At 69.2% G+C, this 114,850-nt stretch carries 103 protein-coding genes, 1 tRNA gene and 1 pseudogene (1 of these 105 cut by a window edge); 68 read left to right on the forward strand and 37 right to left on the reverse strand.

Annotation, left to right across the window (positions count from 1 at the left end; all coding sequences use genetic code 11):
* From AC3ERS_RS01990 to AC3ERS_RS02005, 4 genes are all read left to right on the forward strand, one after another.
* On the forward strand, positions 1-1,668 hold the 3' portion of the coding sequence (locus tag AC3ERS_RS01990) for a circularly permuted type 2 ATP-grasp protein (protein WP_431962807.1). It extends 66 nt beyond the left edge of the window; only the last 1,668 of its 1,734 coding nucleotides appear in the window; its start codon lies beyond the left edge, outside the window; its stop codon occupies positions 1,666-1,668.
* Between the two features lie 3 nt (positions 1,669-1,671).
* Positions 1,672-2,646, forward strand: coding sequence for an alpha-E domain-containing protein (locus AC3ERS_RS01995; protein ID WP_431962809.1), 975 nt, complete (start codon positions 1,672-1,674; stop codon positions 2,644-2,646).
* Complete coding sequence (locus AC3ERS_RS02000; RefSeq protein ID WP_431962811.1) at positions 2,643-3,485, forward strand: transglutaminase family protein; 843 nt, start codon at positions 2,643-2,645, stop codon at positions 3,483-3,485. Before AC3ERS_RS01995 ends, AC3ERS_RS02000 begins: the two co-directional genes overlap by 4 nt.
* A gap of 95 nt (positions 3,486-3,580) precedes the next feature.
* The gene (locus AC3ERS_RS02005) at positions 3,581-4,369 is read left to right on the forward strand and encodes an aquaporin (RefSeq protein WP_431962813.1); all 789 of its coding nucleotides are present in this window, start codon (positions 3,581-3,583) and stop codon (positions 4,367-4,369) included.
* A 55-nt stretch (positions 4,370-4,424) separates the two neighbouring features.
* Here AC3ERS_RS02005 and AC3ERS_RS02010 read toward each other — a convergent pair whose 3' ends face one another.
* Complete coding sequence (locus AC3ERS_RS02010) at positions 4,425-4,976, reverse strand: type II toxin-antitoxin system PemK/MazF family toxin (protein WP_431962815.1); 552 nt, start codon at positions 4,974-4,976, stop codon at positions 4,425-4,427.
* Positions 4,977-5,223: 247 nt separating this feature from the next.
* Here AC3ERS_RS02010 and lepA point away from each other — a divergent pair, with 247 nt between their 5' ends.
* From lepA to AC3ERS_RS02025, 3 genes are all read left to right on the forward strand, one after another.
* Positions 5,224-7,074, forward strand: a complete 1,851-nt coding sequence (gene lepA / locus AC3ERS_RS02015; RefSeq protein WP_431962817.1) for a translation elongation factor 4 — start codon at positions 5,224-5,226, stop codon at positions 7,072-7,074.
* Positions 7,075-7,298: 224 nt separating this feature from the next.
* Positions 7,299-9,467, forward strand: coding sequence for a hypothetical protein (locus AC3ERS_RS02020; RefSeq protein WP_431962819.1), 2,169 nt, complete (start codon positions 7,299-7,301; stop codon positions 9,465-9,467).
* Between the two features lie 66 nt (positions 9,468-9,533).
* Complete coding sequence (locus AC3ERS_RS02025) at positions 9,534-11,324, forward strand: dynamin family protein (protein WP_431962821.1); 1,791 nt, start codon at positions 9,534-9,536, stop codon at positions 11,322-11,324.
* A 23-nt stretch (positions 11,325-11,347) separates the two neighbouring features.
* Here the strand turns inward: AC3ERS_RS02025 and AC3ERS_RS02030 are convergent, their stop codons facing one another.
* Entirely contained in the window at positions 11,348-13,336 is a 1,989-nt protein-coding gene (locus tag AC3ERS_RS02030) for a glycoside hydrolase family 15 protein (protein WP_431962823.1), read from the reverse strand.
* 84 nt (positions 13,337-13,420) lie between these two features.
* Between AC3ERS_RS02030 and AC3ERS_RS02035 the strand changes: the two genes are divergently transcribed.
* Positions 13,421-13,699, forward strand: a complete 279-nt coding sequence (locus AC3ERS_RS02035; RefSeq protein ID WP_431962825.1) for a hypothetical protein — start codon at positions 13,421-13,423, stop codon at positions 13,697-13,699.
* Between the two features lie 156 nt (positions 13,700-13,855).
* Here AC3ERS_RS02035 and AC3ERS_RS02040 read toward each other — a convergent pair whose 3' ends face one another.
* A complete protein-coding gene (locus AC3ERS_RS02040; RefSeq protein ID WP_431962827.1) occupies positions 13,856-14,917 on the reverse strand; it encodes a M48 family metallopeptidase in 1,062 nt (353 codons plus the stop codon).
* Between the two features lie 71 nt (positions 14,918-14,988).
* Here AC3ERS_RS02040 and AC3ERS_RS02045 point away from each other — a divergent pair, with 71 nt between their 5' ends.
* From AC3ERS_RS02045 to AC3ERS_RS02080, 8 genes are all read left to right on the forward strand, one after another.
* On the forward strand, positions 14,989-15,078 hold the full coding sequence (locus AC3ERS_RS02045) for an Ms4533A family Cys-rich leader peptide (RefSeq protein ID WP_309546086.1): 90 nt from the start codon (positions 14,989-14,991) through the stop codon (positions 15,076-15,078).
* 212 nt (positions 15,079-15,290) lie between these two features.
* On the forward strand, positions 15,291-16,337 hold the full coding sequence (locus AC3ERS_RS02050; protein WP_431962829.1) for a sulfate ABC transporter substrate-binding protein: 1,047 nt from the start codon (positions 15,291-15,293) through the stop codon (positions 16,335-16,337).
* Positions 16,338-16,373: 36 nt separating this feature from the next.
* Positions 16,374-17,267 carry a sulfate ABC transporter permease subunit CysT gene (gene cysT / locus AC3ERS_RS02055; RefSeq protein ID WP_431962831.1) on the forward strand — a complete coding sequence of 298 codons (894 nt, stop codon included), beginning with the start codon at positions 16,374-16,376 and terminating at the stop codon, positions 17,265-17,267.
* A complete protein-coding gene (gene cysW, locus AC3ERS_RS02060) occupies positions 17,264-18,070 on the forward strand; it encodes a sulfate ABC transporter permease subunit CysW (protein ID WP_431962833.1) in 807 nt (268 codons plus the stop codon). The genes cysT and cysW overlap by 4 nt, the downstream gene beginning before the upstream one ends.
* Positions 18,067-19,062: a sulfate/molybdate ABC transporter ATP-binding protein gene (locus AC3ERS_RS02065; RefSeq protein WP_431962835.1), complete on the forward strand. Its 996-nt coding sequence runs from the start codon at positions 18,067-18,069 to the stop codon at positions 19,060-19,062. Before cysW ends, AC3ERS_RS02065 begins: the two co-directional genes overlap by 4 nt.
* A gap of 420 nt (positions 19,063-19,482) precedes the next feature.
* On the forward strand, positions 19,483-20,556 hold the full coding sequence (locus AC3ERS_RS02070) for an Hsp70 family protein (RefSeq protein WP_431962837.1): 1,074 nt from the start codon (positions 19,483-19,485) through the stop codon (positions 20,554-20,556).
* A 180-nt stretch (positions 20,557-20,736) separates the two neighbouring features.
* On the forward strand, positions 20,737-21,741 hold the full coding sequence (locus AC3ERS_RS02075) for an AurF N-oxygenase family protein (protein ID WP_431962839.1): 1,005 nt from the start codon (positions 20,737-20,739) through the stop codon (positions 21,739-21,741).
* A 13-nt stretch (positions 21,742-21,754) separates the two neighbouring features.
* A complete protein-coding gene (locus AC3ERS_RS02080) occupies positions 21,755-23,344 on the forward strand; it encodes an FAD-dependent oxidoreductase (protein ID WP_431962841.1) in 1,590 nt (529 codons plus the stop codon).
* 137 nt (positions 23,345-23,481) lie between these two features.
* On the opposite strand, the gene AC3ERS_RS02085 is transcribed toward AC3ERS_RS02080, so the two are convergent.
* Complete coding sequence (locus AC3ERS_RS02085) at positions 23,482-24,243, reverse strand: SDR family NAD(P)-dependent oxidoreductase (protein ID WP_431962843.1); 762 nt, start codon at positions 24,241-24,243, stop codon at positions 23,482-23,484.
* Between the two features lie 543 nt (positions 24,244-24,786).
* On the opposite strand from AC3ERS_RS02085, the gene AC3ERS_RS02090 reads away from it, so the two are divergent.
* Both AC3ERS_RS02090 and AC3ERS_RS02095 read left to right on the forward strand, forming a co-directional pair.
* Entirely contained in the window at positions 24,787-27,129 is a 2,343-nt protein-coding gene (locus AC3ERS_RS02090) for an Hsp70 family protein (RefSeq protein ID WP_431962845.1), read from the forward strand.
* A gap of 40 nt (positions 27,130-27,169) precedes the next feature.
* Entirely contained in the window at positions 27,170-27,970 is an 801-nt protein-coding gene (locus tag AC3ERS_RS02095) for an HAD family hydrolase (protein WP_431962847.1), read from the forward strand.
* A gap of 1 nt (position 27,971) precedes the next feature.
* On the opposite strand, the gene AC3ERS_RS02100 is transcribed toward AC3ERS_RS02095, so the two are convergent.
* The gene (locus AC3ERS_RS02100) at positions 27,972-28,385 is read right to left on the reverse strand and encodes a VOC family protein (RefSeq protein WP_431962849.1); all 414 of its coding nucleotides are present in this window, start codon (positions 28,383-28,385) and stop codon (positions 27,972-27,974) included.
* 96 nt (positions 28,386-28,481) lie between these two features.
* Between AC3ERS_RS02100 and AC3ERS_RS02105 the strand changes: the two genes are divergently transcribed.
* The 3 genes from AC3ERS_RS02105 (at position 28,482) to AC3ERS_RS02115 (ending at position 30,972) form a co-directional block, all read left to right on the forward strand.
* Positions 28,482-29,429 carry a helix-turn-helix transcriptional regulator gene (locus AC3ERS_RS02105; RefSeq protein WP_431962851.1) on the forward strand — a complete coding sequence of 316 codons (948 nt, stop codon included), beginning with the start codon at positions 28,482-28,484 and terminating at the stop codon, positions 29,427-29,429.
* A gap of 258 nt (positions 29,430-29,687) precedes the next feature.
* Complete coding sequence (locus tag AC3ERS_RS02110; protein WP_431962853.1) at positions 29,688-30,413, forward strand: MspA family porin; 726 nt, start codon at positions 29,688-29,690, stop codon at positions 30,411-30,413.
* A gap of 136 nt (positions 30,414-30,549) precedes the next feature.
* Positions 30,550-30,972, forward strand: coding sequence for a hypothetical protein (locus AC3ERS_RS02115; protein WP_431962855.1), 423 nt, complete (start codon positions 30,550-30,552; stop codon positions 30,970-30,972).
* Between the two features lie 103 nt (positions 30,973-31,075).
* On the opposite strand, the gene AC3ERS_RS02120 is transcribed toward AC3ERS_RS02115, so the two are convergent.
* Both AC3ERS_RS02120 and AC3ERS_RS02125 read right to left on the reverse strand, forming a co-directional pair.
* Positions 31,076-31,768: an SGNH/GDSL hydrolase family protein gene (locus tag AC3ERS_RS02120; RefSeq protein ID WP_431962857.1), complete on the reverse strand. Its 693-nt coding sequence runs from the start codon at positions 31,766-31,768 to the stop codon at positions 31,076-31,078.
* An 8-nt stretch (positions 31,769-31,776) separates the two neighbouring features.
* A complete protein-coding gene (locus tag AC3ERS_RS02125) occupies positions 31,777-33,198 on the reverse strand; it encodes an MFS transporter (protein WP_431962859.1) in 1,422 nt (473 codons plus the stop codon).
* Positions 33,199-33,300: 102 nt separating this feature from the next.
* On the opposite strand from AC3ERS_RS02125, the gene AC3ERS_RS02130 reads away from it, so the two are divergent.
* Entirely contained in the window at positions 33,301-33,900 is a 600-nt protein-coding gene (locus AC3ERS_RS02130; RefSeq protein ID WP_431962861.1) for a TetR/AcrR family transcriptional regulator, read from the forward strand.
* A 55-nt stretch (positions 33,901-33,955) separates the two neighbouring features.
* Here the strand turns inward: AC3ERS_RS02130 and AC3ERS_RS02135 are convergent, their stop codons facing one another.
* The 7 genes from AC3ERS_RS02135 to AC3ERS_RS02165 form a co-directional block, all read right to left on the reverse strand.
* Complete coding sequence (locus AC3ERS_RS02135) at positions 33,956-34,309, reverse strand: hypothetical protein (RefSeq protein WP_431962863.1); 354 nt, start codon at positions 34,307-34,309, stop codon at positions 33,956-33,958.
* A 425-nt stretch (positions 34,310-34,734) separates the two neighbouring features.
* Complete coding sequence (locus AC3ERS_RS02140; RefSeq protein WP_431963573.1) at positions 34,735-35,499, reverse strand: sirohydrochlorin chelatase; 765 nt, start codon at positions 35,497-35,499, stop codon at positions 34,735-34,737.
* Between the two features lie 43 nt (positions 35,500-35,542).
* Entirely contained in the window at positions 35,543-36,838 is a 1,296-nt protein-coding gene (locus tag AC3ERS_RS02145) for a sulfate adenylyltransferase subunit 1 (RefSeq protein WP_431962865.1), read from the reverse strand.
* A 1-nt stretch (position 36,839) separates the two neighbouring features.
* Positions 36,840-37,772: a sulfate adenylyltransferase subunit CysD gene (cysD, locus tag AC3ERS_RS02150; RefSeq protein ID WP_141812355.1), complete on the reverse strand. Its 933-nt coding sequence runs from the start codon at positions 37,770-37,772 to the stop codon at positions 36,840-36,842.
* Positions 37,769-38,488 carry a phosphoadenylyl-sulfate reductase gene (locus AC3ERS_RS02155; RefSeq protein WP_431962868.1) on the reverse strand — a complete coding sequence of 240 codons (720 nt, stop codon included), beginning with the start codon at positions 38,486-38,488 and terminating at the stop codon, positions 37,769-37,771. The genes cysD and AC3ERS_RS02155 overlap by 4 nt, the downstream gene beginning before the upstream one ends.
* Positions 38,489-38,524: 36 nt before the next feature.
* Positions 38,525-40,321, reverse strand: coding sequence for a nitrite/sulfite reductase (locus AC3ERS_RS02160; RefSeq protein ID WP_431962870.1), 1,797 nt, complete (start codon positions 40,319-40,321; stop codon positions 38,525-38,527).
* A 125-nt stretch (positions 40,322-40,446) separates the two neighbouring features.
* Positions 40,447-40,539, reverse strand: a complete 93-nt coding sequence (locus tag AC3ERS_RS02165) for an Ms4527A family Cys-rich leader peptide (protein ID WP_355000761.1) — start codon at positions 40,537-40,539, stop codon at positions 40,447-40,449.
* A gap of 214 nt (positions 40,540-40,753) precedes the next feature.
* On the opposite strand from AC3ERS_RS02165, the gene AC3ERS_RS02170 reads away from it, so the two are divergent.
* Both AC3ERS_RS02170 and hemW read left to right on the forward strand, forming a co-directional pair.
* A complete protein-coding gene (locus AC3ERS_RS02170) occupies positions 40,754-41,161 on the forward strand; it encodes an SgcJ/EcaC family oxidoreductase (protein ID WP_431962872.1) in 408 nt (135 codons plus the stop codon).
* A gap of 205 nt (positions 41,162-41,366) precedes the next feature.
* Complete coding sequence (gene hemW, locus AC3ERS_RS02175; RefSeq protein ID WP_431962874.1) at positions 41,367-42,572, forward strand: radical SAM family heme chaperone HemW; 1,206 nt, start codon at positions 41,367-41,369, stop codon at positions 42,570-42,572.
* A 91-nt stretch (positions 42,573-42,663) separates the two neighbouring features.
* Here the strand turns inward: hemW and AC3ERS_RS02180 are convergent, their stop codons facing one another.
* Positions 42,664-43,419, reverse strand: a complete 756-nt coding sequence (locus AC3ERS_RS02180) for an SDR family oxidoreductase (protein ID WP_431962876.1) — start codon at positions 43,417-43,419, stop codon at positions 42,664-42,666.
* Positions 43,420-43,562: 143 nt separating this feature from the next.
* Between AC3ERS_RS02180 and AC3ERS_RS02185 the strand changes: the two genes are divergently transcribed.
* The 4 genes from AC3ERS_RS02185 (at position 43,563) to AC3ERS_RS02200 (ending at position 47,226) form a co-directional block, all read left to right on the forward strand.
* Complete coding sequence (locus AC3ERS_RS02185) at positions 43,563-43,778, forward strand: hypothetical protein (RefSeq protein ID WP_431962878.1); 216 nt, start codon at positions 43,563-43,565, stop codon at positions 43,776-43,778.
* Between the two features lie 376 nt (positions 43,779-44,154).
* Positions 44,155-45,186: a heat-inducible transcriptional repressor HrcA gene (gene hrcA, locus AC3ERS_RS02190; protein WP_431962880.1), complete on the forward strand. Its 1,032-nt coding sequence runs from the start codon at positions 44,155-44,157 to the stop codon at positions 45,184-45,186.
* A 140-nt stretch (positions 45,187-45,326) separates the two neighbouring features.
* Positions 45,327-46,481 (forward strand): molecular chaperone DnaJ, encoded by a 1,155-nt coding sequence (gene dnaJ, locus AC3ERS_RS02195; protein ID WP_431962882.1) that lies wholly within the window; start codon positions 45,327-45,329, stop codon positions 46,479-46,481.
* Between the two features lie 4 nt (positions 46,482-46,485).
* Positions 46,486-47,226 (forward strand): 16S rRNA (uracil(1498)-N(3))-methyltransferase, encoded by a 741-nt coding sequence (locus AC3ERS_RS02200; RefSeq protein WP_431962884.1) that lies wholly within the window; start codon positions 46,486-46,488, stop codon positions 47,224-47,226.
* Positions 47,227-47,332: 106 nt separating this feature from the next.
* On the opposite strand, the gene AC3ERS_RS02205 is transcribed toward AC3ERS_RS02200, so the two are convergent.
* On the reverse strand, positions 47,333-48,598 hold the full coding sequence (locus AC3ERS_RS02205; protein ID WP_431962886.1) for an MFS transporter: 1,266 nt from the start codon (positions 48,596-48,598) through the stop codon (positions 47,333-47,335).
* 99 nt (positions 48,599-48,697) lie between these two features.
* On the opposite strand from AC3ERS_RS02205, the gene AC3ERS_RS02210 reads away from it, so the two are divergent.
* The 7 genes from AC3ERS_RS02210 (at position 48,698) to AC3ERS_RS02240 (ending at position 57,389) form a co-directional block, all read left to right on the forward strand.
* Complete coding sequence (locus AC3ERS_RS02210; protein WP_431962888.1) at positions 48,698-49,630, forward strand: LysR family transcriptional regulator; 933 nt, start codon at positions 48,698-48,700, stop codon at positions 49,628-49,630.
* A 139-nt stretch (positions 49,631-49,769) separates the two neighbouring features.
* Positions 49,770-50,825 (forward strand): PhoH family protein, encoded by a 1,056-nt coding sequence (locus AC3ERS_RS02215; RefSeq protein WP_431963575.1) that lies wholly within the window; start codon positions 49,770-49,772, stop codon positions 50,823-50,825.
* Between the two features lie 409 nt (positions 50,826-51,234).
* Positions 51,235-51,789 carry an rRNA maturation RNase YbeY gene (gene ybeY, locus AC3ERS_RS02220; RefSeq protein ID WP_067787232.1) on the forward strand — a complete coding sequence of 185 codons (555 nt, stop codon included), beginning with the start codon at positions 51,235-51,237 and terminating at the stop codon, positions 51,787-51,789.
* On the forward strand, positions 51,786-53,138 hold the full coding sequence (locus AC3ERS_RS02225; RefSeq protein ID WP_431962891.1) for a hemolysin family protein: 1,353 nt from the start codon (positions 51,786-51,788) through the stop codon (positions 53,136-53,138). The genes ybeY and AC3ERS_RS02225 overlap by 4 nt, the downstream gene beginning before the upstream one ends.
* Positions 53,131-53,490, forward strand: a complete 360-nt coding sequence (locus AC3ERS_RS02230; protein ID WP_431962893.1) for a cytidine deaminase — start codon at positions 53,131-53,133, stop codon at positions 53,488-53,490. The genes AC3ERS_RS02225 and AC3ERS_RS02230 overlap by 8 nt, the downstream gene beginning before the upstream one ends.
* On the forward strand, positions 53,483-54,400 hold the full coding sequence (era, locus tag AC3ERS_RS02235; protein ID WP_431962895.1) for a GTPase Era: 918 nt from the start codon (positions 53,483-53,485) through the stop codon (positions 54,398-54,400). Before AC3ERS_RS02230 ends, era begins: the two co-directional genes overlap by 8 nt.
* 103 nt (positions 54,401-54,503) lie before the next feature.
* Positions 54,504-57,389: a type 1 periplasmic-binding domain-containing protein gene (locus AC3ERS_RS02240; RefSeq protein ID WP_431962897.1), complete on the forward strand. Its 2,886-nt coding sequence runs from the start codon at positions 54,504-54,506 to the stop codon at positions 57,387-57,389.
* Position 57,390: 1 nt separating this feature from the next.
* Here the strand turns inward: AC3ERS_RS02240 and AC3ERS_RS02245 are convergent, their stop codons facing one another.
* Entirely contained in the window at positions 57,391-58,851 is a 1,461-nt protein-coding gene (locus tag AC3ERS_RS02245) for an amidase (protein WP_431962899.1), read from the reverse strand.
* A 224-nt stretch (positions 58,852-59,075) separates the two neighbouring features.
* On the opposite strand from AC3ERS_RS02245, the gene AC3ERS_RS02250 reads away from it, so the two are divergent.
* The 5 genes from AC3ERS_RS02250 (at position 59,076) to AC3ERS_RS02270 (ending at position 62,814) form a co-directional block, all read left to right on the forward strand.
* Positions 59,076-59,942: an alpha/beta fold hydrolase gene (locus AC3ERS_RS02250; RefSeq protein WP_431962901.1), complete on the forward strand. Its 867-nt coding sequence runs from the start codon at positions 59,076-59,078 to the stop codon at positions 59,940-59,942.
* Positions 59,929-60,528, forward strand: coding sequence for a TetR/AcrR family transcriptional regulator (locus tag AC3ERS_RS02255; RefSeq protein ID WP_431962903.1), 600 nt, complete (start codon positions 59,929-59,931; stop codon positions 60,526-60,528). Before AC3ERS_RS02250 ends, AC3ERS_RS02255 begins: the two co-directional genes overlap by 14 nt.
* 168 nt (positions 60,529-60,696) lie before the next feature.
* Complete coding sequence (gene recO, locus AC3ERS_RS02260; protein ID WP_431962905.1) at positions 60,697-61,458, forward strand: DNA repair protein RecO; 762 nt, start codon at positions 60,697-60,699, stop codon at positions 61,456-61,458.
* Between the two features lie 109 nt (positions 61,459-61,567).
* Positions 61,568-62,389: an isoprenyl transferase gene (locus AC3ERS_RS02265; RefSeq protein ID WP_431962907.1), complete on the forward strand. Its 822-nt coding sequence runs from the start codon at positions 61,568-61,570 to the stop codon at positions 62,387-62,389.
* Between the two features lie 14 nt (positions 62,390-62,403).
* Positions 62,404-62,814: a YbjN domain-containing protein gene (locus AC3ERS_RS02270; RefSeq protein WP_431962909.1), complete on the forward strand. Its 411-nt coding sequence runs from the start codon at positions 62,404-62,406 to the stop codon at positions 62,812-62,814.
* 10 nt (positions 62,815-62,824) lie between these two features.
* Here the strand turns inward: AC3ERS_RS02270 and AC3ERS_RS02275 are convergent, their stop codons facing one another.
* On the reverse strand, positions 62,825-63,433 hold the full coding sequence (locus AC3ERS_RS02275; protein ID WP_431962911.1) for a TetR/AcrR family transcriptional regulator: 609 nt from the start codon (positions 63,431-63,433) through the stop codon (positions 62,825-62,827).
* A 103-nt stretch (positions 63,434-63,536) separates the two neighbouring features.
* On the opposite strand from AC3ERS_RS02275, the gene AC3ERS_RS02280 reads away from it, so the two are divergent.
* Positions 63,537-64,517, forward strand: a complete 981-nt coding sequence (locus AC3ERS_RS02280; RefSeq protein ID WP_431962913.1) for a hypothetical protein — start codon at positions 63,537-63,539, stop codon at positions 64,515-64,517.
* Positions 64,518-64,580: 63 nt separating this feature from the next.
* Here AC3ERS_RS02280 and AC3ERS_RS02285 read toward each other — a convergent pair whose 3' ends face one another.
* The 3 genes from AC3ERS_RS02285 to AC3ERS_RS02295 form a co-directional block, all read right to left on the reverse strand.
* Entirely contained in the window at positions 64,581-65,009 is a 429-nt protein-coding gene (locus AC3ERS_RS02285) for a Fur family transcriptional regulator (protein ID WP_431962915.1), read from the reverse strand.
* A 3-nt stretch (positions 65,010-65,012) separates the two neighbouring features.
* Complete coding sequence (locus AC3ERS_RS02290) at positions 65,013-65,363, reverse strand: ArsR/SmtB family transcription factor (RefSeq protein ID WP_067787209.1); 351 nt, start codon at positions 65,361-65,363, stop codon at positions 65,013-65,015.
* Positions 65,364-65,457: 94 nt separating this feature from the next.
* Positions 65,458-66,441, reverse strand: coding sequence for a hypothetical protein (locus AC3ERS_RS02295; RefSeq protein WP_431962917.1), 984 nt, complete (start codon positions 66,439-66,441; stop codon positions 65,458-65,460).
* Between the two features lie 317 nt (positions 66,442-66,758).
* Between AC3ERS_RS02295 and AC3ERS_RS02300 the strand changes: the two genes are divergently transcribed.
* Positions 66,759-68,159: a glycine--tRNA ligase gene (locus tag AC3ERS_RS02300; RefSeq protein WP_431962919.1), complete on the forward strand. Its 1,401-nt coding sequence runs from the start codon at positions 66,759-66,761 to the stop codon at positions 68,157-68,159.
* 111 nt (positions 68,160-68,270) lie between these two features.
* On the opposite strand, the gene AC3ERS_RS02305 is transcribed toward AC3ERS_RS02300, so the two are convergent.
* Entirely contained in the window at positions 68,271-68,882 is a 612-nt protein-coding gene (locus AC3ERS_RS02305) for a TenA family protein (RefSeq protein WP_431962921.1), read from the reverse strand.
* A gap of 62 nt (positions 68,883-68,944) precedes the next feature.
* On the opposite strand from AC3ERS_RS02305, the gene AC3ERS_RS02310 reads away from it, so the two are divergent.
* Together AC3ERS_RS02310 and AC3ERS_RS02315 are read left to right on the forward strand one after the other, a co-directional pair.
* Positions 68,945-70,258: a phthiocerol/phthiodiolone dimycocerosyl transferase family protein gene (locus tag AC3ERS_RS02310; RefSeq protein WP_431962923.1), complete on the forward strand. Its 1,314-nt coding sequence runs from the start codon at positions 68,945-68,947 to the stop codon at positions 70,256-70,258.
* Positions 70,259-70,322: 64 nt separating this feature from the next.
* The gene (locus tag AC3ERS_RS02315) at positions 70,323-71,792 is read left to right on the forward strand and encodes a molybdopterin-dependent oxidoreductase (protein ID WP_431962925.1); all 1,470 of its coding nucleotides are present in this window, start codon (positions 70,323-70,325) and stop codon (positions 71,790-71,792) included.
* A gap of 320 nt (positions 71,793-72,112) precedes the next feature.
* Here AC3ERS_RS02315 and AC3ERS_RS02320 read toward each other — a convergent pair whose 3' ends face one another.
* The gene (locus AC3ERS_RS02320) at positions 72,113-72,931 is read right to left on the reverse strand and encodes a MerR family transcriptional regulator (protein ID WP_431962927.1); all 819 of its coding nucleotides are present in this window, start codon (positions 72,929-72,931) and stop codon (positions 72,113-72,115) included.
* A 56-nt stretch (positions 72,932-72,987) separates the two neighbouring features.
* Positions 72,988-74,970, reverse strand: a complete 1,983-nt coding sequence (locus AC3ERS_RS02325) for a TPM domain-containing protein (protein WP_431962929.1) — start codon at positions 74,968-74,970, stop codon at positions 72,988-72,990.
* Between the two features lie 50 nt (positions 74,971-75,020).
* Here AC3ERS_RS02325 and AC3ERS_RS02330 point away from each other — a divergent pair, with 50 nt between their 5' ends.
* The 9 genes from AC3ERS_RS02330 (at position 75,021) to dnaG (ending at position 84,829) form a co-directional block, all read left to right on the forward strand.
* Entirely contained in the window at positions 75,021-75,698 is a 678-nt protein-coding gene (locus AC3ERS_RS02330; protein WP_431962931.1) for an MBL fold metallo-hydrolase, read from the forward strand.
* Between the two features lie 31 nt (positions 75,699-75,729).
* Positions 75,730-76,875, forward strand: a complete 1,146-nt coding sequence (locus tag AC3ERS_RS02335) for a serine hydrolase domain-containing protein (protein WP_431962933.1) — start codon at positions 75,730-75,732, stop codon at positions 76,873-76,875.
* Between the two features lie 71 nt (positions 76,876-76,946).
* Positions 76,947-78,197: a PucR family transcriptional regulator gene (locus AC3ERS_RS02340; RefSeq protein WP_431962935.1), complete on the forward strand. Its 1,251-nt coding sequence runs from the start codon at positions 76,947-76,949 to the stop codon at positions 78,195-78,197.
* Positions 78,198-78,318: 121 nt separating this feature from the next.
* Positions 78,319-79,317: an alpha/beta hydrolase gene (locus AC3ERS_RS02345; protein WP_431962937.1), complete on the forward strand. Its 999-nt coding sequence runs from the start codon at positions 78,319-78,321 to the stop codon at positions 79,315-79,317.
* 54 nt (positions 79,318-79,371) lie between these two features.
* Positions 79,372-79,587 (forward strand): hypothetical protein, encoded by a 216-nt coding sequence (locus tag AC3ERS_RS02350; RefSeq protein ID WP_431962939.1) that lies wholly within the window; start codon positions 79,372-79,374, stop codon positions 79,585-79,587.
* A gap of 6 nt (positions 79,588-79,593) precedes the next feature.
* On the forward strand, positions 79,594-80,577 hold the full coding sequence (locus tag AC3ERS_RS02355; protein WP_431962941.1) for a hypothetical protein: 984 nt from the start codon (positions 79,594-79,596) through the stop codon (positions 80,575-80,577).
* Between the two features lie 230 nt (positions 80,578-80,807).
* Positions 80,808-81,503, forward strand: a complete 696-nt coding sequence (locus tag AC3ERS_RS02360; RefSeq protein WP_431962943.1) for a YdcF family protein — start codon at positions 80,808-80,810, stop codon at positions 81,501-81,503.
* A 4-nt stretch (positions 81,504-81,507) separates the two neighbouring features.
* Positions 81,508-82,767, forward strand: coding sequence for a deoxyguanosinetriphosphate triphosphohydrolase (locus AC3ERS_RS02365; protein WP_431962945.1), 1,260 nt, complete (start codon positions 81,508-81,510; stop codon positions 82,765-82,767).
* Positions 82,768-82,918: 151 nt separating this feature from the next.
* On the forward strand, positions 82,919-84,829 hold the full coding sequence (gene dnaG / locus AC3ERS_RS02370) for a DNA primase (RefSeq protein WP_431962947.1): 1,911 nt from the start codon (positions 82,919-82,921) through the stop codon (positions 84,827-84,829).
* 173 nt (positions 84,830-85,002) lie between these two features.
* On the opposite strand, the gene AC3ERS_RS02375 is transcribed toward dnaG, so the two are convergent.
* A complete protein-coding gene (locus AC3ERS_RS02375; protein ID WP_431962949.1) occupies positions 85,003-85,251 on the reverse strand; it encodes a hypothetical protein in 249 nt (82 codons plus the stop codon).
* 222 nt (positions 85,252-85,473) lie between these two features.
* On the opposite strand from AC3ERS_RS02375, the gene AC3ERS_RS02380 reads away from it, so the two are divergent.
* A tRNA-Asn gene (locus tag AC3ERS_RS02380) sits at positions 85,474-85,546 on the forward strand.
* 24 nt (positions 85,547-85,570) lie between these two features.
* Here AC3ERS_RS02380 and AC3ERS_RS02385 read toward each other — a convergent pair.
* The gene (locus AC3ERS_RS02385; protein ID WP_431962951.1) at positions 85,571-85,789 is read right to left on the reverse strand and encodes a hypothetical protein; all 219 of its coding nucleotides are present in this window, start codon (positions 85,787-85,789) and stop codon (positions 85,571-85,573) included.
* A gap of 229 nt (positions 85,790-86,018) precedes the next feature.
* On the opposite strand from AC3ERS_RS02385, the gene AC3ERS_RS02390 reads away from it, so the two are divergent.
* Positions 86,019-87,134: an MAB_1171c family putative transporter gene (locus AC3ERS_RS02390; RefSeq protein WP_431962953.1), complete on the forward strand. Its 1,116-nt coding sequence runs from the start codon at positions 86,019-86,021 to the stop codon at positions 87,132-87,134.
* Between the two features lie 44 nt (positions 87,135-87,178).
* Here the strand turns inward: AC3ERS_RS02390 and AC3ERS_RS02395 are convergent, their stop codons facing one another.
* The gene (locus AC3ERS_RS02395; protein WP_431962955.1) at positions 87,179-90,466 is read right to left on the reverse strand and encodes a protein kinase domain-containing protein; all 3,288 of its coding nucleotides are present in this window, start codon (positions 90,464-90,466) and stop codon (positions 87,179-87,181) included.
* A 257-nt stretch (positions 90,467-90,723) separates the two neighbouring features.
* Here AC3ERS_RS02395 and AC3ERS_RS02400 point away from each other — a divergent pair, with 257 nt between their 5' ends.
* Together AC3ERS_RS02400 and AC3ERS_RS02405 are read left to right on the forward strand one after the other, a co-directional pair.
* Entirely contained in the window at positions 90,724-94,014 is a 3,291-nt protein-coding gene (locus AC3ERS_RS02400) for a protein kinase domain-containing protein (RefSeq protein ID WP_431962956.1), read from the forward strand.
* Positions 94,015-94,198: 184 nt separating this feature from the next.
* On the forward strand, positions 94,199-94,672 hold the full coding sequence (locus AC3ERS_RS02405) for a flavodoxin family protein (RefSeq protein WP_431962958.1): 474 nt from the start codon (positions 94,199-94,201) through the stop codon (positions 94,670-94,672).
* Between the two features lie 185 nt (positions 94,673-94,857).
* Here the strand turns inward: AC3ERS_RS02405 and AC3ERS_RS02410 are convergent, their stop codons facing one another.
* Positions 94,858-96,411: an acyl-CoA carboxylase subunit beta gene (locus AC3ERS_RS02410; RefSeq protein WP_431962960.1), complete on the reverse strand. Its 1,554-nt coding sequence runs from the start codon at positions 96,409-96,411 to the stop codon at positions 94,858-94,860.
* A 293-nt stretch (positions 96,412-96,704) separates the two neighbouring features.
* On the opposite strand from AC3ERS_RS02410, the gene AC3ERS_RS02415 reads away from it, so the two are divergent.
* Positions 96,705-97,235 (forward strand): flavodoxin family protein, encoded by a 531-nt coding sequence (locus tag AC3ERS_RS02415; protein WP_431962962.1) that lies wholly within the window; start codon positions 96,705-96,707, stop codon positions 97,233-97,235.
* A gap of 102 nt (positions 97,236-97,337) precedes the next feature.
* Here AC3ERS_RS02415 and AC3ERS_RS02420 read toward each other — a convergent pair whose 3' ends face one another.
* Positions 97,338-98,105, reverse strand: coding sequence for an SDR family oxidoreductase (locus AC3ERS_RS02420; RefSeq protein ID WP_431962964.1), 768 nt, complete (start codon positions 98,103-98,105; stop codon positions 97,338-97,340).
* A 68-nt stretch (positions 98,106-98,173) separates the two neighbouring features.
* Between AC3ERS_RS02420 and AC3ERS_RS02425 the strand changes: the two genes are divergently transcribed.
* From AC3ERS_RS02425 to ppnP, 3 genes are all read left to right on the forward strand, one after another.
* Positions 98,174-98,521, forward strand: coding sequence for a winged helix-turn-helix transcriptional regulator (locus AC3ERS_RS02425; RefSeq protein ID WP_431962966.1), 348 nt, complete (start codon positions 98,174-98,176; stop codon positions 98,519-98,521).
* 335 nt (positions 98,522-98,856) lie between these two features.
* Complete coding sequence (locus tag AC3ERS_RS02430; RefSeq protein WP_431962968.1) at positions 98,857-100,032, forward strand: serine hydrolase domain-containing protein; 1,176 nt, start codon at positions 98,857-98,859, stop codon at positions 100,030-100,032.
* Positions 100,033-100,236: 204 nt separating this feature from the next.
* The gene (gene ppnP, locus AC3ERS_RS02435) at positions 100,237-100,548 is read left to right on the forward strand and encodes a pyrimidine/purine nucleoside phosphorylase (RefSeq protein ID WP_431962970.1); all 312 of its coding nucleotides are present in this window, start codon (positions 100,237-100,239) and stop codon (positions 100,546-100,548) included.
* Between the two features lie 59 nt (positions 100,549-100,607).
* Here the strand turns inward: ppnP and AC3ERS_RS02440 are convergent, their stop codons facing one another.
* The 3 genes from AC3ERS_RS02440 to AC3ERS_RS02450 form a co-directional block, all read right to left on the reverse strand.
* Positions 100,608-101,489 carry an SDR family NAD(P)-dependent oxidoreductase gene (locus AC3ERS_RS02440; protein ID WP_431962972.1) on the reverse strand — a complete coding sequence of 294 codons (882 nt, stop codon included), beginning with the start codon at positions 101,487-101,489 and terminating at the stop codon, positions 100,608-100,610.
* Positions 101,490-101,599: 110 nt separating this feature from the next.
* A complete protein-coding gene (locus AC3ERS_RS02445; protein ID WP_431962974.1) occupies positions 101,600-102,190 on the reverse strand; it encodes a TetR/AcrR family transcriptional regulator in 591 nt (196 codons plus the stop codon).
* A gap of 74 nt (positions 102,191-102,264) precedes the next feature.
* Entirely contained in the window at positions 102,265-103,143 is an 879-nt protein-coding gene (locus AC3ERS_RS02450; RefSeq protein WP_431962976.1) for an MmyB family transcriptional regulator, read from the reverse strand.
* A 146-nt stretch (positions 103,144-103,289) separates the two neighbouring features.
* Between AC3ERS_RS02450 and AC3ERS_RS02455 the strand changes: the two genes are divergently transcribed.
* Together AC3ERS_RS02455 and AC3ERS_RS02460 are read left to right on the forward strand one after the other, a co-directional pair.
* On the forward strand, positions 103,290-103,709 hold the full coding sequence (locus AC3ERS_RS02455) for a nuclear transport factor 2 family protein (RefSeq protein WP_431962978.1): 420 nt from the start codon (positions 103,290-103,292) through the stop codon (positions 103,707-103,709).
* Positions 103,710-103,809: 100 nt separating this feature from the next.
* Positions 103,810-105,342 carry an HD domain-containing phosphohydrolase gene (locus tag AC3ERS_RS02460; RefSeq protein WP_431962980.1) on the forward strand — a complete coding sequence of 511 codons (1,533 nt, stop codon included), beginning with the start codon at positions 103,810-103,812 and terminating at the stop codon, positions 105,340-105,342.
* 531 nt (positions 105,343-105,873) lie between these two features.
* On the opposite strand, the pseudogene AC3ERS_RS02465 reads toward AC3ERS_RS02460, so the two are convergent.
* The 3 genes and pseudogenes from AC3ERS_RS02465 to AC3ERS_RS02475 all read right to left on the reverse strand — a co-directional run.
* Positions 105,874-107,094: pseudogene (locus AC3ERS_RS02465) on the reverse strand (AfsR/SARP family transcriptional regulator); the annotation flags it as partial.
* 20 nt (positions 107,095-107,114) lie between these two features.
* Positions 107,115-108,938 carry a flavin-containing monooxygenase gene (locus AC3ERS_RS02470; RefSeq protein ID WP_431962982.1) on the reverse strand — a complete coding sequence of 608 codons (1,824 nt, stop codon included), beginning with the start codon at positions 108,936-108,938 and terminating at the stop codon, positions 107,115-107,117.
* 52 nt (positions 108,939-108,990) lie between these two features.
* A complete protein-coding gene (locus AC3ERS_RS02475; protein ID WP_431962984.1) occupies positions 108,991-109,479 on the reverse strand; it encodes an acyl-CoA thioesterase in 489 nt (162 codons plus the stop codon).
* Between the two features lie 101 nt (positions 109,480-109,580).
* Here AC3ERS_RS02475 and AC3ERS_RS02480 point away from each other — a divergent pair, with 101 nt between their 5' ends.
* From AC3ERS_RS02480 to AC3ERS_RS02495, 4 genes are all read left to right on the forward strand, one after another.
* Positions 109,581-109,817 (forward strand): hypothetical protein, encoded by a 237-nt coding sequence (locus AC3ERS_RS02480; protein ID WP_431962986.1) that lies wholly within the window; start codon positions 109,581-109,583, stop codon positions 109,815-109,817.
* A gap of 131 nt (positions 109,818-109,948) precedes the next feature.
* On the forward strand, positions 109,949-110,395 hold the full coding sequence (locus AC3ERS_RS02485) for an ester cyclase (RefSeq protein WP_431962988.1): 447 nt from the start codon (positions 109,949-109,951) through the stop codon (positions 110,393-110,395).
* A 3-nt stretch (positions 110,396-110,398) separates the two neighbouring features.
* On the forward strand, positions 110,399-111,328 hold the full coding sequence (locus AC3ERS_RS02490; protein WP_431962990.1) for an NADP-dependent oxidoreductase: 930 nt from the start codon (positions 110,399-110,401) through the stop codon (positions 111,326-111,328).
* Positions 111,329-111,504: 176 nt separating this feature from the next.
* Entirely contained in the window at positions 111,505-111,927 is a 423-nt protein-coding gene (locus tag AC3ERS_RS02495; protein ID WP_431962992.1) for a PaaI family thioesterase, read from the forward strand.
* Positions 111,928-112,076: 149 nt separating this feature from the next.
* Here AC3ERS_RS02495 and AC3ERS_RS02500 read toward each other — a convergent pair whose 3' ends face one another.
* Positions 112,077-112,961: a LysR family transcriptional regulator ArgP gene (locus tag AC3ERS_RS02500; RefSeq protein ID WP_431962994.1), complete on the reverse strand. Its 885-nt coding sequence runs from the start codon at positions 112,959-112,961 to the stop codon at positions 112,077-112,079.
* A 74-nt stretch (positions 112,962-113,035) separates the two neighbouring features.
* On the opposite strand from AC3ERS_RS02500, the gene AC3ERS_RS02505 reads away from it, so the two are divergent.
* Positions 113,036-113,659 carry a LysE/ArgO family amino acid transporter gene (locus AC3ERS_RS02505; protein WP_431962996.1) on the forward strand — a complete coding sequence of 208 codons (624 nt, stop codon included), beginning with the start codon at positions 113,036-113,038 and terminating at the stop codon, positions 113,657-113,659.
* Between the two features lie 354 nt (positions 113,660-114,013).
* Here AC3ERS_RS02505 and AC3ERS_RS02510 read toward each other — a convergent pair whose 3' ends face one another.
* Positions 114,014-114,754 (reverse strand): glucose 1-dehydrogenase, encoded by a 741-nt coding sequence (locus AC3ERS_RS02510; RefSeq protein ID WP_431962998.1) that lies wholly within the window; start codon positions 114,752-114,754, stop codon positions 114,014-114,016.
* Between the last annotated feature and the right edge of the window lie 96 nt (positions 114,755-114,850).

Here is a 114,850-nt window from a genome sequence, read left to right on the forward strand (position 1 = left end):
CGGCGGAACGGCAACGGGCGGGCAACCTCGACGGAGCTGTTCCAGGGGTACGGCCCGGGCCGTTTCGCGGCGGCTTTCGACGAGATGTTCGACCACGCGGGCAGGGTGCGCCAGCCGTACAAGGGGATCTTCGCCGCCCTCGCGCCCATCGATGTCGCGGACCTGGCGCGCCGCTCGGACGCGCTCGACCGCGCCTTCATCGACCAGGGCATCACCTTCTCGCTGTCCGGTCAGGAGCGCCCGTTCCCGCTGGATCTGGTGCCGCGGGTGATCGCGGCGGCGGAGTGGAACAAGCTGGAGCGCGGTATCAAGCAGCGGGTGGTGGCGCTGGAGCTGTTCCTCGCCGACGTCTACGGCGAGCAGCACATCCTGCGCGACGCGGTCGTCCCGAGGCGGCTGGTCAACTCCTGCCAGCACTTCCATCGCGAGGCCGCGGGCCTGGTCCCGCCCAACGGCGTCCGCATCCACGTCGCGGGCATCGACCTCATCCGCGACGAGCGCGGCGACTTCCGGGTGCTGGAGGACAACGTGCGCTCGCCGTCCGGGGTGTCGTACGTCATGGAGAACCGCCGCACCATGGCCAGGGTCTTTCCCGATCTGTTCTCCTCGCACCGGGTGCGTGCCGTCGGCGACTATCCCAGCCACCTGTTGCGGGCGTTGCGCGCGTCCGCCGCGCCGAACGAAGCCGACCCGACCGTGGTGGTGCTCACGCCCGGCGTACACAACTCCGCCTACTTCGAGCATTCGCTGCTGGCCAGGCAGATGGGCGTGGAACTGGTCGAGGGCAGGGACCTGTTCTGCCGGGACAACTTCGTCTACATGCGCACCACCGAGGGCGAACGGCAGGTGGACGTGATCTACCGCCGCATCGATGACACCTTCCTCGACCCGATGCACTTCCGGCCCGACTCGGTGCTCGGCGTCGCGGGCGTGCTGAACGCGGCCCGCGCCGGGAACGTGGTCATCTCCAGCGCGGTGGGCAACGGCGTCGGCGACGACAAACTCGTCTACACCTACGTGCCGAAGATCATCGAGTACTACCTCGGCGAGAAGCCGGTGCTGCCGAATGTCGACACCTACCGCTGCTGGCTCGACGACGAACGCGAGCAGGTCATGGACCGGCTGGCCGAACTGGTGATCAAACCGGTGGAGGGCTCCGGCGGCTACGGCATCGTCATCGGGCCGGACGCGAGCCCCAGCGAGCTGGAGGCGGTGCGGCGCAGGGTCGAGGAGGACCCGCGCGGCTGGATCGCGCAGCCGGTGGTGCAGCTGTCCACGGTGCCGACCAAGATCGGCAACGATCTGGTGCCCCGGCACGTCGACCTGCGTCCGTTCGCGGTGAACGACGGCGACGACATCTGGGTGCTGCCCGGCGGACTCACCCGGGTCGCGCTGCCCGAGGGCTCGCTGGTGGTCAATTCCAGTCAGGGCGGCGGCAGCAAGGACACCTGGGTGCTGGCCGGGCGTGCTTCGCCGGCGGAACGCGAGCTGGCGGGTGGGGAGTTGGTGAGCGATCCGCCGCAATCGGATTCGCGCGAGGTCGGCCGCGAGCTCACCGCCGCGCAGGCCAATCGGCAACAGCAGCAACAACAGCAGGAGCAACGCCAGGGCGGCCCGCGATCGACAGTGCCGCGGCGGCGATCCACCCGGCGCTCAGGGAAGGAATAGCCGATGCTGGCCCGCAATGCCGAATCCCTGTACTGGATCGGACGCTACGTCGAGCGGGCCGACGACACCGCCCGCATCCTCGATATCGCGGTGCACCAACTGCTCGAGGACGCCACCGTCGACCCGGACCGCACCTCCCGGGTGCTGCTGCGGGTGCTCGGCATCGAACCGCCCCGAGGCGTACTCGACGTCTGGGCGGTGACCGACCTGGTCGCGTTCGGCCACGAACACGGCGGCTCGATCGTCGACTCGATCGCCAACGCGCGCGAAAACGCCAAGGGCGCGCGCGAAGTCACCTCCAGCGAAATGTGGGAGTGCCTGAACGCGACCTACAACGGGCTGACCGCCGCGGAGAAGGCCGCGCGCAGTCTCGGCCCGCACGAATTCTTCGCCTACGTCAAGGATCGGACGGCCATGTTCGCCGGGCTGTCGGATTCCACGCTCAGCCGCGACGACGGCTACCGCTTTCTGCTGCTGGGCCGATCCATCGAGCGGGTGGACATGATGGTGCGCCTGCTGCTGTCCCGCGCGGGCGACCGCACGTCCTCGCCCGCCTGGGTGACGCTGCTGCGGTCGGCGGGCGCGCACGACACCTACCTGCGCACCCACCGCGGCGCGCTGGACGCGGGCCTGGTCGTCGAATTCATCCTGCTCGACCGGCTTTTCCCGCGCTCGGTGTTTCACGCGGTGCGGGTCGCCGAGTCCTGTCTCGCCGAGCTGGACCAGCGCCCGAGCAGCCGGGTCGGTGCGAGGCACGAGGCACAACGCCTGCTCGGCAGGGCGCGCAGCGAACTCGAATTCCTGCCGCCCGGCGCGCTGCTGGAAGACCTGCAGGATCGGCTGCTCGCGCTACAGCGCACCTGCCGCGAGGTGAGCGAGGCCATCGCATTGCAGTATTTCCACGCCGCGCCGTGGGTGGCCTGGACCGACCTGCGCAGCAGCCACGACAGCCAGGTGCCGGTGGTGGGGGAGCTATGACCTGGCGGATCAGGGTGGTGCACACCACGGGATACGTGTACGACGCGCCGGTCACCCGGTCGTTCAACGAGGCGCGGCTCACCCCGCGGGCGGACAGCAGACAGAACGTGATCCTGAACCGGGTCGAGACGGTGCCCGCGACCCGGTCGTACCGCTACACCGACTACTGGGGTACTGCGGTCACCGCGTTCGATCTGCACGCACCGCACACCGAGCTGGAGGTGACGGGCTCGTCGGTGGTGGAGACCGAACCGTTCACCGGGCCGCCCGAGGAGCTGTCCTGGGAGGAGTTGCGCGGCGCGCACCTGGCCGACCGCTTCGGCGAGATGCTCACGCCCACCGCCTACGCGCCGCGCGATCCGGAGCTGGCCGAGATCGCGAGCCTGCTGTGTCGCGGCGTCTCGCCCGCCGAGGCGGTGCTGGAGGCGGCGGAGTGGGTGCACCGGGAGATGACCTACCTGGCGGGCACCACCTCGGTGCACACCTCGGCGGTGGAGGCCTTCGCCGACCGCAACGGCGTTTGCCAGGACTATGCGCACCTGACGCTGGTGTTGTTGCGCAGCATGGGGATTCCGAGCCGCTACGTCTCCGGATACCTGCACCCGAATCCGGCGGCCGCCGTCGACGAGACGGTGGCGGGCCAGTCGCACGCCTGGATCGAGGCGTGGACGGGGCAGTGGTGGGGACACGACCCGACGAACAACATTCCGATCAGCGAACAGCACGTCTCGGTGGGCGTCGGGCGCGATTACGCCGACGTGCCGCCGCTGAAGGGAATCTTTTCCGGCGGTGGCTCGACGGACCTCGAAGTCGTTGTAGAGATCACCCGTCTGGCGTAGCGTCCCACCTACAAACACCGTTTGATCTTGAATGGTCTGGGTTCGCAGCAATACCTCGTCTACCGGTAGCTCGAGATGGCGGAAGGTGTGTCTGTATGTCTCCCACGGCGCAGGAAGTTGTCGAGGAACTGGCCGAGGACAGGCCGATCCCCGACTTGAAGAAATGGGCGGCCGAGGCGCTCGGCACGTTCATTCTGGTGATGGTCGGTGTCGGCACCTTGGTGCTGGCCGGTGAGCGGGTCGGCGCGCTCGGGGTCGCGCTCGCCTTCGGTCTCACGCTGATGTTCCTGGTCTACGCGATCGGGCCGATCTCGGGCTGTCACGTCAATCCGGCGGTCACGCTCGGTCAGCTCATCATGGGCAGGCTCACCCCGATCAGCGCGGGCGGCTATGCGATCGCGCAGCTGATCGGCGCTTTCCTGGCCGGGCTCGTGCTGTTCGCGATCGCGAAGAATCTGCCGTCCTACGACCGCAGGGTCGACGGCCTCGGCGCCAACGGTTGGGGCAAGCACAGCCCGTCGGCCAAGACCGGGCCGCTCGGCGAGGTCGTCATCCAGAACGGCTACGGCATGGCCGCGATGATCATCATCGAGGTGATGCTGACGGCGCTGCTGGTCTTCGTGGTGCTCGCCTGCACCGACCAGATCTCCGACGTGCCGCTGGCCGGTTTGTCCATCGGCGTCACCCTCGCGGCGATCCACCTGGTCTCCCTCCCGGTGGACTACACCTCGGTGAACCCGGCGCGCAGCCTCGGCGTCGCGTTCTACCAGGAGGGCGCGCCAGGGCAGGTGTGGGCGTTCGTGATCTTCCCGCTGATCGGCGGCGTGCTCGGCGCGCTGATCTACGGCCTGCTGTACGGCCGGAGCCGGGAAATGATCAGCTGAGAACGGTTCGCGCCGACGGCCCGATTCCGGCGCGGCCGGCATCGGGCCGTCGCGTTCAGCTCCAGTGGTACTCGACGACCAGCCGGTGCGCGACCAGGTCGAAGGTCTTGCGGGCCAGGATGGCGCCCTCGCGGCGGATGCCCGCCTCGGGAACGTCCAGCACCCGGTCCAAGCGCACCCAGCTCGGCCTGCCGTCGTGGTCCCAGCTGCCGCTGCCGATGCCGATCCAGTTGCGGTCGTGCGCGCGTTCGGGATTAGACGAGAGCATCAGGCCGAGCAGGGTGCGGCGGTCGCGGCCGACCACGAGCACCGGGCGGTCCTTGCCGTTGCTCGGGTCCTCCTCGTACGGCACCCAGGTCCACACGATCTCGCCGGGATCGGCGCGGCCGTCCAGGTGCGGGCAGTAGACGATCTGCCTGGCTCGCTGCGCCGTGGGGACCGGCGTCGACGCGGCCGGTCGCACGGACACGCTGCCGTTGCGACGCTGCGCGAGCGAGCCGACCAGCCGTTCCACCAGCCGCGGTCCCTGCTGCCGGACGATCTTGGGACCCTGCTCCTTCGCGATCAGGCTCAACTGCTTGCCGAGAGAGTTCCAACTTCGGGCCATCGTTGGAGGATAACGGTGTGGTGACGACTTCTCATCCGGCACGCAATCCGCTTGGCACAGCTGAGGATTTGCGGTAGGGATCGCGGGCCGCTCGGACGGCCCGTCGCGGCGGGGGACATCTCAGGAAAACCGGGCGTGGCGGTGCCGACCGGGACGGCGCGGCGTCGGGGCCGGACCAGTGGACCGGGCACACCCGCGCTCATGGGACGATAGACCACAGTTTGCCGATACCCAGCTGAGGAGTGGAGTGCCCGCCAGCTTCGCCGACAAGACGTTCACCGATCCGTCCCGGATCCGGAACTTCTGCATCATCGCGCACATCGACCACGGCAAGTCGACGCTGGCCGACCGGATGTTGCAGCTCACCGGTGTGGTCGAGGAGCGGGCGATGCGCGCCCAGTACCTGGACCGGATGGACATCGAGCGCGAGCGCGGCATCACCATCAAGGCGCAGAACGTCCGGTTGCCGTGGCAGGTGGACGGCACCGACTACGTGATGCACCTCATCGACACCCCCGGCCACGTCGACTTCACCTACGAGGTCTCCCGTGCGCTGGAGGCCTGTGAGGGCGCGATCCTGCTGGTGGACGCGGCCCAAGGCATCGAGGCGCAGACCCTGGCCAATCTGTATCTGGCCCTGGACAAAGACCTCACCGTCATTCCGGTGCTCAACAAGATCGACCTGCCCGCCGCCGACCCGGACCGCTACGCCGCCGAGCTGGCGCACATCGTCGGCTGCGAGCCCTCGGACGTGCTGCGCGTCTCCGGCAAGACCGGCGTCGGCGTGCCCGAGCTGCTGAACGAGGTGATCAAGCAGGTGCCGCCGCCGGTCGGCGACGGCGACGCGCCCGCCCGCGCGATGATCTTCGACTCGGTCTACGACACCTACCGCGGCGTGGTCACCTACGTACGTGTGGTGGACGGCAAGCTCACCCCGCGCGAGAAGATCAAGATGATGTCCACCGGCGCGACCCACGAGCTGCTGGAGATCGGCATCGTCTCGCCGGAGCCGAAGCCGACCGACGGGCTCGGCGTCGGCGAGGTGGGCTACCTGATCACCGGCGTGAAGGACGTGCGCCAGTCCAAGGTCGGCGACACCGTCACCGCCGCGCGCAACGGCGCGACCGAACCGCTCACCGGCTACCGCGAGCCGCGGCCCATGGTCTACTCCGGTCTGTACCCCGTGGACGGCTCGGACTACCCGGACCTGCGCGACGCGCTGGACAAGCTCCAGCTCAACGACGCCGCGCTCAGCTACACACCGGAGACCTCGGTGGCGCTCGGCTTCGGTTTCCGCTGTGGCTTCCTCGGCCTGCTGCACATGGAGATCACCAGGGAGCGGCTGCAGCGCGAGTTCGACTTGGACCTCATCTCCACCGCGCCCAACGTGGTGTACCGGGTGGAGATGGAGGACGGCGCCGAGCACATCGTGACGAACCCCTCGTACTGGCCGGAAGGCAAGGTGCGCAAGGTGTTCGAGCCGGTCGTGAAGTGCACCATCATCTCGCCGAGCGAGTTCATCGGCTCGATCATGGAGCTGTGCCAGTCCCGGCGCGGCGAGCTGGGCGGTATGGACTACCTGTCCGAGACCCGCGTCGAGCTGCGCTACACCTTGCCGATGGCCGAGATCATCTTCGACTTCTTCGACTCGCTGAAGTCGCGCACCCGCGGCTACGCCTCACTGGATTACGAAGAGTCGGGCGAGCAGGAATCGCAGCTGGTGAAGGTGGACATCCTGTTGCAGGGCGAGGCGGTCGACGCGTTCTCGGCGATCGTGCACAAGGACGCGGCCCAGGCCTACGGCCACAAGATGACCACCAAGCTGCGCGAGCTGATCCCGCGCCAGCAGTTCGAGGTGCCCATCCAGGCCGCGATCGGGTCGAAGATCATTGCCCGCGAGAACATCCGCGCCATCCGCAAGGACGTGCTCGCCAAGTGCTACGGCGGTGACATCAGCCGTAAGCGCAAGCTGCTGGAGAAGCAGAAGGAGGGCAAGAAGCGGATGAAGACCATCGGCCGTGTCGAGGTCCCGCAGGAAGCCTTCGTCGCCGCGCTCTCTTCCGACGCTCAGGCCGACAAGCCGAAGGAGAAGAAGTAGGCCGGATCTCGCGTCCAGTCGAGGCGTTCGTCCAGTCCGGATGGCCCGTGAAAAGGGGGCTTCCGTTCCGGTTAGCAGGATGGCAAGGTTGTTGTGCTCGTTACCGTCACGCGCTCCGGTGTCTTGGAGAATGTGACAGCTGGGTTTTCCGGATATCGTTAGGTGATCTTCACTCGGTCTTCCCAGCGAGATGAGGATCCGAAAACCCGAGATGTGGAGCTTGCATGACGCGTGACCTGCCTTTCGACGACGACACCGATCTTGCCGAGCCCGCGGGTGACACCGCGTACCGTGTGGCGACCGGTGTCGCACGCGTCGCGAGGGCTGGAGCGTACGTGACCGGTGGCGCACTGATCGCCTCCAACGGTGGCGGCGTCCCGGCTCAGGGCGGCCAGCGACTGGACAGCTGGAACGCGGGCTGGGCGCACAACACCGATCCGGATCCCGATCTGCCGAGCCCGGTGGTCACCTTCCCGGATCCGGAGCCCGATTCGCTGCCGTACGCGCCGCCGCTCACCTCGGGGCCGCCGCACACCGTGGCCGCGCCCCAACCCGCGCCCGAGTTCCACCTCGAACCTCCGCCCGCGCCCGAGCCGTCGGAGTACTGGACCGGCAACCGGCCAGGCGAAACGGAGTCCGAGTCGCCCTACGGGTGGTGGGACAGCCAGGGCGCACCGACGCCCGGGTTCGCCCCGACGCCGGACTACGGGCCGTGGGATCAGACCCAGCCCGGGCCCGCCGAGGCCGCGCCGGGCGGCGGTTCCCCGTACGAATGGTGGGAGCAGAACCAGGGTTTCGGCCTGCCGGGCCACGGGCTGGGTCAGGCGGGTCACGGTTTCGGCCTACCGGGTAACGAGGGCTTCCTCGCTCCGGGCTCCAATCCGTTCGCGCCGAAGCTGCCCGCCACCAAGTTGTCGAACGAGAGCGAGTCGGCCGCCGAAAGCACTCGGTCGGCGGACAATTCGCTGCGCGCAGGCGATTCGCTCGGCGCCGGCGACATGTTCGACGGAGTCGGGTCGCCGGGGGATTTCGGCGTGTACTTGGGCGTCGACGCCGGCGCCGAGGTCTGGACCCACCTGGACGTCGATTTCGGCATCGGGCCCGACGGCGCGTATCTGACCACCGATCTGCGGGTCGAGGCGTCCGCGGGCCTGACCGTGAAGACGGCCGCGGGCACCAACATCGGTGACCAGCTCGACGACTTCTCCGATTGGCTCGAGGGTTCGCGGCCGGAGACCGGTTCCGCGCGCGGCGCCGCCGAGCAGCACGGTCCGAACGCGGGCGGCGCCGGTTTCGCGAGTGGCCTCTCGACGCCCGGTGCGAGCGCCCCCGTCTCGCATGCGGCGCCCGCGGCCGCCGCGCCGCAGCCGATCGCTCCGGCGGTCGCCGCCGCGCCCGCGCCGGTCGCCCCCGTCGCGCCGCCGCCCGCTCCCGTGGCCCCCGCCGTGGTCGCGCCTGCCGCCGTCGCGGCGCCGGTGGTGGCCACTCCGCTGCAGACCACCATCCAGCCGGAGGCCGCGACCACGCCCATCGCGAACGTCATCGGCACGCCGACGGGCCCGTCGCCGCTGACCGCCCCCGCGGCCGTGGCGCCCGCGCTGTTCGACCCGCCCGCGCGGCCGACTCCCGGGCCGACGTCGGTGACCGACACCCCGAAGTCGACCGACATCTACCCGGGGACCACGCCCGGCGCGCCGACCACGATCACCAAGACGGTGCCGACACCCAGCGTGCCGATCCCGACCAAGCCGGACACCGGCACGCTGCCGACCCTGGAACCCGGCGTCACCAAGACGCCGGGCGTGACGATCGTGCCGACGCCGGGCACGGGCACGGACGTGACCACGAAGACGCCCGGCGTCACGGTCACGCCGCGGCCCTCCACCCCGGACGACGACGTCACCATCCCGGGTGGCGGCACCACCGGCGGTAGCACCGGAACCACGGGCGGCAGCACGGGCACGACCGGTGGCGCGACGGGCGGCAATACCGGCGGCACCACGAACCCCGGCTCCGGCGTGGACACCACGTATCCGACCGGCGGCCAGACGACACCCGACGTCCCTACGGTCTCGGTGCCCACGCAACCCCCGACGCACGACATCCCGACGCAGGCGCCTACCGTGCCTTCGGTCGACATCGACGTGCCGACCGCGTCGGTCCCGACCGTCGCCCCGGTGCCGACCCCGGTCGTGCCGGTCAAACCGCCGGTCGTGGTCGAACCGCCGAAGACCCGTCCGATCAGCGACGAGCTCGACCACGTGAGCTACCACCACGCGGTCGCTCCGATATCGATCGAGCACGGCGGACTCGACGCGGGCCTGCTGCCAGGGACCACCATCATGACCGAGACGCACCACCCCGTCGCCGGACCGGATATGACACTGGTCTGATCCGGACCACCGGGGGAGTACGCACGTCGCACGGTCGAGCGCGAACACGAGAAGTGAGGAGGAGGGTTGTCTGCCGCAGCCGGACTGGAGTCCGCGACGGTGAAACATCCGGACGCGATGGCGCCGCTCATCCGGGTACTGGACGAACTGCGGGAGATGGCCAGATCCGCGGGCCGCGACGATCTCGGCGGTCGGCTGAGCATGGTGCGCGCCAGGGTTGGTGATCCCCGGGTCCGTCTCGTCGTCGTCGGCGACCCGAAGAACGGCATGAGCACGCTGGTCAACAGCCTGGTCGGGGCGCAGGTGAGCGCCACCGATTCCGCGCTGAGCGCACCGGTGATCGTGGAGTACGGGCCGGAGTCGAGCGCCACGCTGGTCAAGTCGACCGGCCCGGGCCGCACCGAACGCCAGCCGGTGGATCCGCTGAATCCGGGTCCGGCGCTGGCCGCGCACGGCGTGATCCGCGCCGAGTTCACCGAGCCGAGTTCGCTGCTCGCCGACGGCATCGTCCTGATGGACGCGCCGGGCGCGGGCGACGAGCACACCCGGTGGTCGATGATCGCCGCCGCCGACGCGGTGCTCTACGTCGCCGAGGCCTCGGCCGAGTTGACGCCGGTGCAGCTGGAGTACCTGCAGCGGGTGCAGCAGCTCTGCCCGACGGTCGTCTGCGTGCTCAACAAGATCGACATCCACCCGCACTGGTCGCACGTGCAGCAGCGCAACCGCGATCTGCTGGACGCGGCCGGTCTCGGGTTCGCCGTCGCGCCGGTCTCGGCGCTGCTGCACCGCCAGGCGGGCAACTACCAGCGCGATATCGAGTCCGGGGTGCCGCAGCTGATCGACCACCTGCGCGACTACGTGGTGGCGCGCGCCGACACGGTGGCCCGCGATGCCGCCCTGCGCGACATCCGGCTGGTGACCGACCATCTCGCCGTCACCCTCTACACCGAGGCCGAGGCGCTGCGCGATCCGCGCCGCCGCGCCCAGATCACCCAGCAGCTGCTCGCGGCCCGTGAAGAGGCCGATCAGCTGCGCCAGCGCACCGCCAACTGGCAGGTCACCCTCGTCGACGGCGCCACCGAACTGATGGCCGACATCGAGCACGACCTACGCCACCGGCTACGCAGCCTGGTGCGTGACGCCGAGGCCGAGATCGCCAAGGCGGATCCGGCGCGCGGCTGGAGGGATTTCGGCGCCGACCTAGACGCCCGCATCTGCGAGGCCGTCGAGGAGAACTTCGTCATGGCGCACTACCGCTCGGTGGAGCTGTGCGAGCAGGTCGCCGCGAAGTTCCCCGCCGACAACCGCACCCCGCCGCTGCCCGATCTGCGCTTGGCCAACCCGGGCGAGGTGCTGGAGCCGGTGGCGCCGCTGGAGTCGCTGGAGAGTGCCAAAGCCAGTGTGACCCAACAGGTTCTGTCCGGCCTCCGGGGTTCCTACGGCGGCATCCTGATGGTCGGTCTCGCGACCAGTCTGCTCGGCATGTCGCTGGTGAACTGGTATTCGGCGGGCGCGGGCGTGCTGCTCGGCGTCAACGCGATCTGGGACGACCGCAAGAACCGTCAGCTGCGCCGCCGCGCCGAGGCCAAGGTGGCGGTGGCCAGGCTGATGGACGACGTGATCTTCCAGGTGAGCAAGGAATCGCGAAACCGGTTGCGCGCCATGCAGCGGACGTTGCGCGATCACTTCACCGACATCGCCACCGACACGCTGCGCACCGCCGACGATGCGCTGCGCGTCGCGGAGGACGCCTACGGCAAGTACGGCGACCGGCGCGAGGACCGCATCGCCGAACTCGACACCAACCTGGGCAAGCTGCGCGCCGTCCGCGACCGCGCCGACTCGCTCGCCGCGTAACCCGCCGCGGACGGCGGCACAGCTCAGGCGGGGCTGATCGGCGGGGAGTGTGCGGGCTGGAACTGTCCGGCCCCGCGCTTGGCCTCGGCCCTGATCACGTGGGTGACCGCGTTGATCAGCGCCAGATGGGTGAACGCCTGCGGGTAGTTGCCCAGGTGCCGTCCGCTGCGCGGGTCGATCTCCTCGGCGTAGAGCCGCAGCGGGCTGGCGAAGCCGAGCAGGCGCTCGCACAGGTGCCGTGCCCGCTGGAGCTCGCCGATCTCGACCAGCGCCGAGACCAGCCAGAACGAGCAGATGGTGAAGGTGCCCTCCTCGCCGGTGAGTCCGTCGTCGGTGGTCTCGGTGCGGTAGCGCAGCACCAGCCCGTTCTCGGTGAGCCGGTCGGCGATGGCGAGCACGGTGGCGCGCACCCGGTGGTCGTCGGGCGGGAGGAAGCGGGTCAGCACCACGAGCAGCAGCGCGGCGTCCAGGGTGTCCCCGCCGTAGACCTGGGTGAAGACGCCCTCGCTCGTCACGCCGTTGGCGAGCACGTCGTCCCTGATCTCCTCGGCGATCGTGTACCACTCGGTGGCGCGCTGGAACTGGCCGTGCAGTTCGGCCAGTTTGGCGCCGCGATCCAGCGCCACCCAGCACATCACCTTCGAGGAGGTGAAGTGCTGCGGTTCGCCGCGCACCTCCCAGATCCCGCGGTCGGGCTCGCGCCAGTGTGTGATCGCGGCGTTCACCTGCCGCTCCAGCAGCGGCCACAACGTCTCGGGGACCTGCTGGCGCGACTTCACGTGCAGGTACACCGCGTCGAGCATGGTGCCCCAGATGTCGTGCTGGTTCTGGTTGTAGGCGCCGTTGCCGATGCGCACGGGCTGGGCGCCGTCGTAGCCCTTCAGGTGCTCCAGCTCGCTCTCGACGAGATCGCGTTCCCCGCCGATGCCGTAGAGCACTTGCAGCGGAACGGGTTCGCCGTTGTCGCCGGTCGTCGCGTCGTTGAGGAAGCAGAAGAAGTCGTCGGCCTCGCGGTCGAGTCCGAGCGTGTACAGGCCCCACAGGGCGAAGCTGGAGTCGCGCACCCAGCTGAAGCGGTAGTCCCAATTGCGTTCGCCACCAGGGGTTTCCGGCAGCGAGGTGGTGGCCGCCGCCATCAGCGCGCCGGTCGGCGCGTAGGTCAGGCCCTTGAGCGTCAACGCGCTGCGCTGTAAGTAGTTGCGCCATGGGTGATCCGGGAATTTGCCGAGGGTGATCCACTGCCGCCAGCACTCGGTGGTCATCCACATCTTCTCTGCGGCGTCCTCGAATGTCTTGGGGGCGGGCAGATCCGACCAGGTGAGCGCGACGAAGACCTGGTCGCCCTCGCGCATCCTGGTGCGCGCCCGAGCCTCGCGCCCCTCCAGCCCCAGGCGCAGATCGGTGGTGAGCACCAGGGTCGGGCCCGCGCTGGGATCGCTGCTGCACACCGCCGTGGCTTCCTCGTAGACCTTGCCGGTGTACTCCCAGCGCGCCGTGGAGCGGTGGTAGTCGAAGGCCGGTTCGCAGCTCATCTCCAGCTCGACCGTGCCGTTGACGCATTTCACAGTGCGCAGCAGCATGTGCTCGGCGTCCCAGTCCATCGGGGTGCGCCGATGGGTCTTGCTGCGCTGGACGTTGTTGTGCCACGGCCCGAGCACCAGCGCGTCGCGCACGATGAGCCAGCCGGTGTCGGTCTGCCAGGTGGTCTCCAGGATCATGCCGCCGGGCAGGTAGCGGCGCGCGGCGGGCACGTTGACGCCGTACGGGCCGATCCGGAAGTGCCCGGCGCTGCGGTCCAGCATCGCGCCGAAGACGCTGGGGGAGTCGGGGCGCGGCACGCACATCCACTCGACCGCGCCGTTGCTCGAGATCAGGCAGCTGGTCTCGCAGTCGGACAGGAAGGCGTAGTCGTCGATGGGGGGATGGGTGCCGCGATGCCTGGACTGAGTGAGCGCGCTGAGCACCGGCAGATCGTCGGGTTCGCGAACTGTCAGATCATCCGTTGACGCCATACCCCATCATGTGTGCCGCCCAGGCCCGCCGTCCACCCGAATGCGCCGGTCGGTTGCTCAGGTTGGGCCAGTAGGCTGGTATCCGTGCATCGCGTTGCAGGTTGGTGGGACGGTTTCGAGCTGTGGGTCGCGGGATTGCCGTTCATCCCGCAGTTCCTCGTTGTCCTTGTCGGCATGGTCCCGGTGAGTTTCGCCATCGCGTACCTGCTCGACCGCGCGCTGCGCGCCGCCTTGCAGCTGCTCGGCCGCAACCGCGCCCGCGAGCTCACCGTCGCCGACGCCGCGATCCTCGCCGAGCCGTCCCCGGTCCTGGTCGACGACCGGCCGGGCGACCGCAGGCCCGTTCAGACCGGAGCACGTTGATGCCGCGCTCCCGGGTCCAACTGGCCCTGCTCGCCCTGCTCGTGCTCGTCGTCATCGCCTGGTTCTTCACCCGCTGAATCGCCCGCACGGATTCGCGGCGCTTCCGACGCCCCGCAGGCCGTCCGCGGCCTGCGGGGCGTGGGAAAGGATGCGCGCTCAGTCCGCCCGGTCGCCGTTGCGCCAGTCTGCGAGGCGCTTGCCGAGAGTGGAGATGGTTTCGCCGACCTCGTGGCCGACGGTGCCGACCGCCGCGCCGACGTCGCGGCCGAGGTTGCGCACGGTGCGCACGAGCGGGTCCTCGGACTGGTCGAAGTTCTGCCGGTAGGTGCGGGCCGCCTCCTTGATCTCCGCGCTGATGCTGGTGTTCTTGTCGTGCGCGCGGTGCGGGTAGTCGCCCGCGAGCACGCGGTTGTACTCGCCGCTCTGGATCCAGCGGCGCAGTTCGGCGGCGCGCAGCACCGAGAACGGATGCGACTGCAACTCCAGGTTCAACAGCTTGAGGACGCCGTCGCGCAGGTCGCCCGCGCGCTGGTAGTCGTCCGCCTGGGCCAGGAACGCCCCGTGGTTCATCTCGTGCACGCACGCGCCGCCCGCGGTCTTCATGTGCACCCGCACCGACGCCTCCACGTCCTGGCCGCAGAGCAGTCCCGCCCGGTCGCCCGACAGCTCCGACTTGCGGCTCCACTCCATGAGCGCGGCCACGATGGCGCGCAGCGCCCAGCCGCCGACCGGCATCCAACCGACGCTCGCCGTGAGCCGCAGCAGGTGCATGAGCATCGTGCGGTAGACCGCGTGCCCGGACAGCGCGTGCCCGAGCTCGTGGCCGACCACGAAGCGCAGTTCTTCGGTGTCCATGAGGTCGATCAGCGCGGTGGTCACCACGATGAACGGCCGGTCCATGCCGATGGTGAAGGCGTTCACGTGCGGGCTCTGCAGCACGAACATCTCCGGCGTGATCGGCGCGTCCAGGATCTGCACGCAGTCCGCGCGCAAGTCGTGCAGCGTCCGGAACTGCCGCTCGTCCACCCGTACGGCGGTGGCCAGGTAGAGCAGCCGGTGCTGGCGTTCTTGCAGCAAACCAGAGAGGGTGCGCAATACGGTGTCGAATCCGGTCAGCGAGCGCAGCGCCACCAGGGCGGTGCGGTCGGCGGGGTGTTCCCACGCGCGAGTGCTGATGCCGGGCAAACGTGTGCGGACCCGATCCGGACTGATCGTCATGGGATGAAACCCCCCTTGTTCAGGAACTCTTCGATTCGAACTAGCGAGCTGTGCTCTGCTACAGTCTGCCCGTGTCTTCGAGTGCCGTCCCGCAGGTCCGCCATGAATTGGCGTTGATCGCTGTCGGCAACCTCGCGGTCGCGGACATTCTCTGTCGTTGATCGGTGACCGGGCACGTCTGCGCGTCCCTGCCCCGTAGACTGGCGTGCAATTTTTCGCAGACGTCCCCGACCCCCGCGTCGGCCGTTTCCGGCCGGTAGTCGCGCCACTGTCGCGCAGTTCGGCGGCAGGTCTACCCGATCGACACGAATCTTACGCTGCCACGGTCTTTTTCGATCCGCGTGGCGGTCCGCAGGAAAGGTCCCACCCGACGATGTCTCGCAACACTTGGCTCGCCCCGCGCCGACGCTATGCCGCCGCCGCGCTCACCGCGGTAGCGGCGGTCGTGCTCACCGCCTGCGGCGGCGGAGCCAGCGACACCGTGGGCGGAGGTGGGGCCGACGGCAGCGGCGGCACCTTGAACCTGTACGCCTACGCCGTCCCCAAGCCCGGATTCGACAAGGTCGTCCCCGAGTTCAACAAGACCGATGCGGGCAAGGGCGTCCAGATCCAGCCGTCCTACGGCGCCTCCGGTGACCAGTCCCGCAAGGTCAAGGACGGGGCCGAGGCCGATGTCGTGAACTTCTCGGTGGAGCCCGACATCACCCGCCTCGTCGACGCAGGCCTGGTCGACGCGAACTGGAATGCCGACGCCAACAAGGGAATTCCGTTCGGCTCCGTGGTCGCGATCGTGGTGCGCAAGGGCAACCCGAAGGGCATCAAGGACTGGGACGACCTGCTGAAGCCGGGCGTCGAGGTGGTCACGCCCAACCCGTTCAGCTCCGGCTCGGCCAAGTGGAACCTGCTCGCCCCGTACGCGGCGAAGTCCGACGGCGGCAAGAACCCGCAGGCGGGCTTGGACTACCTGAGCCAGCTGGTCTCCAAGGAGCACATCAAGGTGCAGCCCAAGTCGGGCCGCGAAGCCACCGAGACCTTCCTGCAGGGCACCGGTGACGTGCTGCTGAGCTACGAGAACGAGGCCATCTTCTCCGAGCGCAAGGGTGACCCGATCGAGCACATCATCCCGCCGACCACGTTCAAGATCGAGAACCCGGTCGCGGTGCTGAAGAACAGCAAGAACCCGGAGAAGGCCGTCGCCTTCCGTGACTTCCTGTTCACCCCGGCCGGTCAGAAGGCATGGGCCGAGGCCGGTTTCCGTCCGGTCGACCCGAAGGTCGCGAGCGACTTCGCCAAGGACTTCCCGACTCCGCAGAAGCTGTGGACGATCGCCGACCTCGGTGGCTGGAAGACCGTGGACAAGGAGCTGTTCGCTCCCAACACCGGCAGCGTCGCGGTCATCTACGACAACGCGACCAAGTAGCTGGGTGACCCACAGCACACGGGATACTGGACGATTGTGACTGACAGCAGTACCGCCGGGACCGGGGTCGCCCCCGGTCCCGGCGTAACCAAGAAAGCAGCACGCCCGGGGCGCTCGCGCTGGTCGTGGCTGCGGGTGAGCGGCTCGGTGGGCCCGCTCGGCATCGCGACCACGGTGCTGTGGCTCAGCATCATCGTGCTGCTGCCGCTGGCCGCGCTGACCGTGACCTCCTTCGAGGACGGCTGGTCCGGCTTCTGGGAGGCGATCACCGCACCTGCCGCGCTCGACTCGCTGCGCATCACGGTCCTCGTGTCGGTGATCGTCGCGCTGATCAATGTGGTGATGGGCACCCTCATCGCCTGGGTGCTGGTGCGCGACGACTTCCCCGGTAAGGGGATCGTCAACGCGCTGATCGACCTACCGTTCGCGCTACCCACCATCGTCGCCAGCATTGTGCTGCTGTCGCTCTACGGTCCGCAGAGCCCGATCGACATCCACTTGAACGCCACCCAGCCCGGTCTGGTGGTGGCTCTGGCGTTCGTCACGCTTCCGTTCGTGGTGCGCTCGGTGCAGCCGGTGCTCATGGAGGCCGACCGTGAGGTCGAGCAGGCCGCGCTCTCCCTGGGCGCGGACAACTGGACCACCTTCCGCAGGATCGTGCTGCCGACGCTGGCACCCGCGATCATCAGCGGCGGCGGCCTGGCCTTCGCCCGCGCGATCGGCGAATACGGTTCGGTCGTGCTGATCGGCGGCGCCATCCCGCGCAAGACGGAGATGGCCTCGCAGTACATCCAGAAGCAGATCGAGATCGATCGGCCGGTCAACGCGGCGGCCGTCTCGGTGGCGCTGCTGGCGATCTCGTTCGTGACGCTGCTCGTGCTGCGTCTGCTCGCGGACCGCAGCGCGCGTAAGGAGCAGGCGACCCGATGAAACCGTCCGCCCTGACCCGCATTTCGCTGCGGACGGTGGCACTGGGCTACCTGTTCGTGCTCTTGCTGCTTCCGCTGATCATCATCCTGTGGCGCACCTTCGAGAACGGCATCGGCGCGTTCATCGACTCGATCACCACGCCCGCGGCCCAATCGGCGTTCCAGCTGTCGCTGCTCATCGTGGCGATCGTGGTGCCGGTGAACGTGGTCTTCGGCGTGGTGACCGCCATCGCGCTGGTGCGCGGCCGCTTCCCCGGCCGCAACCTGGTGCAGGGCATCGTCGACCTGCCGTTCGCGGTCTCGCCGGTCGTCGTCGGTGTGTCGCTGATCCTGCTGTGGGGCGCGGGCGGCTGGTTCGGCGGCCTGGAGAACGCGGGCCTGAAGGTGATCTTCAACCTGCCCGGCATGGTGATCGCCACCATCTTCGTCACGCTGCCGTTCGTGGTGCGCGAAGTGGAGCCGGTGCTGCACGAGATCGGCGACGACCAGGAGCAGGCCGCGGCCACCCTCGGCGCGTCGCGGTGGCAGACGTTCTGGCGGATCACCCTGCCCGCGATCCGCTGGGGCCTGACCTACGGCGTGGTGCTCACCGTCGCGCGTGCGCTCGGCGAGTTCGGTGCGGTGATCATGGTGTCCTCGGCGCTGCCCGGCCAGTCGCTGACGCTGACGCTGCTGGTGCACGGCCGCTACATCAACGACCACAACTCGTTCGGCGCCTACTGCGCCGCGACCCTGCTGATGGGCATCGCCCTCGTGACTCTTCTTCTCATGACTCTTCTCGAACGCAAGCGGGGCGCCAAATGATCACCGTGACCAACGCAAGGAAGAACTACGGCACCTTCGCGGCGCTAGACGATGTCACCATCGACATCCCGTCCGGCGAGCTGACCGCGCTGCTCGGTCCCTCCGGTTCCGGCAAATCGACGCTGCTGCGCTCGATCGCCGGGCTGGAGTCGCTGGACTCCGGCGTCGTCACGATCGCGGGCAACGACGTGACCCGGGTGCCGCCGCAGAAGCGCGACATCGGCTTCGTCTTCCAGCACTACGCGGCGTTCAAGCACATGACCGTGCGCGACAACGTGGCGTTCGGCCTGAAGATCCGCAAGCGGCCCAAGAACGAGATCGCGAAGCGGGTCGACGAGCTGCTCGGCATCGTCGGCCTGGACGGCTTCCAGCACCGCTACCCGGCCCAGCTGTCCGGCGGCCAGCGCCAGCGCATGGCACTGGCCCGGGCGCTCGCGGTGGACCCGCAGGTGCTGCTGCTGGACGAGCCGTTCGGCGCGCTGGACGCCAAGGTCCGCGCCGACCTGCGCACCTGGCTGCGCCGCCTGCACGAGGAGGTCCACGTGACCACCGTGCTGGTGACCCACGACCAGGAGGAGGCGCTCGACGTCGCCGACCGCATCGCGGTGATGAACAAGGGGCGGATCGAGCAGATCGGCACCCCCGAGGACGTCTACGACCGGCCGTCCAACGAATTCGTCATGTCCTTCCTCGGCGATGTGGCGCGGCTGAACGGACATCTGGTGCGCCCGCACGACATTCGCGTCGGCCGCGATGCGAGCATGGCGCTCGCCTCGGACGAGGGCACCGCGGAATCGGCGGGCGTCACCCGCGCCACGGTGGAGCGGGTCGTGCACCTCGGCTTCGAGGTGCGCGTGGAGCTGCGCAACGCGGCCACCGGCGACCACTTCGCCGCCCAGGTCACCCGCGGTGACGCCGAGGCGCTGCGGCTCTCCGACGGCGAGACGGTGTACGTCCGCGCGACCCGGATTCCGGAGCTGCCCGCGAGCTGAGTCCCCGGGTACCCGCGGTTGGCGCGGAACGCGCTGTCCCGGAACGATTTCGGGGCCGTGTGGGCGAATCCCATCGGGCTGCTGGGACATTGCTGACATCGCCAGAAGTGCGGTCGGTGCTGTGTAGAGCCGCATTGACAGTCGGCAAATGCGGACCGGCGATCGGAAAGTCACGAGGCACCGTGTCGCGTTGCGCAGTACCGGTGTGTCCCAAGGTCGATCGGGCAGGTCGGATGCTACGCCGGTGATCGGTTCGGCTCGCGCACGGCGACCGGCGGGGTGCGGACAACCCGCTGTCCGGTGGTTGGCACGACGGTCGCCGAGTGGTTGCGTGGGTGGTGTTCGAAGCGCATCGGCTCGTCGATCGGGTGAAACGCGATGGCAGTTGGTCTTGGTTTGAGCATCGGTATGGTCAACTCGGTGACCGCGCTGGCGGACACGGCATCGGCCAAGTCGCCGCCGGGTCTGCTCGGCCACCGGCGGCACGCCAGACCCGCACCGTCCGTCACCCGGCGCACCACGTTGACCTTCGACAGCACCGGGATGGCGCGCGTCGGCCTGATGCCCCGGCACGGCAGGGCGATCACCGAATTCGCCGATCTCGGTCGCCGCGGCGTCGTGACGGCCAGGGTCGGCAACCGCACGCTCGCGCCCGCGGATCTCGTCGCCGTGGTCACCGACTGCCTCATCACCGAGGCGATGAGCGACCGCAGGGCGGTGGGCGCGGAAGTCACGCTGACCCATCCGGCGGGCTACGGCGCCGACGAGCTGGCCGAGCTACGCGGCGCGCTGGACGCGATCGGCCTGCACCACGTCGCGCTGGTCGCCGAGCCGGTCGCGGCGGCGGCTTGGCTGGAGGCGGCGCACGGTCCGGTGATGCCCGGCCTCGCCCTGGTCTACGACCTGGGCGGCGCGAGCCTCGACGTCGCGCTGGTCCGGGTCGGCGCGGGCAGGCCGCACGATCCGATCGTCGGCGTCCCGCTGCGTTCCGTGGAATTCGGCGGGCGCGCGTTCGGCGCGCTGGTCGCGGCGCGGGGCGGCGGATCCTCGGCGGCAGGCGCGCTGGACGGTTCGGTCGCCGACGAACTACGCGCCGAGCATGTGCGCGCCTCGCTGGAACTGGTCTACCGCTGCCTGCGGCGGGCCGACGTGACCATGGCCGACGTCGACTGCGTCCTCGCGGTCGGCGGCGCGGCCCGGCCGACGGAGGTGTCCGGCGTGCTCGCCGAGGAACTGGCGCGACCTGTGGTCGTCGCTCCGGATCCGGAACGCACGATCGCGGACGGCGCGGCGCTGGTCGCGCGGCAGACGGCGGCGTCCGCCGAGGAAACGGCCGCGGGTGCGCATCGCAGGGGGAAGGGCCTGCGGCGCGCGCGGCGCAAGCTGACCAGGATGTCATCGGCCGCGGCTGCGTCCGCCTGCGGTGTCGTCCTCGCTTTCACGCTGCCCGCAGACGGCGTGGTCGCGGGATCGGCACCGTTCGGACCGGTCTGATCCTGGTCACAACGGCGGCGGTCGGGTGAACACACCCGGCCGCCGCCGACTCGTCTGCCGGCGCTTCCGCGCGCGGCGCGGGCCCAGACCGTGCTCCGCTGTGCGGAGAGTTGACGTCACCGGCCGTAGGTGTAACTATGGGGTACAGGTAAACGTCCCCCGAGGAAGGCAGTGACGACGATGTCGACAGCCGAGAAGCACGCTATCGATCCCGATCTCGAGCAGGCGCAGAAATACGCCGCCAAGCTGCTGCTGCTGTCCGAGGGCTCGGTGAACAAGCACTTCGACCCGTTCGAGGACATCGACTGGGACAATCCGGATTACGCCGCCGACGCGGGCGAGGAGCGCTGGATCCTGCCGCAGTCGGCCGACCCGCTCGGCCGCCACCCCTGGTACCTGGCCCTGCCCAAGGACAAGCAGATCGCGCTGGGCAAGTACCGCCAGGCCAACGTCGCCAAGGTCGGTCTGCAATTCGAGTCGATCCTCATCAGCGGCATGGTGATTCACAACTTCGGCCTGCCCAACGGCTCGCCCGAGTTCCGCTACTGCTCCCACGAGATGATCGAGGAGCACAACCACACCCTGATGTTCCAGGAGATGGTGAACCGGATCGGTCTGGATGTGCCCGGCATGGGTCCCTTGGTGAGCAAGTTCAAGTACCTGGCCGCGCCGGTCGCCGCCAAATTCCCGAACCTGTTCTTCATGGCCGTGCTCGCGGGCGAGGAGCCGATCGACCACATCCAGAAGGACATCCTGCGCTCCGGCGACGAGGTCCACCCGATCATGCTCGGCGTGATGGCGATCCACGTCGCCGAGGAGGCCCGCCACATCTCGTTCGCGCACGAGTTCCTGAAGAACCACGTGCCCGAGCGGAGCGCCGCCAACCGGTTCGTGCTGTCGATCGCGATGCCGATCGTCATGTGGATCCTCGGCCGTTCCATCGCGACCCCGCCGAGGAAGTTCTTCGAGGAGTTCGACATCCCGGCGAAGGTGCGCAAGGAGCTGTTCTACGGCTCCAAGGAGGCCGAGCAGGTCTTCGCCGACTACTTCGTCGACGTGCGCGCCCTGGCCAAGGAACTCGGCCTGATCAACCCGATCTCCAAGCGGGTGTGGAAGCTGCTCGGCATCGACGGCCCGATGAGCCGCTACCGCTCGGAGCCACTGCGCGTCGTGCACGCGGGCTGAGCGGCGGTCGACCATGCCCTACGTCGTCACCCAATCCTGTTGCAGCGACGCGTCTTGCGTGTACGCCTGCCCGGTCAACTGCATCCATCCCACGCCCGACGAGCCGGACTTCCGCACGGCGGAGATGCTGTACGTCGATCCGAAGGCCTGCGTGGACTGCGGCGCATGCGCCACGGCCTGCCCCGTCGACGCCATCACCTCGTCGAAGCGGCTGACCGAGGAGCAGAAGCCCTTCATCGAGATCAACGCCGACTTCTACCGGCAGTCCCGGCCGCGTCCGCTGCTGGCCCGGCCGGTGCCCGCGGCGGAGATCCGTGCCGAGCGGGCGCCATTGCGGGTGGCGATCGTCGGCTCGGGTCCGTCGGCGATGTATGCCGCGGACGAGCTGCTGACCCAGCCGAACGTCTCGGTGACCGTGTTCGACCGGCTGCCGGTGCCCTACGGCCTGGCCCGGCACGGCGTCGCGCCGGACCACGCCGAGACCAGGCAGGTCAGCGAGCTCTTCGACGTGATCTCGGCGCAGCCCGGCTTCGGTTCGTACCTGAACGTCGAGGTCGGCGCGCACGTCGCGCACGAGGAGTTGCTCGACCACTTCCACGCGGTGATCTACGCCGTCGGCGCGTCCTCGGACCGCAAGCTCGGCATCCCCGGGGAGGGCCTGCCCGGCAATGTGTCGGCCACCGACTTCGTGGCCTGGTACAACGGGCACCCCGACCACGCGGACGCTCGATTCGATCTGTCGCAGCGGCGCGCGGTGATCGTCGGCAACGGCAATGTCGCGCTGGACGTCGCGCGCATCCTGGCCTCCGATCCGGCCACGCTCGCCGGCACCGACATCGCGCCGTACGCGCTGCGGGCGTTGCGCGAGAGCAAGATCGAAGAGGTGGTCGTGCTCGGCCGCCGCGGTCCGGCCGAATCCGCTTTCACCGTGCCTGAATTCGTGGGTCTGCTCGGCTCCGACGTGGACATCGCGGTCGAGGGCGAGCTGCCGGAGATCACCGCCGACCTGCCGTACAAGATCGAGCAGAAGCTGCGCCTGCTGCACAAGGTCGCCGAGCGGCCGTCCGGCGAGCGCAAGCGGATCGTCTTCCGCTACCTGGCCGCGCCGACCGCCGTGCTCGGCGAGGACCGGGTGACCGGTCTGGAGATCGGCCGCAACGAGCTGGTCACCGAGGCCGACGGACGCACCAAGGCCGTCGCCACCGGCGAGACCGAGCGCATCGAGGCCGGGCTCGTGCTCACCTCGGTCGGCTATCGCGGTGTGCCGCTGCGCGGTCTGCCCTTCGACGAGCAGGCGGGCGTGATCCCGAACGCGGAGGGCAGGGTGCTCGGCGAAGCGGGCGGCGCGGTGCTGCCCGGCGCCTATGTCACCGGCTGGATCAAGCGCGGCCCCACCGGCTTCATCGGCACCAACAAGTCCTGCGCACAGCAGACCGTGCGGCAGCTGGCCGACGACTACAACGCCGGTCGCCTGCCCGAACCCGCGCACAGCGCGGCCGATTTCGATCGGCTGGTGCGCGGCCGCAGGCCCGAGGTCGTCACGGGCGGTGCCGCGGCGGCGCCGTTGGTGAAGCCGCTGCGCAAGCTGCTCGCCCGGGTCTGAACCCGGGGTGTGCCCGCGAGCTCGGTGGTGCGATGAGGTCTGCCGAGCCGCTGTTCCGCCGAACGCCACGACGATACGTGCATCGTCGTGGCGTTCGGCGTTCGGCGTTCGGCGTTCGGCCGCTGGGCGTTCGGCGCTCAGCGCGCGGTGAATCCGCCGTCGATCGCGAGGGCCGCGCCGGTGACGAAGCTCGCCTCCCTGCTGAGCAGATAGGCGCAGAACGAGGCGATCTCGTCCGGCGCGGCGATCCGGCCGAGCGGGTGCAGCGCCGCGATCGCCGCCTCGCCCTCGGGCGTCGCGCCCATCGAGTCGCGGAACGCGGGGGTGTCCACCGCACCCGACACCAGCGCGTTGACCCGCACACCCTGATCGGCGGATTCCAGCGCGACGGCCTTGGTCAGCCCGACGACGCCGTGCTTGGCGGCGACGTACGGCGCGACCGAGCCCATGCCGACCACGCCCAGGTTCGACGCATTGTTCAGGATCGCGCCGCCGCCCGACGCGACGAGCGCAGGCACCTGATGACGCAGGCCGTAGAACACGGCCGTCAGATTGAGTTCGAGGTCGGCGCGCCAGCCCGCCTCGTCGATCTCGGCGATCGGTCCGAACGCCCGCACCGCGCCCGCATTGTTGAACGCCACGTCCAGACGGCCGAACTCGCCGACGGCGGTCTCGGTCAGCCGGGCCACGTCGGCCTCCACCGTCACATCCGTCGGGACGAACAGCGCCCGGCCACCCGCGGCGCGAATCTCCTCGGCGACCTGATCACCGGCGTCCTTGCCGCGCGCACCGAGAACCACCGCCGCGCCCTCGGCGGCCAGCCGTAGCGCCACCGCCTTGCCGATGCCCGAGGTGGCGCCGGTGATGACCGCGACCTGCTCCGCGAACCGTGTCGACATTCGTGTCCACTTTCCTTCCCGTGCTTGCTCTTTCGCTGTGGCGGACGGTGCCGCCGTAATCAGTCAACCGAGCGCGGGGCGGCAGCGCTGGCGGTAATCGGACGCAGCATTTGATGTGTCATCTACTGGTCGGCGACACGCCCGGATGGCCGGAGAAATAATCATGGCTAAATATCGGTTACCGACCAGTCGGTGTGTGCCGACAGGTTTGCCACGGGCGTCCGGTGGTTTGTTTCATCCCCTGCCGATCGTGACGAACAGTCGCTGCGTGATAGCGGAATCGGGTCCGTCGCAGCCCTTTTGCGGTGTGTCGAGGGGGCTGAACCTTTCATTCGACCCTGTTTACCTGGGCATTCGACCGATTGTTGCCGGAAGCCAAACGTTTCATATCAATTCGGCATCTGGAAAGTTTGCGAACAGCTAACCTGTGGGGGCTGTTTGGAAGACGACCGCGGCCACATGGCTCGACTGTGTGCTGGACGTGGTCACGGTGCGTTGACGGGATAGCGAATGACTACATGTCTGGGTTTCAGCATCGGTTCAGTGAACTCCATAGCGGCTTCGGTCACCGATGGTCTGATTCGACCCACTGTGCGCACCAAGCGCACGGCACTCAGCTTCGACTCGGCGGGCGGAGCCCGCATCGGCGGCATTCCTCAATTCAGCTCGGCCATCACCGATTTCGCCGATCTGGCGCGTGACCCGGAATCACTGCTGGTCGGCGGGCGGCTGTACTCCCCGGCAAACCTCGTCGCCGCGGTGGTCACCGGTCTGCTGGAGGCGGCCGAGCCGAGCGCGGGCGCGGTGGCGACCTACCCGGCGGGCTACACCGACAAACAGCTCGCCCTACTACGTCAGGCGCTCGACCTGAACGGCGCGCGGCACGTCATGCTGGTGCCCGAACCGGTGGTCGCCGCCGAATGGCTGGAATACGAACACGGCCCGCTGGAGACCGGCTTCGTCCTCGTCTACGACCTCGGCGGCACCAGCCTCGACGTGTCCGTCGTGCGCGTCGGGCCGGACTGGGAGAACCATCCGATCGTCGGAAAGCCGCAGCGCTCCTACGACTTCGGCGGTCGCCCGCTGGGGGACATGATCGCGCGCTACGGGCGCACCGGCGTGCCCGGGGCCACGGTGTCGATGACGTCCATCGTCGACGTCGACGGCCTGCGCACCGAGCACATCAGGGACTCCTTCGACGTGGTGCGCGCCTGCCTGCGCTCCACCGGGCTCAGCTTCTCCGATATCGGTCGCGTCCTGCTCGTCGGTGGTGCGTCCCGGCCCGCCGAGGTGGCGGGTGCGCTGGCCGAACTCGGCCGCCCGGTGGTGGTTTCGGCCGATCCCGGCCATATCGTGGCCGTGGGCGCGGCGCGGTTCGCGGCCAGGACCTTCGCGCCCGCGAGTACCGGGGAACGGCCCGCGCCACGCGTCGCCGTGTTCTCCAGTGCCGCAGTGGCTTCCGCGCTGGCCATGTCGGCCGCGACGATCTTCGGCGGCTCCGGCGGATCGGGTCCGCTCCCGGTACTCGACCGGTTACCGGCCGCCGCTCCGGTCCCCGCCGACACGCTGCTCTACGAACCCAACGGCGACACCGCCTTGGACCAGGCCGTCCGGCAGGGCATCCCGGCGACGCTGGCGCAGCACGCCTTCTTCGACGGAAACGGCTACGACCGGCGCGTCTCGTCCATCGCGCGCAGTACGACTTTCGGGCCCTCGATCGGCGAGTCCCGCCCCGGGCCGCACAACGATCCCCGAATCTGCTGCGGCAATGGCCGATACGCGGGACCGCAGTACGCCAACCCCGCCCAGTTCGTCAATCCGCTGCCCTTCCAGCGGACGCCGCGGGTGAGCCTGCCCGGGTGGGACCGGCTGAACCCGACGATCCCGAGCGTCGGCCTGCCCTCGTGGCCCAACACCCAACCGGCCCCGAATCCCTCGGCCCCTGGCAACACCCAACCCGAGCCGGGCACGCCGACTTCTCCCGGATCACCGGCTTCCGGTGGGGGCGCCGCCTCGCCTGGAGGAACGAGCACTGGCGGCGCCGCTTCGGGTGGTACGACCGGAGACCCTGTGGCGGGTGGGGGCAATGCCGGTGGGACATCCTCGGGGGGAACGACTTCCGGCGGCGCGGCCGGGGATGGTTCCGGCGCGGCGTCCGGGCCGGGCACGGACGGTGGTTCTACGGGTGGCGGTGCCTCGTCGGGCGGTGGCGCTTCGTCCGGTGGTGATTCTTCGAGTGGTGGTGCGTCTTCTGGTGGGGGCGCTTCATCCGGCGGTGGAACGTCCTCCGGCGGTGGCGCGTCCGGGGGCGGTACGTCTTCTGGCGGGAGCGCATCGTCCGGCGGTGAATCGTCAGGGGGTGATTCGTCCGGCGGCGGAACGGCCTCGGGTGGTGGCGCGTCGTCCGGTGGTGAATCTTCGAGTGGTGGTGCGTCTTCTGGTGGTGGCGCATCCTCGGGTGGTGGCGCGTCCTCGGGTGGTGAATCTTCCGGTGGCGGAGCGTCTTCCGGTGGTGGCGCATCCTCGGGTGGTGGCGCGTCGTCCGGTGGTGAATCTTCCGGTGGCGGAACGTCCTCCGGCGGTGGTGCGTCGTCCGGCGGCGGCGAAGCGTCTTCACATGGCGGTGCGTCGTCCGGTGGTGGTGCGTACTCCGGCGGTGGAGCGTCCTCGCCGGGCCGATCGTCTTCCGGCGGAACCTCCTCCGGCGGTGCGTCTTCCGGCGGCAGCGGCAGGTCGGACTCGAAGTTCGGCGGCGGTGCGGGTGGCTCCGGCGGCGGTATGGGTGGCGGCGGTATGGGCGGTGGCGGCGGTATGGGCGGTGGCGGCAAGGTCGGTGGCGGCTCGGCCGGCGGCGGTGGCGGCGGAGTCGGTGGCGCCCGGCGCTGAATCGAAGACGAGTCATCGAGCCGCGGGGCACAATGGATTGGTGAAAGCGCTTGGGGGAGGGCCGCGGCTGATCGCCTTGGATGTGGACGGCACGCTGCTCGAGACGGGATCGCCGGTCAGTGTGCGGGTCACCGCCGCGGTGGCGGCGGCCGTCGCGGCAGGGGCGCACGTGGTGGTGACGACCGGGCGCACGCTGCTGACGACGCGTCCGGTGCTCACGGAACTCGGGCTGGTCGAGGGGCATGCGCTGTGTTCCAACGGCGCGGTGCACATCGACGTGGCCAGGGGCGTGCCGGTGGCGGTGCAGGCGTTCGACCCGGCGCCCGCGGTCACCGCGCTGCGCGCCCTGTTCCCGGAGATGATCTTCGCGGTGGAGAAGGTCGGCATCGGTACCTGGGCGACGGGCGCCAGTCCCGGCGAATTCTCCATCGGCGAATACCTTCTCGTCGATCACGGCGCGCTGAGCAGCGAGCCGACGCCGCGCCTCAACGGCTGGTGGCCGGAGGGGACGCTGGATGAGATGCTCACGCTGTTGCGGACCTTCGCCGTGCCCGGCGCCAGCTGGGTGCACGGCGAGTTCGGCCCGTGGCTGACCGTGTCGCGGCGCGGGGTGTCCAAGGGCTGGGCGCTGGAGCGTCTGCGCCTGTCGCTCGGCATTCCCCGCGCCGCGACCCTGGCCATCGGCGACGGCTACAACGACCGCGAAATGCTGCGCTGGGCCGGGTATTCGGTGGCCATGGCCAACGCGCCCGACGACGTCCGCGGCTTGGCCGACGAGGTGACCGGCGACGTCGACGCCGACGGCGTCGCCACGGTGCTGGAGCGTTGGTTCGGCCGCTGACCTACACGCCGCCGGTCTTGCCGACGACCTCCAGGTAGTGCGGGTTGGACATGATCCCGAGGACATTGCCGAACGGGTCCACCACCGCGGCGGTGACGAAACCTTCGCCGTTGCCGCGCGGGGTGATCGGTTCGTACTCGGTGGCGCCGAGGTCGAGCAGTCGCTGGAAGGTGGCCGCCAGGTCGTCGACGTGCCAGAACATGACGCCGCCCCCGCCCGGCTCGTTGCGCGCACCGCTCGGCGCGTAGGCGCGGTTCACGATGCCCAGCTCGTGCTGGTAGTCGCCGATGCGGAACTCGTAGTACCCGTTCGGCACGTGGTAGTAGGGCGCGACGCCGAGGAATTCGGCGTACCAGTCCTTGGCGGCTTCGAGGTCGTCGGCGTAATAGGTGACCGTGGCCATTCCGCGCAGCATGTCGGTGCTCCTTCGATGATCGGTTCGTGCTGGTGGAACCATCTTCGCGCGTAAAGTGCTCACCAACTGAGCACTTTGTGCGGCAGAATTTCTCGTATGAGAGCGGATCGTCTGGTGGCCACATTGCTGCTGATGCAGGCCCGCGGCAGGGTGACCGCCGCGGAGGTCGCCGCGGAACTGGAGGTCTCCGTGGCCACGGCGCGGCGTGATCTGGAGGCGCTCTCCGCGGCGGGCATTCCGGTGTATGCGCAGCAGGGCCGCGGCGGCGGTTGGTCCCTCGTCGGCGGGGCTCGGACGGATTTGAGCGGTTTGTCCGAACCCGAGGCCAGGGCGCTGTTCCTGCTGGCAGGCGCGTCCGCGAGCGCGAACCCGGAGGTGAAATCGGCACTGCGCAAACTGGTTCGGGCGCTGCCGCAGACGTTCCGCGCGGACGCCCAGGCGGCCGCCGACGCCGTGATCATCGATCCGGCGCGCTGGGGTCAGCGCGACCGGAACCGGCCCGGCGTGGTGGACTTGTTGCAGCGCGCGGTCGTGCAGCGGCGACGGGTGGGGCTGGAGTACGAGCGGGCGGGCGCCAAGACGACGCGGATGGTCGACCCGTGGGGATTGGTCGACAAGGACGCCATCTGGTATCTGATCGCGGGCACCGAGAAGGGGAGCAGGACCTTCCGGGTGGACCGGATCGCCGACGCCCAGCTGTCCGACGAAACCTTTCGCCGCCCAGACGATTTCGAGTTGTCGGCGGCCTGGGACGAAGTGGTCGGCGCGATGGAGCGGCGCCGCGCGGCCACGTCGGCCACCGCCCGCATCGCCCCCAGTTTGCTCCCGGTGCTGCGCGATCAGCAGGGCAGGCACTGCGAGGTGGACGGCCCGGTCGCCGACGGCCGGGTCCAGGTCCGGATCACCGCGCCGACGCCGCGGATGATCGCTCAGCAGCTGGCGGGGTGGGGCGCGGAGATCGAGGTGCTCGGACCGCCGGAGGTGTGCGAGGAACTCGCGCGGCTGGGCGCGGAACTGGTGCGACGGTACGGGACCGCCGAATGACCGAAAACGATCCTGCGACCACGGTTCTCCGGTTTGTCCGAGTTCGCCGGGCCCGTGCGCTCGACGCCCATTCCATTTCCCCGCTCCGACCGCGCGCCGGTTTCGTCGGCGACTCGCCGTTGCTGTACGGTTACCAGCGCTGAGCTACAGCGATATTTGGAATGCCCGTCCGCACCCGCCGAAGAGGATCAGCGACGACGGTCGGCGTGCGAGTTCGTTTGTGAAAGTTTCGTTTCGATCAGATTCGACTGGAGCGTTATGAATCGCAAGCATTCACCTGTTCTGGCCGCGATCACCACAGTGTTGGTAGTCGTCGCCGGCGCCGTCGGTGTTCAGAGCGCGGCCCGCGCCGAGCCGGGGGAGGTCGACTCCGGCGGGATGCACCTGGTCGCGTCGGTGGATGCCAACTTTGTCAAGTCCACCGGTGATCTCGCGTTGGGGGTCCCGTTCTCGCACTCGGCCAAGGTGTCCGGGAACTTCTCGACCTCCCTCGATGGAGCCTCGGCGCTGCGCAGGGGGAAGCTCATCGCCGGATATCTGATCGGCTGCGCGGTGGACATCTCCGATGGCATCGACGTCAGCATCGCGGCCGCCGTGGGCGGCAATGTCGATGTCACGACCGGACTTCTCGGGCTGAGTCTCAATGTTCCGTTCGGTGTCACCGTCGGCGACCAGGTCGCTGTCGATTTCGGCGGGAATCTCGGCATCGATCTCGGCGGGGATGTCACCTTCGGCGTCTTCAGCGAACTCGGTGGTGAGATCACCGTGTCCATCAACCCGGGCAGCGTGACAGCGGCGGTGATCGCCGAGTCGACGCTGGACGAGGATTCGTTGTTCCCCTTCACCTTCGCGCACTCCAATACCGCGCTGAACATCAACGGATGCCTCACCCCGGCATCGGCCATGCCGTTCATCACCGTCCGCGCCGACGCCCGCAACGGCATCGTGCAGACGACGGGCTATGGGCAGCAATTCGTGTTCTGAGCCGCGACGCCCGATTTTCGATCGGGAGCGAAGGCGATGACCGGCCGATCGTCCGGACCCGGCATCCGGGAGGGGAGCGGTCATGTACTGCAAGGACATTCCATGCACAACGGGTCGATGAGAGGCGGGAAGCATCATGGTCCGTAGGACCTTCGAGAACGCGGTTCGCAAGCTGATCGCGGGTGCGCTGCCGGTGGCGGCCGCTCTCGCGTTCGTCGGGGCCGCCCCGGCGCAGGCGGCTCCGGTGCAGGCGCCTGCGCCGATCGTGCAGCAGGTCGCCGCGCCTTTGCAGGTCGGCGCGAGCCTTCCGCTCGACTGGATCGCGACGAATCCGGAGGCGATGAACTCCGATCCGCTGACCAACGGCGCGGCCGCGGGCGCGGTCGTCGGCGCGACGGGGTCGGGTGTGATGAGCGCGGTGTCGTGCCTGCCCGGCTTCATCGTCATGGCGGTGCCGTGCGCCATCGTGGGAGCGATCAACGGCGCGGTAGTCGGTGCGCTCGTCGGCATACTCGTCGGCGTCGTCATGCCGGAGCTGGTGCCGCAGACGCTGCCCTGATCGCGAGCTGAACGCGGTCTCGCGAGAACTGTGTGAACCGGGCCGTGCCCCGGGGTGAAAAGCCCTGGGACACGGCCGAGCTCGTTGCCGACGGCCTCGAGGCTCAGTTGGCGGCGGTGTCGGCGAGGATTCGTGCGCTCAGCGCCCGCACCATTTCCGTGGCCACCACCGCGTGCCCGCTGGTCGTGAAGTGGATGAGATCGGCGCTCATGACCTGGGGCCGCAGCCGCAGCGGGTGGTCCCAGAAATCGACGAGCACCGCGTCGTAGCGGTGGGCCAGGTCCCGGACGATGTCGTTGAGTACCGCCATGCGGTCGCGCATCGGCCGCATCGGCGCCATGCGCTCGACCTCCCAGACATCGGCCACCGTGAACGTCATGACCTGTGCGCCACCGCGGCTCACCGCGGCGAACAGTCCGTCGAGGTTGGCACGCACCTGGTCGACGTCGCCGCCGGGCAGGAACAGATCGTTTCCGCCGCAGCTCACGTGCACCAGGTCGGGTTCGAACTCCAGCACCCGCTGGAGTTGTTCGTCGCGCACCTGCGCGGTCGTCGCCCCGATACGTCCGGTGTTGAGGTAGGCGAGGCCGGGCCGCACCGAGGTCAGCAGGGCGGCGAGGCGATCGGCCCACCCGGCCGTCTCGTATCCGGGGCTCGGGTCGCCGACGCCACGGGCGATGGAGTCGCCCAGGACGGCGAAGCGCCGCCAGGGCGCGCCCGCCAGCAGTTCCAGGGCCGCGTCGGGCGCCAGCAGCATCGGGTCGTCGGCTTCGGTGTGAATGTCGTTGTGCGTCATGGTGACTCCTAGTCGGTGACGGCGGTCGCGGCCGGATCGAGCTGCCGCGTCGGTATGGCGCACAGGCAGGCCGCCACCGCGGCGATGCCCGCGCAGACCGCGAACAGGGTGTGGAAGCCGGCGAGCGGGTCGCCGGGGTGGGCGGCGAACACCGCGGCCAGCACGGCGACGCCCAGCGCGCCGCCGACCTGGCGCGCCGTGAGGTTCATGCCGATGCCCGCCGCGAACTGTTGTGGCGGAAGCGAACTCGCCGCGGCCGTGCCGAGCACCGTCACCACGATGCCGACACCGCCGCCGCCGAGCACCCCGGCGGGAATCCAGGCCGACCACAGCGCGGGTGTCGGCCCGAACGCGTCGGTGCTCATCCAGACGAGGGTTCCGGTGAACATCAGCGCGCCGAGCACCCCGACCCAGCGGCGCGCGGCGGGGGTGGCGGCCCGTCCCGCCAGGGTGGCGCTCACCATCGATGCCACCGCGCCGACGGTGAGCGCGGCGGCCGAGCCGAGCACCGAATATCCCCAGATCGCGTCCAGGAACAGCGGTCCGGACAGCAGCCAGGCGAACATCGCCGCACCGAAGACGAACGACGCGGCGTTGGCCAGCGCGTACGGCCTGCTCTGCCACAACTCCACCGCGATGGCCGGATTGTGGTGCCGCGCCGAGCGCACCAGAGCGATGGCCAACAGCGCGGCGCCGCCGCCGAGGACGGCCAGCGTGCCCGGCGAGGTCCACCCCCAGCGCTGCCCCTCGGTGACTCCGGCGACCACACCGCCGAACCCGAGCGCGACGGCCGCCGTGCCGACCGGATCCGGCAGCGCGTTGCCTGCCGGCCGCGGGTCGGTCACCGGAATTCGCAAGCCGGGCAGGATGAGCCCGAGCGCGACCGGCAGGTTGATCACGAAGACCGACCGCCAGCCGAACGCCTCCACCAGACCGCCGCCGATCGCCGGTCCGACCACCGCGGCGAATCCGCCCGCGGCCGACCAGGCGGCGATGGCCGCACCGATCCGTTCGCGCGGTGTCACGCCGAGCACCAGCCCCAGTGCCGCGGGCACCATGAGCGCGGCCGTCGCGCCCTGGAGCACCCGGCCCGCGATGAGCCAGGCCGCGTTCGGCGCGAGCCCGCACAGCAATGACGTGAGCGCGAAACCGGCCAGCGCGATCAGGAACAGCCTGCGCCGCCCGAGCGCGTCGGCGAACCGGCCGCCGGGCGTGAGCAGGGCGGCGAACGCGACGGCGTAACCGCTGACCACCCAGGTCAACGTCGTCGTCGCGGTATCGGAGTAGTCGCGGGCGATGGCCGGGAAGGCGATGTTGACCACGGACAGGTCGAGGAAGGCGATGAACGCCGCGCCGCACGCGATCAGCAGCGTGGCGGTGGCGCTCATGGCGGGGGGACTGGCGGTGGTCCGTGCGGACACCTCGGTCATGGGAGATCCTTCGGAAGTCGAGAACAAAACGTACGACCGTTCGTACAATCAAAGTACGACCGATCGTTCGTATTTGCAAGCGTTCGGTGGAAGAATGGGGGCATGGCCGAGACGACAACCGATCAGCGCCTGGTCAAGGGCGCTCGCTCCCGGGCGTCGATCGCCCGGCACGCCGCCGACGTGGCGTCCGTCGAAGGGCTGAACGGTGTGAGCATCGGGCGATTGGCCGCCGACCTCGGGATCAGCAAGAGCGGTATCGCCACACTCTTCGGCTCGAAGGAATCTCTCCAGCTCGCGGCGGTGGAGGCGGCCAGGGAGGTGTTCGTGGCGCAGGTGATCGAGCCGACCGTCGGTGTGCCGCGCGGTGTGCCGCGACTGCGCGCGCTGGTCGATCGCTGGTTCGCGCACGTGACCGAACCGGTCTTTCCCGGCGGCTGCTTCCGCACCGCGACCCTGGTCGAATTCGACAGCAGGCCGGGCCCGGTGCACGACGCGATCGCCGCCGACCGCGAGGACTGGCTCTCTTTCCTGACCAAAGAAATTCGCAAAGCCCAGGATCAGGGCGAACTGGCCGACCGGGACGCGGACGCGCTCGCCTTCGAATTGGACGCGCTCATGAGCGCGGTCAGCACAGCGCGGCAACTCGGCGACGAGACCAAGGTGCAGACGGCACGACGGATCATCGACCGGCTGCTGTCGTGAAAGAGCTACGGGGCGTGCGGCTTCGGCGTAGCTGAACCGATGGGATGTCGGCCGGTCAGTGTTGCCCGTTCCAGAATCCGATGGCGATCGCGCCCCACCAGCACACCTGGGAGATCGTTCCGGAGGCGGCGCCCCATAGGAGCAACTTCGTCGGCAGTCTGACCGAAACCTGGTGGGCCAGGCGTCTGCTCAGGATGGTGGCCTGTAATCCGTTGAGGGTCAGCAGCAGAATCAGCACCATCTTCGTGCGGGTCGATCCGGAGTCGAGATTCGGTTCGAGAAAGCAGCCGCTCACGACGAGCCCTGCCAGGCCGACCCAGATGGGGGCGTGCAGACGCGACATGCCCGCGACCGCGTCGGCCAGCGTGGACCGGCCCGCGAGCCACAGGGCCATCAGATAATCCGCCATCAGCACCCCGCCGCAGGGATTCGAGCGGCGGCAGTTCGGGTCGTGATGGCGGTTCGAGGTCCAACGACCGGTGACCGGTCAGAACGCGGTGCCGGCGCCATTCGGTGGTGGCGATTCCGGAACTCGACGGGTTGAACGGCTGGGTGAGAGACGCTGACGGACTCGGCATTTCGGGTTCGGCCGGATCGGCGGCGATTCTCGTGCGACTTGCCGGGCTGGGGCCGTCGGGAGGTCGGCGACCGCGGTACATGGCCCGCGAACGAACTACGGGCGGCAGGTGTCCTGCGCGCGGTGTCGTCGCCGACGCGATCGAGCGGAACGTCGAGGTGAAGTCGACCAGTCAGGGGAGGCTCTTCAGGGCGACGGCACCGTGGTGGGTGGGCGGTCGAAGACCATCGGTGGCGCTGTGCGTGCCGTGCCGCCAGTCAGGCGGACAGCGGGAGGGCGGCCGCCCGCGCCGCGTCGTAGCGGTCCCAGACGATCTCGGCCATGGCGCGATGGACGCCGAGGACGTCGGCGTGCGTCAGTTCCGGCGCTGCGGCCGTCAACCGGTCGGTGAGCAAGCCGGGGGCGAGGAACCACGGCGCGACGAGGACGCGGTCCGCGCCGCATGCGCGCAGGCGGGAAACCGCCTCGTGCACCGTGGGTTCCGTGGTGGCGAAGCAGATCTCGGTGTGCCAGCCGGTGCGGGCGGCCAGGCGGCGAGCCACCGCGGCGGTGCGGGCGTTCGCCGCGGAAGACGACGAGCCGACGGCAGCCACCGCTACGCCGATGCGGTCCGCCGGGACGGTCGTGGAAGTCCCTAGGGCATCGAGCGCACGGTCCCGCAGCGCGTCGATCAGGCGCGGGTCGGGGCCGAGTACGTCCGCTTGCGTGAGCCGCAGACGAGGATGCCGGGCGCGGCACTCGTCCAGCAGCCCCGGCAGGTCGACACGTGCATGAAAGGCGCTGCCCAGCAGAAGGGGCGCCACGACGGCATGCGTATGCCCTTGACCCGCAACGGCGTCCACCACCTGCTCGACCGAGGGCGCGCTCAGATCGAGGAAAGCGAGGCGGACGTCGAGATCGGGCCGGGCGGCGGCGATCTCGGCGACCACGGCCGACATGGTGGCCGCCGAACGCGGATCGCGGCTGCCGTGCGCGACCGCGATCAACGCGGGCGCGGAGAATCGACGGTCGCCAGGCGGCATCGGCTGCGCGCCGATGCCGCGGGAGGCGAACACGTCGGTCATCTCAGGCCTCGGTGCCGACCTCGACCGCGGTCAGCACATCGCCGACCAGGCCCGCGCCGAGCGTGTTGCCGCCGGCCGGGTCGATCAGCAGGAAGCTGCCGGTGTGCCGGTTGGCCCGGTAGTCGTCGGCCGCGAGCGGCTCGGCGACGCGCACCGAGATGCGCCCGATGTCGTTGAGCTCCAGCGCTTCCGGGTTCGGGTCCGCGGCGAGCCGCTGCTCGTCGAAGCGCTCGATGAGCGCGCCGACGATGGCCTGGGTGGTGCGGGTGCCGTGCTTGAGCAGCAGCCGGGCGCCGGGGCGCAGCGGCTTGTCGCCCAGCCAGCAGACCGTCGCGTCGAAGCTGTCGATCGGTTCCGGCGCGTCGGACACCGCGGCGATGATGTCACCGCGCGAGATGTCGACCTCGTCGGTCAGGATCAGCGTCACGCTGCGCCCGGCCTGCGCGACGGCGAGCTCGCCGTCCGGGGTGTCGATCCGCTCCACGGTCGTGCGCACGCCGGACGGCAGCACCACGATCTCGTCGCCGGGCGCCACCGAACCGGCCGCGATCTGACCCGCGTAGCCACGGTAGTCCGGGTATTCGGCGGTGCGCGGGCGAATCACGTACTGCACGGGGAAGCGCAGACCCAGCGTGTGCGCGCCGGTGTTGTCGGCGTCGACCGGCACCGATTCCAGGTGCTCGATGAGCGAAGGCCCGTCGTAGTACGGGGTGTTCGAGGACCGGCTGGCGATGTTGTCGCCGTGCAGCGCCGAGACCGGGATCTCCAGCACGTCCTCCGGCGCCCAGCCGAGGGTGCCGGTGAGCTTGGTGAACTCGGCCGAGATCTCGGCGAACACCGTGGCGGCGTCGTCCACGAGGTCGATCTTGTTCACGGCGAGCACCAGCTTCGGCACGCCGAGCAGCGCGAGCACCGCAGCGTGCCTGCGGGTCTGCTCGATCACGCCCTTGCGCGCGTCGACCAGCAGGATCACCAGCTGCGCGGTGGACGCGCCGGACACGGTGTTGCGGGTGTACTGCACGTGCCCGGGGGTGTCCGCGAGCACGAAAGACCGCTTGGGCGTGGCGAAGTAGCGGTAGGCGACATCGATGGTGATGCCCTGTTCCCGCTCCGCGCGCAGCCCGTCCACGAGCAGCGAGAGATCCGGGGTGGCCAGACCCTTGTCCACCGACGCGCGGGTGACGGCGTCGATCTGGTCGGCCAGTACGGATTTCGTGTCGTAGAGCAGCCGTCCGACCAGGGTGGACTTACCGTCGTCGACAGAACCGGCGGTGGCCAGCCTCAATAGGTCGGACATGTCAGAAATAACCCTCTCGCTTGCGGTCTTCCATCGCGGCCTCGGACACCCGGTCGTCGCCACGGGTCGCACCACGTTCGGTCAGTCGGGACGCGGCCACTTCGGCGAGGATCGCCTCGTTGTCGGCCGCGTCGGAAATGATGGCGCCGGTGGTGGATCCGTCGCCGACGGTGCGGTAACGCACCGAGCGGGTCTCCAGCACCTCGCCTTCGCGCGGGCCGCCCCACACGCCCGGCGTCATCCACATGCCGTCGCGCTGGTATACCGGGCGCTCGTGCGCGTAGTAGATGGTCGCGAGTTCGACATTCTCCCTGGCGATGTAGCGCCAGATGTCGAGCTCGGTCCAGTTGCTCAGCGGGAACACGCGCACGTGCTCGCCCGGCGCGTGCCGCCCGTTGTACAGGTTCCACAGCTCGGGGCGCTGCCGCTTCGGGTCCCACTGGCCGAAGGCGTTGCGCAGCGAGAAGATGCGCTCCTTGGCGCGGGAGCGCTCCTCGTCGCGGCGGCCGCCGCCGAACACCGCGTCGAAGCGGTTCTCGGAGATGGCGTCCAGCAGCGGCACGGTCTGCAGCGGGTTGCGGATGCCGTCCGGGCGCTCGGTCAGCCTGCCATCGGCCAGGTAGTCCTCGACGCTGGCGACGTGCAGGCGCAGCCCGTACTTCTCGACCACCTTGTCGCGGAACTCCAGCACCTCGGGCAGGTTGTGGCCGGTGTCCACGTGCAGCAGCGCGAAGGGCAACGGCGCGGGCCAGAACGCCTTGAGCGCCAGGTGCAGCAGCACGGTGGAGTCCTTGCCGCCGGAGAACAGGATCACCGGCCGCTCGAACTCGCCCGCCACCTCGCGGAAGATGTGGATGGCCTCCGACTCCAACGCCGCGAGGGTGTCGAAGTCGGTGATGCCAAGAGAGCGTTCACTTCTGATGGTCTCGGTCATGATTGATGCAACCCGCATTCGGTCTTGGCGAGGCCGGCCCAACGGCCGCTTCGCGGATCGGATCCCGGCTCCGGCTTCCGTGTGCACGGAGCGCAGCCGATGGACGGATATCCCTCCTCCACCAGGGGATTGACGAGGATGCCGTGCTGTTCGATGTAGGCCTGCATCTCGTCGTCGGACCACGGTGCGATCGGGTTGATCTTCACCAGGCCGAAGGCTTCGTCGTAGGAGATCAGCGGTGCGTTGGCGCGGGTGGGGGCCTCCACCCGGCGGATGCCGGTGACCCAGGCGTTGTAGCCCGACAGCGACTTCTTCAGCGGCACAACCTTGCGCAGCCTGCAGCACTCGCCCGCGTCGCGCGCGAACAGATCCTTGCCGAGCAGTTCGTCCTGTTCGGCGACGGTGTGCTCCGGGCGGACGTTGACCACGTTCACCCCGTACACGGCCTCGACCGCGTCGCGGGTGCCGATGGTCTCGGCGAAGTGATAGCCCGTGTCCAGGAACAGCACGTCGACACCGGAGCGGACCTGCGCCGCGAGGTGGACCAGCACGCCGTCCTGCATGTTGGAGGCGACGATGTAGCCGGAGCCGAAGGTCTCCTCGGTCCAGCGCAGCAGGTCGAGCGCCGAGGCGTCGGGGCCGAGTTCGGCCGCGCCGCGTTCGGCGATCGCCCGCAGCTCGTCTTCGGCGAGCTTGTCGGCGAGTTTGGTTGTCACAGTTGATCTCCCGTCAGCCGAGTCACGATTCGATGCTCATCGCAGGTCGGCCTCGTCGGCGCGGACCGCCCACTGGGCGAACCGCTCGTCCGCGTTCCGGTTCTTGACGAAGTTGCGCACCACGCGCTCGATGTAGTCGCCGAGTTCGGCGCTGGTCACCTTGTGCTGGCGCAGCTTTCGGCCGAAACCGCTGTCGAGTCCGAGGCTGCCGCCGAGATGAACCTGGAAACCCTCGACTTGATTCCCGTCGCCGTCGTCCACCAGCTGGCCCTTGAAGCCGATGTCGGCGATCTGGGACCGGCCGCAGGAGTTCGGGCAACCGTTGATGTTCACCGTGATCGGTACGTCGAGCTGGGCGTTGACGTCGGCGAGGCGCTGCTCGAGCTCCGGCGCGAGCACCTGGGAGCGCTTGCGGGTCTCGACGAAGGAGAGTTTGCAGAACTCGATGCCACTGCAGGCCAGCAGGTTACGCCGCCAGATCGACGGACGGGCCTGCAACCCGAGCGGTTCCAGTTCGGTGATGAGCTGCTCGACCTTGTCGTCGGCGACGTCGAGCACGATCAGCTTCTGGTACGGGGTGAAGCGGATCCGGTCGGCGCCGATCTTCTCGACCGCGTCGGCCACCTTGGTGAGGACGGTGCCGGAGACGCGGCCCGCGATGGGGGAGAAGCCCACGGCGTTGAGGCCGTTGCGCAGCCGCTGGACGCCCACGTGATCGATCGGCTTGGCGGGCTGCTCGGGCGCGGGGCCGTCGATCAGCTTGCGCTTCAGGTACTTCTCCTCGAGCACCTCGCGGAACTTCTCGATGCCCCAATCCTTGATCAGGAACTTCAGCCGCGCCTTGGTGCGCAGGCGGCGGTAGCCGTAGTCGCGGTACAGGGAGACCACGGCCTCCCATACGTCCGGCACCTCGTCCAGCGGGACCCAGGCGCCGACGCGCTGCGCGAGCATCGGGTTGGTGGACAGGCCGCCGCCGACCCACAGGTCGAGACCGGGGCCGTGCTCGGGGTGCTCCACGCCGACGAACGCGACGTCGTTGATCTCGTGCACCACGTCCTGCTGACCCGAGATCGCGGTCTTGAACTTGCGCGGCAGGTTCGAGTACCGCTTGTCGCCGATGTAGCGGCGCACGATCTCCTGGATCGCCGGGGTGGGATCGATGATCTCGTCCAGCGATTCACCGGCCAGCGGCGAGCCGAGCACGACACGGGGGCAGTCGCCGCACGCCTCGGTGGTCTGCAGGCCGACCTCTTCGAGGCGGCGCCAGATCTCCGGAACATTCTCGATCTCGATCCAGTGGTACTGGACGTTCTCGCGGTCGGACAGGTCCGCGGTGTCACGGCCGAACTCGGTGGAGATCTGGCCGAGCGTGCGCAGCTGCGCGACGTTCAGCGCGCCGCCGTCGCAGCGCACCCGCATCATGAAGTACTTGGCCTCGAGAATGTCGATGTTCTCGTCGCCGGTCCAGGTGCCGTCGTAGCCCTGCTCGCGCTGGGTGTAGAGACCCCACCAGCGGAACCGGCCGCGCAGATCGGCCTTGTCGATGCTGTCGAAGCCGCCCTTGGCGTAGATGTTCTCGATACGGGCGCGGACGTTGAGCGGGTTGTCGTCCTTCTTGCTCTGCTCGTTCGGGTTGAGCGGTTCCCGGTAGCCGAGGGCCCACTGGCCCTCGGACTTGCGGCGCACGGGCTTGCCGGTGCGGGCGCGCGGCGCCGTCGACGCCTCGGGCCGCGGGCGGTCCGGTCGTACACGGCGCTCGGAGGCCGGGCGTTCGGGACGCGCCTGCCTCGGGGTCGGCTGATCGCTGGGACCGGCGTCGGTACTCGACGTCATGAGGTCGCTCCTGCTGGGTGGGTGGTACATCCGTGCTGAAGGCGTGAGGGGCTGGCTCACACCCGCGGTGTCAGCGGACCGATGCGATGGGAGTCGCCGGGAGACCCGGAAAGGGCGCCGCTGAGCTACCGGTGAGAACCGGGCAGACAGCAGGCGCTACAGACGCGCTTGTAGTCGACGTGGCGACGTGCCACAAGTCGTACTCCCGATGCGCGCATGGGGCCTATTGTGCCATGTCAGGATGGGCGTTCCGACCGTCATGCCGGTATTTCCCGCGAAATAGGGGGAAATTCCCTGGACCGGGAGGTCTATTTGTGATGGTCGTCATATTTTCCCGCGCGAACGCGGCTGGTGATTCGTCCGAAGTGTCCGATGTGAACCGTGGCACGCTCCGTTGACCTCGAGTTATCTCGAGGTACGAGTGTGTATCCCATGAGTACCGCACCCGTCGACACCGACGTCGAAATCGAAGCCATCCGCCAGATCGTCGCCACCGTCGAGCACGTGCAGCAGCACGAGCTCGTCGACGAATTCGTCGCGCTGTTCCGCGCCGACGCCATCTGGACCACGGGCCACGGCAAGCGCCTGTTCGGCCGCGACGCCATCGCCGAGTTCACCGCTGCCTTGCTGCCCGGCGCGACCACGCACGGCAAGGCGACCTACGAGCTCGAGCACGTGCTGTTCATCCGCCCCGACGTGGCCGCGGTGAAGGTGCGTCAGCGGTACTTCACCAACGAAGGGGTCCTGGAGGGCGAGGGCACCCCGATGTACGTGATGGCCAAGGAGGACGGCCGCTGGTTGCTCACCGCGAACCAGAACACGCCGATCGTCGCGGACTGAGTTCATGGGCGCGGCCGCTGGGTCGTCGCGGCCGCGGCCTTTTCGATCGCCGGCGCAGGCGGCCTGCTCGTCCTGGTGCGCGCCGCCGAGTCCCCGCTGCGACATCGCCCACGGGTTCACGCGTGGAAGTGACGGTCGGCACGTCCCCGGTGGTGGGACGGTCCCCGGGCGAAAGGTCGCACTGTTCGGCGGGCACACTGGACAGGTGAGTTCCGCCGTACCCCTCTCGGAGATCGACGCCGCCGCGCCCGTGCTGCGCGACTTCGGCGGCGGGCCGTTCGGCGTGTACGTGCACGTGCCCTTCTGCGCGACGCGCTGCGGGTACTGCGACTTCAACACCTACACCGCGGGCGAGCTCGGCAGCTCTGCATCGCCGCAGTCGTGGCTCGCGGCGTTGCGCGGTGAACTGGCCGCGGCCGCCGATCGGTTCGCGGGTCTGCCGTCGGCCACGCCCGAGGTCTCGACGATCTTCGTCGGCGGCGGCACGCCGTCGCTGCTCGGCGGGGACGGTCTCGCCGAGGTGCTCGACGCCGTCCGATCGGCATTCACGCTCGCGCCGGACGCCGAGGTGACCACCGAGTCGAATCCGGAATCCACCTCGCCGGAGTTCTTCGACCGCATCAGGGCGGCGGGGTACACCCGCGTCTCGCTGGGCATGCAGTCGGCCGCCCGGCATGTGCTCGCGGTGCTCGACCGCACCCACACCCCTGGCCGTGCGGTCGCCGCCGCGCGGGAAGCGCGGGCCGCGGGATTCGAGCACGTGAACCTGGACCTGATCTACGGCACGCCGGGTGAGCGCGACGCCGATCTCGACGCCAGCCTGGACGCGGTGCTCGACGCCGGTGTCGATCACGTCTCCGCGTATTCGCTCATCGTCGAGGACGGAACCGCGTTGGCGCGCAAGGTGCGTCGCGGCGAACTGCCCGCCCCCGACGACGACGTGCTCGCCGCCCGCTACGAACGCATCGACACTCGCCTCGCCGCTGCGGGCCTCACCTGGTACGAGGTATCCAATTGGGCGGCAAACGATTCCGCCCGGTGCAGGCACAACCTCGGGTACTGGGACGGCGGCGACTGGCTCGGCGCAGGCCCCGGCGCGCACAGCCACCTCGGCGGCGTGCGCTGGTGGAACGTCAAGCATCCGGCGCGCTACGCCGAGCGCGTCGCCCGCGGTGGTCTGCCCGCCGCAGGCTGGGAATCGCTCAACGACGACGAGCGCTATTTCGAACGCGTCATGCTGACCGTGCGGCTCCGCACCGGCCTCCCCCTCACGGACCTCGCCGCCTCCGCCACCCCGGCCGTGGACCGGATCATCGCCGACGGCTTGGCATTCCGCTCCGACGGCCATCTCGTCCTCACCGACCGGGGCCGTCTGCTCGCCGACGGCGTCGTCCGTCGCCTGCTCGACTGATTCCCAACGGCCGCAACCTTTTTCGCATGGCATAGGCTGCTTGTGCCGCTCGTTCGACCGACCCCCACGGCCGCAGCGCCTTTCGCGACGACTACCGCGCGGGGTACTTGTGGTCCAGCCACTCGTCGAAGGTCGGCCCCGCCAGGATCGCGTCCGGTCCGGGCAGCAGCGCGCCCGCGGCTTGGAGTTCCTGGTTCGGGTCCTCGGCATCGACGATCTCCTCGACGCGGGCCGGATCACCCCGGCGCGCAGCGAGTTTCGCGACGGCCACGGCGAGGTTCAGCTCCTCCGGGCCCGCGATCTCGACCACGCCGGCGGCCTCCTCGGCGAGGGCGAGCGCGGCCAGTTCTTCGGCGGTGGTGCGGGCGGCGACGAGCTGGGTACGGAATTTCGGCACGTAGGCCGTGTCGTCCCGGGTCGTCCATTCGAGCATCATCTCGGTGAACTCGTGGAACTGGGCCGCCCGCAGCACTCGCACCGGCACCGGCCCCTCGCGGTAGCCCGCCTCGTGCGCCAGCTTTCCGGCGTAGTGCCCCGCGGTGAACGGATCGATGCCGATGATCGAGACGACCGCGATGCGCCGCACGCCCGCCGCGGCCGCTTCCCGCTGCACGGTGCGCGCGATGGTGCCGAAATAGTCGGTCACCGCCGCCGTGTCGGTGGTGGCGGCATTCACCGCGTCCACCACGATGTCCACCCCGGCCAGCGCGTCCGCCAGCCCCGCGCCGGTGTAGACGTCGACGCCCGTGGCCCGGGTGATCGCCACGATCTCGTGGCCCTGGTTCTTCAGCACGTCGATCACCTCGCGGCCGATCCGCCCGCTGGCGCCCACCACTGCGATTCGCATTCGGTACTCCTTCGAGTCGATACCTACGCCCGGAGGACGACGCGGCGACCCGAGGTGTGACAAGTGTCCGCGAACGTCCTGGTGTGAGCTCTATCGCAGCCGGGGGAACCCGCGTAGGCTCCGGCTCGACACGGAGGAGTCCCATGCCCCAGGACCGACCCATCGATCTCGTTCAGAGCCCCGGCGAATTCGCCGAGGCCAGGGCCGCCGAGAAGGCGGAGCACGCGCGCAAGAGCGCGATAGCGGCCCGCACAGTTGCCGGATACGCCCACGACGCCGCCGACTGCCAGTCCCTGCTCGCCATGCTCGGCCTCGACGCTCAGGCGGGCAAGCGCGCCAAGGGTTTCGACAGCCGCTGAGAGTCGGGTACCAGCAGCCGCAGGATCCCGGTCGACACCGCGAGGACACGGCACGGTTCCGAATGCCGTCCACGCGATGGGGAAGCGGCTGCGGCTGTTGCGCCGACCGCTCCGCCGGTGGTCGGCGCGACGGCCGTGCGCGCGCGTAGACGGCGGTGGGCGCCGTCGTAGGTCGGCATCACCATCCCCGTTGCGGTTCGCGACAACGTCGCCGAGAATGCCACGGTCGCCCGGGTCACGCACTACGCGGGACCGGTCGATTGGCAGGTCGGCAACTAAACTGGATACTCAGACGACCGGGCGGCCGCGGTGTTTCGCGCGCTCCCGAATGCGTCGGCGGCCTGCGGCGTAACGAGAAAGCGAGGAGGTGGGGCCGATGTCGAGCACCGAGGATCGGCGCTTCGAGGTCCTACGCGCGATCGTCGCGGACTATGTCGCCACCAAGGAGCCCATCGGGTCGAAAACCCTGGTGGAGCGGCACAATTTGGGTGTCTCCAGCGCGACGGTCCGTAACGACATGGCGGTGCTGGAGGCCGAGGGCTACATCGCCCAGCCGCACACCAGCTCCGGTCGCATCCCCACCGACAAGGGCTACCGGCAGTTCGTCGACCGGATCTCCGAGGTGAAGCCGCTCTCGCCCGCCGAAAGGCGCGCGATCATGGAGTTCCTGGAATCCGGCGTGGATCTCGACGACGTGCTGCGCCGCGGCGTGCGACTGCTGGCCCAGCTGACCAGACAGGTCGCGGTGGTGCAGTACCCGACCGTCTCGGCGTCGACGGTGCGCCACATCGAGGTGGTCGCGTTGAATCCGGCGCGCCTGCTGCTCGTGGTGATCACCGACACCGGCCGGGTCGACCAGCGTCTCGTGGAGCTCGGCGCGGTGATCGACGACGAGGACCTGGCCGCGCTGCGCGCCATGCTCGGCGGCGCGATGGACGGCAAGCGCCTGGCCTCCGCCTCGGCCGCGGTCGCCGAACTCCCCGAGCGCGCCCCGCGTCAGCTGCGCGATGTGCTGATCCGGGTGTCCACGGTGCTGGTGGAGACGTTGGTCGAGCATCCGGAGGAACGTCTCGTGCTCGGCGGCACCGCGAATCTCACCCGCAACGCAGCCGATTTCGGCTTGCCGGGGTCGCTGCGACAGGTGCTGGAGGCGCTGGAGGAGCAGGTGATCGTGCTCAAGCTGCTCGCCGCCGCGCAGCACCCCGGCACGGTGACCGTGCGGATCGGCGAGGAGACCCAGGTCGAGCAGATGCGCAGCACGTCGGTGGTGTCGACCGGCTACGGCGTCGAGGGCGCGGTGCTCGGCGGCATGGGCGTGCTCGGCCCCACTCGGATGGATTACCCGGGCACCATCGCCTCGGTCGCGGCCGTGGCGCGCTATATCGGCGAGGTGCTGGCCGAGCGCTGACGCCGAACCGTGCTCACGGCGCTGCTACCCTCGAACCTCTGGCCGGATAAAGTTGAGTGCATCCGACTAATGCCGACGACGTCGGCATTCGGTTGGAGCGGCACAGGCGAGTCACAGCGACCAAGGACTAGAGAACTCAAGTGGCACGGGACTACTACGGACTGCTCGGCGTCGCGAAGAACGCGACCGACCAGGAGATCAAGCGCGCTTACCGCAAGCTGGCCCGCGAACTCCACCCGGACGTCAACCCCGACGAGGCCGCCCAGGCCAAGTTCAAGGACGTGTCGGCGGCCTACGAGGTGCTCTCCGATCCGGAGAAGCGCCGGATCGTCGACGTGGGCGGCGATCCGCTCGAGTCCGGCGGGGGCGGCGCGGGCTTCACCGGCGCGGGCTTCGGCGGTCTCGGCGACGTTTTCGAGGCGTTCTTCGGCGGCATGAGCGGCGCGGGCGGCGGCCAGCGCAAGCCGCGCGGCCGGGTGCAGCCGGGCGCCGACTCGCTGCTGCGCACCCGTCTCAGCCTCGCCGAATGCGCGGTCGGCGTCACCAAGCACCTGACCGTCGACACCGCCATCCTCTGTGACAGCTGCCACGGCGCGGGCACCAACGGCAACTCCAAGCCGGTGCGCTGCGAAACCTGTGGCGGCGCAGGCGAAGTCCAGTCCGTGCAGCGGTCGTTCCTGGGTCAGGTGCTCACCTCGCGGCCGTGCCCGACCTGCCGCGGCGCAGGCGAGACCATCCCGGATCCCTGTCACAAGTGCGGCGGCGACGGCCGGGTCCGCGCCCGTCGCGAGATCGCCGCGCCCATTCCGGCAGGTGTCGCGAACGGCATGCGCGTCCGGCTGGCCGCCCAGGGCGAGGTCGGCCACGGCGGTGGCCACGCGGGCGATCTGTACGTGGAGATCGTGGAGCAGCCGCACGACGTGTTCGTCCGCGACGGTGACGACCTGCACTGCACCATTCGGGTCCCGATGGTGGACGCCGCGCTCGGCACCACTGTCGTCATCGACACGATCCTGGACGGTCCGACCGAACTGACCATCGCGCCGGGCACTCAGCCCAACGAGGTGTCGGTGCTGCGCGGGCACGGCATGCCCAAGCTGCGCTCCGGCGCGCGTGGTGACCTGATCGCGCACCTGGACATCGTGGTGCCCACCAAGCTGGACGGCAAGCAGACCGACCTGCTGCGCAAGTACAAGGGCATGCGCGAACGTGACCGCGCCGAGGTGATGTCGACGCAGTCCGAGCACAACAGCGGTCTGTTCGCCCGGTTGCGCGCCTCGTTCAGCGGGCGCTGAGCCGTTGGCCGCCACGGTCTTCTATCTCGACGACATTCCCGAGCCCGGCGCGGTCGCGGTGCTCGACGGCCCCGAGGGGCGGCACGCGGCGACCGTGCGGCGCACCCGGGTCGGCGAACCGATCACCCTGTCCGACGGACGCGGTGTGCTCGCCGAATCGGAGGTCGTCGCCACCCAGCGCGACCGGCTCGACCTGAAAGTGCTGAACAAGACCGTGGCGCAGCCGGTCTCGCCGCGCGTCACGGTGGTGCAGGCGCTGCCGAAATCGGACCGCTCGGAGCTGGCCGTCGAGCTGATGACCGAGGCGGGTGCGGACGCGATCGTGCCGTGGCAGGCGGCGCGCTGCGTCGCCAACTGGGAGGGCAAGGCCGCCAAGGCCGTCGACAAGTGGCGTGCCGCGGCGCGCTCGGCCGCCCGCCAGTCCCGGCGCGCCTACATCCCCGAGGTCGCCGACCTGCACCGCACCCGCGACCTGCTCGAGCTGGTCCGAAAGGCCAAGGCCGAGGGCGCGATCGTGGCTGCGCTGCACGAATCCGGCCGGGGTCGTTTCGCCGAGCTCCCCGTCCGGGAGGTGCGGGAGGTAGTGCTGATCGTCGGTCCGGAAGGCGGGCTGGACGAAGCCGAGCTCACCGAACTCGCCGCGGCCGGAGCGGACGTCGTGCTACTCGGGCCGACCGTGCTGCGCACCTCGACGGCGGCCGCGGTCGCGCTCGGGGCGCTGGGCGCGTTGACGCCGCGTTGGTGATGTTCACAGCGCTCGCTCGGCGGGCTCACCCGTAGCCCCAATCGTTCGGCGGGGCTCGTCGCGGCATCCCGGTCGCCGAATCGGTCGTCGCGGAGAGGCTTCGGGTCTACTGGAAACCCTTGGACGTGGGCCGCGGCCGCGACGCCACGCCGGACTGGGCGCGGATCATCGAGACGGCGAAGAGGATCGCTCCCGCGGCGAGCAGCGCGGCGACGGTGCCCGTCAGCCCGAGCCAGCCCGCGTGCGCGAAGGCCACACCCGACAGGCCGCCGACGACCGCGCTGCCGAGGTAGTAGAAGAACAAATACAGCGAGGAAGCGGCCCCGCGATTGCCGTGGGCCAGCGTGCCGACCCAGGCGCTCGCGACCGTGTGCGCGGCGAAGAAGCCCGCGGTGTAGAGCAAGACGCCGCCGGCCACGCAGCCCAACCTGTCCGGCAGGCTCAGCGCCAGCCCGACGCCCATCAGCACCATCGACGCGGTGAGCATCCGGTGCCTGCCGACGCGGTCGGCGAGCCTGCCGCCCCAGGCCGACGCCAGGGTGCCCGCCAGATACAGCAGGAACACCGAACCCGCCACCGCCGCGGGCAATTCGAAGGGGCGCTGGGTGAGCCGGTAGCCGAGGAAGTTGTAGACCGAGACGAAGCCGCCCATCAACACGAAGGCCAGGCCGAACAGCGCGAGCAGCTGACGGTGGCGCAGCTGCGCGCCGAGATCGCCGAGTACGGTGCGCAATCCGGCGGGCCGGGCCACGAACCCCCGCGAGGGCGGCAACAGCTGGACGAACCACACCGTGCCCGCCGCCACGGCCACGCCGACTGCCGCCGCGGCCCAGCGCCAAGACGCAACGTCGAGGGTGAACGAGGGAATCAGGCGTCCGGCGAGACCGCCGATCGTGGTACCTGCCACGTACACGCCCATCGCCGCGCCGAGGCCCTCGGTCCCGATCTCCTCCGCCAGATACGCCATCGCCACCGCGGGCACCCCGGCCAGCGCGATGCCTTGCAGCGCCCGCCCCGCCAGCAGCGCGTCGAGCGAGGGACTGAACGGCAGCAGCAGCCCGATGATCGCGGCGGCCACCGCCGATCCGATCATCACTCTGGTGCGGCCGATCCGGTTGGACAGCGCGCTCACCGGCACGATGGCCAGCGCGAGGCAGCCGGTGGTGAGCGAGACCGCGAGGGCCGCGCGGGCGGGCGTCGCGCCGAACGCCTCGGACAGGCTCGGCAGCAGCGCCTGCGCGTTGTACATGGACGCGAAGGTGGTCAGGCCCGCCGCGAACAGCGCGAGGGTGATTCTGCGGTTGTGCGCCACATCGGCGGACGGGCTCTGCGTGCTGACGTTCGTCGACGGTCGCGCCGTTGTGCTGGTCATGGCTACCTCCTGATTTCAGGATTGTCGCCGCACGTTCCGAAAGGAAATGAATAATGATTATCGAGTTGATGCCTCTATTGCATATAGGGAGGTAGTGAGGTGCTCGGTGAGGATCTGCGGTGGTTCACGACACTCGCCGAACTGGAGCGGATGAGCGCGGCCGCCGAACGCCTGCACATCGCGCAGCCGACGCTGTCCAGGATGCTGGCCCGGCTGGAACGCAAGCTCGGCGCGGAATTGTTCGACCGGAAGGGAAAACGCATCGCGCTCAACGAATTCGGGCGCGTCTATTACGAACACGCGCGCCGCGCGCAGGCCGAACTCGACGCGGCGGGCCAAGCCGTCGCCGATCTCGCCAATCCCGCGCGCGGAGTGGTGCGGCTGTCGTTCCTGCATTCTTTCGGCGGCTGGCTGGTGCCGCAGCTGATCGCCGGTTTCCGGCGCAACGCGGGCCGGGTCACCGTGACGTTGCGCCAAGGCGGCGCGGAGAAGATCACCGGGCAGGTGCTCGACGGCGCGGCCGACCTCGCCGTCGTCTCCCCACGCCCGACGGCGCCCGGTGTCGGGTGGCGCGGACTGCTGCGTCAGCCGCTGGTGCTCGCCGTGCCCGCGGAGCACCGGCTGGCCGGGCGCAGGCAGGTGAGCATGGCCGAACTGGGCGGCGACGAGTTCGTCTCCATGCCGCCCGGGTTCGGGATGCGGCGCATCTTCGACGAACTGTGCGCGGCGGCGGACATCCGCCCGCACATCGCCTTCGAGCCCACCGACCTGGTCACCAGCACCGGGCTGGTGGCGGCGGGACTCGGGGTCGCGGTGCTCCCGCTGGAGGATCCGGCCCCGGCCGTGGCGCGCTCCGGGCCCGTCCTGGTGCCGTTGGCGGACGAGGGCGCGTCACGGGAGGTGGGACTGATCTGGTCGGCCGCGGCCGCGCCGTCGGACGCGGTGAAACGGTTCCGTGACTTCGCCGAGGATTGGTCCGACCGGCACGGGGGAATATCCAGCACACGGCGGGAATGGCCGCCGCATCGGTAGCCGTTTATTCACTGTGCGGTGTCGGTGGGGCGCGTTAAACTTTTGTCATTCACCACGGCTGTCGAGACCGGAAAGCAGGCTGTAACCACTTTTGCGAACACAAGGCGAGATCGGCGACCCGACCAACCCCACAGCAGGCATTGGCACCCGCGACAACGGCTCGGGCCCCGCGGCACGCACCGTGCGCTCCAGCATCGAACTCGCTCCCGAATCCGTGTTCCCCTTCCTCGGTTCGGCCGACCAGAATCTGCGTCAGCTCGAGCAGCTGCTCGACGCGGACATCCACGTTCGCGGCAATTCCGTGACCCTTACCGGCAAGGCGGCCGATGTCGCCCTCGCCGAGCGCGTCATCGAACAGCTCATCGCGCTGACCGGCCGCAACAGGGTGGTGACGCCGGAGGCGGTGCGGCACACGGTGTCGATGCTGACCGAAGGGTCCTCGGACTCCCCCGCGGAAGTGCTGAGCCTGGACATCCTGTCCCGGCGCGGCAAGACCATTCGGCCCAAGACGCTGAACCAGAAGCGCTACGTCGACGCGATCGACGCCAACACCATCGTGTTCGGCATCGGACCCGCGGGCACCGGCAAGACCTACCTGGCCATGGCCAAGGCCGTGCAGGCGCTGCAGACCAAGCAGGTCAACCGGATCATCCTCACCCGCCCCGCCGTCGAGGCGGGCGAGCGGCTCGGCTTCCTGCCCGGCACGCTCAACGAGAAGATCGACCCGTACCTGCGTCCGCTCTACGACGCGCTGCACGACATGATGGACCCGGAGGCGATCCCGAAGCTGATGGCCGCGGGCGTCATCGAGGTCGCGCCGCTGGCGTACATGCGCGGCCGGACGCTCAACGACTCCTTCATCATTCTCGACGAGGCGCAGAACACCACGGCCGAGCAGATGAAGATGTTCCTGACGCGTCTCGGCTTCGGCTCCAAGATCGTGGTCACCGGCGACGTCACCCAGGTCGACCTGCCCACCGGCGCGCGCTCCGGCCTGCGCGCCGCCGCGGAGATCCTCACCGAGATCGAGGACATCCACTTCGCGGAGCTCACCAGCAGCGACGTCGTCCGCCACCGCTTGGTCTCGGACATCGTCGACGCCTACGACCGCTGGGAGTCCACCCGGCCCCAGGTCACCCCGCACTATCCGGGCAATCGCGCCCAGCGCCGCGCCGCAGGTCGCGACCGGCGTTAGGCGCACCACCTCGGACCGCGTCCGGCACACAGCGAATCCACCGGCCGCCGACGTCTCGTCGGCGGCCGGTCGTCTGTCGAGATGCGGTCGCCTCGCCGTCACTCGACCTGGCGCGAGCTGCGGTCGGACGACGCCCGGCTGCGTCCAGTAGGCGGCTGCTCGCCGTTGTGTGGCCGCGCGGAGTCGCGGACGGCCGCCTCACCACGTCTACTCCGTGGCTGCTTCTCCCTTCACCCGGCCCGGCGCGGACTGCGTCGAATAGGCGGCTGCCTCGCCTTCGCTCGGCCCGGCGCAGGGCTGCGGACGGACTGCGTCCGACTGCGTCGAATAGGCGGCTGCCTCGCCTTCGCTCGGCCCGGCGCAGGGCTGCGGACGGACTGCGTCCGACTGCGTCGAATAGGCTGTTCAGGTGAGCATCGAGATCGCCAACGAGTCGGGTATCGACGTACCCGAAGAAGACCTGGTCAGTGTTGCGCGGTTCGTGATCGCCCGGATGGACGTGCATCCGGCGGCCGAACTGTCGATGGTGCTCGTCGATCTCGACACCATGGCCGACCTGCACATGCGCTGGATGGACCTGCCCGGTCCCACCGATGTGATGTCCTTCCCGATGGACGAGCTCGAGCCGGGCGGGCGTCCGGACAGTCCCGAGCCCGGGCCCTCGATGCTCGGCGACATCGTGCTGTGCCCGGAGTTCGCGGCGGCGCAGGCGCGCAAGGCGGGGCATTCGCTGGAGCACGAGCTCGCGTTGCTCACCGTGCACGGCGTGCTGCACCTGCTCGGCTACGACCACGCCGAGCCGGAGGAGGAGAAGGAGATGTTCGCCCTCCAGGCCCGGCTGCTCGAGGAGTGGTACGAGAGCCTGCGCGAGGCCAGGCGGCGCGCCGAACTCGCCGAGCGCGACGCCCGCCTGCTCGGCAAGGCGGGCTTCACCGGACCCGGTGACGCGCTGGGCCCGGCGTGAGCTCTCTGACCCTCATCCTGCTGGCTGTCCTGCTCGTGCCCGCGGGTGGATTGTTCGCCGGTGTGGACGCGGCGCTGAACACGATCTCCCTGGCGCGTCTCGGCGACATGGTGCGCGCCGATCGCCCGGGCGCCGCGCGGTTGAGCCGCATCGTGGCCGACCGCGCCCGCTACGTGAACCTGATGGTGCTACTGCGCGTGCTGTGCGAGATCGGCGCGACGGTGCTGCTCGCCGCGGCGCTCATCGATCTCTGGGACGACAACTGGGCGCTGCTGCTCACCGCCGCGGTGATGGTGCTCGTCGACTACGTGGTGATCGGTGTCGGTCCGCGCACCCTCGGCCGCCAGCACGCCTATTCGCTCGCCTTGGCCGCCGCGCTGCCGTTGCAGTTCATCGGCGCGCTGCTCGGCCCGGTGAGCAGGCTGCTGATCCTGATCGGTAACGCCATCACCCCGGGTAAGGGGTTCCGCAACGGTCCCTTCGCCTCGGAGATCGAACTGCGCGAGGTGGTCGAGATGGCGGGCGAGCGCGGCGTGGTGGACGACGACGAGCGCCGCATGATCCAGTCGGTGTTCGAGCTCGGCGACACTGCGGCCCGCGCAGTGATGGTGCCGCGCACCGAGATGGTGTGGATCGAGGCGGACAAGTCGGCCTCGCAGGCCATGTCGCTCGCGGTGCGCAGTGGCCATTCGCGGATCCCGGTGGTCGGCGAGAACGTCGACGACATCCGCGGCGTGGTGTACCTGAAAGACCTGGTGCCGTACGCCGATCGCAGCCGCAAGGTCCGGGTGCACGACGTGATGCGCCCCGCGGTGTTCATGCCCGACTCCAAGCCGCTGGACAAACTGCTCGACGAGATGCAGCGCCGCCGCAACCACATGGCGCTGCTCGTCGACGAATACGGCGGCATCGCGGGCCTGGTGACCATCGAGGACGTGCTCGAGGAGATCGTCGGCGAGATCGCCGACGAGTACGACATCGGCGAGACCCCGCCGGTGGAGGAGCTCGGCGAGGGCCGCTTCCGGGTCTCGGCCCGGCTGTCGGTGAAGGATCTCGGCGAGCTGTACGGGATGGACATCGAGGACGAGGACGTCGACACGGTGGGCGGTCTGCTCGCCCACGAGCTCGGCAGGGTGCCGCTGCCCGGATCGAAGATCGTGGTGCACGGGCTGGTGCTGCGTGCCGAGGGCGGTCCGGATCAGCGCGGCCGGATGCGGGTCAACACGGTCTTGGTCCGCAAGGCGCCGGAGAAATCCGGGAAAGCGGGCGCGGCGGTTGCCGACGGCGCAAAATCCAACGGCGGCAAGCGCAATGACAACGAGGACGAGGACGGAGCAACCGATGACTGAACTGGACGCCGAGGACACCAAGCTGCTGACTCTGGCGCGCGGCGCGATGGGCCGCACCGGAGGAACGGGGGGCGCGGCGATCCGCGACACCGATGGCCGCACCTACGCGGCGGGCGAGGTGGACCTGCAGGCGCTGCGGCTCACCGCGCTGCAGGCCGCCGTCGCGGCCGCGATCTCCAGCGGTGCGGAGGGTTTCGAGGCGGCCGTGGTGGTCGGCGGCCGGTTCTCCGACGCCGGGGTCGCCGCGGTGCGCGAGGTGTCCGGCGCGGCGCGGATCATCTTCACCGACCGCGCGGGCGCGGTGTTCGACATCGTGGACGACGCGGCGAGCACCGAGGTGCAGGGTGGCTGACAAGTCCGGGTCCGCCGAATTCCGTTCCGGTTTCGTCTGTTTCGTCGGCAGGCCGAACACCGGCAAGTCGACGCTGACCAACGCGTTGGTCGGCGCGAAGATCGCCATCACCTCCTCGCGACCGCAGACCACCCGCCACACCATTCGCGGCATCGTGCACCGCGAGCACGCGCAGCTGATCCTGGTCGACACGCCGGGTCTGCACCGCCCGCGGACCCTGCTCGGCCAGCGGCTCAACGATCTGGTGCGCGACACCTATTCCGAGGTCGATGTCATCGCGATCTGCATCCCGGCCGACGAGAAGATCGGGCCGGGCGACCGCTGGATCGTGCAGCAGATCAAGCAGATGGCGCCCAAGACCACCCTGCTCGGCGTGGTCACCAAGATCGACAAGGTGGGTCGCGAGCAGATCGCCGCGCAGTTGCTCGCCGTCTCCGAACTGCTCGGCCCCGAGGCCGAGGTGGTGCCGGTGTCGGCGGTCAAGGGCGAGCAGGTCGAGGTGCTCGTCGACGTGATCGCCTCGAAAATGCCGGAGGGCCCTGCCTTCTACCCCGACGGCGAGCTCACCGACGAGCCCGAGGAAACCCTCATGGCCGAGCTCATCCGCGAGGCCGCGCTGGAGGGCGTGCGCGACGAGCTGCCGCACTCGCTGGCCGTGGTGATCGAGGAGGTTCTCCCGCGCGAGGAGAACGAAGAGATGCTCGACGTGCACGCGCTGCTCTACGTCGAACGCCCCAGCCAGAAGGCCATTGTCATCGGCAAGGGCGGCAGCCGCCTCAAGGAGGTCGGCACCAACGCGCGCAAGCAGATCGAGCACATTCTCGGCGTGCGGATCTATCTGCACCTACACGTCAAGGTCGCCAAGGACTGGCAGCGCGATCCGAAACAGCTTGGCAAGCTGGGCTTCTGAGCGATCGGCCCGTTCGCGGGTCGCGAACTCGAGCGAACAAGGTGCCTGAGCCGGATTTGTACCGGTACAGTCCCCGATGACGCCCGGGGTGTGCGTCGCAGCCATGCATCGCACTGGGGAGGCCGTCGAATTGCCTGATACCGCCAACGATGTCCCCAAACTGCTGGAACTGCTACGCGCGCTCGAGGTGCCGGACACGAAGCCACGCGTGTTCCGCACGCTGCTGCGGCGCAGGCGCCCGCTGCCGCGCCCGATCGTCGGCTTGGTCGGCGCGGGCACGGGCGGTGCATTGCTCGTCGAGATCTACCGCTGGCTCGGCGAATCCGGCGGCAGGCGGGCGACGCCGCGGGCGCGGGTGGATCTGCAGGCGGCGGACCTGCCGCCCGACGCGCTGACGCCCGATCCGAACGCGACGGGCGAGGAGATCCAGGGCCACTGCCTGCCCATCGTGCAGCGGCTGGTCGAGGGTTTCTCCACCGACGACACGGCGATGGGGCCGATCAAGTTCCCGCGCTACCGCACCGCCGATTGGCTGACCCGCCAGCGCGTCACGAGCGACGAGACCGAGGCCACGGTGGAGCTGCGGTCGCGGCTGCCGCGCCTGCTGCGCAGCGGTTCGCCCGCCGACCGTTCCGACACCGCCGAGGGCGTCAGCGGCGACACCATCTCCCGGCTGGTGTTCGGTGTGCTCGCGCTGTGGCCGGTACTGCGGCTGTGGCTGTGGATCAGCGGTCGCATCCCCGGCATGTCCAAGGTCACCCGCTGGTTCATGCACCAGCGTTACCTGGCGCCCGAATACTCCGACAGTTTTCTGGGTTTCGCGACCCGGCTGACCGCCTCGCGGCGCGGCGACGAGAACGAGGAGCAGGTCGCCAAGCTGCTGGTGCACGCCTTCCTCGAGGATCTGCGCGACGCCTACCGTAAGCGGCTGTGGCGGCCGTCGAGCTGGCGGCGCACCGCGTATCCGGTGGCGTTGCTCGGCGGTGTCGAGCGCGACGGCGCGGCGAAGCGCCTGATCGGCTGGATCAACGACATCCGCAACGAGACAGGGCATTCCGATCCACTGGTGATATTCGCCTGCCTGGACTACGACCCCGGCCTTGCCGACGAGACCGCCGTGTCGTCGACGGACGAGCTGGCCCGGATCGGCGACCTCCAGCACCTCGACACCTTGGAAAGCCTGGTCGACCGCCCGTATTCCGGGCAGCAACCGGACCCGCTGCAACGCTGGCTGCGCGATATCGACAACATGCGCACCAACCGGGCGAGCGACGCGTGGTTCCTGCCGTTGCGCGTGCGGCTGCCCGATCCGCTGAACGGCCGCGTCCGCGACCCCGCCCTGGCCCACCTCGCGGTGCCGCCCGCGCCCCCGCTGGCAGCCCGCAAGTGGTTCGTCGCATTGTGTGTGCTGGTTCCGGTCGCGCTGCTGGTGGCCGCCGCGCTCGTGTATATCCCGCCATTGCGCGGCGCGCCCTGCGCGCACTGGCCGTGGACCGCGGGCATCTCGGTGCAGCAGCGCGACGGCGAGTGCGTCGGGTACAGCGACAACGCCGACCAGGTCTTCACCGATGATCCGGAGCTGTCGGCGATCCAGCGGGAAGTCTTCCGGCTCAACGTCTCCGCCGCGGACGCGCGCCGCGGCAACCCGCGCCGCCCGGTCGTCACACTGATCTACTTCTCCGGGCTCAGCTACGTGGACGCCAATGTGCGCTACCCGCATGCCCAGGTGGAGGAGCTCGCGGGGCTCGCGGTGCAGCAGCGCCGCGCGCTGCTCGCTTCCGACGAGTCCGAACCGCTGTTGCGCGTCGTCGTCGCCAACGGCGGCTCCAGTATGCAGCACGCGACCTGGGTGGTGGACCATCAGCTGCGCGGCCTGCTTGCCGACGAGCCGGGCATCCTCGGGGTGGTCGGTATGGACCGCAGCAACGCCGAAACCCGGCGCGCCATAGGAAGACTCGGCGAACTCGGCGTGCCGGTGGTCGCGACGACGCTCTCGGCCGACGGCCTGGAGAAGGCATCGCCGCTGTACTTCCAAGCGGCGCCGAGCAATGCGACGCAAGCGAAGTTGATCGCGGACTACGTGCAGGGCGCCCGCCATCCGGCCGGCTCGCCGCGCGCCGGACAGCCGCGCTACAACCAGGTCGCCATCTACCACCCGAAGGCCGACGGCGACATCTACGTCGAGACCCTGGTCGAGGATCTGCGCACCGAACTGGAAGGCCGCGGCGTGCCGTACCGCCGCATGGAGTGGACCGAACAGCAGGAGCTCAATCGCTTTGCCGCCCCTTGCGAGACAACGGGTTTCGACCGCGGCACCCTGTTGTTCTTCGCGGGCCGCAACGACGATTTCGCGACCTTCGCCAAGTCGGTCAGTCGCGGCTGCTTGACCGGGGAGTCGCCCGCCATCCTGGGCAACGACACGGTGACCCGGCTGATCACCGATCAGAAGGCGATGGCGGCGTTGCCCGCCAATCTGTCGGTGCGCTACGTCGCCAAGGGCGCGCCGGTGATGCTCGGCGGCGCCGAATGCGTCCGCGGCAACGGCGAACTCGGCGACGAACCGGTCGCGTTCGACTACCAGCAGTTGTGCGCGGAACTGGCGGCCCTGATCGGCGATCTGCGCGTCTACCCGCAGATGGCCGACTATCAGCCGTCCTGGCCCGGCGACCGGACCGGATTGGCCTACGACGTGGTCGGCCTGTTCCTGCGCGCGGTGCGTACCGGCCCGCAGCAGGCCGACGGCTCGCTGAACCGCACCGCCATCGCGATGCAGTTGCGCGAGACGGACTACCGGGGCGTCACCGGCACCCTGGGCTTCTCGACCAGCAGGGTCGCCGACGGCTCGTCGATCGCGGTGCTGGTCACGGCGGGCGTCGGCCAGCCGGGCCCGCAGGAGTGTCTGGTGATGTCGCCGCGTCCCGACGCGGGGGACGGCTGTCCCTCGGGCACCAAGAGCGCGCTGGAGGACTGGTCGTCGCCGCGGCGCTGAATCACCACCACGGTTCGGGGCGGTGCCGATCCCAGCGCAGCTCCGACTCCAGTTGCGCCGCAACGGAAACCAGCACCGACTCGGAGGATGCGCTGCCCATCAGCTGGGCGCCGACCGGCAAGCCCGCCTTGGTGAAGCCGGCGGGGACGTTCACGCTGGGCCAGCCGAGCACGTTCCACGGCCAGGTGTACGGGCAGGCGGCGGTGATGAGGTTGTTGGTGGCGTTGACGCCGATGCCGTCGATCTCCTCGGCGCGCGGCGGTGGAGTGGCGGTTGTGGGCGCGAGCACCAGATCGTAGTCGGTGAAGAAGGTGCCGATGCGCTTGTGCAGCAACGGTTCCGCCTGGCGCGCGGCGAAGAGCGCCGGTCCGCCGAGCACCCGGCCGAAGCGAACGTTGGCGCGGGTGCGCGGGTCCACCTCGGCGCCGGGCATCCGGTCGTGCACGGCGCGGATGCCCGCCATCGAGCGCGGCAGGAACGAGGCGCCCATCAGCAATCCGTAGTGCAGGTCGGCGACGGTGACCGAGTGGCCGAGCTTGCGCAGCGTCGAGGCGATCCCGCGCACCGCGGCCCTGACCTCGGGGTGCAGCGTCGTCTTGGTCGCGGTGAACGGAATGCGCAGGGAGAGTGCGATCTTCAGGCGTCCCGGGTCGCGCCCGACGGCGTCGGAGGCACGAATCGGCTCGGGGGTGTGCCGGTCGCCGGGGTGCGGGCCCGCCGCCGCGTCCAGCAGCAGCGCCGCGTCGGCGACGGTGCGCGCCAGCGGCCCGTTCACCGTGAGTCCCTGGAACGCCTCGGCTTCCGGCCAGGTGGAGATGCGTCCGCGCTGCGGCTTGATGCCGACGAGGTTGGTCCACGCGGCGGGGATCCGGACCGAGCCCGCGCCGTCGGAACCCAGTGCGGCGGGCACCAATCCGGCGGCGACGGCGGCCGAGGAGCCGCCGGAGGAACCACCCGGCGTGTGCTCGCGGTGCCACGGATTGCGGGTGTGGCCGAAGGCCGCGCCGCTGGTGAACGGCAACTGGCCGAGCTCGCAGGTGTTGGTCTTGCCGACGATCACCGCGCCCGCCGCGCGTAGCCGCCGAACCGCCTCGGCATCTTCGGTTTTCGGCGTGAAGTCGCCGCCGCAGCCGAAGGCCGTCAGCTCGCCCGCGATGTCGGTGTCGTCCTTGACGGCGATCGGCACGCCGAGCAGCGGCAGGCGCTCGCCCGCCGCAAGTCGCCGGTCGGCGTCGGCGGCCTCGGCCAGTGCCCGGTCCCTGCGGACCACCCGGAAGGCGTTGAGCGTCGGCTGGCTCGCCTCGATCCGGTCGAGCGCCGCCGCAACGGCCGCGGCGGAGCTGACGGTGCCCGCCGCGAGCGCGTCGGCCAGGCCGGCGAGGCCGTGATCGCCCGTCGGCAGCGCGCCGTCGGCGGGGTCCGGTTCGGCGGCAGGCCTGAGCGCTGGGTTCGGCACGGTCATGTGAGCTCCCTCTCTTCGATCGTCCGGTGTGAACCGTAGCGCTGTCCTGGACGACCGTCCACGTGGGTTATCGCCGAGCTGCGCCCAAGTGCATCAGTACCGGGTTTTCGATGGCCGTTCGTTATGCCCGTCCGTCGCGAATTCCGCTGTCGCGCCACGAACTCTAGACATACATACGGTATGTATGTAAAGATGTACGGGACGCCCGACATCTGGAGGAAGCCATGGGAATCAGCCCGTCACTCGGTCCCGCGCACGAGATCGCCCTGCCCGGCGGCCGCATCCGCTACCACGAGACGGGGACCGGCGCCCCGGTCGTCTTCGTGCACGGCCTGCTCGTCAACGCCGATCTCTGGCGCGGGGTGGTGCCCGCCGTCGCCGCCGCGGGGTACCGCTGCCTGACGCCGGACTGGCCGCTCGGCTCGCACTCGATCCCGGTGCCGGAGGCGGACCTGACGCCGACCGGGGTCGCGGACCTCATCGCCGCCTTCCTGGAGCGGCTCGACCTGACCGACGTCACGCTGGTCGCCAACGACACCGGCGGCGCCATCACCCAGGTACTGCTGGCCCGCAACACCGACCGCATCGGCCGCGTGGTGCTCGCCTCCGTCGACAGCCACGAGAAGTTCCTGCCCCAGCCGTTCACGCTGCTGCCGCTGCTCGCGCGCATTCCCGGATCGATACGTCCGCTCGCCGAGACGCTGCGCCTGCGCGCGCTGCACCGGCTGCCGCTGGCGTTCGGCTGGGTGAGCAAGCGGCCGGTGCCGGACGAGTACGTCGACTCGTACCTGCTGCCGAGCCGCCGGTCCGGCGCCATCCGAAAAGACCTGCGGCGCTTCCTGAAATCCGCGCACCGCCGCTACACGCTGGACGCCTCGACCCGGTTCGGTGACGTCCGCCTTCCGGTGCTGATCGTCTGGGCGCGCGAGGACAAGCTGTTCCCCATCGCCTACGCCGAGCGGCTGGCGCGCGAGTTCCCCGACGCGACCCTGGAGCTGATCGACGACTCCTACACCTTCCTGCCCGAGGATCAGCCCGAGTTGCTCGCGCAGCGGATTCTGGAGTTCACTCGGCTGCATGCCACGCCGTAGCCAGGAGGACCGTTCCCGTACGACAAGGGCCGCCCTGGAAGAGGCAGGGCGCCGCCTGTTCGCCGAGCGCGGCTTCGCGAGCACCTCCGCCGAGCAGTTGGTGACCGAGGCGGGGGTTACCCGCGGCGCCCTGCATCACCACTACGGCGACAAGCGCGGGCTGTTCCTGGCGGTGCTCGAACAGCTCGAGTCGGACATCACCGCGGAGATCGGAAGAGCCATCGCCGCCGTCGATCCCGGCGACATCATCGCCTCGATGGCGGTCGGCCTGAATGCCTTCCTCGACATCTGCCAGCGCCCCGAGATGATCCAAATCGCGCTCTACGACGCGCCCGCTGTGCTCGGCTGGGAGGAATGGCGCGCCTTCGAAGCCAGGCACGGGCTCGGCTTGATCATCACCGAGCTCGAACGCGCACGCGCCGCCGAGCTGATCGCCGACGCGCCGGTCGAGATCCTGGCCCGGCTGCTGCTCAGCGCCGTGGCCGAGGCGGGGCTGATCGTCGCGCACGCCACCGACAAGGACGCCGCGCGAGCCCAGACGCAGCAATCACTGCTGCTGCTGGTCGCGGGTCTGCTGCGCACGTAGGCGCGCGGCCCGACGAAGTACTCCGGAAGACGCGCACGACCGGAGCGGAAGAGGAGGTACGCAGAACCGGCGCAGCTCGACGACGATCGCGCAGGGCCCGAGCGGACGTGCGGATTCGCACACGCGAGGCGCCCGTGGCCTGTCGCCGGTTCGTGGGAGGATGACCGTGTGCGTTTGTATCGGGATGAGGCGGTCGTGGTGCGCCAGCACAAGCTGGGTGAGGCGGACCGCATCGTCACGCTGCTGACACGCCGGCACGGCCTGGTCCGTGCGGTGGCCAAGGGGGTGCGGCGGACCAAGTCCCGGTTCGGCGCTCGATTGGAGCCGTTCTCCTACATCGACGTGCAACTGCATCCCGGCCGCACGCTGGACGTCGTCACCCAGGTGCACACCGTCGAATCCTTCGCCGCCGACATCATCGACGACTACGGCCGCTACACCACCGCCTGCGCGGTGCTGGAGACCGCCGAACGCCTCGCGGGCGAGGAACGCGCGCCCGCGCCGCGACTGCACGCGCTGACCGCGAGCGCGCTGCGGGCCATCGCCGCCAAGCAGCGCCCGCACGAACTCATCCTGGACGCATTCCTGTTGCGCGCCATGGGTTTCGCGGGGTGGGCGCCCGCGCTGGACGAATGCGCCAAGTGCGCGACTCCCGGTCCGCACCGCGCCTTCCACGTGGCGGCGGGCGGAGCGGTGTGCGTGCACTGCCGCCCGCCGGGCGCGGCCACTCCCGCGCCGGGCGTCCTGGATCTGCTCGTCGCCCTGCTGAAGGGGGAGTGGGACTACATCGCGACGGTGCCCGATTCGGTCCGCCGCCAGGCCAGCGGACTGGTCGCCGCCCATCTGCAATGGCATCTGGAACGTCAGCTGCGGACGTTGCCCTTGGTCGAGCGCAGCAGGACGCCGACGCCCGCGGGCCGCGTCGGCTGAGAATTCCCGCTGGTCGGCGGCCTGATCGCGGGCACAGCGACGGCGCGACCGTTCGGTCGGTGGGTCGATCCGCGGAGGTCGTCCCACCCCGCGAGCCCGATCAGGCAGGATGGAAGCCGTGATCCTCCGTCGAGACTCCTCCACCGCGACCAAGGCGAGCAGCGCGGGCCGCGCCGTTCGCCCGCCGTCGCCGCATCCCTCGGGCGCGCGGCCGCCGCAGCTGCCGCCGGAACTGGTGCCCAACCACGTGGCGCTGGTCATGGACGGCAACGGCCGGTGGGCCCAGGAGCGCGGGTTGCCGCGCACCGCGGGACACGAGCGCGGCGAGGCGGTGCTGATGGACACCGTCGAAGGCTGCATCGAGATCGGCGTGAAGTGGCTCTCGGCCTACGCGTTCTCCACCGAGAACTGGCGGCGCAGCCCGGACGAGGTGCGCTTCCTGATGGGCTTCAACCGCGACGTGATCCGCCGCCGCCGTGACGAGATGCACGAGATGGGTGTGCGGGTGCGCTGGGCCGGACGGCGACCGCGCCTGTGGCGCAGCGTGATCAACGAGCTGGAGATCGCCGAGGAGCTGACCAGGGACAACACGGTGATGACGCTGACCATGTGCGTCAACTACGGCGGTCGCGCCGAAATCGCCGACGCGGCACGGGAAATCGCGCGGCGGGTGGCGGCGGGCGAGATCGATCCGGAGAAGGTCACCGAGGCCACCGTCGCGCGGTTCCTCGACGAGCCGGACATGCCGGACGTCGACCTGTTCCTGCGGCCCTCGGGCGAATTCCGCAGCTCGAACTTCCTCATCTGGCAGTCGGCCTACGCCGAATACGTGTACCAGGACACGCTGTTCCCTGATTTCGACAGGCGCAACCTGTGGGAGGCCTGCCTCCAGTACGCTTCGCGTGACCGCCGCTTCGGCGGCACGAAGTGAACGGCGGCACGAACATGGACGCAGCGGTCACCCCCGACCAGGAACTCCAGGCGCGGGCGGGGGCCTGCTTGTCCCAGTACGACGTCGACGTGCGCGTCGACCCGGAGGGTTCGCTCGGCTTTCAGTACGAGGGCGCGCTGTGCTCGCTGCGTGCGGTGAATCTGGCGCCGGGCCTCGACGTGGTGTCCATGACCTGCGTGCTGGCCTGGGACCGTCCGCTGAAACCGCAGCTGCACAAGCGAGTAGCGGAGCGCAACAACAACTTGCAGTTCGGCTCGCTCACCGTGATCGGTCACGGCAAGCTGGCCGACGTCATCCTGCGCTACACCTTCCCGGCCGCGGGGCTGGACGACCAGGCGCTCACCACCATGCTGCTGCTCGTCCTCTCCGGCGCGGGCCGAGCACGCCAGGGCTTGCTGCCCTGACCGACCGCCCTCAGCGTGCGGCGGGCTTGCCCGTCGGGATGAGCAGGTCGACGCCGCGGGCGAGGGTCTCGGGGTCGAGGTCGCCCAAGATCAGGTGCTGCAGGATGAAGCCGGGCAGGAAACCGATGATCGCCTTGGCCACCGCGTCGGTGTCGGCGTCGGGCGGTAGCCAGCCTTCCTCGCGCATGCGCACGGCGTAGTCGCGCCAGAGGTCGCGCATCGCGTGCATGGTTTCGCGCACTGGTTGAGCAGCTCCGTCGTGCACCAGTGCCAGCGCCCACGCCTGCGGAGCCAAGCGGACCGGTCCGTCGGGCCCGCTGCGGCGGACGACTTCCTCGGCGATGCCGCGCACCAGTTCCGCCGGCGTCGGCAGCGGGTCGGAGCGCACCGCCTCGGCCATCGCCATCCGCAAGCTCACGGTGGTCTGGGTCGCCAACGCCGCGATGATCTCGTTCTTGCTCTTGAAGTAGCGGTAGACCGCACCGGCCGAGAGCCCCGATTCGGTGAACACGTCCTGCATCGAGGTCTCGAAGAAACCCTTGCGAGCGAAGCACAGCTGCGCGGCGTCGAGGATCTGCTGTCTGCGGCGTTCCAGGTGCTCTTCGCTGACTCGTGGCATGAGCCCAAAGTAAAACGAATATCCGTTCTTGACAACCTACTTGCCTCGTGCGACTGTGGTGACATCGAAAGAGAACGAGCATTCGATTTAGTGGGAGTACGTCATGAAAACCATGCAGCGAGCGGTCGCCCTCGGCCTGGGCGCGGCCCTGCTCCAGGCGCTGATGCTGATCGCCTTCGCATGGCCCGCGGCCAATATCGCGCCGCGTGACCTGCCCATCGCCGTCGCGGGCCCGCAGGCGGCCGTCGTCGCCGAACGACTCGGGCAGCACGACCCCGAGGCCTTCGAGATCACCACCGCGTCCGACGCCGCGGCCGCGCGCGCCGCCATCGAGAACCGCGAGGTCTACGGCGCGATCGTCACCGGAGGGGGAGCGCCCGCGGTGCTCGTCGCCTCCGGCGCGAGCCCGGCGGTGGCCCAGCAGCTCACCGCCATCGCCCAGCAGCTGTCCGGTGCGCCGGCGGCCGCGGTCGAGGACGTGGTCGCCGCCGATCCGGACGACCCGCGCGGCGCCGCCTTCGGCGCGATGGTCCTGCCGCTGGTGATGGCGGGTCTCGCGGCGGGCGTCCTGCTGAGCCTGGTGATCCCGACGGCAGGCGCGAAGGTGGCAGGCCTGGTGAGCTTCGGCCTGTTCGGCGGGCTGCTGAGCATCGCGATCGTGCAGGGCTGGCTGTCGGTGCTGCCCGGCAACTACCTCACGCTGGCGGCCGTCGCCGGGCTGGTGTCCTTCACGGTCGCGGGCGCCGTGACCGGGCTGGCCGCGGTGATCGGCCGCGCGGGCATTGGTGTGGCGGCGCTGACCTTGCTGCTGATCGGCAATCCGTTCTCGGCTGCCACCTCCGCGCCGGAGCTGCTGCCGCAGCCGTGGGGCGCCATCGGCCAGCTGCTGCCCCCGGGCGCGGCGGCTTCGCTGCTCCGCTCGGTCGCCTTCTTCGACGGTGCCGGAGCCACGAAACCCCTTGTGATACTTGCGGTGTGGGCCGCAGCGGCGCTCGTTCTGCTCGGCGTGGCCGCACTTCGCGGACACGGGGCCGACGCCGAGCAGGTTGCCGCGCCGACGGCCGAACCCGCTCCGGCGGTCTGATCCGGCAATGCCGAAGGCCACCCGCTTCCTGAGGGGAGTGGGTGGCCTTCGGTCGTGAATCGGTCAGTCGCGGGGAGTCTTGGCGCAGGTCCGGCAGGTGCCGAAGACCTCGATGGTGTGGCTCACCTCGGTGAAGCCGTGTTGGCTCGCGATCGCCTCGGCCCACGCCTCCACCGTCGGGCCCTCGACCTCGACGGTGCGGCCGCAGCGCCTGCAGACCAGATGGTGATGGTGGCCGGTGGAGCACTGCCGATAGACCGACTCGCCGGAGTCGGTGCGCAGCACGTCGACGAAGCCCGCGTCGGCCAGCGACTGGAGTGTCCGGTAGACCGTGGTGAGCCCGATGCCCTCGCCGCGCTTGCGCAGTTCGTCGTGCAGTTCCTGCGCGGAGCGGAATTCGTCGATGTCACCGAGCAGCGCGGCGATCGCACTGCGCTGGCGCGTGCTGCGTATCCCGACCGGCTTCTGTGGATCCAACGTCTTCTCCTGCACGGATCACCCTTCCTCGGCGTGCGCGACGGCGTCGACGACAATGTGCGCCAGGTGGTCGTCGACCAATTCGTAGAGCACCTCGCGGCCGGATCGCTCGCCGTGCACGACGCCCGCGGACTTCAAGATGCGCAGGTGCTGGCTCACCAACGGCTGGGTCACGCCGAGCGCGTCGACCAGCTCGTGCACGCAGCGCGGCGATTCGCGTAGCTGGAGCACGATGGCGATGCGCACGGGAGCGGCGAGCGCTCGCAGCAGCTCACCCGCGTCCTCCAAGACGGTGCGCGCGGGCACCGGCGCGGGCCCGGGGGATCGATAGGGTGTGTGCGAGTGCGCGGCGGCCGTCTCGGCGGTCATCGGAACCAACTCCTTATTGGAAAGCGATCCCATTTTGATATGCATAGTTGCGCATGTCAAACGCGGCGCGCCGGGTGAGCGGGCAGACCGCTGATCACCGGCAACCGTCCTCGGTCGGCATCGGGATGTTGGGGTCGAAGTATTCCTCGCTGCGCCGGTGGTGCCCGGCGGCAGCGGCGGTCTCCCGAGGGTTGTTGTAGTCCGGCGCGAGGAAGCCGTGTTCGGATTGCGCGCAGTCGACCGAGTAGCTGAAGCCGCGCGCCTCGCCGAACCAGACGCCCCGTGCGTCGGCAGCGTACTTCGAATCATCGATCCAGCGGTACTCGATCTCGTGCCTGACCACCGCCACGATGTCCATCGGGCCGTCGATCTTCGTCGGATCGGGGACGTCGAAGGCGTAGGCGACCAGATAGTTGGTCCGGATCGTCAGCTCGCCGTGTTCGTTGACGGTCGGCGTCATCCACCCGGTGACGCGCGGCTGCACGGGAAGCAGCCGAGCCCCCGCCGCGATGCGCTCGGCCACGTACCACGATTCCTTCTCTTTGCCGGGCGCCAGCTCCGGCCGGAGTTTCTCGACCAGCGCGGGCGCCAGCTGGTCGAGCACCAGGCTCGGATCGCGGGTCTCCAGCACCGTGCGATCCAGCCGCGCGGTGATGATCAGCCGTCGCACGCGCTCCATGAACTGCCCGACCTGCTCGGCCGAGTACGGGCCGACGGGATGCGCGGGCGGCGGTTCGATGCCGCCCGCGCCCTCGCGCCACATGGCGGCGGGGGTGTCGGCGAACGGCCGGGTCAGATCGACCTCCGCGTGCGCGCGCAGCGGCGCGGTCGAGGTGCTCGCGGCGCTCGTCGGCGGTGCGCTCGCCGTCGGCGCGGTCCCGTCCAGGAAGGCGAAGCCCGCCCACGCCAGCGCCACCACGGCGCTGAACGAGAGCGCCGTGAGCAGCGCGCCGCGGCTCGGCCCGGTCAGCCCGCGAGCCTTGCGCGCCCTGGTCGCGCGCCGGTGGTCGCGCAGCGCGCGGCGCTCGGCCTCGCGCGCCCAGTCGGCATCGAACAGATCCGGTGGCAGATCGGCCACGGGCCCACCCCTAGTGCTACATGCCGACTCGTTCAAGGCTCAGCGCCCCACCCCGCCCCGGCCGTCTTCGGCAAAAACGTTGGCGCCGGGGCATTCCCGGCGGTCCGTCGGAACATGATCGCACCCGTCGGACGGGCGTGCGTCCCGGGGCCGTGGCCGCCGCGGCGGACGCTCGGGGCGAGCAGACGCCTCGCACGCGATACGGCACAGGTGGCTGGCGGTGCAAACCCGGTTGCGTGATGCCGATAGGCTGGAGGTCATCGATCGCATCAAATGAAAAAATTCGATGCAGTGAATGCAAATCCGACTCGCAGTGGATGGAGAAATCTCGCGTGGCACCCAAGTCGAAGGTGGACACCGTTGCCAACCTCGCCAAGCGCCGGGGTCTGGTGTACCCGTGCGGTGAGATCTACGGAGGCACCAAGTCGGCATGGGACTACGGTCCGCTCGGTGTCGAGCTGAAGGAGAACATCAAGCGCCAGTGGTGGCGGGCCATGGTCACCAGCCGCGAGGACGTCGTCGGCCTCGACTCGTCGGTGATCCTGCCGCGCCAGGTGTGGCAGGCCTCCGGCCACGTCGAGACCTTCACCGACCCGCTGGTCGAGTCGCTCGTCACGCACAAGCGCTACCGGGCCGACCACCTGCTGGAGGCCTACGAGGAGAAGCACGGCCACCCGCCCGCCAACGGCCTCGCCGACATCCGCGACCCCGAGACCGGCGACCCGGGCCAGTGGACCGAGCCGCGTAACTTCTCCGGCCTGCTCAAGACCTTCCTCGGCCCGGTGGACGACGAGGAGGGCCTGCACTACCTACGCCCGGAAACCGCGCAGGGCATCTTCGTCAACTACAAGAACGTCGAGACCACCGCGCGCAAGAAGCCGCCGTTCGGCATCGCCCAGATCGGCAAGAGCTTCCGCAACGAGATCACGCCGGGCAACTTCATCTTCCGCACCCGCGAGTTCGAGCAGATGGAGATGGAGTTCTTCGTCAAGCCGGGCGAAGACGAGCAGTGGCACCAGTACTGGATCGACACCCGCATGGCCTGGTACACCGACCTCGGCATCGACCCGGAGAATCTGCGGCTCTACGAGCACCCGAAGGACAAGCTGTCGCACTACTCGACGCGCACCGTCGACATCGAGTACCGCTTCCGCTTCCAGGGCAGCGAGTGGGGTGAGCTGGAGGGCGTCGCCAACCGCACCGACTTCGACCTCAAGACGCATTCGGAGCACTCCGGCACCGAGCTCAGCTACTACGACCAGGCAGGCAACGAGCGCTACATCCCGTACGTCATCGAGCCGGCCGCGGGTCTGACCCGTTCGCTGATGGCGTTCCTGGTGGACGCCTACGCCGAGGACGAGGCCCCGAACGCGAAGGGCGGCGTGGACGTTCGCACCGTGCTTCGCCTGGACCGCAGGCTCGCGCCGGTGAAGGCCGCCGTGCTGCCGCTGTCCCGCAACGCCGACCTGACCCCGAAGGCCAAGGACCTCGCCGCCCAGCTGCGCAAGCACTGGAACGTGGAGTTCGACGACGCGGGCGCGATCGGCCGCCGCTACCGTCGCCAGGACGAGATCGGCACCCCGTTCTGCATCACCGTCGACTTCGACACCCTCGAGGACCAGGCGGTGACCATCCGCGAGCGCGACTCGATGGCGCAGGAGCGGATCGCGCTGGACAAGGTCGAGGGCTACCTGGCCCAGCACCTCATCGGCGTCTGAGTTCCCCGCGCGACGACCCGCGACCGGTGTACCGGTCGCGGGTCGTCGCGTTTCCGCGACGCTCGAATCGCGTTCAGCGGCAAGGGGTCTGGTCGGTCCCGGTCGATCCCGTCAGTCGAGCGGCACGTCCCAGAATGCCAGCTCGTGGCGCATGCCTTCGCGGAAGAGGAGCTCGGCGCGCCCGGGATCGACGCCGGACTCGTCGAGCATCTCGGCGCAGCGGCGGGTCAGCGCGGCGAAGCCGGGATCGGCGTAGGTATCCACCCAGCGCCGATAACGTGGCTCGGCGGGCGGGTCGACGGCCAGCTGCGCGCCGAGCGTGGAGTAACCCCACATGCACGGGTAGAGCGCGGCCAGACCTTCGCCGTAGTTCGCGGCCGAGTCCAACAGAAAAGCGGCGTAGTTCGCGCACGGGCCGCCCTTGACCGCGCCGTCGAGATCGGCGCCGAACTCGGCGGCCAGCGAGCGGTGCAGGGCGAGTTCGTTGTGGAAGGTGGCGTGCGCCAGGTCGACCAAGTCGCCGAGATGCGCGGCGGGCGCCTGCCAGGCCAGCCTGCTGAACACCCGCACGTAGTCGAGCAGGAACAGGTAGTCCTGCTCGAGCCACGACCGGAACACCGGCTCGGGCAGGTCGCCCGCGGCGATGCCCGCCACCGTCGGGTGCGCGCGCTGCGCCGCGACCAGCGGGCCACCGATGTCCTCCAGATGTGCCGCGAGACTCATGTCTCTCAGTCTTCCGTACTGTTCGGTTTGCGCGGGACCCGGCGGTGCCGCACGCTGGGCGTGTGTGGTGGACAGTGGACGACACGGTGCGAGTGCTCGCGCCGTCCGAGCAGCGTTTCGTGCGGCACGCGACCTACACCGGTCGCTCCGTTCTGGTCGAGGGAAAGCTCGACATCGCCGTGTTGCGAAGCGCATTCGGCGCACTGCTGCGCACCCATCCGATCCTCGCCTGCCGCATCGGTGAGGACGCCGACGGGACCGGTCATCTGCTGCGCCCGGCGGGCGACGCGGTGGGGGTGTGGGTCCGCGCCGGTGACACCGCGACCGTCCGGCTGCCGGACGGGACGCTCGATCCGTCGGTTCAGCTCGCCTATCTCGACGTGGTGATCGAGGACGCCCGCGCGCGCGTGACGCTGTACGCGCACCACGCCGTCGCGGACGCGGGCCACTGCGTGGCGCTGCTCGTCGCGCTGTGGGACCGCTACACCGACGAGGTGTCCGGCGCGGCGAATGACAGTGTGCCGCAAGACTTTCCGCGTCCGCTGGAGTGGTACGCCGCACGGCATGGTATTCCCAGGTCGGCGGTGTCGGGTCTGGAAGCCGCGTCCCGGCCGCTGCCGCACGCGCCGATCCTGCCGCCCGATCCGGCGACTCCCGCTCCCGCTTCGCTGGCCCGGCCGGAGCGGACGATCCTCGGGCCGGAGGCGACCGCGCGGATCGTGGAGCTGAGCCGTCGCCACGGCGTCACCGTCAACGGGTTGGTCACGGCCGCACTGCTGCGGGCGTATGCCGAAACTGCCTCGGGGCCAGTCGATTCGGTGCCCGGAGATTCGGATGCGCGCGTTGCGGGGCCGGGCGACGCCCTGCCGCTGCGCTGCGTGTATCCCGTCGACATGCGCTCGCGACTGACTCCGCCGGTGGCTGCCGCCGACGGCACCAACATGGCGGGCCTGGCCGCGTTCGCCGCCGACATCACGTCCGCCACGGACGTCGTCGAACTGGCGCAACGCATTTCGGCGCGGCTGAGCCACGACCTGGCCGAGGGCATCGTGCAGCAGTCGGTGCTGCACTTCCCGGAGTTCTTCGGGCCCACCGCGATTCACTCGCTCGCCGGGCACATCGCGGTGACCAACACCGGCAGGGTGCCCCGCTTCCGCACCCCGCAGGAACTCACACTCACCGATTACGAGATCGTCTACCTCTCCGCCCACCCGCGCCCGTCGGCCGGACCGTCGGCGGCCGTCACGTTCCTCGTCTACACCTTCGCCGACCGGCTCTGCGTCGGCGTGCTCGGCGGCGGTCAGCTCGCGGCGCGACTACCGGACGCCGTCGGCCGCGAACTCGCCCAGTTGGCCGCGGTGTCGATCGACGCGTGATCCGAGCGGGCCGACGGGCTGGCCGTGTCCGCGATTTCGTGGACAATGCTGGGGGAGAACATCGATGACGATGCGGCGGAAGCGGGTGTTTCGGACAGTGCGGACGAACGGAAAGAGCGGCCTCGGGGCGGCCGCGGTCGGGGTGGCCGCGCTGGGGCTGGGGGAGGCGATCGCGGCCGCCGGGGGCGGGTCGCTGATCGACACCGTCGGCCGGGGCCTGATCGACACCGCGCCCGTGCCGGTTGTAGAGGCCACCGTCGCGCTGTCGGGTCGGCACGACAAAGAGATCACCCGGCTCGGAGTCGGCGCGGGTGCGATCGCCGCGACCACTGTGCTCGGCGCGCTGCCGCCCCGGCTTCGGACACCGGCCGCGGCGGCGTTCGGGGCGGGTGCGGCGGCGCTGGCGCTGCGCAGATCGACCCGGTCCCCGTCCACGGCCGCAGGCGCGTCGGCGGCGGGCGCGGTGCTGGCGGCCGGGTTGGGCAAGCGGCCGGGCGGGTTGTTCGGCGCGCTGGCGTGGACGGCGGCGGGCGCGGGATTGCTCGCCGCCGCGCGGACCCTGCACCGCGATCGTGATCGCGTGCGCGACAGCGCGATTCGAAACGTCGGCCCGCTGGGCGGCATCGGCTTGGTGCCGGACGACGGCCTCGACGAGCCAGGTCTCTCCTCGCTGATCACCACGGCGGGCCGGTTCTACGTCGCCGACGTGAACCTGCGCCCGCCGCGCATCGATCCGGACCGGTGGCGGCTGGCCGTGACCGGCATGGTCGCCCACCCGCTGCGGCTTTCGCTGGCCGAATTGGCCGCCGACGCGGTGGAATTCGACGCGGTCATGGTCTGCGTGCACAACCGGGCCGGGCAGGGCAGGGCGGGCAACGCGCGCTGGTTCGGCGTGCCGCTGGCGCACCTGCTGAAGCACGCCATTCCGGAGCCCGCCGCCACCCGCCTGGTGACCCGCGCCGTGGACGGCTACACCATCTCGCTGCCGGTCGAGCCGTTGCGCACCGGAGAGCTGCCCGGCTACCTGGTGATCGGCATGAACGGTGCGCCGCTGCCGCCCGAGCACGGCTTCCCGGCCCGCGTCTTCGTGCCCGGACTCTACGGCCAGTACACCGGCGCGAAATGGCTGTCCGAGCTGGAGCTCGCCGACGACAGCCACACCGATTACTGGGTACGGCGCGGTTGGCCGACCGATCTGCTGTGGGTCGAGCCACACGCCCGCATCGACACCGCCGCCCCGGGACGCACGATCTCGGGCACGCTCACCGTCGCGGGCGTCGCCTGGGCCCCGCCGCACGGCGTGGCGGCGGTGGAGCTCAGCGTCGACGACAGCACATGGCGCCCGGTCGATCTCGGCACCGAACTGGCCCCCGCCGCCTGGCGCCGCTGGCGCACCACCCTCGAGCTCCCACCCGGCACGCACACGCTGCGCGCCCGCACCATCAGCCGCTCCGGACAGGTACAGGAAAGCGCCACCCGCGCGCCGTTCCCCGCGGGACCCACCGGCATCCACACCGTCACCGTGCAGGTCTGAGCGAGCGTCACGGAATGATGCCTGCTGTCACCTCGCCGACCGGTCCCGTGCGTGCTGGTCTGAGCCAGCCCGACGCCCAGGGGGGATGGCTTCCGTTGCCAGTCGAGAGCGGTCCCGCGCCGCGCGGTGTCTTTCCGAGCGAGTGTCACGCCGAGCAGGGATAGCTTCTACTGCTGGCTAGCCGACCGGTCCCAGCGCCGCGCGATGCAGATCTGAGGGTCGCGCGGAGCGGGGACGGGTCCTGTCGACAGGCGCCCAAGCTGTTCACGCCGCTGGATTCGGCTCGAAAGCGCTTGCACCGCAGCGGCTCCGGGTGCGCTTCACCGGCGCGCGATCGGCTCCTGCAACTCCGTGACCCACCCGCTCGGGTCCTCGGTGAACTCCAGGGTCACCTCGCGCGCAGGGCCGTGCGAACGGTAACCGTTGGCGTCGATCCACCGGCCGAGCGCCTGCCAGGGTTCCAGCACTTCGTTCATGCTGCCGCGGTGCACCACGGTCGCGGCCCGATCGATCGCGGGCAGATCGACGATCGAGAAGTCGTGTCCCGCACCGGGTTCCGTGGCGACCGGCAGCGCGGCGTGCACCAGCACCGAACCGTCGGGGCGCTCGTCGTAATAGGCGATGCCGGGCCCGACGGGTTCGAGCCCCGCGCGCTCCAGCCGTGCGCACAACTCCTCGAACAGTGGGCCCACCACGGGACCGATCGACCGCGGCTCGAAATCGCCCGCCTCGCCGGTCAATTCGGCGACCCGGACGGCAGGGACGGACTTGACGACCACATCGTGCACGGGCATGGCGCCCTCCTTCTCGATGACGCGGAGTCTCGTCTCGACCTGGACGAGCCGGTCCCGGTCCGTCGCGATGCGCTGCTCCAGTTCCGGGCGGCGCAGCGTGAGCATGCCGCGCAGTTCCGCGCCGCTCACCTCGTCGTCGAGGATCCGGCGCACCTGTTCCAAGGTGAAGCCGAGCTCCTTCAGCGCGACGATTCGGTTGAGCCGGGCGAGCTGGCCCGCCGCGTAGGACCGATAGCCGGTTGCCGGGTCGACCACGTCGGGCCGCAGCAGCCCGATGCCGTCGTAGTGGCGCAGCATGCGCACCGACACCCGTCCGTGTCTGGCGAAATCTCCGATACTGAACATGACGCCTCCGGTTTACGGCCTCACACGGTGTCAGGGTCAAGCGCCGCGCGCGGTATTCAGAACCGCCCGCCCCGGCTGACCCGCCGCGACCCGCTGGACCCACCGTAGGAGCCGGGCCGATACCCGCCGCCCGAGCCGTGCCGCATCCCGCCCGCCGCGCCGCGCAGCAAGCCCTCCAGCAGGATGCCGCCGAGCACCGCGCCCGCCTGCGCACCGCCCGAGGGCGGCCTGTTCGACTCCCAGGCGCGCACGCTGGCCTGCGCCTCTTGGAGCGCGCGACCCGCCAGCTCGGCCGCCGCCTGCGCGTGCCGCAGCGCCTGACCGGGGTCGGTGGCCGCGAGCCGTTGCGCCGCATCGAGATTCCGCTGCGCCTCGGAGAGCCGGGTGCGTGCGGTGGCGTCGATGCCGCCGCGGCGCGTGGTGACGAACTCACCCGCCGCGCGCACCCTGGCGCCCGCATCGGTGAGCGCCTGGTCGAGGCGGCGGCGCAGATCCTCGGCGGCAAGCTTGCGATCGGTGGCGGCGGCGATGGCCCGATCCAGATCGCCGTCTGCGGCCACCGCGCCGTGAAAGGCGTCCAGCGGATCGGCGTCGGCCATGGCGGATGCCTTGTCGAGAGCCTGCCGCGCCGAGGCGGTCGCGGTGGCCAGTTCCGGGCCGCCGAACGCGGCGAGTTCGGTGGCGGTGGCGATGTCCTTGCGCAGTTCGTCCAGCACCGCGGGCAGGCCGTCGCGGGCCTGCTGGATGTCGGTCGCCGCGTTGTCGACCGCGTCCAGCAGCGTGCGCGCCTGACCGATGGCCCCCTCGGCGGCCCTGATCGCGCCGACCGCGCCGCCCTGCTTGCCGACCGGCAGCGCCATGGCTTCGCGTCCGGCATCGATGTTCTGTTCGGCGAACGAGATACGTTCGCGCGCCATCGCCGTGTTGTCCCGAATGGGGGCGAGCACGCTCGCCGGATGCGCGGCGCTGAGCCGGGCCAGTTCGGCCTCCGACGCGGGCACCCGGCCGGTGAGGTCGACCAGGTCCCTGGTCAGCGCGTCCAACCGGCTCGGCGCGTCGATCAGCAGGTCGCGCATCGCGTCGAATTCGGCGACCCGCCCGTCGAGTTCGCGATCCGCGCGGCCCACGGCGCCGATCAGCTCGATCAGCAGACGGCGCTGCTCGTCGGCGGTCTCCGGAATGTCGTCGTCGAGCCGCTGACGGAGGGTGAACGCCCTGGCGGCCGCGGCCTTCGCGTCGTTCAGCGCGGTGGTGAACGGCGCCGCGGCCGTCGCGCCGAATTCGCCGACGGCCAACTCCAATTCCTCGCCGCTGGTACGTACCGCGTTGTCGATCTCGACGAGCACCTCACGGGAACGCGCGTGCAGCGCCTCCAGCGGAAGCGCGGCGAGGGCGGTGCTGTCGCCGGGGTCCACCCGCCGCGCGGTGTCCAGCTCGGCCCGCTGCCGATCGCGGCGGCGTGTGCGCGTGTACAGCAGCAGCGCGCCCACCGCGACCGCGACGACGAGCGCCAGGATCAGCAGCGTGCGGAAGCCGACCCCGCCCGCGCTCATCGCCGAGTTCAGGCCGTCGGCGGTCGCGATCCCCGCGGCGGCCCAGTCGCTGTCGCGCAGTGCGGGCTCGACCCTGCGAGTCAGCAGTTCCTCGAGCTCGCTGTCGCTGACCCCGACCGGCAGCTCGCCGTAGAACCAGTAGTCGCGCGAGCCGGTGGCGACTGCCAGCAGCAGATCTCGGGTGCCGAATCCCGATGCGGCGGCGGTCCTTTCGGCCCACGCCTCCGGGCCGAGCCCGTCGAAATCGCGGGCGTAGGCGATCCACAGCCGGATCTGCCGGTCGTCGTAGAGACGGTCCACCGCGGCCCGCACGCTGTCCAGCTGAGCACTGTCCAACGCGCCCGCGCTGTCGACGACGTAGGTGTCCATGCGGCTCGGCGGCTCCGCCGCCGCGGTCGGCGCGCCGAGCAGCGCCGTGACCAGCAGCAGGAGGCAGGCCACCACCGGGGCGGTCCGGCGGGCGCGACGATTCGGCTGCGACGGCATTCCACGAATCTATCCCCGGTTACCGCCGAATCAGTGGATAGCATCGTGGCGTGATCACGATCGACCGCCCCTACACCGGACACGTGTCCGCGGGATCGAACCCGCAGCAGCGCGACCTCGACGGCGCGCGCGTCATCAAAATGTCCGTCGGTGCGATGGACAACAACGTCTACCTCGTGCAGTGTGCCGCCACCGGCGCCGCGCTCCTCATCGACGCCGCCAACGAACCCGACCGCATCCTGGAGCTCATCGCCCAGGAAGCGCCCGGCAAGGTCCGCCTGATCGTCACCACCCACCAGCATCCCGATCACTGGTGGGCGCTGAAGGAGGTCGCCGCCGAACTCGACGTCCCCACCGCAGCTCATCGGCTCGACGCCGACCCGCTGCCCGTCACCCCCGACCGCCTCCTCGCCGATGGCGACATCGTCGAGATCGGCGACCTCATCCTCGCCGCCATCCACCTCAGCGGCCACACCCCGGGCTCCATCGCCCTCGCCCTCCCCGAGGAACCCGGCCGCATCCACCTCTTCACCGGCGACAGCCTCTTCCCCGGCGGCGTCGGAAAGACCAACAGCCCCGAAGCTTTCACCTCCCTCTACACCGACGTCACCACCAAGCTCTTCGACCGCTACGACGACGACACCGTCGTCTACCCCGGCCACGGCGACGACACCACCCTCGGCGCGGAGCGCCCGCATCTAGGGGAGTGGCGCGAACGCGGCTGGTGACAGTCGAACTGAAACATGTTCTAATTCCTGAGTGACGGATTCCATCGCCGGGACCTGCGACCCCGCCTTTCGCGAGGTGGGGGAGGTGTTCGCGGCGAGCTTCGCCGACGGGCAGAACCGGGGCGCGGCGGTGGCGGTGTTCGCGGGCGGACGGCCGGTGGTGGATCTGTGGGGCGGGGTGGCCGACGAGCGCAGCGGGCGCCCTTGGCTGGCGGACACGCCGTGCGTCGCTTTCTCCTGCACCAAAGCGGTCACCGCCACGGCCGCGCTGCTGGTCATGGAGCGCGAGGGGACCGGACCGGAGCAGCCGGTGCGCCGCTGGTGGCCGGAATTCGCCGCGCACGGCAAGCACGCGGTCACCGTCGAGGACCTGCTGACCCATCGCGCGGGCCTGCCCGCCTTCGAACGGCCGCTGACGAAGTTCGATGCGGCCGATCCCGCCGCCATGGCCGCCGAACTCGCGGGGCAGATCCCGGTGTGGGAGCCCGGCGCCAAGCACGGCTATCACGCGCTCACCTTCGGCTGGCTGGTCGGCGAGTTGGTGCGCAGGCGCACCGGCCGGACCGTCCCGGAGTTCGTGAGGGAGCATTTCGGCGCGGAACTCTGGGCGGGCCAGGGCGAGATCGCGAACGCCGCCCGCCTCGGCTTTCCACCTGCCACTGAAATGGAGTGGCGGACAGAGGATCTGCCCGACAACACCGCGGTCCGGCGACTGGCCGAGTCGTATCGGGATCCCGACTCGCTGCTGATGCGCGGGTCGACGAACCCCACCGGCTCCTACAACGATCCGACCGTGCTCGCGGGCGGCTGGCCCGGATCCGGCATGGTGACCACACCGCGCGCGCTGGCCCGTTTCTACCGCGACCTGATCCGCGGCGACCTGCTGCGCGCCGAGACGCTGCGCGACGCCGTGCGCGAACGGGTGCGCGGCGCGGACGAAGTCCTGTCCCTGGACAGCGCTTTCGGGCTCGGCTACATGCGTCCGTCGCTGAACTTCCTGCTCCCGAAGAGCGCACGGGCGACCGCGTTCGGCCATCCCGGCGCGGGCGGCTCGGTCGGCTTCGGCGACCTGGAACACGACCTCGCACTGGCGTTCATCCCGAACCTGCGCCGCGAAGGCCTCGCGGGCGACCGCCGCGCCTACGACCTGATCGCCGCGGTCTACGCGGCGCTCTAGCACCGCGGCCCAGGGCTTCCGGCGCGGCGACATATCTTGCCGCAGCCAGCCCGCGCGGTCACAATGCCGCCATGTCCGCCGTGCAGCCCCGCCTGTCGGTCGATGCTCCGATCATCAACCGGCTTCTCCCGCGTCTCACCGATCTGTTCACCGAGTTGCTCGATGCCGGGATCGCGGCGATCCCGGGCGCCGAGGGGTTGCCCGACGGGCATTTCACCGACGAGGTGATTCCCGCGATCGTCGCGGGCGCCGGGCTGTTCCTCGAAGCGCTCGACGAGGGACGGTCCTGCACTCCCGAGGAAGTCGCCGAGCTTGTCGTTCCGGTGGTGCGGAGGCACGCCGAAGACCGAATTCCGTTGCGGGCCTTGCTCTTGGCGTTGTTCGGAGGTATGCGGCACCTCTGGGCGAAGGCAGGGTCGCTCGCCGAGCCGGACGACCTGTCCGATCTGTTGGCCTTCTCCGACCTGCTGCTGGACCTGCTGGCCAATCTGACCGTGTCGATCACCGAGACGCACAGCGACGTGGAGCAGTCCATCTACGGCAGCGAACGGGAGGCCCGCAGGCTGCTGTGCGCCGCCTTGCTGCGCGGTGTCGAGACGGCCGAACTGGCCGCGCGCGCCGACATCACCCTGGCCGATCGCTACGACATCCTCGCGATCCAGGTCGTCGCGTTCAGTCAGGCGGGTCCGATGGTGGACGCCGTGATGGCCCGCCGCCGAATCCGGCTGGTGCAGCAGACACTCGACACGCTCGCCGGAACCACCGCGCTGAACACCTTCGACGGCACGACCGGTATCGCGCTGCTCCCGACGGCCGCCGACCCTTCGATCAACGCTCCGTACGCGGAGCTGGGCGCGGGGCTGGCGACCCGCCTCGGCGACGCCGTCGTCGTGATCGACGCCGGATCGGTGCCGCGCAGCGAGCTGGCGGTCGCCGCGGGCGAGGCCGCCGAACTCGGCGATCTCGCCAGGGCCCTCGGTCTCCCGACGGGCAGCTACGTGCTCGACGACCTGATGCTGGAATACCAGCTGACCCGTCCGGGACGGTCGCGAGATCGACTGGCGCAACGCATCGTTCCGCTCGAGCCGTATCCCCACCTGATCGAGGCGCTCGACGCGCACATCCGGCACGGTTCCGATCGCAAGGCGGCGGCGGCCGACGTGCATCTGCACCCCAACAGCTTCAGTTATCGCCTGCGCCGCGTCGCCGAGCTGACCGGCTTCGATCCCTCCGATCCCAGCGAATCCAGGCTGTTGTCCGCGGCGTTGATGGTCTACCGGCTCTACCCGCCCGCCGCGAGTGCGACCATCGACTCGAATTGACGGCGGTTCGTTCCGCGTGACTAATGCGGCGGGTCGTATTCTCGTATCAATGCAGTGACACCGACTCAGACGGTTGCCGATACTTGTGACACGATCACAACGTACGAGAAGGGCTGTCACCATGAACTCGGTCGACGTGGACCGTTCCGCCCAACGCCCCCAACCGAATCCGCTGCGCACCGATTTCCCGGGCGGCAGTCGCCGCTCCCGGCTGCTCGACGCGGTCATCCGGTACTCCGTGCGCCCTTTCCTCGCGCTCTGGTCGCGCTACCCCGATCTGCCGTGGCCGTACGATGCGGTCGACCACCTCGGGCGCGTGCTGCGCACCACGCCCGGACTGGTCCGGCAGCGTATCGCCCTGCCGCACTGCGCGGCCGAACTCACCACTCCGCGCGTCGTCGACGACTCCCGCTTCGTGCTCTACCTGCACGGCGGTGCGTTCCTCATCGGGAACCGGGCGCTGCACCATCAGATGATCGGCCGCTTCGCCGACCTGCTCTCGGCTCGAATCCTCGCGGTCGGTTATCGCAAGATGCCCAAATACGGGATTGCCGAGGCGGTTTCGGATTGCGTCGACGGATACCGGCACGCACTCGAGATGGGCGTCGCGCCGGAGAACATCACGTTGATGGGCGATTCCGCAGGCGGCTACCTCGTTTTCGTGACCGCGCTGGAGATTCGCGACCAGGGTCTGCCGATGCCCGCCGCGATCGTCGCCATGTCCCCGATGACCGACTGGGACCACACCGCCAAGCTCGCGGCGCCCACCGGTGGCGTCTGCGCGGTCTTCCCGGTCCGCGCGGTGCCGATGCTCGGCATACTCGCCGAGCGCACCCGTGGCGCAACGCCTTTGGTGTCGCCCGCGCACGCCGATCTGGCCGGGCTGCCGCCCACCCTGATTCAGGCCAGTTCCAGCGAATTCGTCTACCCCGACGCAGAACTCATGGCCGCTCGCCTCGCCGAGCACGGCGTGCCCTGCGAACTGCACATCTGGCCCGGACAGGTGCACGTTTTCCAGGCGGCCGCCTCGATCGTGCCGGAAGCCGCCCACGCCGTCGCGGAGATCGGTGGGTTTCTCGATCGCACGCTGTGGCAGCGGACCGAACGCCGCAGCGCCTGACTCCGAATACCCGATCAGCCAACTCTTTTCCGACACTCAGGAGCCCGTACCGGGATGACCGACCCGAAAAGCGAGTTGCTCGCCGAACTGGCCGAGCCGCGCGAAATTCTCGACCAGCTCACCGACGAGGAGGCGACGACCCTGCTGACCCTGTTGCGCCGCGCCGAAGAACAGCAGCGGCACAGCCTCGACGCGGCCATCGACGCGGCCTTCGACGTGCTGCCCCGGCTCGTGCGCATCCCGGCGCGCAAGATTCTGTTCGGAAGGTAGGCGACGATGACCGATCTGCTGACGCGTGGCCAGCTGGACATGCTGGCCCAGACGCTGAACGCCGACGCCGCCGACCTCGCCGGGCTGACCCGCCTCGGCGCACAGAACCTGCGCGAATTGCGGGAGCGCATCTCCGACCGGCTCTTCGACGCGCACGCGGCCACCTTCGCCAGGGTGAGCAAGCTCGCACCGCTGATGCCCAACGCGCTGGCCGCCAAGGTGGCGCTCCAAGCGGTGCCTGCCGAGGTCGGCGGCAGGGCCGGGGGAGCGCTCGGGCTCGACCATCCCGACCGGGCGGCGGGGATGCTCGGCGAACTCACACCGGAGTACCTCGCCGACGCGGCGCCCTATCTGGATCCGCGGGTCATTCCGGTGCTCGCCCCTCGGGTGCCCGCGGAGGTGCTGGTGCCCACCGCCAACGAGCTGCTGCGCAGGCGCGACTACGTCACCGCGTCGCGGTTCCTCGAGCACGCCACCGACGAACTGATCCGCGGCTTCGAGCGCGGCATCGCCGACGGCGAAGGGTTGCTGCGCACCGCCGCGCTGACACCGTCGGCCGATCGGCTCGAGGACGTCGTCCGGGTGCTGCCCCCGGCGCGTCGCGGCGCCATCGTCCGGGCCGCGTCGGCCGGCTCGGACGAAACGCTGATCGCCGGGATCTCGGTGCTGTCCCGGCTGGAGCCGGAGCTGCGCCGCGAGCTCGGCGCCGAGTTCCTCGACGATCTCGACGAGGCGGGCCTGGACCGGTTGCTCACCGTGGGCACCCGGGACGAAGCGGTGGTCGAGCTGCTCACCGTGTTGTCCGAGGTGGACGAGCGTCACTTACGCTCGATCGCCGACCGGTTGAGCAAGGGCGACGGCTCCGTGGTCGGCGCGCTGCTCGACCAGGCGACCACGCCGGCGGCGCGGCGCACGCTGCACGCCATCGGCGAACTGCTCGAGCCGGCCGAACGGCCCGATCTCATCGATCTCGTCGACCGGACGAAGTGAGGACTGTCACCTGCGGGACGACGCTGTCGTTCGCCTCGTGTCGGCAGGTGAGTGCGGATTCGTCGGGGCGGCAGCGCGATTCGCGGTGGCCTGGTCGGGCGGCTTCGTTTCCCGGTCGGCGCAGCCGCGCCGGATGCGGGCCGCCGGGCGGATTCCCTTCGCGTATCGATGCGGCCACACCCCGTGCGCAGGTCGGCGAGGAGTCGGGGTGACCTGGCAGACTTGGTGAAGTGATTTCGGCACCTCAGCGCAGCACGCCGGCCTCGGCGCACGAATCCGGCCTCGTGCGCGGGGCCGGAGCCGGGGTGGTGCGCTGGACCCGGCGGATCCTGATCGCCGCGGTGCTGATGAGCCTGGTGTTGGTCGGCGGCACCGCTTTTCGGGTCTGGCAGGTCGCGCGGATCGACGACTACACCAAGGCCGACGCGATCGTCGTACTCGGCGCCGCACAGTATTCGGGCACACCGTCCTCGGTGTTCGAGGCTCGCCTGGACCAGGCGTATCAACTGTTCGAGGCGGGTATCGCGCCATGGGTGATCACCGTCGGCGGTAAGCAGGAGGGCGATCTCTACACCGAGGCCGCCTCCGGCAAGAACTATCTCCAGCGGCGCGGCGTACCGGCCGACCGCATCCTCGCCGTCGAGACCGGCTCGGACACGCTGCGCAGCGTCGAGGCCGTTGCCCTGGCCATGAAGGCGCGCGACATGTCCTCCGCCGTGCTGGTCAGCGACCCGTGGCATTCGTTGCGCACCCGCACCATGGCGCGCGATGCCGGGCTGCACGCGTGGACCGCGCCCACCCGCACCGGTCCCGCCGTCTACACCCGCGAATCCCAGGCGCACGGCATCGCCAGGGAGACCTTCGCGCTGCTGTGGTACCAGCTGACGCATTTCTCCGCCGACTTCCCCTACACCGCGGGTCAGTGACTCGATGGACAGCTATACCGACCACGACCGGGAACGGATGGCCGCCGAGGGCGCCAAGACCGCCGGCCTCGCCCCGCCCCGCAGCGAGTTCGAGAACGGCCACCGCACCGAGTTCGCCCGCGACCGCGCCCGTGTCCTGCACTCCGCGGCGCTGCGCAGGCTCGCGGACAAGACCCAGGTGATGGGCCCGCGCGACGGCGACACCCCGCGCACCAGGCTCACCCACTCGCTGGAGGTCGCCCAGATCGGCCGCAGCATCGCCGACGGTCTGCGCTGCGATCCCGACCTGGTCGACCTGGCCGGGCTCGCACACGACATCGGCCACCCGCCCTACGGCCACAACGGCGAGATGGCCCTCGATCAATTCGCCGACGCGCACGGCGGATTCGAGGGCAACGCGCAGAACCTGCGCATCCTGACCCGCCTCGAACCCAAGGTGCTCACCTCCGACGGCGCGAGCGCCGGGCTCAACCTGACCCGCGCCGCCCTCGACGCGGCGATCAAATATCCGTGGGGCAGAACGGGATCCGGCACGAAGTTCGGCGCCTACGATATCGACCTGGACCGGCTGGCGTGGATACGCAAGGGCGCGCCGGACCGCAGGCGCAGCCTGGAATGCCAGATCATGGACTGGTCCGACGACGTCGCCTACTCGGTGCACGACGTCGAGGACGGCATCATCGCGGGCCGTATCGACCTGCGCGCCCTCGCCGACCCGTCCGAACAGTGCGAGCTCGCCCGCATGGGCCACGCCCAGCACGGCAGCCTCACCACCGACGAGCTGATCCAGGCCGCCCAGCGTCTGTCGGAACTGCCGGTGGTCGCCGCGGTCTTCCGCTACGACGGCACCCTCACCGCCTCGGTCGCCCTGAAACGACTCACCAGCGAGCTCGTCGGCCGTTTCGCCACGGCCGCCATCATGGCCACCCGCGCCGTCGCGGGCCCCCAACCGCTGTCCCGCTACGCCGCCGACCTCGAGATCCCGCCGGTCGCCGCCGCCGAAGTGGCCATGCTCAAAACCGTCGCCCTGCGCTACGTCATGTCCGACCCCGACCACCGGCGCCGCCAAGCCGCCCAGCGTGAACGCATCCTCGCCGTAGCCGCCCGCCTGCACACCGAAGCCCCCCGCCACCTCGACCCCCAACTCCTCCCATGGTGGCACGCCGCCACCACCCCGACCGCCGAGATCCGCGTCATCGTCGACCAGATCGCCTCCTACACCGAAAGCCGCTTCGAACGCCTCGCCGACTATTTCGGCTGTTGACGTAATCATTACGTCATTACGTCATTGCCTCGCTGGTCCGCGCCGGGGTTCGGTCGCAGTTCGACGTCCGTGTGATCGACCCCTGAAGCGCGCCGTTCCGGAGAACCGGTGCCGCTGCCTCGGTAGTCGCCGGACTGGCTAGACTCGTCGCGTGGCCGGACGACTCCCTGATCGCGATATCGCGGCAATACGCGAACGCGTCCGGATCGAAGACGTGGTGGGGGAGTACGTCGCGTTGAAGCGTGCGGGCGCGGACTCCATGAAGGGGCTTTGTCCGTTCCACGACGAGAAGTCGCCGTCGTTCCACGTGCGGCCCAATCACGGCCTTTTCCACTGCTTCGGGTGCGGCGAGGGCGGGGACGTCTACAAGTTCCTGCAGAAGATCGAGCACATCGGCTTCGTCGAGGCCGTCGAGCAGATGGCCGACCGGATCGGCTACCAGATCAACTACGAGGGCGGCGGCACCTCGGTGCAGCGCGATCGAGGCACCCGTGCCCGCCTGGTCGCCGCCAACGCCGCCGCGCACGAGTTCTACATGGCCCGGCTGCGCGAGCCGGAGGCCGAGGCGGCGCGCAAATACCTCACCGACCGCAACTTCGACGGCAACGCGGCCCTCCAGTTCGGCTGCGGCTACGCCCCGGACGGCTGGGACGCGCTCACCAAGTACCTGCTCCGCAAGGGCTTCGACTTCAAGGAGTTGGAGGCCGCGGGCCTGTCCAAGCAGGGCAAACGCGGCCCCATCGACCGCTTCCACCGCCGCCTGCTGTGGCCGATCCGCAATCTCGGCGGCGAGGTCATCGGCTTCGGCGCCCGCAAGCTCTTCGACGACGACACCATGCCCGGCAAGTACGTGAACACGCCGGAAACGTTGCTGTACAAGAAGTCTCAGGTGCTGTTCGGCCTCGATCACGCCAAGCGCGAGATCGCCAAGGGCCGCCAGGCCGTCGTGGTCGAGGGCTACACCGACGTGATGGCCATGCACCTCGCCGGCGTGAAAACCGCCGTCGCCTCCTGCGGCACCGCCTTCGGCGACGAGCACATGGCGATCCTGCGCCGCCTGCTGATGGACGACAACTTCTGGCGCGGCGAGATCATCTACACCTTCGACGGCGACGCGGCGGGTCAGGCGGCCGCGCTGAAGGCCTTCGCGGGCGATCAGAAGCTGGCGGGCCAGACCTACATCGCCGTCGCGCCCGACGGGCAGGACCCGTGCGAGCTACGCCAGCGCTCCGGCGACGGCGCGGTCCGCGACCTGATCGCGCGGCGAACCCCGCTGTACGAGTTCGTGATTCGCGGCCTGCTCGCCGAACACAACCTGGACGCGGTCGAAGGCCAGGTGGAAGCGCTACGCCGCGCCGTCCCCGTGGTCGCGCAGATCAAGGACAACGCCACCCGCAAGGCCTACGCCACCCGCCTCGCGGGCTGGGTCGGCTGGGACGACATCCAGACCGTGGTGCGCCGCGTCGGCGAGGAAGCCAAGCGCAACCGTCTCGGTGGGCCGCGCCGCGCTGAAGCCCCCGCGCCGACCGCCAAGGTCACCGAGCACCCTGCCGCCCGCCCCAACCCGAACGACCCGGTGCTGCTGCCGCAACGCCAAGTCCTCTGCGCCGCTTTGCAATACCCGGCGATCGCGGGCACGGTGTTCGACGCGCTGGAGACCGAGGCGTTCACCCACCCCGCCTACGTCGCGGTCCGCACCATGGTCGCCGAAGCGGGCGGCGCGTCCGCCGGACTGAGCGGCGCGGAATGGGTCAACGCCGTCACCGACGCCACCGACGACCTCACCCTGCGCGCCCTGGTCTCCGAACTCGCCAACGAGCCGCTGCCGGTGAAAACCGTCGACGACATCCCGCGCTTCATCACCGGCGTGCTCGCCCGCGCCCAGGAGGCGTGGGTCGGCCGTCAGATCGCGACGCTGAAATCCAAGCTGCAACGGCTGTCCGCCACCGAACAGACCGACGCCTACATGGCGCTGTTCGGTGATCTTGTCGCGCTGGAGCAGTACCGAAAGAGCCTGGAAGCTCAGGCGATGGGTAACTCCGACGATTTCGCCGCTGGGTGATCGCGGGTCTGTCACTCAGAGCTAGACGCTCCCGAGGTGGCGGCCCTACTGTTGCCCGCTGATCGACGAGCGCGGCTCGGGGCGCTGATGAGTATGGCTGGGCTCGGGACGATGACCGCCGACCCGATCGCAGTCGTGGTCGGCGGCGTCTGTTCGCTCTACGCTCGCGTCGCTCAGCGGCGCCGCAGCTGATCGTGCGGCACGAGCACGGTGGTGCGCTCGTCCAACGGCACCATCGGCTCCAGCTGCGGACGGGTGCTCAACTTGTCCGACAGTCGCTGCCGCCCCACCTGCACCAGCTTTCGGGTCACCGGACTCGAGGTGACCGCGCGTGTGGCCGCGCTGATCTGTTCGTAGCGAGCCCGCCCGGCCTTACTGCCGAGCACGTAACCGGCCGCGACGCCGATGATCAACCGCAGCATTCCTCGAGCTCCTCCCAATCGCCTGTGCGCGGCTACCATCCTGCCCGACGCCCGGTCCGCCTGTCGATCCGGCACCGAGTTACCCCTGAGACACCAGGTACCCCACCAACCCCACGCGCACCCCGGCATCACCCCAGGTAGACGCGCGATTTGGGAACCCGCCCGGCAATACGCTAAAGTTTCACCTCGGCCCGCCCAGTACGGGAGAGCCGCCCAGAATAGTCCCCTATAGCTCAATTGGCAGAGCAGCCGACTGTTAATCGGCAGGTTTCTGGTTCGAGTCCAGATGGGGGAGCCGAGAACGGCCCCTGACCAGCGCTTAGCGTACACGGTCGGGGGCCGAATTCGTTTCCAGACCGCGAATAGCGCCGGAAAGTCTCTCAAAAGTCGAAATCTGTCCTGCACCGTCGCTGTCCTGCTCACGGTGACCGAGCCCGCCCATGACCGCACTGTGGATCACCACCGCAGCGTCATGGTGCACCCGCCCGCGAGCCATGTACTTGCGCTGAGTCATCGCCGGATCGGCGTGCCGCAACATGCGTCCGCACCTCCGCTTCGACCTCGGCTGCCGTGTCGAAGGCCACCGAGTGGCGCACTGCCCGCAAGTATCCGAGCGATCGCAACCGCCGAGCACCGTCGATCGGATGAAATCCAAGACAGGTCAATGGTTGCCGGGTATAGGTGATCCGGCGCCGCGTGGTTGTGCACCCGAGGCGGCAGTATCCTCCGACCGGACACGAGTTCCGCCGGACCAAGAGGATGCGTCGATGTCGTCTCCGATACCGGGAGTCCTGGCCTGGGCGGTGATCGGCTACGTCACGGTTCTCCTGTCGGTTCGGTTATGGCTCGGCGGCGGCGCTGTTATGGATCGGCTCGTGAACCACACGGGCCTGTGGAGCATCGCGACCCTGCTGGTATACCGGTGCGCATCGACGCCGACCATCGACGACCCGGCGAATCAGCTTGCCCTGGGCGGCGTTCTCATGATCACCACATACCAGTACAGCATCGATCGGATCGTCAGCGCCGATGCCGAGCCGGATGCCGTATGGCGCCACCAGCGCAACGCCGCTCTGCTCGCCTCGGCCGTGACGGCCTCGACAGTCCTTGCCGTGGCATCGGCGAGATACTCGGGACGATCGGTCGACCTGCGCCTCGCGGGGGTTGGACTGGTCATCGGTTGCGCCTTCGCCGTCACGTACAACACGGTCGTGCTCACTCGCGCGTGTCTCGGCGTACTCCGCGATGTCGATACCCCGCGCGCGGCGCGGATCGTGTGTGGCGTCCTGATCGCCGGCAATGTCGTTCTCTGGGGCGCGCTGGCACTCTCGCTTTCCCAGCTGGCCACCGGATGGCCCGGCGGACCGCAACTGTCGCTGGTCCAGGCCGCGTTCGCCCTGTGGGTCGCGATCAATGCGACACTGCACGCGATACCGCTGATCGCGGAGCTGGTGCTGCGCGCGGGTATGGATCGCGCCACCAGAACCTGCCGTCGACTGTTGCCGCTGTGGCGTGATCTCACCGCGGCGGTCCCGGAGATCGTCATGCCCGTCGATGCGCGGCACGGCTCGGATCCAGCCACCCGTCTACTGCGGATGACCGTGGAGATCCGCGACGCAATGCTTCACCTAGGCGCTTACCTCCCGGCCGAAACCGGTGAAACGCAACGCAATACCGTGCGAGAGCCCGAATCGGACCGAGAGCTCACCGATTACGCCCATCGGCTGATACGGGCGGCGCAGGCCAGAAAGGCGGGCCTACCGCCCGCCGGCACCGGGGCGCCATCGTCATTGCCGGTGGTCGCGCACGATTTCGACGCCGAACTCGCGCACCTGATCGATCTGGCCCGCATCTGGCCGAAGGCCAAGGCCGCGATGGAATGAGCCGATCGCGCAGACCTGGACGTAGACGGTTCGCCGATGACCGGCTAGCTCCGCTCGGCGACCCAGGCGGCGATCTGGGCGCGTGAGGTGAATCCGAGTTTGGTCAGGATGTGTTCGACGTGTCCCTGCGCGGTGCGCAGGGAGATGCTCAGGCGGGTGGCGATGGCCTTGTTGGTGAGGCCGTCGGCGATCAGGCCTGCCACCTCCTGTTCCCGGGCGGTCAGCTCCGCCGAGGGGCCGGCAGCCGTTGCTTGCGGTTGCTCTCCCAGGGCGTAGCCGATCGCGGCGTCGAGGTCCAGCGCGGCCCCTTCACGGAAGGCGGTCTCGAATGCTCGCCGACCGAGTTCGTGACGCGCCGCTCGTTCGCACTCGTCGTGGTGGACCATCAGGGTCGCAAACGGCACGGTGGCGATGCCGGTCGACCGAGACTGTGCTGTCGCAGCGCCCAGCAGCACGGCGGCGCGCCGCGCACTGCCCTGGCTTCCCACAACCCACGCGAGTATCTCCAGGGCTATGCCGCCCATCAATTGATCTTTTTGCTGCCTGGTCAGCTGCAATTCCTGCCGTAGCAGCGCTAGCGCACGATCGCGGTCGGCCTGGCGCCACGCGGCCACGGCCGCGCCCCACAGGACATAGGAACGATGGAGGGAATCGCCGTGAGATTCGGCGATCGCCAGCGCCTTCTCGTGGTACGGACGAGGTGCCGCGCCATCTCTCTGCAGTTCCTGCGTCCAGCAGAGCGCGATGAGGGTCCATATCTGTCCGTAGACGTCACCCTGCGCGGTGAACGATTCGAGGGCGGCTTCGAGAGGGGCGCGTACGGGCGGAGGGCCGCCGCTGCTGACCGCGCGGAGGGCTTGGGTGAGCTCCGCGAAGGCGTGCACGATCGGGTGCTCGGTCTGTTCGGCGAGCCTCTGCGCCTGCATGAGCAGGGCGGACAGCGCACGGGAATCGTCTTGGGCCGCAGTGACCAGCGCAGCGCGCCACAGTGCCTTGGCGCGTAGCGGAGTGGCGGCAGCGGGACCGGTGGCAAGGGCGCGGTCGAGCCAGCGCCGCTCCTCACCGAGCTGGCCGCGGGGGAGCCAGAACAGCTGCAGGGCCGCCGCGAACGACAGCGCGGCCTCGGATTTCGATTCGGTGTCGTCGAGGCAGAAGGCCAACGCCTCGCGCAGGTTGGGTTGCTCGCGGTCGAGGCGGGCGATCCAGTCGAGCTGGCGGGGGCTGATCCAATCTGCCTCGGCGTCTTCGGCCAGTTGCCGGTACCAATCCGTATGTCGGCGTCGGAGTTTCGTGTATTCACCAGTTTCGTCGAGTTTGTCGCGGCCGTATTCGCGTACCGTCTCGAGCAGCCGGAACCGCACCGCCGGACCCGACTCCTCCCTGATCAGGATGGATTTGTCGACCAGGGCGGTCAGCACGTCGAGCAGGTTCTCGTCGCCGAGGTCGTCTCGGCAGACCTGTTCGGCCGCGTCGAGTTCGAAGCTGCCTGCGAACACCGAGAGCTGGGCCCACACTGCTTGTTCGGCCTTGGTGCACAGCGAGTAACTCCAGTCGACGCACCACCGCAGGGTCTGCTGACGGCTCGGCGCGGTGCGGCTGCCGCGGGTCAACAGCGCATATCGATCGGTGAGGCGTTGCCGGATCTGCTCGGGTGACAACGCTCGCAGCCGGGCTGCGGCCAGCTCGATCGCCAAGGGCAGCCCGTCGAGGCGGCGGCAGATCTCGGTCACCGTCGCGAGGTTGTCCTCGGTGAGGGCGAAGCCTGGCACGGCCGCGGCGGCCCGCTCGACGAACAGGGTGACCGCGTCGTAGCGCGGCGCACCGCGCAGTGTCGGCCGCCGATCCGGATCGGGAACGGTCAGCGGTCGCACGCGTAGGACGGACTCCCCGCCGATGCCAAGGGGCTCGCGGCTGGTGGTGAGGATCCGCAGTGCCGGGCACGCCCGCAGCAAGGTCTCGGCAACCTTCGCCGCGGCATCGACGATTTGTTCGCAGTTGTCCAGCACCAGCAGCAGCCGCCGTGAAGCCAGGTGGTCGACCAGCACCTCGAGAACCAGCCGTCGGCGTGGTCGCAATTCCAGAGCCGTGGCGATCACCTCCGGCAGCAGGCCGCCGTCGTGCAGCTCGGCGAGCTCGACCAGCCACACCCCGTCGGCGAAATCCCGTTGCGCCCCGGTGGCGACCCGCGTCGCCAGTCGGGTCTTGCCGACCCCACCGATCCCGGTCAACGTCACCAGCCGGGAGCGTGCCAGCAGACTCTTGACCTCGGCCAGTTCGACTCGGCGGCCGACAAAGCTCGTCAGCTCGAGTGGATGAGGCGCTTTTGCGCTGACCGACGAAGCGGACGGCACAGGACCCAGAACCGGCGAGCGACCGGTGGTCGGCGGAATCAAGGAAACCGGAGCGCTCTCGGGCCGCCCCCCATCTGCTTCGGCCCGCACGGCTATCTCGTCGACCGGCAACCCGCGTCCGGCCTGCAGTCGTTGCAGTTGCTCACCCAATGCCGCCGCGGAGGGCCGTTGTTCGGAGGTGCGGGCCATGGCATGTTCGATCACCTGCGCGAGGTCGTCATCGATGCCGTGCTCGCGCAGGTTGGGCAGCGGCTGAGTGGTGATCCGCACGAATTGCGCCACCACCTGCTCGCCGCTGCGTCGCTCGAACGCCGCGTGCCCGGTCAGCGTGGCGAACAATGTCGCGCCGAGTCCGTACACGTCGGCGGCGGGGGTGGGTGCCGCACCGCCCAGTACCTCCGGTGCGGTGAACGCGGGTGAACCGGCGACCGTGCCGGTCGCGGTGTGGAACCCGTCGGGAATTCGCGCGATGCCGAAATCGGTCAGCGCCGGCTCACCGTAATCGGTGATCAAGATGTTGCCGGGTTTGACGTCGCGGTGCAGGATGCCGAGCCGATGTGCGGTCTCGAGAGCCCCGGCGAGCTTGACCCCCAGACGAAGCACCTCCTCGACCGACAGGGGACCGTGACTGCGGACACGGGCGTCGAGAGAATGCTGCGGGTAGTAGGGCATCACCAGATAGGGCAGCCCGGACGTGGCGGTGGTGCCGACCTCGAGCACCTCCGCGATATTGGGGTGCCCGGTCAGCCTGCCCATCGCCCGCTGTTCCCGGACGAACCGCTCCTGATTCCCCTCGTCCAGGTCGGCGGTGAGCACCTTGATCGCCACCGTCCGGTCCAAAGCGACCTGGGTGCACCGATACACCACCCCGAATCCGCCGCGCCCGATCTCGTGCGCGTCTGCGAATCCGACCGCCGCCAGCTCCGCCGTGATCTCGGGGATCACGGCGCGCTGTGTCTTCAACGAATCGTTTTCGCCCATGCGCCGGTCCTGCTTCGTGCCGTGCTCAGGATATCGCGCAGTCCATCCTGGTCACGGCTCCTTTCCGCCCCCGGCCTGCGACTCGGCCGTCGCGTTGCGGCACCGCGCCGGCAACACGGCGGAACCGGTTCCCCGCACGCGGGCGGCAACGAGACCCGTGGTCCCTCACCCGGCGATATTCTCGAGGTAGTCATCGAGAGGCGAGCAGGACAATGATGCTGTTGCCATGGCGTGGTTCGGACGTATCGGTGTAGTCGATGACCGACGCCGATCCCTTCGCGACGCAACGTGACGCGTCCGGTTCGGTCGCGGCGGAGCTGGCGGCGGCCGGGTTCGACGACGCCATGGAGATCGGCCGCGGCGGGTTCGGTGCCGTCTACCGGTGCACGCAGGCCGAGCTCGATCGTGTGGTAGCGGTCAAGGTGCTCACCGCCGATCTCGACGAGGACAATCGGGAGCGGTTCTTCCGCGAGCAGCGGGCCGCGGGTCGATTGACCGGGCATCCCAATATCGTGCATGTCCTCCACGCTGATGTGACCGGCAATGGTCGGCCTTTTCTCGTGATGCCGTACTACCCGCGCAGTTCTCTCGAGGCGCGGATCCGCAGCGACGGGCCACTGGAGTTGCAGGAGGTGCTGCGCCTCGGGGTGAAGCTGGCTGGAGCTCTGGAGACGGCGCATCGCTTCGGGGTTCTGCATCGCGATGTGAAGCCCGCGAACATCCTTTTCACCGATTACGACGAGCCAACGCTGGTGGACTTCGGAATCGCCCATTTCGCAGGCGGTTTCGTCACCGGCACCGGCATCGTGACGGGTACGCCGGCTTTCACCGCGCCGGAAGTGGTCGCGGGCCAGTCACCGAGTCCAGCCACGGACGTCTATGGCTTGGGCGCGACGTTGTTCGCCGCGATCACCGGTCATGCCGCTTTCGAACGTCGCAGCGGTGAGCAGGTGGTGGCGCAGTTCGTTCGGATCACCTCCGAGCCGGTCCCGGATCTGCGGGAGCAGGGCATTGCCGCGGATGTCAGCGCCATCGTCGAACGAGCCATGGGCAGCGACCCGCGCAGCCGCCCGTCCGCGGCCGAACTGGGTGAGCAACTTCAGGCATCGCAACGCCACCATGGTTTCCCCGTCGACGAGATGGCCTTGCACACCCCGTCCTCGGCCGAGCATGGGGCCGAGCCAGACGGAAAGGGAACGTCCCCCTCGCGCGGATCGCGCGAGCCTCGACCGCCGGAGTCTTCTTCGGGTTCGGGCCGACCGGGCAGGGTTCCGTTGGAGCTGACCAGTTTCGTCGGCCGGCGCACGGAGTTGACCGAAGCGAAGAACTCGTTGTCGGCCGCGCGGTTGGTGACGTTGACCGGGATGGGTGGGGTGGGCAAGACGCGGCTGGCGGTGCGGGTGGCCACTGACGCGCAGCGTGACTTCGCCGACGGCGTGGTTTTCGTGGAGATCGGCGAGGTGCGTGACGAGTCGCTGCTGGCGAGCATCGTGGCGGCCGCGCTGGGGTTGCAGGACCGGTCGGTGCGGCCCTTGCTCGACGTGCTCGCCGAGTTCCTGGCCGATCGGGAATTGCTTCTCGTGCTGGACAATTGCGAGCAGATGGTGGCCGGGGTGGCCAAGCTCGCCGAGTCGCTGCTTCGTGCGTGCCCGGGGTTGCGGATTCTCGCGACGAGTCGCGAGCCGATCGGCCTCGACGGAGAAGCGGTACTGCCGGTACACCCGCTTGCGGTCCCCGATCCCGATCGGCTACCGAGGAGCCTGTCCCGCAACGACGCGATGCGATTGTTCGCCGAGCGGGCCGCCGCGGCTGTCGCGGGCTTCGAGCTGACCGAGGACAACAAGGTCACCATCGCCCGGATCTGCCGTCAGCTGGACGGCTTGCCGTTGCCGATCGAGTTGGCGACGGCCTGGTTGCGGGCGATGTCACCCGAGCAGATCTTGCAGCGGTTGACCGATCGGTTCGCATTGCTCACGCGTGGTAGGAGAGGCGCCCCGGCGCGGCAACAGACCTTGCGACTGTGTATCGACTGGAGCTACGACCTCTGCACACCGTCCGAGCAACGAGTGTGGTCCCAGCTGTCGGTGTTCGCCGGAAGCTTCGACCTGGAGGCCGCACAGTTCGTCTGCGGGAATGATTCTGCGGCAGAGACCCTTTGGGATACGATCGCCTTCCTCGTCGACAAGTCGATCCTCATCCGGGAGGAGTCGGGTAGCTCGATGCGGTTCCACATGCTCGACACCGTGCGCGACTACGGCCAGGAAAAGGCGCGCCAGTCGGGCGAATATCTCGAGGTTTGCCGCCGCCACCGCGACTGGTATCAACGGCTTGCTTTCGATGCGAACGCCGGCATGACCAGTTCCCGAGCGCTCGAATGGATTTCCCGGTTGAACAGGGAGCAACCGAATCTGCGGCAGGCGCTGGAATTCTGCGTGTCCGACAACCCCGAAGCCGGGATTCGGCTCGCCGTAGCTCTTTCCAGCTCCTGGTTCTTTCAGGGCTTGCTCGGTGAGGGGCGGCGCTGGCTCGAGCGCCTGCTTGCCCGGTGCACCGGAGCAGCCACCGTCGACCAGGCCGCCGCGATCTACGTCGCCTCGCTGATGGCCGCGGTGCAGGGCGACCTTCCCGCGGTGGCGCGTCTGGTGCGTGATGGGCGAGCGCGCGTCGAGCAGGCGCCCGATCCACTGGCTCGCGCACACATCGACTTCGCCGACGGAGTCCTCGCACTGTTCGGTGGGGACCCATCCACCGCGCGCCCATATTTCGAGAAAGCCATCCGGGTGTACGAGGAACGAGCTGAAGTCCCGTTCCGGGTCGATGCTGTGATGTTCCTCGGTCTCACCCACGAGTTTCGCGACGACACCGACAGGGCAGTCGAGTACTACGAGCACGCGATCGCGCTCACCGAAGAGCACGGCGGTACGATTTTCCAGTCCTACGTGCTGTGGTGGCTGGCTTTCGCGCTGTGGCGGCAGGGCCATCCCGAGCGGGCGACTCAGTTGCTCGCGGAGGCACTGCGGCTGAGCCGGATGCTGAAAGATCGTGCGAACGCGGGTATTTGCCTGCAAGCGCTGGCGTGGATCGCCGCCGAAGGACAGGATGCGGAGCGTGCTGTCGTGTTGACCGCGGCCGCCGAGCGGATCGGCCGGTCGGTGGGCACGGTGCCGGTGATGTTTTCGGACCTGAGCGTCCACCAAGAAGAGTACGAGCGCCGGACGCGACAGGCACTGAGCAATCGGAGGTACTCCGCCGCCCAGCGGGAAGGCGCTGCGCTCAGTTTCGACGCCGCGATCGCCTATGCCTTGGGTGAACACACCGCGCAGGCACCGGCCGACGTTACCGGTCGCAAGCTGACGAAACGGGAACGGGAAGTCGCCGAACTGGTCGCCGAAGGGCTCACCAATCGGGAGATCGCCACTCGCCTCGTCATCTCACCGCGAACCGCCCAGGGGCATGTGGAGCACCTGCTGACCAAGCTGGATTTCACCTCGCGGGCACAGATCGCGGCGTGGATCGCGGGATCGCGGGACGAGATTTCGGAACCGTGAGCGCGCTGTTCCGCCGAACGAGAAGACTCAGCCGCCCGCGCTCGAATTCTCAGCGATGCATGGGATCTGCTGGGCTCAGCGCGCCCCGCCGCAACCGCTAGGGTCGAGGCAGGACAGATGGGAGCCGGTGACTCGGTCCAGCGAGCGCCGGACTCGAATGCGGAAAGTGAAGGGGGACATAGTTATGAAGGCCATCATCGTGTGCACCTCGGTGTCGCACGGCAACACCAAGCGGGTCGCCGACGTCATGGGGCAGGCCCTGGAGGCCCGTGTTGTCGAACCCGGCCAGGTCGATGCGGCCGAGCTCGCCACCTATGACCTGGTGGGGTTCGGCTCGGGGATCTTCCTGGGATCGTTCCACGCTGACTTGCGCGAGTTCGTTCAGTCGCTTCCGGTGGGGCGGCGAGGCAAGGCATTCGTGTTCGCCACCAGTGGATTTCCCGAAGCGGGATTCCAGCGCTTCTCCCGCCCCCTCGTGCGGCTTCTCGAGCAGAAGGGCTTCGAGGTGGTCGACACCTTCTCGTGTCGCGCGTTCGACACCTACCTCCCGTTCAAGCTCGTCGGCGGTATCCGGAAGGGACGACCGAACGCGGCCGATCTCGCGGCAGCGCGCACATTCGCCGAAGGGCTGCGCGCCCGCATCGGCGCCACGCTCTGACCCCTGCCGGGGAATTCGGCTGCCCGCCACCGAACTGTGCTGTTCGGCGGCGGGCACCGTGCCCATGCCCGCCAGCGGATGTGCGCTGCGCTGGGCCCGAAACCTGTTGAACGCGAACGGCGGACGTCATGGCCGCACGATGGATCATCCTGTCACTGACCGGGCGGATCAGTGGTTCGGGAAGATCACATCGGGTACACCGGGTGCTTGCGCGGGTTGAACTCCGGCTTGACCGGCGGCTTGTCGCGCAACAAGCGCAGCGCGCTCCGGATCTCCAGACGGGTGCGCGCCGGCTCGATGACCGCGTCGATGTAGCCGCGTTCGGCGGCGATCCACGGGGTGGCGATCGTCTCGTTGTACTGGTTGACCATGAACTCGCGCGCCGCTGCCCGGTGCTCCTCCGGCACCGCCGCCAATTGCCGCCTGCCGATGAGGTCGACCGCGCTGTCGGCGCCGATCACCGCGATCCGGGCCGTCGGCCAGGCGAAACTGATATCGGCACCCACCTGCCGGGCCGCCATCATGCCGTAGGCGCCACCGTAGGATTTGCGCACGACCAGGTTGATGATCGGGACCGTCGCCTCGATGATCGCCCGCGGGACCCGGCCGCCGCGGATGATCACACCATTGGCTTCCTGCTCGAGCCCCGGCAGCACGCCCGGGGTGTCGGCGACGAACACCAGCGGGATATTGAACGCGTCGCAGAGCCGGATGAAGTAGGTCGACTTGTCCGAGCAGGCGGCGTCGATGGAACCACCCAACACCAACGGCTGATTGGCGATCACACCGACCGGATAACCGTCGACCCTGGCGAACCCGGTGATCAGATTCGGCGCGAAGGCTTCGCGGACCTCGTGGAATTCACCGTCGTCGAAGATCCGCAGCAGGATCTCGTGCATGTCGTAACCGGAGCGATCGGAATCCGGGATGATCTTGTCGAGCTCCCGATCGGAAGCGGTGATCTCCGGCTCCAGGCCGGGGTTGACGATCGGCGGTTGCTCGAGGCAGCTCGTCGGCATGTAGCTCAGGTAGTTGCGGGCCCAGTCGTAGGCTTCCTGCTCGGTGTCGGCCACGTGATGCAGGGTGCCGCGTTCGGCCTGCACCTTGGCGCCACCGAGTTCCTCGGCGGTGATGTCCTCACCGTTGACGGCTTTGATCACCTCCGGCCCGGTGACGAACATGTAGGAATCCTTGGTCCCGATGAGCACGTCGGTGTTGATCGGCCCGTACACCGAACCCGCGGCGCACTTGCCGAGAATGATCGACACCTGCGGCACATACCCGGACAGTTTCTCCAGCACCCGGGAAATATCACCGAACGAAGCGATCGAACCCACCGCGTCCTGGATGCGCGCACCGCCAGAATCATTGATCGTCACCACCGGGCACGCGGTGTCGAACGCGAGTTGCAGCGCCCGCATGAACTTGCGGGCGGACGTGATACCGACCGACCCGCCGTACACGGTCTGGTCGTGGGCAATCACCACCACCGGACGGCCCCCGATCAGCCCGCGACCGGTGACCAGCCCGTCACCGTAGAGAGCATCCGGTTGGCCGGGCTGACGAGCCAACGCACCGGTCTCGATGAACGTCCCGCGGTCGAGCAGCATGTCCACACGCTGGCGAACGCTCGGAATGCCCTTCTTCTCCCGCTTGGCGACACCGGCCTCACCTGCCGGTTCTTCAGCGATCGTCAGGATCTTGGCCAGTTCGTCGATCTTCGCCTGGGTACCTGCCACGCTCGCTGCCACCTTCCAAACCAACTGTTGTGCCGTCGCGACGTTAAGCGGTATCGACACGAATTGCGTCATTGAACCGGAGATACGGGATAAATCACAGTCGAGGCCGGACGTACATCACATCCCACCCAACAAGTTCGAACGTGGTCAGCGGTATGCCTGTCGCTGACCACCTCGAGAGAGTCGCCTGAGCGACGGCAGGATGCCACCCTCAGGCCCCACCGCTCTCAGTGCAGGAGGCCGACTGAGCACGTCACCACAACGGCTACGCTGGCCGGGCGGAGCAGTCGCTCGTGACCCCGATCCGACTGCACCGCACCGAAATCGGGAAAGCGAAGGGGGACATCGCAATGAAGGCCGTCATCGTCTGCACCTCGGTGTCGCACGGCAACACCAAGAAGGTCGCCGACGTCATCGGGCAGGTTTTGGAGGCCCGTGTCATCGAACCCGGTCAGGTCGAGGCGGCCGAGCTTTCCACCTATGACCTTGTGGGATTCGGCTCGGGGATCTTCCTGGGGTCCTTCCACGCAGAGCTGCGTGAGCTCATCCTGTCGCTGCCGGAGGGCCAACCGCGCAAATCGTTCGTGTTCGCTACGAGTGGGTTTCCCGAGGCGCGGTTCCAGCGCTTCTCCCGGCCCCTCGTGCGGATGCTGGAGCAGAAGGGCTTCGAGGTGGTCGATGCCTTCTCGTGCCGGGCATTCGACACGTACGCGCCGTTCAAGCTCGTCGGCGGTATCCGGAAGGGGCGGCCGAACGCCGCGGATCTGGAGGCGGCGCGCACGTTCGCCGAAGGACTGCGGACTCGCATCGGCGCCACATCCTGACGAACATCGCGTTCGAAAAATTTCGCCTCGAGGGGAGGTGGTGAGCCGGTTGGACAGGCCCACCTCCTCGACCACTGAGCGCCAACCAGCTCGTCGAAGCCGCTAGTCGATCGACGTCCCCGCGAGGTAGTCGTCGCCGCCGATGTAGACGGTGTGGCCGGATTCGGTTGGGGCCGTAGTGGCGTCGGCGATGGCGGTGGCGAATTCCTCGATGGTGGGGAGGGGGCCGTGGTCGCGGCGGGTGGTGACGGCGCCGGGGTTCCGGCGTTCGAGGAGGCGGACGATGATGGTGCCGTCGATCATGTCGCCGGAGACGATGGTGAGGGTGATGCCGCGGGTGGCGAGTTCGGGGATGAGGGCGCGGAGGGCGTCCTCGCCCGCGCGTTTGCTGGCGGCGATGGGTTCGTAGTCGGCGGGGACGGGTTTGCGGCCGTGGAAGTGGGCCTGGTGGCTTGTGACGAAGACGATGCGCGCCCCGGATGGCATGAGGGGCAACGCGAGGCGGGTCAGGCGTAGCTGCGCATCGCGGTTGATGGACATGGCGTAGTCGGGGGCGGCGTCGCGTTCGAGCCCACCGGATGCGTTGAGTACCAAGACATCCAGGCGGCCGAAGCGGTCGGCGAGGTCGGCGATCAGTGCGCTGGCCGCGGTTTCGTCGGAGACGTCCGCGCCCGCGATCGATGCGCTGCCGCCCGCGGTAGTGATCTCGTCGGCGATGGTCTCGGCGCGGCGGCGCTTCTCGCGGTAGTTGACGACCACGTGGTCGCCGCGGGCCGCGAGGATGCGGGCCGTGTCGGCGCCGATACCGCGGGAGGCGCCGGTGATGAGGGCGATTCGCCGGTCGGAGGAGATGTCCTGTTCGTGCACCACGTTCCTTTCCTCGGCGGACCGCCGCCCGCGCCACTGCTTCTAAAACAGAATCACTATCGTGGTTCGAAATGAGAAGCGCAAGCGGTGCGAAGCCGTCGCGGGGCGAGGCCGACCCCGCGAACGAACCGATGCTGGCCGCCATGGAACTGCTCGGCCAGCGGTGGATGCTGCGCATCGTGTGGGAGCTGGAGCCCGGCACGCTGGGCTTTCTCGAACTGCGGCGCCGGATGGGGCAGTGCTCGTCGAGCATGCTGTCGGTGCGATTGCAGCACCTTCAGGCGGCGGGGCTGATCGTCAAGAAGCCTGATAAGTCGTACGAATTGACCACGGCCGGAAGGGAACTCGGCCAGGCACTGCGTCCGGTGTGGGAGTGGTCGCAGCGATGGGCGACGTCGTTTCCTGTGGTGGTCGACTGAGCGGGCGGGTGGTGTAGCGCCGCCGATCGCTCGTGGATCAGCTGACCGCCTCGGCGTAGATCGGGATTCCCGGGGGAGACCGCTCGGCCACGGCAGGCTCTCGTCCATGCCACCCATTCCCGGCTGGCTGCTGACGGCGCGTCGACTCCCGATGGCTCCGCGGAGACGGGCAGCTCGACTGAAGGTGCCTCGCCGGGCACCGGCGATTCAGTGGGCTCGGCTGATGCGGTCAGTTCGGCGGCGTCTTCGCAGCGGAAGCGCAAGACGGCGCTCGAACGCGAACCGCATTGCTAAATCGGTATTCTCGTCGAAGCGACATACGTCGAGGGGGGACAATGCGAATACTGAGATGTGCCGCAGCCATCGTTGCTGTCGTTGCGCTGACCGGCTCGGTCGCCACGAGCGCCGCTGCCGTGCCCGGTGCCGATCGCAGCACGGTGCATCAGGCGATGCGGGAGCTCGTCGCGGCCGGTGCGACGGGTGTGCAGATTCGAATCCACGACGAAGCGGGCGACTGGACAGGCAGTGCGGGCGTCGCGGAAAGGGATCGGACCGAGGGTGTTCCGACGGACGGACGGTTTCGGGTCGGCAGCATCACGAAAACGTTCGTCGCGACAGTTGTGCTGCAGTTGGTCGCCGAGGGCAGGCTACAGCTCGATGATCCGGTGCATCGGCATCTGCCCGAGTTCGGGCTGGATCCGCGCATCACCGTGCGGATGATCCTGCAGCACACCAGCGGCCTGCGCACCCATACGACGGAGCCGAAGCCGGACGGGACATTCGAGCCGGGGCTGATCGACGATGTCGAACGCACCTATCTCCCCGCGGACATGGTGCGGTTCGTCGCGGCCAAACCGTTGAAATTCGAGCCGGGTACGAACTGGGCGTATTCGAACACGAACTACCTGCTGGCCGGACTGCTGATCGAGAGACTCACCGGAACCCCCTATGCGTGGCAGGTGTACCTGCGAATTGTCGCGCCGCTCGGTATGTGGCGTACCGAGTTGCCCGGAGCCGGTAGGGAGATTCTCGGACCTCACGCCCACGGGTACATGGATTTCCCGGACGACGATGCGACGCTCGTGGACGTGACTCGACTGAATCCATCCTTTGTCGGCGCTTCCGGCGAAATCATCTCCACCACACAGGATCTCGATGTCTTCCTGGCCGCTCTGCAAGGAGGTCGACTCCTTCCGCCCGCCCTGGCCGCCGCGATGCGCGACTTTCGCCCGGTGGAGTCCATCGCGAGTTACGGCCTCGGGCTCTCGCAGTTCGCGTTCCGTCCCGACTGCGTCGCTCAGGGGCACAATGGCCGCATGCCCGGCTATACCTCCCAGATGTACGGCACCGCCGACGGCCGGGCGCGCGTGACGATATCGGTCACCGAAGGAGCCCTGGACCCGCTGAGCGGCGCCTTTCATGCGTCCGTGGCGCGGCTGCTGTTCACGGCGCTGTGCGGTCCCGTCGGCTCCGGAATGCCGACGGCCGGTACATGGTGGCCTATCGGGTGACGATCCGCACCCCTGTGATCGGGCTCGGCCAGGTCGCGACCGACGCCGAGGCTCGGACCGAGCTGGGGCGATCGCAGGCTCGGCCGACGTCGTTGGCGGACCTGACCTTTGTGCGGCAGCGGCTCGTGTTCTCCCAGGTAGGCGCGGGAGCCGCCGCGCCACTGCAGTAGGCTGACGACTCCACTTCAGCACGGGAAAGAGACCATGTCGCAGTTCGAGAATGTCAGCGTCACCAAGAAGGCCAACGTCTACTTCGACGGCAAGTGCGTCAGCCACAGCATCGAGCTGGCCGACGGCACCGCCAAGTCGGTCGGCGTCATCCTGCCCTCGACCCTGACGTTCAACACCGGCGCGCCGGAGATCATGGAGCTCATCGAGGGCGAGTGCAAGGTCACCCTCGCCGGTGCGACCGAGGCCGTGACGTACAAGGGCGGCGAGTCGTTCGATGTGCCCGGCGACAGCTCGTTCCAGATCGAGGTGCTCGACACGGTGCACTACGTCTGCCACTTCGGCTGAGTTTCGGACTTCGCTCCGAGGAGGGAGCGGAAACATCCGATCGGTGGACTGCGCAGGACTCACTGACTTTCGGTGAGGGGCGCCAGCCGCCGGCTGAGCTCGAGGACGTTCTCGACCGTCCTGGTATCGGTGCTTCCGCGGAAGGCTGGGACGGGGTGGGCCTTGGGGCCGATGAGCAGGCCGGTCTGCCCGTCCAGGGAGGAGTCGGTCGCGGCGAAGATCGACGGCCGGGCGGCTACCGACGCGGGGCCTGCGGTGGCGTGTTCGAAGGTTCGACGAACCAACGGCCACATCAGGCGCAGTCCCGGAGAGACGATCTTCGGTGATCGCATGGTGCCGTCGGTCATGTCCGTTGCGGCGCCGCCGGGGTCGGCCGCGAATACCGAGACACCTGAGTCACGTAGGCGCTCGGCCAAGTCCAGTGCATAGGCAAGGTTGGCGAGCTTGGCTCGGCCATACCAGTGGAAGCCGTAATAGCCGCCCGGGGGTTCGATGGCGTCGAAGGTGCGCTTGGCCACCCGGATCGCACCGGAGCTGACGTTCACGATCCTGCTCGGCGCGCCGGCTCGGAGCTGATCGAGCAGCAGTTCGGTCAGGAGGTAGGGCGATAGGTGGTTGACGGCGAACGTCGCCTCGATGTCGTCGACGGTCTGCTGCCGGTCTGCGAACATCGCGCCGACATTGTTGACCAGAACCTTCAGCGGTCCCTCGGCCGCCAGCTGTGTGGCGAGCGCGCGCACGTTGCCGAGCGATGCGAGATCGGTTGCCACAAAACGTGGCTCGGCTTCGGTGGCGGCCGCCGCGATCCGCTCGACCGCGCGGGCGCCGCGCTCGACGTTGCGGCCGACCACGGTGACGGCGAAGCCGCGCGCCGCTAGACCTATCGCCGTCTCGAGACCGATTCCGCCGGTCCCCGCCGTTACTACTGCTCGTTGTTCCACAGGCCTGCCCTCGCTACGCTTCCATCGAATCGGATAGCTATCCGGTTCCTTCGGCAACTTAGCAGAACGGATAGATATCCGCTTATTGGAGTTCGGGATGAGACGGTCGGTCAGCGCGCGGGCCGCAGGCCCTCGAGGAGGACGTCGAGGTAGGTCTGGGTGCGCGTCGAGTCGCTGTCGCCGGAGCGCAGGGCATGCTCGATGCCGCACAGCAGGCGGCGCACATCGTCCGGCTCGATGTCGCGTCGGATGGCGCCGGTCACGCGCGCACGGTCGAGCAGAGTCGCGACGGCGCTGTCGAGTTCGGCCTTCATAGCTGAGGTCCGTGTCTCGGCGTCATTCGCTGACTCGAGCACAGCCGCGAACCCTGCGTCGTCCAAGGCGCGTTCGAGGGCAAACCGCAGTAAGCGGTGCAGACCCACCAGTGCATCCTCGTCGGCGGCGGCAGCCTGCGCCTCGCCGACGAGCTCTTGGAAGCGCTCCGCCAACAGCGCCTCCCGCAACGCATGGCGGTTGGGAAAGTGCCGGTACACGGTTCCCACGCCCACTCCGGCGAGCCGGGCGATGACGTTCAGTTGGAGCGAGTCGTCACCGGCGGCCAGTTGCTCGCTGGCGACCTGTAACACCCGGGCACGATTTCGCGCGGCGTCGGCCCGCAGCACTGGTTCCTGCTCAGCTTTCGGTGTCACGGCGCCCAGCATAGTGGGGCGAGTTCCTCAGCCGGTCCAGGATTCCTGCCGCGCAACGCGGCAGATGAGGACATTTCGCTTGCGGATCAAGGAGCGTGGGTTGTCCGATTCGTGGTGTCGAGGCTCGTATCGGTGAGGTCCTGGGTACCGATGACGGCGAGCAGTCGCAATTGTTCGACCGCGGGGCTCCCCGGCGGGGCCGTGAAGAATTGGAGCCGTTGACGCCCGTCCTCGCTGAACAGGTTCTGGCAGTTGACATCCAGCACGCCGAGCGTGGGGTGGTCGATGCGTTTGCGGTCGCCGCGCCGGACGGCCACGTCGCCGGTATCCCAGAGTTCGGCGAACTCGGCGCTGGCCCGGCGCAGGCGCGCGACCATATCTCTGGAGCGCGCGTCGTGGTCGCGGCGGACGACAGCGGCACGCAGGTCGGACACCATCACCTTGGCATGGTGCGGATGGTCGGCCTCCGGATACACGGTTCGGCTGGCCGGGTCGGTGAACCAGCGGTAGACGAAGCTCGTCGCGTGACCTTCGGCCGGGACCGGTGGGCCGAGCAGCGCCACGGCCAGCCGGTTCTGCACCACGGTTTCGTGCAGGTCGGTGATGATCTGCGCGGGGGTGGCGTGCAGCTCGTCGAGCAGTGCCAGCAGGGCTGGTTGGACGTGTGCGGTGGTCCCGCTCTCCGTGGCGGGCTCGCGTCCGGCGAGCCGGAACAGGTGGTCGCGTTCGTCGGAGTCCAGCCGCAGGGCGCGGGCAAGGGCGGCGAGCATCTGGGGCGATGGTTGCGCGCCACGGGCGCGTTCGAGTTCGATGTAGTAGTCCACGGACGCGCCCGCCAGCTGCGCGACCTCGTCGCGCCGCAGGCCGGGGACGCGGCGGCGCGAACCCGTGGGCAGACCGACCTCGGTGGGCGTGATCCGCGCGCGGCGCGATTGCAGGAAGGCTCCGAGTTCAGGCAGGTCCACCTGGCCATTCTTATCGGGCACGGCCAACGGAAGCCAGGGGGTGCGGACCCCTGGCTGCGGAGATCTCGTAGGTCGTTCGGCCGATGCGTGCCGGGGGCGGATGTCGAGAGGATGGGCGCCGGTATCCGAAAAGAAAGGTGAACATCATGAGCGGCAGTCGGATCACGGAACTGCGGGAGACGGCCAATGAGGCCGTGGTGGCCGGAATGTACCTCGATCTCGCCGAGGGGAACGGCGAGGCTCTGCTGGCGACGCTGAGCCCGCAGATCAGGTGGACCGTCACCGCTGGTCTGCCCTACGGCGGCACCTACGTCGGCCCCGATGCGGTGGCGAGCAATGTGTTCGCCCGATTCACCACCGAGTGGGTGGACTTCGCGGTGATCCCGGACGAACTGTTCGGTGTGCGGGATGTGGTGCTCGCGCTCGGCCACTACGTCGGGCAGCGCCGGGAGACGGGTAAGGCGATGCGCGCCCGGTTCGTGCACGTGTGGCGGATGGAGGGCCGGGTACCGGTGGAGTTCGAGACGATCGCGGATACGCACACTATGGTCGCCGCGATGTCGTGACCCCGCGCTGGTGCGATGACCAGACCGGTCCCGGGTCGGGGCCGGTCTGCCCTGTGGCCGAGGTCTGCCGCAAGGGTCACGCGATGTTAGTGTCGGGCTGATGCGATCGGTACGAATAGCGGAAATGCTTGCGGCGCTGTCGCTCACGACCGATCTCGCGGCGGGTGTGCCGTTCGAGAAGGGGCTGCGCACGTGTGTGGTCGCCACGGCATTCGCGGAGTCCTTGCTCGGCGCCGATCCGGTGACCCTTCGGGTGGTATTCGAGACCGCGCTGTTGCGCTCGATCGGCTGTACGTCGTTCGCGCCGGAGCTGGCGGCGATCTTCGGTGACGATGTCGCGTTCCAGGCGGCGCTGAAAACCCTGGATCCCGGTGACGAGGCGATGTTCGCCGCGCAGCTGCGCGACTTCGGCCACTGGGCCGGAGCCGATGCACCGCGGCTCGCGCGGACTCTTGTCGAAGTGCTCCCGACGGTCGGTGTCGAGGCGATGCGCAACGGGTGCGAGGCCGGCCGGGCACTCGGCGGCGGGCTCGGCCTGCGGTCGGATTCGATCCGTGCCCTCGACGATGTGTACGAGCGCTGGGACGGCCGCGGTATTCCGGACGGTCGTGCGGGCGAGGATCTTTCGCTGGCCACGCGGGTGATCCACCTCGCCGAGCAGGCGGTACTCGCCCATGCGGTGGGTGGACTGACCGGCGCGGTGTCCGAGATCCGGCGCCGGGGCGGCCGGCATCTCGATCCGCATCTGGTCGAGGTGTTCTGCGCCGATCCGGGTGCGGCGTTGGCCCCGCTGGAGCACCCGGACGCGATCGCGGCCGTGCTCGCGGTGGAACCGGTACCGCACATCACAGTCGCGTCCGACGCGCTGCCGCGGCTGTGTGCGGTGCTGGCCCGGCTGGTGGATCTGAAGAGCCAGTGGTTGCTCGGCCACAGCGAGCATGTCGCCGCCTTGGCGGCGGGTGCGGGCAAGCTTGCCGGTCTGGATGCGGCCGCGGTCGTCGAATTGCGGTGCGCCGCTCTGCTGCACGATCTCGGCCGGGTCGGCGTGCCGAGCAGCATCTGGGATCGGCCCGGTCCGCTGGGGATCGCCGAGATGGAACGGGTCCGGATGCACACCTACTGGACGCAGCGGGTGCTCGATCGGGTGCCCGCGCTGGCGCATCTCGCGCCGATCGCGTCCGCCCATCACGAGCGGGCCGACGGCACCGGCTACCACCGCGGCGATTCGTCCACGCAGTTGCCGTTGGCCGCCCGCATCCTGGCCGCCGCCGACACCTTCGCCGCGCTCACCGAACCCCGTGCGCACCGTGCGGCGTTCGATCCGCAGGCCGCGGCCGAGCTGCTGATGAAAGAGGCCGACGACGGCACGCTCGACCGGCAGTCCTGCGCGCTGGTCATCGAGGCCGCGGGCCAGCCCCGGCCGCGTCAGGGGCTGCCCGCAGGCCTGACCGAACGGGAAGTGGAGGTGCTCTGTTTGGCCGCCCGCGGCCTACGCAACCGGGAAATCGCTGAGCGGCTGCGGATTTCGGACCGGACGGTGGGCCACCACCTTGCGCACATCTACAACAAGACCGGACGGCGAACCCGGGCCGGTGTCGCGGTCTTCGCCATGGAGCACGGCCTGTTGCCTTAGCTCCGCGCGTGCGAAGCTGCGCAGCAGCTCGTGAAATCGGTAGTGGCCATGTCTGATCGGCTCCAGCATGCCGTGGTCGACCAGGTCCTCGCACAATCGTTCGGCCGCACGGTGATCGCGCTCCAGCGCACCCGCGATCACCGGCAGTGTGAGTACCGAGGTGTCGACCCGGGCGAGCAGTCGGAATGCCTGTGCCGCTTCGGAATCCAGCCGTGCATACCCCGATCGGAAGGCCGACTCCACGGTGATGCCGCCGAATTCGAATGCGTCGGGCCCCGCCCGCCGGGCGGTGATCCGATCGGCCGCCGAGCGGAGGGTCCATTCGGGCCGCATGGCGATCCGGCCTCCGGCGAGCCGGATCGCCAGCGGCAGATGCCCGCACAGGTGTACGAGGTCTCGAGCGGCCCGGGGCTCGGCGGCGACGCGGTCGTGTCCCACGATCCGGCCGAGCAGCGTCACACCGGCGACCATATCGAGCACGGCGAGACGCCGGGATCGGATACCAGGCAGGACGATCGGGCGGCGACCGGTGATCAGGACGGCGCTACCCGGGCCGCCCGGTAGCAGGGGCGCTACCTGCTCGGCGTCGTACGCGTCGTCCAGCACGACCAGCATTCGGCGACCGTCGATCATCGACCGCCACAGGGCGCCGCGTTGATTCGACTCCGGCGGGATGCCGGTATCGGGTACGCCGAGCGCGCGCAGGAACGCGGCGAGCGCATCGCCCGGCTGGACCGGATCGGGACGGCTGCCCCGCAGGTCGAAGTGGAACTGGCCGTCGGGATAACGATCACGGACGCGGTGCGAGATGTGCACGGCCAAAGCCGACTTGCCGACTCCGGGCATGCCCGTCACACTGGCCACGACCACCGTGCCGGAGGGGGTGAGATCAATTTCCAGTGCTGCCGCTTCGCCGGTGCGGCCGGTGAAATCGGCAGTGTCCGTCGGCAATTGGGCTGGCAACCGCTGCACTACCGGCGCGTCCCTCGTGCTCGCGGCCGGTAGCGTCACCTTGCTCTCGGTGAGGATCCGTCGATGCAGTTCGGTCAGCGCCGGTCCCGGTTCGAGGCCGAGATCGTCGACGAGACGCTGCCTGGTGTGCTGGTAGACGGTCAGTGCCTCGGCACGTCGGCCCGCGTAGTGAAGCGCGGTCATCTGCAGCGCGCAGAGCCGCTCGCAGTGCGGATCGGACGCCCGGAGCGATTCGGCCTCGGCAATGGCGCGGTCATGATCGCGGAGTGCGAGGGCGATATCGATCGACTGCTCCCGCAGTGCCCGGTGCAGCCTGCGTAGCCGGGATCGCTGGCTCTCCGCCCACGGCCCGGGTACTCCCGTCAGTGGGTCGCCGCGCCACAGTCCTAACGCCGCATCGACTTCCGCCTTCGCCTCGGTGAATCTACCAGCGGTGCAGGCAGACTCGGCGGCATCGCGATGCCTCTCCGCGATCGCCGCATCGGTGCCGACGGGAATGGCCAGGTGATATCCACCCGGCACCGACGCCACAATATCGGTGGAGTCGGTGCGGACGGCGAGGTGCCGCCGCACCGACCACACGAGGTTGCGGACCGCGCCGATCGCCGAATCCGGACTGTTCGCGCCCCAGATCCCGTCGATCAGCTCGGTGATCGATACGGTTCGTCCGGACATCGCGATCATTGCCAGTAGTGCCTGATTCTTCGGCTGGGAAATCGCGATCACGGTCGAACCGGCACACGCCTCGACCGGTCCCAGTACCGATACTTGCCACCGCATCCTGTCAGTGCTCCTGTCGGTCAGGTTCGGTGATGGACCTGCTGCAGCCCGTACACCGGGGTGGGAATGTTCGCGTAGTGCGCGGCGAGCTGCACTGCGAGATATCGCGAGTAGAAGCGCGTTTGGTGCAGGTTGCCTCCATGGAACCAGAGTCCATCCTGCGCGGTGGGCTTCCACATATTGCGCAGCTCGCCTTCCCAGGGGCCGGGGTCCTTGGTCGTGCCCGAACCGTAGCCCCAGCATCTGCCGACGGTCTCGCCCGTCCCCGGGCCGATGAGGTCGGCGACCCAATGGTGCATCGGTGCGTAGCCGGTGGCGTAGACGACGAGATCGGCGAGTAGCGCGGTGCCGTCACCGAGGACGACGGCGTCCTCGGTGAGTTCACGCACCTCCCCGTGGGCGAGTCGGATGTCGCCGTTGGCGATCAGTTCCGAGGCGCCGGTGTCGATATAGTAGCCGGACCCGCCACGCAGATACTTCATGAACAGCCCGGAATCGTCGTCACCCCAATCCAATTGGAATCCGGCCCGCTTCAGCCGGGCATAGAACTCGGCATCGCGTTCCCGGATGGCGGAGTAGATCGGAACCTGGAGGCTCGGCAGCAGTCGATAGGGAAGCGAGGCGAAGATCAAGTCCGCCTTCTCGGTGGTGATCCCGTTCGCGACGGCCTGTTCGGAGTACAGCTCGCCGAGCGCGAGCTCCATGGCCGACTCCGATCTCACGACATGCGTCGAGGAGCGCTGCACCATGGTGACCCGGGCCCCGGCCTCCCACAGTGCGGCGCCGATGTCGTGGGCGGAGTTGCCCGAGCCGATCACCACCGCGCGCTTGCCCGCGTAGGCGTCCGGTCCGGGGTGGCGGCTCGAATGCTGTTGCTCGCCGCGAAACCGATTCGCACCAGGAATATTCGGCACATTCGGCTTGCCGGACATGCCGGTGGCCAGCACCAGGTGTCGCGGTGTGAGTACCAGCGATTCCCCGTCGCGCCGCACGTGCACGCCCCATTGCCGATGCTGTTCGTCATAGGAGGCGCGTACGCAGGTGGTCTTCGACCAGTACGGCACCTCCATGACGCGGGTGTAGAACTCCAGCCAGTCGGCGAGTTTGTCCTTCGGGGTGAATACCGGCCAGTTGTCGGGGAACGGCAGATAGGGCAGGTGGTCGTACCACACCGGATCGTGCAGGGCCAGTGACTTGTAGCGGGCGCGCCATCGATCGCCTGGGCGGTCGTTCTCGTCGATGACGAGGGCGGGCACGCCCAGCTGACGCAGCCGCGCGCCGAGCACGATACCGGCCTGCCCGCCGCCGACCACCACCACATAGGGCTGGCGGCTGCGGCCGAGTTCCAGGTCCTCCTGTTCGCGATCTTCGGCGCCGATCCGGTGTCGAATCGCCTCGTGCGTTACACCTTTCGGCCGCTGCGCGCCGACCGGCTCTGGGCGGCCGTGAAGTTCGTGCAATGTCGTGAGTAATGTGAAGGCCCCGGCGTCGGTGAGGCGGAGCAGTCCGATCCCGCTGCCGACGGCGGTGTCGAATCCGATCGACGCCGTGATCACGCCTTCGGATTCGGTTGCCGCATCGGTCGTGTGGAAGCCGCGCGGGCGGATGTCGGCGACCTGGGTCCGCACCATATCGGCGATTTCGACACGGCCCTCGAGCGTCTTGATGTTCCAGGTGAATGCCACCAGATCGCGCCAGAGGCCATCGACGGTGAACATCGCGGCCGCGGTGTGCGCGTCGCCTGCGGCGAGCGCCGATTCGAAATCGCGGAGCCAGGCGTCGGCCCGCTGCCGCGGTCCGGTGTCCGCCGCGGGAGCGGGATTCGGTTCGGTCGTGCGAGTCATGTATTCTCCAGTACGGCTAGCATTGTTCTGCTGCGGCACAGCGGATTTCGCCTCACCGGTCGTTGGTCTCGGAAGCGGCGGGCTGCTCCGCGATCGGTGAACGCTCGAAGAGCGAATCGGCCAGCTCGCGAGTCGCATCGGCCCACGGCGCCGAACGCAGCGAGGCGAGATCGATGTTCACCTCGGTGCGCGTGCCTTCGGCGTGCACGGTGTGCCCGTCGGTGGAAGCCACCTGGAAATCGAAGACCATGCTGCTCTTGCCCAGGTGCTTCAGCCAGAACCGAACCGCAACCCGCCCGACACCGCGAACGGGACTGCGGTACCTGATCGTCTGCTCCAACACGACATGTACGACATCGGGATGTGTTGGTACCCCGTCGACGATGGAGTATCCCGCGCGTGCCCACACCGCGACCAGTGCCCGCTCGATCAGCAGCGCATACCGGCCGTTGTGCAGGTTCCCCATGAAGTCGAGATCGTCCAGATGTACCTCGGCGGGCTCGATGCACCCCACGCCGACCGTCGCAGCAGCGCTGACCATGAATTCTCCTTCCATCGACGGGGTGATCCCCGACCTCGTGTGCCCAAGATGATCTAGAAGGCGCTGTCTCGGCCGCATCGGCCGAACGACCTATGGGTTCGGTGGATGTGATCGACTGCGCGATCTCCACCGTCGCTCGGTGCCGCCATGCCAACCAGGTGGTGTTCTCCCGTGGGGCGGGATCCCCGGTCTGCCAACGCGATTCCCTGGCTGCCGCCGCGGGCGATCAGATCCGCAACGAAAGCTGCCGCAGCCGAATCAGTTTCGCCCTGCTGAGGGCGAATGTCGCGGCTGCCGAATGGCGCGTGACCGAAGAGAATCTGGCCGGTTTGCCCTGACGGTGGGGCTGCCGACCCCGGTGCAGGCGCCACCTGGATGCCGTTTCTCGAGCCGACGACACTCAGAGGAGTTCGAACCGGGGTATCGGCGAAAGTCGCGATCCCGGCTACCAATGATGAACGGAGACAACATGATGGCCAGCCCGCCGGATGAACTGCTGGCAACCTTCTATCGGGCCTTCAGCGGCGAGGTGGATCTGCTCGACACCGTTCTGACGCCCGGCTGGGAGGATATTCCGCTCGCACCCGGGCAGGCGCCGGGGCGCGACGGGATCAAACCCCTCATCGCGGCATTCTCCCAGGCCTTTGCGGAGGTGAAGGTCGTCATCCACGCCATCGTCGACGGGCGTGACGACAACGGCGACGGGCTCGTCGGTGTCCGGGGCGAGATCTGCGGCACGCATCGCGGCGAATGGTTCGGCGTCCCGGGATCCGGACGGGAAGCCCACATCCCTATCCACGAATTCCACGAGATCGCTGCGGGGCGCATCGCCCGGACCTGGCACCTCGAGGACTGGTTCGGCTGGGTCCAGCAGGTCGGCGCGTGGCCGGCCGAGAAGGAAAAGGAAGAAGCGTAGGTCATGAAGGCAGTACAGATTCGAGCTTATGGCGGGCAGGCCGAGGCGGTGGACATCGACGATCCGGCGGTCGGACCGCGCGAGGTTCTCCTCCGCGTATCGGGTGTCGCACTGAATCCGCTCGACCTGAAGATCGCCTCGGGCGCCGTGCAAGGATTCTTCCCGGTGCAGTTCCCGTACACGCTGGGCACCGATGTGTCGGGGACCATCGCCGAGGTGGGCGCCGAGGTCGCCGGATGGTCGGTGGGGGATCGGGTGGTCGCCAGGCTCGATCCCACCCGGGGCGGCGCCGCCGCCGAATTCACTACGGTTCCGGCCGACCAACTGGCCAAGGCTCCCGCGTCGGTATCCCTTCCGCTTTCGGCGGGCATTGTGACCGCCGCGGGTACCGCGTGGCAGGCACTCACCGAGGTGGCGAGCCTGCGGACGGGCCAGACCGTGCTCGTGCACGGCGGGGCGGGCGGTGTCGGCAGCTTCGCGGTTCAGTTCGCCCGGGATATCGGTGCCCGCGTGATCGCCACTGCGTCGGGTGCCGGTGTCGATATCGCACTGAAACTCGGGGCGCACGAGGTTGTCGACTACAAGGTTGCCGATTTCACCGAGTCGATCTCCGGGGTGGACGTCGTGCTGGATACCGTGGGCGGCGAGAACGAAGCACGATCGCTCGAGGCGCTGCGACCCGGTGGATTGCTTGTGGCGCTGCCGGTACCGCCCGACGTCGAACGCGCCGAAGCGCTTGGCCTGCGTGCGGAGTTCGTTTTCCATACTTCGGCTGCGGGACGTCTCGCGGCGGTGGTGCGGAAGATCGATGACGGCGCCCATATCCTGCTCGACCGCATGCTGCCGCTCACCGCGACACCGGATGCGATGAACCACCTGCACGACGGCAAGGCGGCGGGCAAGGTCATCCTGGTGGCCGACAAGATCGTCTGAGTGGACGCGGCTACCAGGCGACCGTCGCGCAGCCGCCGCGTTCGAGCGCCGAAAGACACAGGTTTGCGTGCACCACAGCGGTGGGTACTGTCTCGATCGGTGATCGCGCAACCAAGGGGGAACACATGGTCATGGCGAATACTTTGCGGAAGTTGTCGGCCGGGCAGTTTCGGCTGATGACGAACGCGTACCCGGTCTTCCTGATGGGCGGTATCCGCATCGAGCACGTGGCCGATGATTGGTCCAGTATCACCGTGCGGCACAAGGTGAGCGGCTGGAACAAGAACCACGCCGGCGTGGCGTTCGGCGGCATCTTGTCCATGATGACCGACCCGTTCTTCGGTCTGATGGCCCTGTGGCAGCTGGGTGACGGACACTGGGTCTGGAATACCACGGCCACAACGGAATTCGTCCGCCCCGGCCGCGGGTTGGTGCGCGTGACGATGCAGATGCCCCCCGAGGACATGGCGATGATCCGTCGAAACCTGGAGTCGGACGGTGTCTCCCGTACCAACCACTCCGCCGAGCTCGTCGGTCCCGACGGCGAACTCGTCGCCCGCACGAGCCAGGAACTGTACGTGCGCAAGCGCTCTCGATGACGCCGTGGCGCGCACTCGATGAGCGGCGCCGCTGATATCTCAGCACTCGGTACAACCTGCCGATAGCTCAGTTCGACGCGCCGGAAAGCTCTGCCCTCGACGACCCAGCACTGCGCGCCCGCCCCTCAGCACGCACATACCCGACCGGCTCACCGCAACGCCGCGGCGGCCGCCTCTGCGATCGCCCCGGCGACCGCGCTCAACGCGGGCGAATGCAACTTCCACTGCTGCCAGTACAGCGGCACGTCGATGTACGAATCCTCGTCTATCGGAACCAAACTCGTCGGTGAGTCGTCGGCGGTCTGTAGATCTGGCAGCATGCCCCAGCCCAGGCCGAGGCGGACTGCCGTGCCGAAGGCGGTGGACGAGGGGACATAGTGGCGGGGCGGGTCGATCGGCTGGCGGGTGCGGCGGCGGAGGTGGCGATCTTGGAGGTCGTCCTTGCGGTCGAACAGGACGACGGGTGCGGCGGCGTAGGCCTTGGCGGTGGGCCCGTCGGCGAACCAGGTGCGGGCGAACGCCGGGCTGGCCATCGGGCGATATCGCATGGCGCCGAGCTTGTCGACCTTGCAGCCCTGCACCGGCTTCGCGGTGGCGGTGATGGCCGCCATGACGGTGCCGTCGCGCAGCAGCGCGGTGGTGTGCTCCTCGTCTTCGCGATGGATCTCGAAGCACACGCCGGGCGGCGCCTCGCTGAGAGCGGGCATGACCCAGGTCTCCAGGGAGTCGGCGTTGACCGCGATGGGTAGGCGGATCGGGCGGTCGACCGGGTGGTCGGCGTCGCCGAGTTCGCGGGCGGTGTCGCCGGTGAGCAGGTCGATCTGGCGGGCGAGGCGCAGCACGGCGAGCCCGGATTCGGTGGCGCGCACCGGTTTCGTGCGTTGCAGCAGAATGCGACCCGCGGCGTCTTCGAGCGCCTTGATGCGCTGGCTGACCGCCGATGGTGTGACGCGGAGACTGCGGGCGGCGGCCTCGAAGGTCCCTTCGGTGACCGCCGCGTTGAGCGCCCTGAGCTGGTCGAGCTGCAGATCCATGTTGAGAAAGTCTAATGATGCTTCAGAATCTTTAGCTTGTCTGGTTGGATGGCGCGGACTTAGCGTCGATGAACGTGACGGTTTCCTCGGCGGGCTTCGCCGCACTCTCCGGTCTGGGCTTCGGGCTGTCGCTGATCGTCGCGATCGGCGCGCAGAACGCCTTTGTGCTGCGTCAAGGCGTGCGCGGTCAGCACGTCGCCGCGGTGGTCGCGGTGTGCGCACTGTCGGACATCGTGCTGATCGCCGCGGGCATCGCCGGTTTCGGGGCCCTGGTGGAATCGCTGCCCTCGGTGGTGACCGCGGTGCGCTACGCGGGTGCGGCGTTCCTCATCGGCTACGGCGCGCTCGCCGCGCGGCGCGTGCTGTCCGGCGGCTCGCTCACCCCCGACGGTGCGGGCGCGTCGGTGGCGCTCGGCGCGACCGTCCTCACCTGCCTGGCGCTGACCTGGCTGAATCCGCACGTCTACCTGGACACGGTCCTGCTGCTCGGCTCCTTCGCCAACACCTACGCACCGCCCGACCGCTGGTTCCTCGGCGCGGGCGCGATGCTCGCCAGCATCCTGTGGTTCGTCACACTCGGCTTCGGCGCCCGCCTCCTGGGACCGCTGTTCACCCGCCCGACGGCTTGGCGAGTACTGGATTCGGCGATCGCGCTGGTGATGTTCGCCCTAGCTACGGGACTGCTGCTCTCCAGCTGAGGTGCGTGGGAAGCGCGACAGGACAGGAGATCTCGTGACTACCTCCGGGTGCGGGCCGTTGGCGGTTGCCGTCGCTGGGTGACTGCGGTGCGTGGCCGCCAACGAATCCTGCTCGAGATCATCGCCCCCGCTGAGGCGTAACTGTCCCGGGTGTGGGTCGCCGGGGCCGCTGGCGGATGCGGCCGAGGGGTGATTGCCGGTGTGTGCCCGGTGCCCGGTGCCACGTCGTCGCGTGCCGCCCGAGGGCGCCGCATTAGGTGACGGCCGGTATGACCGCTGCCGAGGTGCCAACGGGCGACAACGGGAGCGCGGCCACCCGACCGGTCCCGCTGAGGACCCGACCAGGCGCTTCGACTAGAACGTCTTGTGCGGAACCCCCACCGTCAACCCCCCATCGATGACGAACTCGGCCCCCGTCGAATACGACGATTCATCACTCGCCAGATACGTCACCAAATTCGACACCTCCTCCGGATCCGCCGCCCGCCCCAGTGGGATCTGGAGGAAATCCGCCGGAATGCCCTCGGTCATCGGCGTGCTGATCAAGCCTGGATGCACCGAGTTCACCCGAATCCCGTGCTGCGCCAACTCCAGCGCGGTCGATTTCGTCAGACCCCGGACGGCGAACTTGGTCGCGGTGTAACCGTGCAGGCCGGGGCTGCCGCGCATGCCCTCCACGGAGGAGATGTTGACGATGGAGCCGCCGCCCGCCTCGATCATCGCGGGAGTCGCCGCCTGCATGCCGAGGAAGGTGCCGGTCAGGTTGATGTCGATAATGCGCTGCCATTCCTCCAGCGCGAAGTCCACCAGCAGGTTCCCGTTGACGATCCCGGCATTGTTCACCAGGACGTTCAGCGCGCCGAACCGCTGCACGGCTTCGGCGGCGGAGGCCTGCCAGTCCGCCTTCTCCCGGACGTCGAGGTGCACATAGACGGCGTAGTCGCCGAGTTCCTCGGCCAGCGCCTTGCCCTCGTCGTCGAGGACGTCTCCGAGCACGACGCGCGCGTCCTCGGCCACGAACTTCTTGGCGTGCGCGGCGCCCATGCCGCGGGCTCCACCGCTGATCAAGGCCACCTTGCCGGTCAGCCGCCCCATTGCGGTACCTCCGTCCGTCGCGGAAAAGCGTCGGCGGTAGCCGACGTGAACACGTTACATAACATCCGCATAGTTCAGCGGGTCCGCGAGGCGAAG

This window comes from Nocardia sp. bgisy134 (assembly GCF_057708325.1).

Coding starts and splice junctions, on each gene's coding strand:
- AC3ERS_RS01995 (WP_431962809.1), top strand. CDS start 1,672: ATGCTGGCCCGCAATGCCGAATCCCTGTACTGGATCGGACGCTACGTC.
- AC3ERS_RS02000 (WP_431962811.1), top strand. CDS start 2,643: ATGACCTGGCGGATCAGGGTGGTGCACACCACGGGATACGTGTACGAC.
- AC3ERS_RS02005 (WP_431962813.1), top strand. CDS start 3,581: ATGTCTCCCACGGCGCAGGAAGTTGTCGAGGAACTGGCCGAGGACAGG.
- AC3ERS_RS02010 (WP_431962815.1), bottom strand. CDS start 4,976: ATGGCCCGAAGTTGGAACTCTCTCGGCAAGCAGTTGAGCCTGATCGCG.
- AC3ERS_RS02020 (WP_431962819.1), top strand. CDS start 7,299: ATGACGCGTGACCTGCCTTTCGACGACGACACCGATCTTGCCGAGCCC.
- AC3ERS_RS02030 (WP_431962823.1), bottom strand. CDS start 13,336: ATGGCGTCAACGGATGATCTGACAGTTCGCGAACCCGACGATCTGCCG.
- AC3ERS_RS02040 (WP_431962827.1), bottom strand. CDS start 14,917: ATGACGATCAGTCCGGATCGGGTCCGCACACGTTTGCCCGGCATCAGC.
- AC3ERS_RS02050 (WP_431962829.1), top strand. CDS start 15,291: ATGTCTCGCAACACTTGGCTCGCCCCGCGCCGACGCTATGCCGCCGCC.
- cysW (WP_431962833.1), top strand. CDS start 17,264: ATGAAACCGTCCGCCCTGACCCGCATTTCGCTGCGGACGGTGGCACTG.
- AC3ERS_RS02065 (WP_431962835.1), top strand. CDS start 18,067: ATGATCACCGTGACCAACGCAAGGAAGAACTACGGCACCTTCGCGGCG.
- AC3ERS_RS02075 (WP_431962839.1), top strand. CDS start 20,737: ATGTCGACAGCCGAGAAGCACGCTATCGATCCCGATCTCGAGCAGGCG.
- AC3ERS_RS02080 (WP_431962841.1), top strand. CDS start 21,755: ATGCCCTACGTCGTCACCCAATCCTGTTGCAGCGACGCGTCTTGCGTG.
- AC3ERS_RS02085 (WP_431962843.1), bottom strand. CDS start 24,243: ATGTCGACACGGTTCGCGGAGCAGGTCGCGGTCATCACCGGCGCCACC.
- AC3ERS_RS02100 (WP_431962849.1), bottom strand. CDS start 28,385: ATGCTGCGCGGAATGGCCACGGTCACCTATTACGCCGACGACCTCGAA.
- AC3ERS_RS02105 (WP_431962851.1), top strand. CDS start 28,482: ATGAGAGCGGATCGTCTGGTGGCCACATTGCTGCTGATGCAGGCCCGC.
- AC3ERS_RS02110 (WP_431962853.1), top strand. CDS start 29,688: ATGAATCGCAAGCATTCACCTGTTCTGGCCGCGATCACCACAGTGTTG.
- AC3ERS_RS02115 (WP_431962855.1), top strand. CDS start 30,550: ATGGTCCGTAGGACCTTCGAGAACGCGGTTCGCAAGCTGATCGCGGGT.
- AC3ERS_RS02120 (WP_431962857.1), bottom strand. CDS start 31,768: ATGACGCACAACGACATTCACACCGAAGCCGACGACCCGATGCTGCTG.
- AC3ERS_RS02125 (WP_431962859.1), bottom strand. CDS start 33,198: ATGACCGAGGTGTCCGCACGGACCACCGCCAGTCCCCCCGCCATGAGC.
- AC3ERS_RS02130 (WP_431962861.1), top strand. CDS start 33,301: ATGGCCGAGACGACAACCGATCAGCGCCTGGTCAAGGGCGCTCGCTCC.
- AC3ERS_RS02135 (WP_431962863.1), bottom strand. CDS start 34,309: ATGGCGGATTATCTGATGGCCCTGTGGCTCGCGGGCCGGTCCACGCTG.
- AC3ERS_RS02140 (WP_431963573.1), bottom strand. CDS start 35,499: ATGCCGCCTGGCGACCGTCGATTCTCCGCGCCCGCGTTGATCGCGGTC.
- AC3ERS_RS02145 (WP_431962865.1), bottom strand. CDS start 36,838: ATGTCCGACCTATTGAGGCTGGCCACCGCCGGTTCTGTCGACGACGGT.
- cysD (WP_141812355.1), bottom strand. CDS start 37,772: ATGACCGAGACCATCAGAAGTGAACGCTCTCTTGGCATCACCGACTTC.
- AC3ERS_RS02160 (WP_431962870.1), bottom strand. CDS start 40,321: ATGACGTCGAGTACCGACGCCGGTCCCAGCGATCAGCCGACCCCGAGG.
- AC3ERS_RS02165 (WP_355000761.1), bottom strand. CDS start 40,539: ATGCGCGCATCGGGAGTACGACTTGTGGCACGTCGCCACGTCGACTAC.
- AC3ERS_RS02170 (WP_431962872.1), top strand. CDS start 40,754: ATGAGTACCGCACCCGTCGACACCGACGTCGAAATCGAAGCCATCCGC.
- AC3ERS_RS02180 (WP_431962876.1), bottom strand. CDS start 43,419: ATGCGAATCGCAGTGGTGGGCGCCAGCGGGCGGATCGGCCGCGAGGTG.
- AC3ERS_RS02185 (WP_431962878.1), top strand. CDS start 43,563: ATGCCCCAGGACCGACCCATCGATCTCGTTCAGAGCCCCGGCGAATTC.
- hrcA (WP_431962880.1), top strand. CDS start 44,155: ATGTCGAGCACCGAGGATCGGCGCTTCGAGGTCCTACGCGCGATCGTC.
- AC3ERS_RS02205 (WP_431962886.1), bottom strand. CDS start 48,598: ATGACCAGCACAACGGCGCGACCGTCGACGAACGTCAGCACGCAGAGC.
- AC3ERS_RS02230 (WP_431962893.1), top strand. CDS start 53,131: ATGACTGAACTGGACGCCGAGGACACCAAGCTGCTGACTCTGGCGCGC.
- AC3ERS_RS02240 (WP_431962897.1), top strand. CDS start 54,504: ATGCATCGCACTGGGGAGGCCGTCGAATTGCCTGATACCGCCAACGAT.
- AC3ERS_RS02245 (WP_431962899.1), bottom strand. CDS start 58,851: ATGACCGTGCCGAACCCAGCGCTCAGGCCTGCCGCCGAACCGGACCCC.
- AC3ERS_RS02250 (WP_431962901.1), top strand. CDS start 59,076: ATGGGAATCAGCCCGTCACTCGGTCCCGCGCACGAGATCGCCCTGCCC.
- AC3ERS_RS02255 (WP_431962903.1), top strand. CDS start 59,929: ATGCCACGCCGTAGCCAGGAGGACCGTTCCCGTACGACAAGGGCCGCC.
- AC3ERS_RS02265 (WP_431962907.1), top strand. CDS start 61,568: ATGGAAGCCGTGATCCTCCGTCGAGACTCCTCCACCGCGACCAAGGCG.
- AC3ERS_RS02270 (WP_431962909.1), top strand. CDS start 62,404: ATGGACGCAGCGGTCACCCCCGACCAGGAACTCCAGGCGCGGGCGGGG.
- AC3ERS_RS02275 (WP_431962911.1), bottom strand. CDS start 63,433: ATGCCACGAGTCAGCGAAGAGCACCTGGAACGCCGCAGACAGCAGATC.
- AC3ERS_RS02280 (WP_431962913.1), top strand. CDS start 63,537: ATGAAAACCATGCAGCGAGCGGTCGCCCTCGGCCTGGGCGCGGCCCTG.
- AC3ERS_RS02290 (WP_067787209.1), bottom strand. CDS start 65,363: ATGACCGCCGAGACGGCCGCCGCGCACTCGCACACACCCTATCGATCC.
- AC3ERS_RS02300 (WP_431962919.1), top strand. CDS start 66,759: ATGGAGAAATCTCGCGTGGCACCCAAGTCGAAGGTGGACACCGTTGCC.
- AC3ERS_RS02305 (WP_431962921.1), bottom strand. CDS start 68,882: ATGAGTCTCGCGGCACATCTGGAGGACATCGGTGGCCCGCTGGTCGCG.
- AC3ERS_RS02315 (WP_431962925.1), top strand. CDS start 70,323: ATGACGATGCGGCGGAAGCGGGTGTTTCGGACAGTGCGGACGAACGGA.
- AC3ERS_RS02320 (WP_431962927.1), bottom strand. CDS start 72,931: ATGTTCAGTATCGGAGATTTCGCCAGACACGGACGGGTGTCGGTGCGC.
- AC3ERS_RS02325 (WP_431962929.1), bottom strand. CDS start 74,970: ATGCCGTCGCAGCCGAATCGTCGCGCCCGCCGGACCGCCCCGGTGGTG.
- AC3ERS_RS02340 (WP_431962935.1), top strand. CDS start 76,947: ATGTCCGCCGTGCAGCCCCGCCTGTCGGTCGATGCTCCGATCATCAAC.
- AC3ERS_RS02345 (WP_431962937.1), top strand. CDS start 78,319: ATGAACTCGGTCGACGTGGACCGTTCCGCCCAACGCCCCCAACCGAAT.
- AC3ERS_RS02350 (WP_431962939.1), top strand. CDS start 79,372: ATGACCGACCCGAAAAGCGAGTTGCTCGCCGAACTGGCCGAGCCGCGC.
- AC3ERS_RS02355 (WP_431962941.1), top strand. CDS start 79,594: ATGACCGATCTGCTGACGCGTGGCCAGCTGGACATGCTGGCCCAGACG.
- AC3ERS_RS02365 (WP_431962945.1), top strand. CDS start 81,508: ATGGACAGCTATACCGACCACGACCGGGAACGGATGGCCGCCGAGGGC.
- AC3ERS_RS02375 (WP_431962949.1), bottom strand. CDS start 85,251: ATGCTGCGGTTGATCATCGGCGTCGCGGCCGGTTACGTGCTCGGCAGT.
- AC3ERS_RS02385 (WP_431962951.1), bottom strand. CDS start 85,789: ATGTTGCGGCACGCCGATCCGGCGATGACTCAGCGCAAGTACATGGCT.
- AC3ERS_RS02390 (WP_431962953.1), top strand. CDS start 86,019: ATGTCGTCTCCGATACCGGGAGTCCTGGCCTGGGCGGTGATCGGCTAC.
- AC3ERS_RS02395 (WP_431962955.1), bottom strand. CDS start 90,466: ATGGGCGAAAACGATTCGTTGAAGACACAGCGCGCCGTGATCCCCGAG.
- AC3ERS_RS02400 (WP_431962956.1), top strand. CDS start 90,724: ATGACCGACGCCGATCCCTTCGCGACGCAACGTGACGCGTCCGGTTCG.
- AC3ERS_RS02405 (WP_431962958.1), top strand. CDS start 94,199: ATGAAGGCCATCATCGTGTGCACCTCGGTGTCGCACGGCAACACCAAG.
- AC3ERS_RS02425 (WP_431962966.1), top strand. CDS start 98,174: ATGAGAAGCGCAAGCGGTGCGAAGCCGTCGCGGGGCGAGGCCGACCCC.
- AC3ERS_RS02430 (WP_431962968.1), top strand. CDS start 98,857: ATGCGAATACTGAGATGTGCCGCAGCCATCGTTGCTGTCGTTGCGCTG.
- ppnP (WP_431962970.1), top strand. CDS start 100,237: ATGTCGCAGTTCGAGAATGTCAGCGTCACCAAGAAGGCCAACGTCTAC.
- AC3ERS_RS02445 (WP_431962974.1), bottom strand. CDS start 102,190: ATGCTGGGCGCCGTGACACCGAAAGCTGAGCAGGAACCAGTGCTGCGG.
- AC3ERS_RS02455 (WP_431962978.1), top strand. CDS start 103,290: ATGAGCGGCAGTCGGATCACGGAACTGCGGGAGACGGCCAATGAGGCC.
- AC3ERS_RS02460 (WP_431962980.1), top strand. CDS start 103,810: ATGCGATCGGTACGAATAGCGGAAATGCTTGCGGCGCTGTCGCTCACG.
- AC3ERS_RS02470 (WP_431962982.1), bottom strand. CDS start 108,938: ATGACTCGCACGACCGAACCGAATCCCGCTCCCGCGGCGGACACCGGA.
- AC3ERS_RS02475 (WP_431962984.1), bottom strand. CDS start 109,479: ATGGTCAGCGCTGCTGCGACGGTCGGCGTGGGGTGCATCGAGCCCGCC.
- AC3ERS_RS02485 (WP_431962988.1), top strand. CDS start 109,949: ATGATGGCCAGCCCGCCGGATGAACTGCTGGCAACCTTCTATCGGGCC.
- AC3ERS_RS02490 (WP_431962990.1), top strand. CDS start 110,399: ATGAAGGCAGTACAGATTCGAGCTTATGGCGGGCAGGCCGAGGCGGTG.
- AC3ERS_RS02495 (WP_431962992.1), top strand. CDS start 111,505: ATGACGAACGCGTACCCGGTCTTCCTGATGGGCGGTATCCGCATCGAG.
- AC3ERS_RS02500 (WP_431962994.1), bottom strand. CDS start 112,961: ATGGATCTGCAGCTCGACCAGCTCAGGGCGCTCAACGCGGCGGTCACC.
- AC3ERS_RS02510 (WP_431962998.1), bottom strand. CDS start 114,754: ATGGGGCGGCTGACCGGCAAGGTGGCCTTGATCAGCGGTGGAGCCCGC.